The sequence below is a fragment of the Aeromonas sp. CD genome (assembly GCF_033349375.1).
Lineage (GTDB): Bacteria > Pseudomonadota > Gammaproteobacteria > Enterobacterales > Aeromonadaceae > Aeromonas > Aeromonas hydrophila.
Map to the genome: position 1 here is coordinate 466,187 of NZ_CP137631.1, position 109,768 is coordinate 575,954.

Genomic DNA, 109,768 nt, shown 5'->3' on the forward strand with positions numbered 1-109,768 from the left:
TAGAGCAGCCCCTCACCGGACGGATGGGGCCGCACCAGGAAGTGCTTGTCCTCGTCCCCCAGCACGTGTTCGTAGAAGCCCGGGCTCTGGTAGGGCTTGAGCCAGACCGGCAGGCGGCCGGCCTCGGTCCAGTAGCTGGAAAACTGGCGCGGGCTGGGGGCGGGGGCCGCCATGCCGAGCCGCAGCCAGTCGTCGCTGTAGCGGGTCACCTCGGCCTCCAGCCAGTGGCGCAGGCTGAGCTCCTCCATCTTGTCCTCGGCTACCACCATCAGCAGGCTGATGATGACCAGCAGCAGTAGGCCGGCGCCGCTCAGGGTGAGGATCAGGCGACGGCGCAGGCTGGGCAGGCTCATGATGGCCTCCCTGCGGGCAGGTCCAGGCAGCGCTGGTGGCTTTTCATGGGGTCACCAGCCGATAGCCCTGACCGTGCAGGGTTTCCAGCATGGGGGCGGGGAAGGGCTTGTCGAGGGCGTTGCGCAGGGCATAGATGTGGCTGCGCAGGGCGTCGGAATCCGGCTCCTCGTCGCCCCAGACGGTGTCGAGCACCTCCTGGCGGGTAACCAGGGCAGGGGCCCGGCGGGCCAGCAGGGTGAGGATCTGGAACGGGATCTTGCCGAGCTTGAGTTCGACCCCGGCCCGGGTGGCGCGGCCGCTGGCGGGATCCAGGGCCAGCTCGCCCACGCACAGCGCCCCCATGTCGCTGCGCGGGCCGCGCAGGGCCAGCGCCTGCAGCCGCACTTCCAGCTCCTCCATGGCGAACGGCTTGACCAGATAGTCGTCACCGCCGGCCTTGAAGCCTGCCAGCTTGTCGTCCAGGCTGTCGCGGGCGGTGAGAAACAGCACTGGGGTCGGGATCCCCTGCTCCCGCAGGCGGGCCACCGTGCTGAAGCCGTCGAGGCGCGGCATCATGACGTCCATGATGATGACGTCGAAGCGCTGCTCGGCCAGCAACTGCAAGGCCGCCTGACCGTGATAGGCGCAGTCCAGCCGGTGGCCCGCCAGCTCCAGATAATCCATGATGGTTTCCGCGACCTGGGGATTGTCTTCCACCACCAGTATTTTCATGCTTTGATCTCCTGGTCTTGACCGGCATTTCACGGTCATCTCACACCGGATAAGGCATCCTGTGTGGCAGTGTAACCCCGAGGATCCCCGATGAAGAAGTCTCTCTGCACTCTCCTGCTGCTGATCTTGCTGCCATTCGGCGCTGCGCAGTCGGCGGAGTTCAAATTGACCGGCCGCACCACCTGGCAGCTGGGCCAGCTGATGGTCAACGGCATTCCCTTTGTGCTCGACGAGCAGACCCGCTTCAAGGACGGGCTGAGAGAAGACGATCTCGGCGGTACCTGGGTCGATCTGGAAGGGGTGGTCGAGGGTGAGCTACGGCTTATTCGGGAGGTCGAGAAGCTGGAGGAGGATGACGAGATGGATCTGGAAGGGCCGGTGGAGCAGGGGCGGATCTGGGGTTATGTCACCTCGGACGACAGCCTGGCCCCGTTCGAAGGGCGCTGGCTGGAGCTGGAGTGCAAGTTTGACGGCATGCGCCTGAGCCGCTGCCGCGAGGATGATTGAGCCAGGCCGGTGTGGCGCTGGCGGAAAAATGGTACAGCTGGGTCCATAGTTAAACCTCGCACGGTTTGACCATGGGCCTTTTGCTATGACACGTACTTCCCTCCTGCTGCTGACACTGCCGCTCTGCGCTCTGGCCGCCGATGGCGAGCTCTGGCTGGTGGAGCTGGAACATAACGATGGCCTGCGCCTGCAGTTTCAGGGCGCCGAACTCGAACTCGGCAACGCCGCGCTGAGCGGGGTGGCAGGCAACGATGAGCTCAGACCCGGCATGCGTCTGGCCATCCTCAGCCGTGACGGAGTCGCCGAGCGGATCGGCATGGCCGACGCCATCGCCGGATTCTTGCCGACCAGCCAGTGGCGCCGGGCCGAAGCCTCGCTGCTGGCGGTCACGGGCCGCGCCCTGCGGCTGCAGGGGCTCGGCGTGCTGGCCTTCGATGACGATACCCGCTGGCTGAACGGCAGCCCGGCCGATCTGCAACCGGGTCGCAAGCTGGTGCTCAGTCGTAACCAGCAGGGCCGCCTGACCGAGATCCTGATCGCCAATCCGGAAGATGAATCAGAATAAGAATCATATGGCACCATGACTTAATATATATTTTACTAAATTGGAAGTGCAATCCGTGCGGCCGACGGTGCCGGCTCGCTCCAAGATCCCGGTGAAGATCGAGCACTACAAGGCCGATATCTCCTATCCCTATGAGTTCAAGGCCGATGTCAGCTATGACCTGACCCTGAGCGGTTTCCTGCGCTGGGGCGGCAATGCCTGGTATACCCATCCGGACAACCGCCCGAACTGGAACCACACCTTCGTCATCGGGCCGTACAAGGACAAGGCGAGCAGCATTCGTTACCAGTGGGACAAGCGTTATATCCCGGGTGAAGTGGTGGGACTGGAACTGGACCATCGGCGAGTATGGCCTGACGACCGTACAGAACAACCTTGGCCGCGTACTGCTTCCGACCCATTCGGCCGTGACCGGCGATGTCTATGCCGAAAGCGAGTTTGCCGGCGATATCGAGATTGGGCTGCCCCAGACTCGCGCCGCAGCTGCTGTTTAGCAACGAAGCGCTTCTGCCGAAAGGGTAGCTCTCACCGCTCTTGAACTGGATACGCACGCGAGTGAAGAGGTCGGCAGATAGCCTCGACTCGTTAACATATTTGGCAGATTCCTCGTGAGGGCCTGCCCTTCTCTTCATCCCCGAATGTTTCTTCCTTGTAGAAGGGGTCATTGTGGTCCCTTCCGCCTTTCTCTATGATGCCGCTTTCTTTTTTCACAGGAACAGCGAGATGTCTTCCCAACTGCTTGGATCCCTGGGGGGATTGCTCCCCTTCAGTGCCTACTTTCTGTTAGCGATAACACTGCTGGCGATCTTCGTTCGCCTTTATACATGGCTGACTCCGCACCATGAATTCGCCCTGATTCGAGCTGGCAATCCGGCGGCCGCTACCGCCTTTGGTGGGGCTCTCATCGGCTTTGCCCTGCCGCTTTCCAGCGCTATCAGTCACTCCCTCTCCCTGAGCGATTGCGCCATCTGGGGGGCGATCGCCCTGCTGGTACAGGTTGCCGCGTTTCGGTTGATGAGACTGTGGCTTATTGACCTGAGTGAGAGGATCTCCCGCGGGGAGATGGCTGGCGCCATTCTGGTGGCTTCCGCATCCCTGTCGGTGGGGCTGCTCAACGCCGCTTGTATGACCTATTGAGAGGGGCCAATGAAAAACAGCAATAAGCGCAGTAGTCGGGTTGCACTGGTAATGATGGTGCCTACAGCCTCTTTTTGGCTACAAGGATGTAATGAGCGTCCAGAACTAGCCTATGTCTACTCTTCGGCCGAGGCATGTGCCGTAGCCCCAGGCAACGATCCGGCTCGGTGCCTGGTCGCTTTTGATGAAGCCCGCAGTCGCCATTTGCTGCGGGCACCCCGTTATCCTGACCGGGCCGAGTGTGAGGTGGACTTCGGCGTGGGGGGTTGTGAGGGCAACTTACCACGTATGAGAGGGTTTCTAACCAGTGGTGTCGCTCTGGGAACAGACCCCATTCCAGGGATCCCGACCCAGCCGCTCTATCAGCGCATTGATGAGCCCTACGCTATGCGTACGGCTCAGGGAACACGTCTGCCTGCTGGCAGAGCTCTTGTTAGGGTCTGCCAGAGTGCGATTACGCTGAAGCCGGCCCTGCAGGTGCGGCGGGGAGGCTTCGGGGGAGAGGCTGCCCGACGGGCAAATTACTGTCAGAGCAATGGGGGTTAAACATGGAGCGCATTGCCCTGCCCGAGCGTCCGGACTGGCGTGAGCGGGCCGCAGATCTTGGCTTCGAGTTTCATACCTTCGATGGCGAGCCCTACTGGGACGAGAGCGCCTGCTACCGTTTTAGCTTGCGGCAGATAGAAGAGGATCTGGAGACGCCCACCGAGGAGTTGCATCAGATGGCTCTCTCGCTGGTATCGAAGATAGTCGTCAGCGAGGAGTTGCTGACCCGGCTCGATATACCAGAATACTGTTGGCCTGCTCTTGAGGCATCCTGGCGACGTCAGGATCCCCATCTCTATGGTCGACTGGATCTCGCCTATGACGGACGTGGGCCCGCAAAGCTGTTGGAGCTTAACTACGATACTCCCACCTCCCTTTATGAGTCTGGTTTTTTCCAGTGGATCTGGCTGGAAGATCAGGTGTGTCGGGGGGGGTTGCCGACCGGGGTCGATCAGTTCAATTCTTTGCAGGAGAAGCTACACAGCGCTTTCGCGGCGTATGGCAATGGTAGGCCCCTGCACTTCACCTGCGTAGGTGAGAATCTGGAGGACAGGGGAAACCTCGACTACCTCATCGATATCGCTCTACAAACAGGTTGTGATGCCCGTTTTGTCGATCTGGAGGATATCGGTGAGGTGCGGGGGCAACTGGTGGATCTCAGCAACGAGCCTATCCACGAGATTTTCAAACTTTACCCCTGGGAGTTTATGGTGCGCGAACCGTTTGGCCAGACTCTGCTTACCAGCCAGACCCGCTTTATCGAACCAGCCTGGAAAATGATCCTCTCCAACAAGGGGGTACTACCTCTGTTGTGGCAGGCTTTCCCCGACCACCCCAATTTACTCCCCGCTTTTTTTGACGAACAACCCACCAGTCCGATGGAGCCGGGCTGGGTGCGTAAACCCCTCTACTCCAGAGAAGGAGCCAATATTGAGCTGGTGGATCATGATGGAGCGTGCTTGCTCGAGCCCGGCCCTTACGATGATTCCGGCTATGTGCGCCAGGCCTTCCACCCCTTGCCTTGTTTTGCCGGCAGTTACACCTTGGTCGGCAGCTGGGTGGTGGGCAATGAAGCAGCAGGCATAGGCATCCGTGAGGACGCCACCTTGATCACGAAGGACAGTTCCCGTTTCCTGCCCCATATCATCCTCGACTAGGTGATTTATTCCATTGCGAGAACACTGATCAGGTTTGTTAAAGGCTTGTACTTTCCATTTCCCCACTTATACTGGCGCCATCTTGTCGGAGTGCTGACCGTCGAACGACGCTAAGCTGAGACCGTTAATTCGGGATCCGTGGAACCTGATCAGGTTAAGACCTGCGAAGGGAAACAAGGGTAACTTGCGGGTTACCGCGCCGGGGCAAACCCTCGCTCAGCAGGAGCAGGGCCCCAGCCATCAAGGGCATCGCCCGCGATGGCTCAGGCGCACAGAGGGGGAGGCTGTCCCGTCCGGTTGTCCATAGGGCGCCGGGTTTCCAGACTAGGGAAACACCGGGACGGCAGAGCAGGGAAGATCCATGCCCGACTCACTCCCCCAAGCACACCCCGCCGCAAGTTCATCTTCTCCTCGAACTCCAGACAAGCAAATACCCATAACTTCAACCAGTTAATGTGAGTTTTGCTATGTCTACCAATGTTTCTGATACCGCCAAATCCAGCCGCCGCGAGCAGCGCTCCAGCGCTCAGGCCTTTATCGACAGCCTCAAGGGGATGGCTCACCCCAACTCCCGCCGCATCTTTATCGAAGGCTCCCGCGCCGATATCCGGGTGCCCCTGCGTGAAATCCAGCTGGCCGACACCTTCGTCGGCGGCACCAAAGAAAATCCCCAATTCGAGCCCAACGAGCCGGTGCCGGTCTACGACACCTCGGGCCGTTACGGGGAGGAGGGGGTCGCCATCGATGTGCGCCGCGGCCTGCCGCGCCTGCGGGAGAACTGGGTGCTGGAGCGCGATGACACCGACGCCCTGCCGGGGCTCAGCTCCACCTTCACTCAGGAGCGGCTGGCCGACGAGGGGCTGGATCACCTGCGCTTCGAGCACTTGCCAAAGCCGCGCCGCGCCAAGCCGGGCCGTCGGGTCACCCAGCTCCACTACGCCCGGGCCGGCATCGTTACCCCCGAGATGGAATTTATCGCCATTCGCGAGAACATGGGGCGCGAGCGGGTGCGCTCCGAGCTCTTGCGCACCCAGCATCCAGGCCGTGATTTTGGTGCCCGCCTGCCCCAGAACATCACCCCCGAGTTCGTGCGCGATGAGGTGGCCGCCGGTCGTGCCATCATCCCCAGCAACATCAACCACCCGGAAGCGGAGCCGATGATCATCGGCCGCAATTTTCTGGTGAAGATCAACGCCAACATCGGCAACTCGGCGGTCACCTCCAGCATCGAAGAGGAAGTGGAGAAGCTGGTCTGGTCGACCCGCTGGGGCGCCGACACCGTGATGGATCTCTCCACCGGTCGCTACATCCACGAGACCCGCGAGTGGATCCTGCGCAACAGCCCGGTGCCCATCGGTACCGTGCCCATCTATCAGGCGCTGGAGAAGACCAACGGCATTGCCGAAGAGCTCACCTGGGAGCTGTTCCGCGACACCCTGCTGGAGCAGGCCGAGCAGGGTGTGGACTACTTCACCATCCACGCCGGCGTCTTGCTGCGCTTTGTGCCGATGACCGCCAAGCGCCTCACCGGCATCGTGTCGCGCGGCGGCAGCATCATGGCCAAGTGGTGCCTCTCCCACCACAAGGAGAACTTCCTCTACCAGCACTTCCGCGAAATCTGCGAGATCTGCGCCGCCTATGATGTGGCCCTGTCGCTGGGCGATGGTCTGCGTCCGGGCTCCGTCTATGACGCCAACGACGAGGCCCAGTTCGCCGAGCTGCGCACCCTGGGCGAGCTGACCAAGATCGCCTGGGAGTACGACGTGCAGGTGATGATCGAGGGGCCGGGCCATGTGCCGATGCACATGATCGAGCGCAACATGACCGAGCAGCTGGAGCACTGTCACGAGGCGCCGTTTTACACCTTGGGCCCGCTCACCACCGATATTGCGCCTGGGTACGATCACTTCACCTCCGGCATCGGTGCCGCCATGATCGGCTGGTATGGTTGCGCCATGCTCTGCTACGTCACCCCCAAGGAGCATCTGGGCCTGCCCAACAAGGAGGACGTGAAGCAGGGGCTCATCACCTACAAGATCGCCGCCCACGCCGCCGATCTGGCCAAGGGGCACCCGGGCGCTCAGATCCGCGACAACGCCATGTCCAAGGCGCGTTTCGAGTTCCGCTGGGAGGATCAGTTCAATCTGGCCCTCGACCCCGACACCGCCCGCGCCTATCACGACGAGACCCTGCCGCAGGAGTCCGGCAAGGTGGCCCACTTCTGCTCCATGTGCGGGCCCAAGTTCTGCTCCATGAAGATCACCCAGGACGTGCGTGACTACGCCGCCAAGCTGGAGGCCGTGGAGATCAAGCTGGTCGGTATGGATGGCCAGCAGGAGCAGGTGGTGGCTCAGGTGGAGAGCGGCATGGCCCGCATGGCAGAGACCTTCAAGGAGACCGGCGGCGAGATCTACCATCAGGCGGCGGCGCTGAAACAGGCTGCAGGGGAGGAGGCGTGAGCAGCGCAAGCGGGGCTGTCAGCCCCGCCGACCTGTCGCCCGTGACGGACTCTCGCCCTGTGGTCTGGACCATAGCGGGTTCAGATTCCGGCGGCGGCGCCGGCATTCAGGCCGACTTGCACACATTGCACGACCTTGGCGTGCACGGCTGTTCGGTCATCTCCGCCATCACAGCCCAGAACTCGGTGGCGGTGAAGATGGTCGACCCCGTGCTGATGCAGACCTTCACCGCCCAGATCGACGCCCTCGGCGTCGATCTGCCGCCCGCCGCCATCAAGATCGGTCTGTTGCCGACCCGGCTTCACGTGGAGGTGCTGGCCCGCCGACTGGCTGCCATCGAGGCTCCCTTCGTGGTCTACGACCCGGTGGCCATCGCCAGTACCGGTACTCCGATGGCGGAGCCCAATATGCTGGCGGCGGTGCGCGAACAGCTGCTGCCGCGCCTCTCCTTGATCACCCCCAACGGCCCCGAGCTGGAGGCTCTGACCGGATTGCCGGTCAGCAGCCCCGAGCTGGTGCGCCTCGCCGCCCGCCGCTTGCGTGAACTCGGCGCCCGTGCCGTGCTGGTGAAGGGGGGTCATCTTGAGTGGAGCGGGGAGCTGTGTCTGGACTACTACCAGGATGAGCAGCGCGAATTCTGGCTGGCGGCACCGCGCCTCGATACCCGCCACGGCCACGGCACCGGCTGCTGCTACGCCAGCGCCATCGCCGCCGTGGTGGCGCAGGATTATCCGGTGGAGGATGCCATCACCCTCGCTCGCGCCTACCTGCAACAGGGGCTGGCGGCGGCGCAGGGGGTGGGAGCGGGCCCCGGCCCCATCGCCCATCTTGGCTGGCCAGCCGATCTTGCTCACTTCCCCCGCGCCGTGTTGGCGGGTTCAACCCTCGATCGCCGCTTCGGACTTTATGAGACAAGCAGCGCCCGCCTGCCGGATGGCCCCTTTGCCGCGACCGAACACAGCCTCGGTCTCTATCCGGTGGTCGATTCGGTCAAGTGGCTGCGCCGCCTGCTGGGGCTGGGGGTCAAGACCATCCAGCTGCGGATCAAGAACCTGCCCGCCGCCCAGGTGGCACCGGCCATTGCCGAGGCTGTCGCGCTCGGTCGCCGTCATGGGGCGCGGCTCTTTATCAACGACTACTGGCAGCAGGCCATCGAGGCGGGTGCCTGGGGCGTGCATCTGGGGCAGGAGGATATGGAGACCGCCGATCTCGCCGCCATTCAGGCGGCCGGACTGCGCCTTGGCATCTCCACCCACGGCTACTTCGAGCTGATGCGGGCCCGCGAGCTGGCCCCCTCCTATATGGCGCTGGGTCATATCTTCCCGACCAATACCAAGGCGATGCCTTCACGCCCGCAGGGGCTGGTGCGGCTGCATCGCTACCGCGCCCTGATGTGCGACTGGCCGACGGTGGCCATCGGCGGCATCAGCGAGGAGCGGGTGGCGGCGGTCAAGGCAAGCGGGGTCGGCAGCATTGCGCTGGTCTCGGCCATTACCGCCAGCGACGACTGGCAGGGGGCAACCGAGCGGCTGCTCGCGGCCGTGGGGGCGGGGGATGAGCCGCGCTCGGCCACCGTTATACGGGAGGCTGAACATGCGCTCTGATGCCGCTTCTCTTAGTGATAAAGAGTATCTGCGATACGGCCGCCAGCTGATGCTGGCGGAAGTGGGCGAAGAAGGGCAGGCACGGCTGAAAGATAAGTCCGTGCTGATCGTGGGCTTGGGCGGGCTTGGCTCGCCGCTCGCCCTCTATCTGGCCGGGGCCGGGGTGGGCACCTTGTGGCTGGCCGATGGCGATACGGTGGATTCCAGCAATCTGCCGCGCCAGATCCTGTTCGACAGCGAGGCAGTCAACCACTCCAAGGCGGAGCTGGCCCGCGAGCGCTTGGCGGCCCACAACCCGCTGGTGGAGCTGATTGCCATCAACCAGCGGCTCGATGCCGCCAGCCTGCCGGCGTTTGTGGCCGAGGTCGATCTGGTGATCGACTGCTGCGACAACCTCGCCACTCGGCAGGCCATCAACGCCGCCTGCGTGGCTCAGGGCAAGCCCTGGATCTGTGCCGCCGCGGTGGGTTGGCAGGGGCAGCTGATGGCGCGTACCAGCTCGGAGCACGCCTGTTACGCCTGCCTCTATCCGCTGGATACCAAGGTGAGCCAGAGCTGCGAGACCAGCGGCGTCACCGGCCCGCTGGTCGGGGTGATGGGCTCTTTGCAGGCGCTGGAGGCACTGAAACTGCTGCTCGGTTTGCCAAGTCCGGTCGCTGGCACATTGCGCCGTTTCGATGCCCTGACCCATCAGTGGCAGACCCTCACTCTGGCCCCCGATCCCGATTGCCAGGTCTGCGGGCAGCGCCGATGCCCGACACACGATAAGGAGGTCACCCCATGACCTTGACCATTCGACTCAACGATAAAGCCCAGCCGCTGGCGGCGGGGCAGAGCGTGGCCGACCTGCTGGCGGCACAAGGGGTCAATCCACAGGGAGTGGCGGTGGCCCTTAACGGCTCCGTGCTGCCCCGTGGCCGCTGGGCCGAGACCCGTCTCAATGACGGGGACGAACTTCACCTCTTTACCGCCATTGCGGGAGGCTGACCCATGATGCTCGCAGTCCCATCTTCGAGCGCTCTGCCTTGCGGCGGGGCCTCATCTCTTCTTATTGCAGTGGCCGGAGGCTGACATGCTCAAGATTGCCGATCACACCTTCTCATCGCGCCTCTTTACCGGCACCGGCAAGTTTGCCCGCCCGGATCTGATGGCCGCCGCCATCGAGGCGAGCGGCTCCCCACTGGTCACCATGGCCATCAAGCGGCTCGAACCGGGCAAGGCCCACGACGATATACTGAGCCCCTTGCTGCAACTCGGGGTCAAGCTGTTGCCCAACACCTCCGGCGCCAAGACCGCCGCCGAGGCAGTGTTTGCCGCCCACCTCGCCCGCGAGGCGCTGGGGACGAACTGGCTGAAGCTGGAGATCCACCCCGACCCGCGCTATTTGTTGCCCGATCCCATCGAGACGCTGAAAGCCGCCGAGCAGCTGGTGAAAGAGGGCTTTGTGGTGCTGCCCTACTGCGGCGCCGACCCTGTGCTCTGCAAGCGGCTCGAAGAGGTAGGTTGCGCCGCTGTGATGCCGCTGGGCGCTCCCATCGGTTCCAATCAAGGGCTGGTGACCCGGGAGTTTCTCTCCATCATCGTCGAGCAGGCCAATGTGCCTGTGGTGGTGGATGCGGGGATCGGTGCGCCGAGCCACGCCGCCGCCGCCTTTGAGCTGGGTGCCGATGCCGTGCTGGTCAACACCGCCATCGCGGTGAGCGGCGATCCGGTCGCCATGGGCCGCGCCTTTGCGCTGGCCTGCACTGCCGGGCGCAGTGCCTATGAAGCCGGTCTCGGCGCCCGCGCCCTGCAGGCCCAGGCCTCCAGCCCGCTCACCGATTTTCTGGGGGCGTTATGAGTCATGAAATAGGGGCGACCATGAACATCTCCCCCTTGCCCCAAGCGCAGCCAGAGGTTTGCCCCCCTCTCTCTCTGGGAGAGGGGGCGGGGGTGAGGGCTCAGGGGGAAATGGAATCAGAAACAGCCCCCTCCTTTCTCGACCGCTGGCAGGAGCTGGAGTGGGACGATATCGGCATGCAGATCCGCGCCAAAACTGCCGCCGACGTGGCACGAGCGCTGAGCGCACCGCGCCGCACCCTGGCCGATTTTATGGCGCTGATCTCGCCAGCCGCTGAAGGCTGGTTGCCGCAGATGGCGGCCGAGGCCGAGCGGCTGACCCGCCAGCGCTTTGGCAACACCATCGGCTTCTATGTGCCGCTCTATCTGTCGAACCTGTGCGCCAACGACTGCACCTACTGCGGCTTCTCCATGAGCAACCGCCTCAAGCGCAAGACCTTGAATAGCGAGGAGATTGAGCTCGAGTGTCTGGCCATCAAGGCGCGCGGTTTCGACAGCGTGCTGCTGGTGACCGGCGAACACGAGCACAAGGTGGGGCTCGCCTATTTTCGCGAGGTGATGCCCATCATCCGCCGCCACTTCAGCACGGTAGGGATGGAGGTGCAGCCCCTCTCGCAGGCCGACTATGCCGAGCTGAAGAGCCTTGGCCTCGACGCCGTTATGGTCTATCAGGAGACCTACCACGCCCCCACCTACGCCCGCCACCATCTGCGCGGCAACAAGCGGGACATCGCATGGCGCCTCGCCACGCCGGATCGGCTGGGCCGCGCCGGTATCGACAAAATCGGCTTGGGGGCGCTGATCGGTCTCTCCTCGGACTGGCGCGCAGACAGCTACTTTGTCGCCGAGCATCTGAGCTGGCTTGAGCGCCACCACTGGCAGAGCCGCTACTCGCTCTCCTTCCCGCGCCTGCGCCCCTGCACCGGCGCTCTGGAGCCTGCCGTGGTCATGTCGGATCGCCAGCTGGCCCAGCTGATCTGCGCCTGGCGCCTCTTCTCGCCGACGCTGGACTTGTCGCTCTCCACCCGCGAGTCGGCCGCGTTTCGCAACGGCGCGGTGCGCCTTGGCATCACCCAGATGTCGGCCGAGTCGCGCACCCAGCCGGGGGGCTATGCCGAGGGGGATAAAGAGGAGCTGGAGCAGTTCGCCATCCACGACGACCGTCCGGTGGGGGAAGTCGCCGCCGCTGTGCGGCAGGCGGGGTTGCAGCCGGTGTTCAAGGACTGGGAACCCTTCCTGGGCCGATAGGGGCGGCCAAGCCCCCCTTTCCCGGCGGCATCCGGGTATTCAGCCAGACTCCGTGCCCGTGGCAAGCAGGCACGGCTGCGCCGTGCAATCGTAGGGTCGATTAGCCGGTAGGCGTAATCGTCCGTTCCGTGTGATGGGGGAATGGCACGGCCTTGCCGTGCAGGACGCGAGGCCGCTGGCCTCGAAGTGATTTCGCCCGCCCTTCGGGCAGGGGCGAGTGACTTTGGAAAGACCCGCTCTTTTCAAAAAATGCACCAAAGGTCTGCTCCCCCGCTTATTCGCCCGACTTGCGTCGGGTCCCTTCGTGTCACCCGCTTGTCCGACGGCACGCGCCGACGGGCCTTTGGCCTTCGCCATCCATGGCTTCGGTCAAAGTCCGCTTCGAACATCCCTGTTCTCGCGCCAAATCGGGTCGAGCGGCGCTCGCCCTTTCCCGATTTGGCCCATGGCCCGGCGCCGCTCGCTCGACATCCTGTCTCGCGGCCTGGGCAAGCGGGTTAGCCTCAGCGAATAAGAGGGGGAACCAAAACCGTGCCCGCCATAACCTCGGGGAGTAGTCGTAGGGTGCAATAAGCGGAGCGCATTGCACCGCTATTGTGATGAGAGGTGCAATTCACTTCGTTCATTGCACCCTACGTTTTGCTTCGTTTGAACCACATTTAACAACATGGTTGATTGTGGGTTGGGCAATACATGGCGAATTACAAACGGGCATGGCAACCGGGGGGAACCTGGTTTTTTACGGTCGTGCTGGCTGAACGTCAGAACAACCACCTACTGGTCGAGCAGATTGATCTGCTGAGGTCAGTTGTCAGGGAGGTGCAAGAGCGCCACCCATTCCGGATCCACGGCTGGGTTGTCTTGCCCGAGCATCTACATGCACTGTTGGAGTTGCCGGAAGGGGATACCAATTTTCCGTTGCGCTGGCGCCAAATAAAAAGCAAGTTCTCACGAGGGCTCCCCAATTCAGAGGCTCGTTCAGAATCTCGCTGGCGTCGCGGTGAACGGGGCATTTGGCAACGACGTTATTGGGAACATCTGATCCGCGATCAGGAAGATTTCAATCATCATCTCGATTACATCCATATCAATCCCGTCAAACATGGACTGGTAACAGCACCGAAAGATTGGCCATATTCCACCTTCCATCGTTGGGTTCAACAAGGCCGGTATCCATTATCATGGGGCGACACATCCATACCAGAATATGAGATATTACACGACGATAAATAATTGGTATTAACGTGGTTAACGTAGGGTGAAATAAGCGGTGCGCATTGCACCGCTATTTTTACCTCGGATATAATAGAGGTGCAATTCACTTCGTTCATTTGCACCCTACGGTAATATTACTCATCTTACCCTTTTTCAGTTTGCTGTGTTTTTGATATTTCATTGGCTATATCAATGACTTCTCTTGCATCGGAGGGGTGTAAGTAATCAATTAGTGTTAACTTCTTAGTGACCCCATTTAATGAAGTCCCCATAACGATTCCTTTCTGGTTGTCCGCATCAAGCCAAAACCTATCATGAATCTTATCTGTTATGATGTCTTTTGTTATTATATTTTGATTGATAGATTTTATAATGTTGTGCATAGCATCTGTGCTGCACTTTCTAGCGTTGATAGTGAAAAATTTTATACTTTGCAGTGAATCCGATAGCTCAAGGATCATTTTTTTGAACAAGTGAAGAACCTTTTCTTCACTTGAATAGAAGAATGCATCGATAATCATTAGGTTTTTCACACCTTTCAATGTGCGGATAAATCCAAGAATTACAGCCTCCACTTCATCTACAGCTATACCTGGGTGTAAGATAGAGTCACAGGTTATATGGTATCGGAATAAAGATGATGGCCCATGTTTGATGAACTCTTCACGTAAAAGATCTTGAAGGTGAGTGGTGTTTAGTCGAGTCAGCATGAAGTCTCGACTTAAATCAGGATTTTCATAAAAACGTGAGAAAATATCTCTACTATTAATGTCGTTGTTACCATAACACGCCAACATAGTCATTTCTTTATTGGTCATAATGTCTCTTTGTAAAAATTAAGGTGTCAGTATTAGTTGCTAGCTAGTGTATCGTTGCCTTGGAACTACTATCAAATATTGGTTATTCCATTGAGTTAATTTTGGCGTAACGGACTATCAGGTGTCGTGTGATAGAGATAGCCATAATCCTCGTCTCTTCACATGATAGAAATCGATAGGATTCGCTCTGCTACAGAAATCAGTCTGAGGGAATAAGCGAATAGACGTTCGTATCAAGGGATTGGCCATGTAGGAAAATGCGGTTGCTTGCCCGACACTCAAAGGTGGCGCCGGCGGCGATGGCAACCGCTTCGCTGGCGCTGTTGCCAACCCCCATCACGATCTCCAGCCGAAATAGTCCCAACTGCTGAAAGCCAAAGTCACGCAGCAGGGCTACTGCTTGCCGGGCGATGCCTTTGCCTTGTTGGGATTGGCGTACCCAATAACCGATATTGCCGTAGCGATGATGGGGCGACAGCTGGTTGATACCGGCGCCACCCAAGAGCTGGCCGGTGGCTGCGCAGAAAATGCCCATGTCGTAGGCACGCCCCGCCGCGCGATCCTGATCGCAGATGGCAAACCACTCCAGTGCGCTCTCCCGAGTAAATGAATGGGAGCACCAGCTCATCCAGCTGCCGACCGTCTCGATGGATTCGTGGGCCGCACGGACAAATTCATCGACATCGCTCGCTTCGAAGGGGCGGATGATGAGACTGGCGTTGGCAAGGGGCTGGAATGTCATTGGCTGTCCTGCGTAGAGAGTCACGGCGCCCTCCCGAGGGCGGTTCGGTGGCTGGCCAAACCAGGTGTCGTCTTGAGAAAAGCAGCAGGCCACCTTGGGAGCTGGGGGGCAACACGATCCTGTTGAAGCTTGAGCAAACCTACCCTAACGGAATCGGGTGGAGCCTTGCTATCCTTTTGTTCCCTCCGCTTCGCCAGTCTCTGTCGCCCTGTGGTGGTGGGCGCATCGACCCCGCCGGGGTTTGTCTCTAGCATAAGGAGGATGCGGGGCAGGGGCTCCGCCATGCGGGTGGTGGTTGATGCCCGTTTACGGACTTCTGGCGGAGAGAAAAGATGAAGCTGCGTTCCTTGTTGATGGTGGGTGCCCTGCTGCTGGGCGGTTGTGCGGTCAATCCCTACGGTGGCTCTCAGGCTCCTGTCAGTGAACCGGATCAGCCAGTAAGCCAGCCGGACAAGCCGGTGACCAAGCCGGATGCGGGGGCGCCGCTGCCCAAGCCGGTGGCGCCGACCGGGCTGGCGCTGGCCATGGCCGATGCCTTTGTGCAGGCCCCCGAGGTGCGGGAGTTGGCGCAAACCGGCCAGCCGGTGCTGCTGCTCACTCCGCCCCAGAACGGCACCGGCGAGCCGGTGGACACCCGCGCCATGGCGGCAGCCATGAGCAAGCGCATCCAGAGCAAGAGCGGTTTTCGCTTTGTCGACCCGGGTCAGGTGGCGGCCATCACCGGCCAGCTTGAGTATCAGCAGGGCAGGATGAACCCGGCCTCCCTGGTGCGGCTCGGTCGCCAGACCGGCGCCGGCTACATGCTCTATGGGGATCTGGTGGCCGAGGGCAGTCGTTACCGGCTGTCGATGACCCTGATGGAGCTGCGCAGCGGCGAGCTGCTCTGGAGCGGCAGTCGCTCCGCCAGCCACTGATTAGACGCGACCGATCAAGAAGAGGGTTGAGTGCCTGTGCACTCAACCCTCTTCTTATTCCAGCCCTGCTGGCAGGGGTCAGGACTCCATCTTCCTCAGAAAATAGGTGGTATGCCCGGGCGGCATGTCCGGCAGCTCGCCAAAGACCTGATAACCCTGCTTCTGGTAGAAGGGCAGCGCCTGGAAGCTGGTGGTTTCCAGATGAAAGTTGCTGATGCCCTTGCTTCGGGCGTACTGCTCCATGGTGGCGAGCAGGCGGCCGCCCCAGCCATCCTGGCGGATGCGCTCGTCAAGCCAGAGCCAGTCCACGTGCAGCCAACCCCACTTGAGGTCGGCGGTGATGCCGCCGTGCACCTTGCCCGCTTCATCCTTGATAAAACTGGCGATGTGCTCGCGCAGGTGGGTGCCGGCCTGGCTGATGTTGTAGCCCGACAGGCCGATGCGCAGCGCGTCGACATCCTGCTCGGCAGGGGGTTGGGGTGGGGTCAGGTGCATGGTCTCTCCAGAGCCGGGTAAGGGGCCTCTATCCATAACCGCTCAGACTCAATGCGGTCAAGTGGTTGCCCGACCTCAATGGCTATCAGTCTGCTGGGCGGGCAACCTGGCGTCACAGCTGCGGGAAGTAGCAGGCGGCCATGTCGACCGGGTGATCGGGGCAGCCGGGCAGGTAGAAGTACCAGCCCGCATCGGTGAAGGCGCGCAGCTCGCTCTCCACGAACTTGAGGGCGAGGCTGAGGGCCTGCAGGGCATCGACGCCATAGATGAAGGTCTTGTTGCCAAGGCCGTCCAGCTTCACCTTGCAGCGCCAGTCACCGCCGGTGGACTTGGGGTCTGGCTCGGGGGCGCGGATGGCAATCTTCACGGTCAGCTGTTCTCCCTCGATGCTGATGGCATCGAAGCGGGCTTTCACTATGACTCTCTTCATCTGGACGATCCTTTTCCGGGGGCCGGCGCCTGTCTGGCCGGTGGCTGATGGTCGGTGAGTCGGCCGTCAGTGGCAGACTCAGGAAGGTCAGCCTAATGGATGCGGGCGTCGCAGACAACGGGCGCGGCGGCGGTCTGTGAGGCAGGGGGAATATCCGAGTGCTGCCGCCGACGAGTCTGGCTTGTTGCCTGTTTTTCACCCGGCTCTGGTTGCTGACTATCTTATTTTCTTGAATTTATTGATTAATATCTATTAATAACAGGATCCGTTATTGGCCCAGCACCAGCCGCAGTACGATAATCGGGATCCGGCGGCAACTCTGGCGCTCGCTTCTCGACATCAAAATAAGGAACCGGCATGGCGCTCTCGGTCAAGCAACTATATGAAGTGATGGCCCAGCTGCCCGACCCCGTCTTCATCCTGAGCGAGGATGGCTACTACATCGAATACATCGGCGGAGTGGAGCAGCAATCCTACCAGGATGGCAACCCGCTGACGGGCAAGCGGCTGGCCGATGTGCTGCCCGCCGCCATGACCCGCTGGGTGATGGAGCAGGTGACCCTGGCGCTGGATTCGGGCCAGGTGCGGGTGGTGGAGTACGAACTGGCGGCGGTGGAGGTGGAGGGGATCGACGCCTCGGTCGGGCCGCAGGGGATGCAGCACTTCGAGGGCAAGATTGCGCCGCTGCCCTCCCGCTACGACGGCAAGCGGGCGGTGGCCTGGGTGACCCGCAACATCACCCGTCAGTACGAGCTGCAGCAGCGGCTCAAGCTGCAGAGCGAAACCGACCAGCTGACCGGCCTCTACAACCGCCGCTATTTCTTCGAGCACTGCCGGCAGCGGCGGGCAGGGGAGGCACCCTGCGCCCTGGTGATGCTGGACATCGACCACTTCAAGCAGATCAATGATCGCTTCGGCCATCAGCAGGGTGACCGGGCGCTGCAGCGCTTCTGCGCTTGTGTGGCCGCCCAGCTGCGGGCGGACGATCTGTTTGTGCGCAGCGGCGGCGAAGAGTTCCTGATCCTGCTGCCCGGCATGAGCGAGCCGGATCTGCTGGCACTGGCGGAGCGGATCCGGGCGGCCGTGGCGGCATTGCCGGCGGATCCGGCGGCCTTTACCGTCAGCCTGGGCACCACCCTGGTGCGGCCGGGGGAGGAGATCAATCAGGCGCTGGCTCGCGCCGACGAGTGGCTCTATCGGGCCAAGCGGGCGGGGCGCAACCGGGTCGCCCACTGCCCGGTGGCAACCGGCGCTCAGGAGTGAAACCGGGGCCGGCGACCCTCTTATATATGGCGACCAGCCCGGCGCCGATATATCAGGCGCAGCGGGCACAGTTCATTGCATAATTAACTGATATTTATAGGCTGATGCTGTTAATATTAACGGGCCACTCTCTGGCCTTATTCAAGTTGTTGAACAACTCACCGAGGTTTTGTCGTTATGTTACCAGGCGGAGCTGAATTGATTATCTTGAGGCCGAAATGACACATCTTATTTCCTTTTGAAACAATCCGATTCAAACAGTCATGAATTATTAACCTTGACCTTTATGGCGATTTCAACGATGGTAGCGTGGCATCCCCGTTTCCTCTTGGTGATCATGTTGATCGCAGGCGGGCTTGTTTTTTCTACGATCCGGTCGATATGCCGCTGCATATCACCAGCCTAATTACACGGGCCAATAAAATAAAAGATGACAGATTAATAAGGTGTATATCGCAATGAGTGTTGCTATTGCTGAAAAGAGTAATCCCGCATCAAAGTTGAAATGGGAGAAAAGTGATTCGGTATGGACCATGGGCTTATATGCCACTGCGGTCGGTGCCGGTACACTGTTTCTCCCAATTACCGTTGGCAGTAATTCGCCGGTTATTTTGCTATTTATATTATTGATGGCATTTCCGCTTTCTTATTATTCCCATCGAGCATTGAGTCGTTTTGTATTATCCAGCTCCCACCGGGAAGGGGATATTACCCACGTGGTGGAAGAGCACTTCGGTGCGCGGGCGGGCAAGCTGCTGATGCTGGTCTACCTGATGGCCTTCTACCCCATCATTCTGGTCTACAGCATCTCCATCACCAACGCGATCCAGAGCTTTGTGGTGCACCAGCTGGGCAATGCCGAGATCCCGCGCGGCCTGCTGGTGCTGGGGGTGATGCTGGGGCTGCACCTGGTGCTGCTGGCAGGCAAGCAGATCGTGGTGTCGGCCATCAGCGTGCTGGCCCTGCCCATGGTTGCCTTCCTCATCGGCCTCTCCATCTATCTGCTGCCCCAGTGGAGCCTCTCCTACTTCAGCGAGAGTCAGGGGGTGGACTGGCGTGACCCGGCATTTTGGAAATCCCTCTGGCTGATCGTGCCGGTGATGGTGTTCTCCTTCAGCCACGCGCCCATCATCTCCTCCTTCAGCGCGGCGCAGAAGAAGCGCTGTCAGGCGAGCGCCGACCAGCGCGCCAAGCGGATCATCAAGTGCAGCAGCCTGCTGATTTGCGGCAGCGTGCTGTTCTTCGTGGTGAGCTGCGTGATGAGCCTGAGTCAGGCCGAGATGGCGCAGGCCCGCATCGACAATATTTCGGTGCTGTCGGCGCTGGCGAACAAGTTCTCCAATCCGCTGATCGCCTACGTGGGGCCGCTCATCGCCATTCTGGCCATGTCCAAATCCTTCCTCGGCACCTCCATGGGGGTGAGCGAGGGGACGGTGAGCATGGTGAACGGTGCCTGTCAGGGGCTGGGGCTGTCGCTGCGTGAAGCGACCATAGCGCGGGTCTCGTCGGTCATTCTGTTCGTGGTGACCGGGGTGATTACCTACCTCAACCCGAACGTGCTGGAGATCATCGAGAAGGTGAGCGGGCCGCTCATCGCGGTGATCCTGTTCCTGCTGCCGGCCTGTTCCATCTATCGTCTGCCCGCCCTCAAGCGTTATCGCGGGGCGAGTACCCTCTTCGTGCTGGTGATCGGGCTGCTGGCCATCTCGGCCCTTATCTACGATCTGCTGTGACGGCGGATCCCGCACAAGTCAAAAAGGGCGACCCATGGGTCGCCCTTTTTCTTGGTGTTGCCGTTAGCCAAGCAGGGGGGAGACGCTCTGGCCGGCCATCAGCAGGCCGATGGCCAGGGCGCTGAACCAGACCAGGGTGGCGCTCACCAGCAGGTAGCCGCTGGCGACGAACAGACCGTCGCGCTGCAGCATGCCGATGGCCAGCAGCAGGATGGCCCAGGCCGGCATGGCGTTGGTGAAGGGGATGGCCCCGAGCGGCAGCATCAGCAGCAGGGCCGCCAGCATGATCAGCAGGCCGTTGCAGCGGTTGATGGTACTGCTGCCGGTCAACAGCAGCAGGCGCGGGCGGATGAAGCGATCGATACGGGCCAGCAGATCCGCCCCCTTGTGCAGGGTCGGCTTGAGCTGCTCGGCGGCGAAGCGGCGCTCCATCAGGATGGCGGGCAGCCAGGGTACCCGGTTGAGGGTGATGCCGATGCCGATGAACAGGATCAACAGGCCAAACGGGGTGCTGACGCCGGGGATGGAGACCGGCAGCAGGAAGGGCACGGTGAGCAGCACGCAAAACAGCAGCATGCCCTGTTCGCCGACCAGGGCCAGCATCTGGCGCAGGCTGATATGGCTGTCCTCGATGGCGTGGGCGGTGGCCCGCAGGGTATCGGAGAGCTTGTTCTGGGGGTCGTTGAGTTGCGCGGCAACCATTCCCTGATGTCCTTCTGGTGAGTTGAACCGGCTCACCATGAGCCGATTGCGCGCCAGCATACGTGGCACAGGTTAATCCGGGATGAATAACCGCAGGCGCGGATGTGCCGTCTGACCGGCAGGGCGCCGGTGGTGGCGACAGAGTGTGATCTCTCCGCTGAAAATCGCTTGATACAGGCCGGGTTTAGGATGGGGGCCAGTGGGCTCTGATATGCTTGACGGGCACTGATGCAGCGCACGGAGGAGCCGTGATGAAACGAGCAGGGATCATGATGATGGGGCTGTTGTTGCCGCTGGGGCAAGCCTGGAGCGCCGAGGGGGAGGCCGCCCTCGGCTGGCAGGTGACGCCGTTTTTCGGCTACAGCTCGGCCATCGACTTCGAGGCCAATGACGACCCCAAACCGACGCCTGTCGCCACCCGGCTGGAGTCCTTGCAGGGGGAGCGCTCCGGCAGCTGGGGCCTGTTCATCAGCAAGGAAGTGGATGACCCCGGCATGATAGAGCTGCTCTACAGCCACCAGTCCACCCGCCTCTCCCCCGATCAGCCGGATCGGTTGACGGTGGATACCCTCCACTTTGCCGGGGCGCTCACCCTGTCGGACAACCTGATGGCCCCCTACATCGGCGCCGGTATCGGGGCGACCCGCTTTGCCGCCTACGACAGCGAGGTGGCCCCCTCCATGTCGCTGGCGCTCGGGGTGCAGCCGCGCCTGACCGAGCATCTGGCGCTGCGGGCCGAGGTGCGCGGTTATGGCTCGCTGGTCAACGACAACAGCCAGTTTCTCTGCAACCCGGACCAGTGCGTGTTCAAGGTGCGCGGCGAGCTGGTGACCCAGTGGCAGGCCAATATCGGCCTGACCCTGCGGTTTTGAGCTCCTTGAACCGCGGCGACTTGCTGCCCCTGCCTCGTACACTGCCCTCGCTGTCGACCCCGCGGCTGTTGCTGCGGGCATTGGATGCCGGGGACAGTGCCGAGCTGTTCGCCATCTACGGGGACTCCGAGGTTATGCGTTTCGTCGGCGAGCCGCCGTTTCCCTCCCTTGCCACCGTGGCGCAGATGCTGGCGAGCGTCGCGCGGTTGCTGGCCGCCGGCGAATCGCTGGAGTGGGGGCTGGTGGCGCGCGACAGCGGCCGCCTGATCGGCACCTGCGGCCTGCACAGCTTTGCGAACGAGGCCGGTCTGCGCCAGGCGGAGGTGGGTTGCATGCTGGCTCGCAGCCACTGGGGAGAGGGACGGATGGCAGAGGCGCTGACGGCCCTGATCGCCTATGCCCGCCAGCTCGGCATCACCACCCTGCTGGCGGATATCGAACCGGACAATCTGCCCAGCCAGCGGCTGTTTCGGCGGCTGGGCTTTGTCTGGCAGCAGGCTAGCTGCTACCGCTTGTCGCTTGAGAGGATCACACCAGACCGCGGGTGCGGCGGCTGAGCGGCTCGTTGACGTCGAACAGCTTGAACTGCACCGCGCTGGCGCCCATGGCGAGCACCCGCTGCTCGTGCATGGTGGCGTAGGCGAGGGCGCTGGCCTCATCCTCGAACAGATAGATGCCGCCAGCCTCGCCGGTGCGCGGGTTTTCGGTCCAGATCTTGGAGATGAAGCCCGGCTCCTTGGTGATGGACTCGGCCAGCGGCATGGCCGCGGCGGTGAGGGCCGGTCCCATCAGCTCGGCGGGGAAGTTGAAATGGATCTGCAGCAGGCTGGGCATGGTGAACCTCTCGTGGGCGTTGAATGACTAAGCCCGCATCATAGGAAGCCGGCATCTTGGCTGCAAGAAGGCACATTTTCGTGGCATAGTTACCGCAAAGTAACCACTTGCGAGCCATCCCTTGTCCTCACTGCCCTGTCCCGCCTATCGGGTGCTGCGCCTGCTGGCCGGCAAATGGAAACCGGCCATCTTGTTTCATCTGCGCGCGCAGACCCTGCGCTTTGGCGACCTGCGCCGCAGCCTGCCCGAGGTGAGCCAGAAGGTGCTCACCGCCCAGCTCAAGGAGCTGGAGAGCGATGGCGTCATCATCCGCACCCTCTACCCCGACGTGCCGCCCCGGGTGGAGTACAGCCTGAGCCCGCTCGGAGTCGCCCTGCTCCCCCTGCTTCAGCAGATGCACGACTTCGCGCTGAGCCACGGCGATCTACTGGCGCAGTGCGAAGCGGGGGCGGCCCGCGACGAACCCCATCTCGGCGAGCCCAGTTAATCCCGCGCCGGCCAGACCATCACCCACTCGGCGCAGCCGGTGTGGGGATCCACGCCCTCGGCCGCCACCTGAAATCCTTGCGCGCGATAGAAGTCGCACGCGGTCCGGTTCTGCTGATAGACCTGCAGCCGCAGGGTCGGCAACTGCTGTTTGGCGTGCTCGAGCAGGGCCTTGCCCAGCCCTTGCCCCTGCTGTGCGGGAACCACGAAGAGGGCAGCCAGGGAGCCCTCGTGCAGGGAGTAGAAGCCCAGCACCTGCTCACCCAGGCAGAGCAGCTGGCTGTCGGCGGCGGGCAGATAGATCTCCCGCATCGGCGCCAGGTTGGCGTGCCAGTAGGCGGGCTCGATGAAGTGGTGGGCCTGCAGGGAGGCCTCCAGCCAGATGGCGAGGACGGCCTCGGTGTCGGCCGGGGTGAAGGGGCGGATCTGCATGGGTGTCTCGTCTGGAATCATCACAAGGGAGGCATGGTAACAGCACAGGCCCCGTCGTCACCCGGCGAGTGGCCAAACTGCTACCCCCATAACAAAACAGGCGACCCGCAGGTCGCCTGTTGCCGTTAGCCGGCGTAGGGGAGGGAGGAGTGGTGCAGCACGATGCGTACCTTGCCGTCGTCCCCCTTCTTGAAGCCCCAGGTCTTGTCGACCGTGGTCTGCTTGTTGTCTCGGTCGGTCAGGTGCACCTTGCCCATGGTGAGGGCCATGTCGCCGTTGATGTAGACGGCGGCATTGCTGTAGTCGTAACTCTGCCAGTTCTTGAGGGCGAAGCCGGTGTCGGCGGGATAGGCCTTGTTGTTGCCGACGAAGTAGGCCAGCGCCCCTTCCTGATTGATGCGGAAGGTCTGCTCGCCGCCGGCCAGGGTCGGCTTGAACAGCACGGGGCCATGGCTGTAGCCGTAGGCGCCGTCGAGCACGGCGGTGGCGGTGGCTCTGGCCTTGTCGATGCCGCCGCTGCGGTAGTCATCGCTGATCTGGATCAGGGCCTTGCCCCAGGCATCCTGCGCGGCCTTGATCTCGGCTTCGGTGATGTTGTTGTTGGCGATCTGGGCGGCGCTGAGGGAGCCGCTGGCGGCGAGCAGAACGAGGACAAGGCCGGATTGCTTGGTGAACAGCATCTTGGTGAGCAACTTCATACGGTCGTGACTCCTGGGTGTCGCGTTTAAGGAGTCCCGGAGTTTATCTATTCGTGATGAATAAAAATTGAACCCCCCATTCAGCCTTGAGTGGGGAGGGATCGGCCTCCCTCCCATCCCCTGTTCCCCTCAGCGGGCCCGCAGCAGCCAGCGACTGGCCGCCCCCAGCGCCAGCAGCCGGTAGCTGAGCAGGGAGAGCGCCAGCAGCGCCGGCACCTTCAGCAGCTCCCACCACACCTGCTTGCCCTGCGGGCCGAAGATCATCAGCCACACCACCAGCATCATGTGCAGGCAGTAGAGGCCCAGCACCTTGGGGGCCTGGCGTTCGAGCCAGCTGCCCCGGCCCCAGCCCGGGTTGGCCAGCAGCAGGCCGAACAGCCCCAGCGCCCAGGGGAGCGAACCCAGCAGGAAGTCGTGGCGGTTGAGCGGCACGGCGGCAAAGTGCAGCAGCCCTGCGGCCTCCAGGGCGTAGAGCCCCATCCCCGCCATCATCAGCAGGGCGCAGTGCCTGGCATCTGGCTGCCAGGCGCGCAGGCGCAGCTCGGCGCCGAGGGTCACGAACAGCAGCGAGAAGAAGGGGCCGTTGCGGGTCAGCAGGGCCCACTCACCCCCCAGCAGCGGCGGGCCATAGGAGCCGCCGAGCAGGGCCAGCCCGTAGAGCAGAGCACCCAGCAGCAGGGCCAGCCGGGGCAGGCGGGCCTGCTGGCAGAGCGCCAGGATCAGCACCGCCAGCATCAGGGCGGGCAGGAACCAGAGGTGGATCATGCCGCCCACCCACCAGGCGTTGAGCGGATCCCCCAGCTGCATCTGCCACTGGCTCGCCATGGCCGGCAGGTAGCCCTCGCTCACCGCCGCGAGCGGGTTGAAGGGGATCAGCACGTAGAGCAGGCTCCATGCCAGCCAGAGCCCCAGCAGGGGGCGGCAGTAGCGCAGCGCCACGGTCAGGGGATGGCCTGCGGCGAGGGCGGGTTGCAGAAAGTAGCCGGCGCAGAGGAAGAACAGCGGCACCGCGAAGCGGCAGAGCTGGTTGATGACGCCCCCGAGCCAGAAGTAGAGGGTGCCGTCCCACAGGGTGGGGTCGAAGGGGTTGCTGAAGGGGGAGAGGTGAATGGCCATCACCGCCATGATGGCCACCACCCGTCCGCATTCGATGCTGGAGATGCGCATGCTGCCTCTTGCCGCTTGGGTTGAGGGCGCAACCCTAGCAGCCGCAGGCGATCCTCATCCAGCCGCCAGGCCGGCAACTGTGACCCCCATCGGCGGCCGGTTACCCTTTGTTACCCGAGGTGCGGGCAAGGTTACCGCCGCCGAGAGCCAGATCCCGTTTTGCCGTCGGTAAATGCGCTAGAGCAGGGCCACCAGCACGGTGACCAGGGCGCCCAGCAGCAGCAGGGCGATGCCGCGCGCGGCCGGGCCGTGCAGCTTGTTCCACATCAGCAGGCTGGTGAGGGCCAGCAGCAGCATGGCCAGCGCCGCCAGATCCCCCACCAGCTGCCACGGCAGGCCGGTGCCCATGCCGCGGTGCAGCCGGTTGAGGCTGGCGGCGAAGTTGGCCTGCTGCAGTTCGGTGCGCACCAGCAATGTGCCCGCCACATAGCTGGCGGCCACGCTCTGGCTGAGGGTGACGCCGCGCATCTCCCAGCGGGCCGGCAGGGTGAGCGGGCCGTCGGGGGTGGGCAGGGTCTGGGGCGGGGTGAGCTGGACGCGCCCCTCCTCGAACCCTTCTGCATAGCGTTGCTGCAGCAGGCTTTTCAGCTCATCCGGGCTGGTCAGCGGTGTGCTCAGCACTATCTCTTCACTGGATTTATCGGTGTGGGGGCCGGGCAGCGGCAGCACGGCCCTGTGCTGCAGCCAGAGGCCGGTGAGGCCGTAGAGCAGCATCAGGGTGAGGGTGGCAAAGCCGGCCCAGGCGTGGATGCGGCGCACCCACTTGTTGTTGTGCAGGGGGAGTTTTCTGCGTTTCATCGCTCGGTGCTTCATAAAAATCTGGCCAGCGAACGCTGGCCAGAGGGATCGGGAAAAGGCGGGGATCAGAAGCGGTAGGCGGCGCTCAGATGCAGCTGACGGGGTGTGCCCGGCATGATCTGGGAGGCGCTGGTGGCGCTGACGAAGTAGTCGTGATCGGTCAGGTTCTCCACGCTCAGCTGGGTTTCCCACTGCTGCCAGCGGTAGCCGGCACGGGCGTCGAAGCGGGCGTAACCGGGCAATGTGGTGGTGTTGGCGTTGTCGGCGAAGCGATCGCCCACCGCGGTCACCCCGGTCTCGCCGAACCAGCCCTGCTTGCCGCTCTGATAGCCGGCGAACAGCTCGCCGTTCTGGCGAGAGACGTTCATCGGCCGCTTGCCTTGCAGATCGGCGTCCGCCTTGACCTGCTCGGCATCCTGGATGGCGATGCCGCCGCGCAGGTAGAGCTCGTCGGTCAGCTGGGCGCGGGCGCTCAGCTCGATCCCCTCGGTGCGCTGCAGACCGGTGAGGATCACCTTGGTGGGATCCAGCGGATCCTTGCTGCGCTTGTTGTACATCTCCAGCCGGTAGAGGGAGAGGGTGGTCGCCAGGCGGCCATCCAGCCAGTCGCTCTTCACGCCGCCCTCGTACAGCCGGGTGTGCTGGGGATCCAAGTTGTTGTTCTTGTCGCCCGGGGTGATGCCGATCAGCTCCCCGCCCACCGGGGTGAAGGTCTTGCTGTAGGAGGCGTAGAAGGCATGCTCCTCGATCGGGTTCCACACCAGGCCAAGGCGCGGGCTCAGGCTGGTGACCGAGACGGTCTCCTCCTTGTTGAGGTCGTTGCGGCGGCTGGTGACGGTGAAGTCGTCGCGGCGCAGACCCGCCAGCAGGTGCCAGTCGCCCAGGCTGAGCTGATCCTGCACATAGAGGCCGTAGCCGCGCACCTTGTGGTTGGCGTCGCTGGAGAGCTTCATGGCGCCGTCGTAGGTGGGCAGGGAGCCCGGATCATAGAGGTTGCCGGCCGGGATCGCGGTGGCGTTCTGGTAGAGCTTGGGGGTGCGCTCCTGCCAGTTCTGCTCGAAGCCCACCAGCAGACGGTGCTCGATGGGGCCGGTCTGCAGCTGGCCTTCGGCCTCGGTGTTGCTGATCAGGCTGTTGGCCTTGAGATCCTGCTGCCAGCGGGAGCGGGTCACCTGATCCCCCTTCACGCTGGTGACATAGGTGTTGTCGAACTGGCTGTCGAGGCTGGTGTAGCCCAGCTGCTGGCGCAGTTGCCACTGATCGTTGATGTCCCAGGTAAGGCGGGAGCGGGTGGACTGGGCCACATCGTCGATGAAGTCGCGGCGGGTGTCGCTGTAGACATACTCCTTCGGCACGTTGGCCGGCCGGCCGTTGACGCCGGGGATGCCGCGATCCGGGGTGCGGTCGTGCTCATTGCGCTCGTACTGCAGCAGCCAGTTCAGCTTGTCGCTGATCTCCCAGTTGACGGAGGGGGCCAGCAGGGTGCGCTTGCTGGTCACGCCGTTGCGAAAGCTCTCTTTGTCTTCCTGGGCCAGGTTGAGGCGCACCTGCACCTGCTCACCCGCTTCACCGTTCAGGTCGGCGGCCAGCCGGCGGCTGTCGAAGCTGCCGACCTGGGCGCTGACGCTGGACTCCAGACCCTTCTGCGGTTTCTTGCTGACCCGGTTGACGATGCCGCCGGTGCTGCCACGGCCATAGAGCACCGCCGCCGGCCCCTTGAGCACTTCGACCCGCTCGGTGTTGCCAAGGTCGCGGGTGTACTGCATGTCGTCGCGAAAACCGTCCAGATAGAAGTCGTTGCTGGCGCTGAAGCCGCGGATGTTGACCCCGTCGAAGCGGGTGTCACCGCTGGCGTTGACGCCGGGGATGCCGGTCAGCGCCTCGCTCAGGGTGGGCTGGCCGAAGGCGGTCAGCTCGCTTGCCTTGACGCTGTCGATGGCCTGCGGCACCAGCTTGGCCGGGGTGCTGGTACGGGTCGCGGTGGCGACCTCTTCATGTTGGCTGCGTTTGCCGACCACTGTCATGGTCTCGTCTTCGGCGTGTGCGCCGGCGCTCAGGGCCAGCAGGGCGACACTCAGCAGAGTGCGCGGGTGGTGAGGTGTGTGCATGTTGCGTGTTGACTCTTGAAGAAGCGACCTGATGGTCTGAACTTATTGATTTATTTGTAATTATTTTGTTTTCTCCCATTTGGGAGGATGCTAATGATATTGATTTTCATTAGCTGTGCAATAGAAACATGTTTTGGTTATGGGACTGGGTATCGGATGGCTCGCCACCGCCGACAGGGCGCCCTGCCGGCAAGGTGACGGGAGGAGGGAAGAAGGGGGATGAGGGGCTCAGTGGTCGGCGGAGGAGGGGGCGATCTCGGCCAGCTGCTTGCCCAGTACCAGCCGCGGCGCCGGGTCGGTCTGCAGCGGGATATCCTGCAGCGGGGTGCCCTGCAGGTTGCGGTGGATGATGTTGGCCGCCATCTGGCCGAGGGCTCGATAGCTGCTGATGGTGCCGACGGTGCAGCCGTGCTCGACATAGAGCTCGGCGCTGCAGATGGTGGGAATGCCCGCCTCGTTGAGGGCGGCCAGCAGTTCGGGGGCGATGGAGAGCAGGTAGCTGTCGGCGGCGAGAAACACGATGCTCTCTTTGGCGTCGCGCTGCAGCCGCTTGAGCTCGCTGGCCAGTCGCCGCTTGTCTGGCGCGATGCGCCAGGTGGTGAGTTCCCACTGGTAGCGACGGGCTTCGCGCAGCAGCATCTCGCCGGTCAGCAGGGTGTTCTGCTCGCGCGGGTTGAACGGCAGCAGCAGCCCCTTCCCGGCGGGCAGATAGCGGCGGGCGTTGGCGAGCTGCAGCGCCATCGGCACCATGTTGCTGGTGCCGGCCACCATCCGGTTTTCCGTCTTGTCGTCGGACAGGAATCCGGCCCCGACGGGGTCGGACACTATGCTGAAAATCAACGGCTTGCGGTTGCCCACCAGGCTCTTGACCATGGCCGTGGCGGTGGTGCCGAAGCAGTAGATGTAGTCGTAGTCGGCGAGGGAGGGCAGCAGTTGCTGGCGCAGCAGGGTAGCCAGCACGGTTCTGTCCTGATTGGCGTTGAAGGTAACGAAGGTGGGGTGATGACCGAGCCGGTTCAGCTCGTCGCGAAAGCCGCGCTCGGCATCGGTCTCGCCGCGCCACAGCACCATGGCGATGGTCAGCGCCTGGACGGGCAGGGCGCAGAGCAGGCAGCAGCAGATGAGCAGGCGTAGCGGCATGATGATCTCCTCGTCGTGGTTCTGTTGAGCCTAGATCATGGGGAGCAGGGCACGCCGACGCGGATGCAAAAGAGCGCGCCGGCTGATGCCGGCGCGCGCAGTGCAGAGGAGCCCGACTTAGAAGTCGTAGCGGGCCGCCAGCTGGAAGTCATCCTTGACGTTGAGCTTGCCGCTCTCTTTGCTGTCGAGGTTGTTGATGCGGTATTCGCCGATGACGCGCAGGTTCTTGTTGAACTTGTACTGGGCGCCCAGGGTGTAATAGTCGATGGAGTCATAGTCGGCCTTGCCGTCCTGCTCTACCTTCTGCTTGTTCCACAGCGCCATCAGGCCGAAGCCGTTCTCGAAGTTGTAGCCCAGCGCCCCTTCCCAGCCGGTGTGATCCTTGCCGGTGGCCAGGAAGTCGGTGCCGTCCGCATAGCTCAGGGCGGCGTAGACGGCCTTGTTGTCGTACTTGGCGGAGAGCAGCCACAGCTTGGCATCCTCTTCCCCGTTCTTGTCGCGGATCCCCACGTTGTAGGCGGTGCCCAGCGCCAGGTTGAACGGGAAGGTGTAGGCCACGGCGGCGCCGTAGGCGGCATCGCTGTCCTTGCTGGTGGTTTCTTCGGTGTCACCGCCGTCGAACTTGTAGCTGGTGTCTACCTGGAAGCCGTTGAACAGACCGGAGTACTTCAGCACGGAACCGGCACGGTTGGTGGCGAAGGTGTCGGTCTTGGCGCCCAGCGCGTCGTTGCCGTAACCGTCGGAGAGAGAAACGTCGGTCCAGTCAGCCAGGAAGCCCGGGGCCCCTTTTTGGCGACCGAAGGTGATGTTGCCCCAGTCGGCGCCAACACCGGCGAACGCCAGACGGGTGCGCAGGTTGTCGGAGTTCTCGCTGATGGTCTTCTCGCTGTCGTTGATGTACATCTGCACTTCGTACTGGGCCAGCGCCTTCAGTTGGCTGTTGATCTGGCTGTCGACCTTGGCGCCGAAGCGGACGAACTGATTGGCGCCCTGCTTGTCGCTGTACTCCTGGGTCCCGTTCGGATGGGTGCTGTCGACCCCTTCCTTCTTGTCTCCGAAGAACTGGCCGGCGTAGATGCGGCCGTACAGATCCAGGGTGGTGGTGTCATTCTTGTAAACTTCAACGGCGTGAGCCTGGAAGGCCGCGGTGAGAGCCAGTGCCACTACAGTCAGCTTTTTCATCTTAATCCCTTGTGTTGCAAGCTTTGTTGTAAAAGACGGGGGCCATGCTAGGCAGGGGGGATGACAGCGGGGTGACACTCTCGTGAAGTGTCGGTGGCGGTTTGATGTCAAATTGGTGAAAGGGCCGTGTTTTGTGTGACGAACCGCCACTTTTGCGCGCAAAGGTTTGCCCTTGTGGTAGAATGCCGCCCGTTTTCGAGCTCCAAAGGTTGGATATGCGATGAGACGTGAACTGGCAATCGAGTTTTCCCGAGTGACGGAAGCGGCTGCACTGGCTGGCTACAAGTGGCTCGGACGTGGTGACAAGAATATCGCCGATGGGGCGGCCGTTGCGGCCATGCGCCATATCCTCAATCAGATCCAGATCGATGGTGAGATTGTGATCGGCGAGGGTGAAATTGACGAAGCCCCCATGCTCTACATCGGCGAGAAGGTGGGCACGGGTCTGGGCGACGCGGTGGACATCGCGGTCGATCCCATCGAGGGTACCCGCATGACCGCCATGGGTCAGGCCAATGCCCTGGCCGTGCTGGCCGTCGGCGACAAGGGCTCCTTCCTCAAGGCCCCCGACATGTACATGGAGAAGCTGATCGTGGGTCCCAAGGCCAAGGGGGCCATCGACCTCGATCAGGCGCTGGAGCTGAACCTCAAGGCCGTGGCCAAGGCGCTCGGCAAGCCGCTCTCCCGCCTGACCGTGATCACCCTGGCCAAGCCGCGTCACGACAAGGCGATCAAGGAGATGCAGGGGCTGGGTGTGCGGGTGTTCGCCATTCCCGATGGCGACGTGGCTGCCTCCATCCTCACCTGTCTGCCGGACAGCGAAGTGGACATGCTGTATGGCATCGGCGGCGCACCGGAAGGGGTGATCTCGGCGGCGGTGATCCGTGCGCTGGACGGCGACATGCAGGCCCGCCTGGTGCCCCGTCATCAGGTCAAGGGCGACAGCCCGGAAGTGCGTGCGCTGGGCGAGCAGGAAATTGCCCGCTGCGAGGCACTTGGCATCGACGTGAGCAAGGTGCTCAAGCTGGAAGACCTGGCCAAGAATGACAACGTCATCTTCTCGGCCACCGGCATCACCAAGGGTGATCTGCTGGACGGCATCACCAGCGACGGCGTCATGGCGACCACCGAGACCCTGCTGATCCGTGGCAAATCGCGGACCATCCGCCGCATCAAGTCGATCCATTTCCTGGATCGCAAAGACAGCGTGGTGCGCGACATCATCCTGTAAGCAGGAAGATGGCTGTTGCTGAACGACCAAAGCCCGACGCTGTCGGGCTTTTTGTTGTCTGCTTGCAAGGGGACTATTTCATGACGGGGCCGGGATAACAGTGAGGAAAATCCCCGCCCTTTGCTAAACTGGTTCGCCCTGCCGAGGAAAGCATTACATGGAATGTCGTCAAGGTTGCGGTGCCTGCTGCATCGCCCCCAGTATCAGCAGTGCCATTCCCGGCATGCCCGACGGCAAACCGGCCGGCGTGCCCTGCGTGCAGCTCGATGCGCGGCTGGGCTGCAAGATCTTTGGCCAGCCCGAGCGGCCGGCGGTGTGTGGCGGCTTTCGTCCCATGCAGGACGTGTGCGGCTATCACCGGGAAGAGGCCATCTGGCTCATCGGTGAACTGGAGCGGCTGACCGCCTGAGCCCTTGACCCTCTCCCTCGGGGAAAGGGTGGCTGCTGGTTCCCCTTCATCCCCGACCCTTCTCCCACGAGGGGAGAAGGGAGTGCTGCCATTCGGAACAATCCCAATAAAAAGAGGCCGCAACTGCGGCCTCTTTTTATTTCGCGACGAACTGGTATTAGACGTCGGCCAGCTGCAATGCCTGGCGGTAGTACTCGTTGGCCTTGTTGGTGAGGCGGCGCTTGTCCATCACCTGACCGAGCGCGTGGTAGACGGCGGCGTTCGGCGCTTTTGCGACCTCCTGCTCCAGCAGGCGCTGGGCATCGTCCAGCTGACCGGCCAGCAGGTAGACCTGGGCCAGCGCCGCATCGACGCCAGGCTGATCCTGGATCTTCTGCAGCAGGGTCAGCATCGGCTGGTAGCTGTCGAGCTTGAGCTTGGGCAGACGGGCCAGCAGCTGGGGCGAGACCTGCTTGCGCAGCGCATCCAGCCACAGCTCGGCGGCCTCATTGTCGGCTCCCAGCTGGCGCAGGCGATCGCCATAGGCGGCCAGCAGATCCGGATCCTGGCGCAGCTTGCGCGGTAGCTCCTGCCAGATCGGGCGCAGCGTCTCGAGGGCGCCGCTGGCAGCGTTCAGGCGACCACGCCAGGCCTGCTGCAGCAGATCCTCTTCCTGTTTGGGGGTCAGCTTGCCCACCTTGTGCAGCACCGGAATGAGGTCGATGAGGGCAGCCCAGTCCTCGCGGGCCAGGTGCACCTGGCGCAGCTGGTCCAGCACCATGGGGTGGCGCGGGTTGAGGGCGTAGACGGACTCCAGCATGGCCAGCGCGGTGTCGTACTGGCCCTGCTCGATCTGCAGCTGGGTCTGGGTCAGGGTCAGCGCCAGCTCGGCCTTGGGGTTCTCCTCCTGCGCCTTTTGCAGGTATTGGTCCCGGCGCACGTCATCGCCACGGGCCTGGGCCGCCTTGGCGGCGCTCAGGTAGTTGAGCAGCGGGGTGTCGCTGTTGCTGGCACCCTTGAGCATCAGCTTTTCGGCCTGGCTGTAGTGCCCCTCGGCCATGGCCAGGGTGGCGGCCACGGTCTGCTGGTTGGCCTTGCGGCGCCGGCGCGAGCCGTACCAGCCCAGCGTCTTGCGGCGCAGGCCGAATACCCGGCCCAGCAGCCACTCGACAATGAGCAGGGCACCGTAGAACAGCACCGCCAGGATCACCGCACTGGTGACCGACGATTCAACCGTATAGTTGCCCAGCGAGATCAGCACATAGCCCTTGTTGCCGGAGGCCTGCGGGCCGAAGATGAGGCCGGCCACCATGGCGGCCACCAGTACAATCAGACGAATCATGGTGCCCTCCTCAGTTGCTGGCCAGAATGCGCTGCAGGCGCTCGGTCAGCACCTCTTCCAGCATGGCCTGGGTCTTGAAGCGATCCGGATAGTTGAACTGGATCTGCTCCCCCTTGAGCTTGTCCAGCTCGGACTGCATGTAGTGGGTGGCGCTGTTGTCGGTATCGAAATACTGGGTCAGCCAGCGCTGGGCCTTGTCCAGGCTGTCGTCATAGAGGGCCTGCTGCTCGCGGTAGACGGCGAGCTGGGCCTGCAGCAGCTTGGTCTTGAGGTTCTCGCGCAGGAAGATCTCCTGCTGCGGGGAGAGCAGGGCCTCCACCGCGCCGTCACGACGGCGGATGGTGATGAAGTTCTCGGTGAACTTGACCCAGTTCTTCTTGAGATTGCTCTCCCACTCGTCCGGGTTGGTGCTGACGGCCTGATCGGGCTCGCTCTTGGCTTCCGGCATGCTGACGGTGGAGAGTGGCAGCAGCTCGATCTGATCGGAGAGGGCGGCCAGCTTCAGGGTCAGCCCTTCGCGGTCGATGCGCGGCATCCCCTTGAGCTGGGCGATGTCTTCGGCCAGCGCCTTGCGGATGGGCATCAGGCTGGGATCGTTGAGCGCCTTGATGCGCTCGTCGGCATTGCCGAGCAGTGTGATGGCGGAGACGAGGTCGTGTTCCAGCCACAGCTTGCGACCGGCCATCCGCACCAGGTATTCGGATTCGGCCAGCATCCAGTCGTTGGGGCGCTTGTCGTTGAGATCCAGCACCCGGGTCTGCAACCCCTTGAGCTCGTCCTGCAGCAGTTGCTGCTGCTTGCCGAGGGCGGCCAGCTGTTCGCCATCCTTGCTGTTGCTCTGGTCAAGCTTGTTCATGGCCTCGGCCAGTTGCAGCTTGAGCTGGTTCAGCTCGCTCTGCTGGGCCACGGCACTCTTGTGGCCGTGCAGATAAAGGCCGCCGGTCAGGCCGAGGGCCAGCAGGATGGCGATGCCGCCGACCACAGCGCCCGAGCTGCCCTTCTTGTTGTTGACCTTCTGGCCGGGTTGCTTGTTGTCGGCCACGGAGGCCGCGGCACTCGGCTGGACTTCTTGCTGTTCAGTCATTCCATCTTCCTCAGTTCCAGAGCGGCCGTCAGGGCCTGGTTGGATGCACCCTGGGCAATCGTGATATGGGTAAAGCCCGCCGCCGCGGCCATCTCGGCCACCCGCGGGCTGGGCACCACCAGCAGGCGGTCGTGCAGCCAGGGCAGCTGTTGGTCCGGGACCAGCTCCAGCAGCCGTTGCAGTAGTTCACCGCTGGTGACGAGCAGGCTGTCGAGCCCGGCCGCCTGCCAGTGGCGGGTCAATGCGTCCCCGTCCAGTGCGGGGTAGTGGCGCTCATAGGCCGCACAATAGTGCACCAGTGCGCCGCGTGAGGCCAGCGTCCGGGCGATGAGATCCCGGCCGCCATTGCCGCGCAGGATCAGCACCTGCTTGCCGTTCACCTGTTGCAGGCCGGGCAGGGCCAGCAGCCCTTCGCTGCGCGGATCGTCCGGGCTCAAGGCCTGGATGCCCACCTCAGAGAAGGCATCCGCGCTGGCCTGGCCGACCGCAAAGTAGTCAATATTTGGCCAGGTCTGACCAGTTTGCAACAGAAAATGATGAGTGAAATGAACTGCATGCACGCTGACGGCGATGACGATGTCGGCCTGGGGCAGCAGTTCGGGCAGGCGGTGCAGTTCGCTGCCCGCCACGGTTTCCAGCAGCGGGCAGCAGAGCGGTGCGTGGCCGTGCTGGCGCAGCAGCGCCGCCAGCTCGGCGGCCTGGGCGGCCGGGCGCACCACCAGCGGGATCATGCCCGGTAGACCTCGGCCAGGATGACATCGGCGCCATCGGCCAGCAGACGCTGGGCCAGGGTGTGACCGAGGGCCTCGCCGTCGGCCAGCGGACCGCGGATCTCGTCGCGGATGACGCGGCTGCCATCCGGGCTGCCCACCAGGCCGCGCAGCCACACTTCTTCCCCCTGCACCAGAGCATAGGCCCCGATAGGTACCTGACAGCCCCCCTGCAGGGCGCGGTTCATGGCGCGCTCGGTCAGCACCCGGATGCGGGTCTCTGGGTGTTCGAGTGGGGCCAGCAGGACGTGCAGCTCGTGATCGTCGAGGCGGCATTCGATGCCGACTGCACCCTGGCCGTTGGCGGGCAGGCTCTGTTCCGGCTCGATGAAGGCGGTGATGCGGTGCGCCATCTCCAGCCGTTTCAGGCCGGCGGCGGCGAGGATGATGGCGTCGTATTCACCGGCGTCCAGCTTGGCGAGACGGGTGTTGACGTTGCCGCGCAGGTCGCGGATCACCAGATCCGGGCGTGCCGCGCGCAGCTGGCACTGACGACGCAGGCTGGAGGTACCGACCACGGCTCCCTGCGGCAGCTCATCAATCTGGCCGAAGCGGTTGGAAACAAAGGCATCACGCGGATCTTCGCGCTCGCAGATGGTGTGCAGGCCGAGCCCCTCGGGGAACTCCACCGGTACGTCTTTCATGGAGTGAACGGCGATGTCGGCCCGTCCCTCCAGCATGGCGGTTTCCAGCTCCTTGACGAACAACCCCTTGCCGCCCACCTTGGCGAGAGGGGTATCCAGGATCTTGTCACCCTGAGTGCTCATGGGTACCAGCTCGACCTGCAACTCGGGGTACAGGGCTTCCAGCCGGTCTTTGACGAAGTTGGCCTGCCACAGGGCCAAGGGGCTCTTGCGAGTGGCAATTTTCAGGGTTCGGGCTGCCATATCAATCAGTTGTTTCATCTTTAGAAGGAAAACGATCTTACCACCCTTTGCAGGGGCTTTCATGGCGCAGCCCGCAAAAGCGGGCTCAAGCTCAAAAACGGCCGCTGAAAATGATTTTTATTAAGTCTGGCTTGCCGGTTAATTTATTGAAATTACAGATTTTTATTGCTTTCCAATGATACTGTTTAGTGACTTGTCATAAATAATCCGGCGATTGTGTGCGGGCTTGTTTACCACCGCTGTTTGCATTGTTAACATGATCACACTTTTTTGACGTCTCCCCGTTTTGGTGCGTCATTTCTTACCTCGGTATAGGCAGGGCATTGCTGGTAAAACTCGACACGCTGGTGGCGCGCTACGACGAACTCAATCGTCTCAAGACGCAACGGGCGCTAGGTCTCATGAGTCGCTACGGGCAGCAGGTTTTTCAGCTGCTACCCGTCATGCTGCACTTCAATCACCCCCTGCTGCCCGGTTATGTGGCGGGGGATGTGCCGCACGGCATCTGGAGTTTTACCGCCAATGACGCCCAGCAGGCCTTCATCGAGGACCTGTGCCAGAACGCCAACTGCCTGAACGGCCTCACCACCCATGACAAGTCGATCCAGGGGCTCTACTCCATGGGCAGCACCTCGTCCATCGGTCAGTGCTGCCACTCGGATCTCGACATCTGGGTCTGCCACGTGGCCGGTTTGTCGCAGGAGCGGCTCGAGCTGCTGGATCTCAAGTGCCAGCAACTCTCCAAGTGGGCCGAGCAGCGGGGGGTCGATCTCAACTTCTTCCTGATCCCCGAGGACAAGTTCCGCCAGCGCAACGATGCCCAGATGCAGGGTGAGAGCTGCGGCAGCGCCCAGCACCTGCTGCTGCTGGACGAGTTCTACCGCAGCGCCATGCTGATCGCCGGCAAGCGGCTGCTCTGGTATCTGGTGCCCAGCGAGTATGACGACCACTACGACGACTACGTCAACGGCCTGTTTGCCCACGGCAAGCTGAGCCAGGATGACTGGCTCGATCTCGGTGGCTTCAACCGCATTCCGGCCGAGGAGTACTTCGGCTCCGCCCTCTGGCAGCTCTACAAGGGCATCGACTCTCCCTACAAGGCGGTGCTCAAGTCGGTGTTGATGGAGGCCTACTCCCACGAGTATCCCAACACCCGTCTGCTGTCGGTGACCAGCCGCGACTGGTTCCAGCACAACGAGGGGATGCACTACCGGCTCGACAACTACTGCCTGATGCTGGACAAGGTGACCAACTACCTCAAGTCCATCGGCGACATGCAGCGGCTCGATCTGGTGCGCCGCTGCTTCTATCTGAAGGTGTGTGACGGCCTCAGCCACCCGAAAGAGGAGCACTCCCCGGCCTGGCGCCGCGAGCAGATGACCCAGCTGGTCTCCTACTGGGGCTGGAGTCAGGAGCGGTTGCATCATCTGGATCACCGCCAGGAGTGGAAGGTCGAGGACGTCAAGGTGGCTCACGCCGAGTTGCTGGAAGCCCTGATGCAGAGCTACCGCAATCTGATCCAGTTCGCCCGGCGCAACAACATCAGCGAGTCCATCAACCCGGAAGACATCGGCATCCTGTCGCGCAAGCTCTATGCCGCGTTCGAGAGCCTGCCGGGCAAGGTGCAGCGCATCAACCTCAAGATTGCGCCGGACTTGAGCGAGCCGGATCTCAGCTTCGTGCAGGTGCCGCACGGCCGCTTGAACCGCGCCGGCTGGTATCTCTACAAACATTCGCTGGAACCGGCGGACATCATCGGCCGGGCGCCGCTCGAATATAACGGCTACATCAGCAAGCTGGTGTCGTGGGCCTACTTCAACGGCCTGCTGACGCCCCAGTCCCGGGTGCACCTGTTCAACCAGGGCTCGGATCTGCACATCGACAACCTGCACCAGTTCTGTCGCGATCTGTCCGGCACCTTCCCGGTCAAGTATCCCCGCGCCACCAACCTGGCCCTCAGCCGGCCGTGCGAGATCCGCCAGCTCTCCATCTTCCTCAACCTGGAGACGGACCCGACCAGTCACTGGGTGGGCCAGGTGATCGAGTTCGACGCCAATGCCGCCGACGTCTTCTCGTTCGGCCGCAACCAGGAGTGTCTGGTGGGCTCGGTGGACCTGGTCTATCGCAACTCCTGGAGCGAGATCCGTACCCTGCACTTCCAGGGGGACGAGGCCGTGGTGGATGCTCTCACTACCATCCTCGGCAAGATGCACCAGGATGCCGCCGCCCCCGAGATGATCGAGGTGTTCTGCTACAGCCAGCACTTCCGCTCTCTGGTGCGTACCCGTTTCCAGCAGCTGGTGGCCGAATGCATCGAGCTGCGCCTGGCTCGCGACAAGCAGCAGCTGGTCAAGACGCTGGCGCTCGGCAAGGAGAAGTACGGCATCTTCTTCGAGCGGCGCGGGGTGTCGGTCAAGAAGCTGGAGAACGCGGTCGACTTCTATCGCCACATCTCCCACAACAAGCTGGATCACCTGCCGCTGCGGCTCGACAAGACCCACAGCCAGCATCTGCCCGGTATCGTCGACGCCTATGCCAGCGAGGGGCTGGTGCAGTTCTTCTTCGATACCCGGGATGCGGGCACCAACATCTATATCCTGGACGAGGCGAACCGGGTGGAGATCTACCAGCACTTCGCCGGCAACAAGGATGAGCTGGTGCAGGGGGTGAACCGCTTCTATACCTCCAGCCACGAGCGCTTCAGCGACGCGGGCCAGTTCAGCAACTTCAACCTGCCCCAGTACTACGAGATAGTGCAGATCAACGGCGAGCTGGAAGTGATCCCCTACCGCAGCCAAGGTCAGCTGCGCGACGGTGGTCAGGGGCGCGAGCTCGGCTCCGCCGCAGGCGCGGGGTAGGGCAGGGGCCGGTCCGGCGTGCGCGCAAGCGCCCTGGTCTCGGCCCCCTGCTGCACAGGATCATCGCTCATATCGAATGAAAACGGCCTGCATCTGCAGGCCGTTTGGCTATCCGCGGTTGGCTCAGCCCGCGAGGCGGGCCAGCAGCCACTGACGGATGTCGTCGAGTTGCGGGCGGCAGATCTCGTGGCTCATGGGGTACTCGTGCCACTCGAGGGAGAGCCCGGCCGCCTCCAGCCGGTTCTTGGCGTCCCAGCCCATGGAGAGGCTCACCACGTCGTCATAGATGCCGTGCATGTAGCAGATGGGCAGGCTGCGGGCAGCCTCGCTCATCTCGCCGAGCAGGGTATCGGGGGCCGCCAGGTAGGTGGACATGCAGAGCAGGCCCGCCAGTTGCTGCGGCAGGCGCAGGGCGGTGAAGGAGGCAATCACGCCCCCCTGGGAGAAGCCGGCCAGCACGATGCGCTCGGGGGCGAAGCCCTCCGCCACCAGTTGTTCGATCAGCGCGGCGATGCGGGCCGCGGACTCCCTGACGTGGGACTCCACGGCGCGGTCCGCCGGGTTGTCGAAGCTCTTGATGTCGTACCAGCCGCGCATCTTGTAGCCCATGTTGATGGTGATGGCGCGCTCCGGCGCATCGGGCAGCAGATGACGCACCGGCAGGTCGGCGGGCAGCGCCAGCGCATCCACCAGCGGGGCGAGGCCGGCGCCGGAATCCCCCAGCCCGTGCAGCCAGATCACCGCGTGACGGGCGCCTTCAGGGTGCAGATCGATCATGGCGGGCTGCGTCATCATGGGAACTGGACGGGTTCGCCCGCCTGGGTGGTGCAGGCCTTGCTCAGCAGCGTCTTGAGCTCGTGACCGAAGCGGTTGTCGATCCAGCTTTCCCCTTGCAGCTCGAAGTGGAAGCCGTTCTCGCGGGTGGCGACCCAGATCTGGTGCAGGGGTTCCTGCTTGTTGATGATGACCTTGGTCTTGTTCTCGAACGACAGGGTCAAGACCCCGCCGGCACGCTCACAGTCAATATCCGGATATCCTGCGTCGACGGTGTCCTCCACATATTGGAAAAAGGCGTCGGTCAGGGCGTGATACTCGTGATCCTTCATCGGTTTATCCTGTTGCTTTTAACAATGTGAGTGCGATTATAGAGGGCCAAAAATTTTTTCGCAGCGAACCATTATGATTACCCAGCTTACCAAGTGTCTGCTTGCCACTCTTCTGTCTCTTGGTTTGGCCGCGTGTGGCCTGACGGGACCGCTCTACATGCCGCCCCCCGAGCAGCCCCAGACCCAGAGTACACCGCAAGCACAGACGCCTGCGACCGCCGAGGCTGCCCCAGAGGCCGCGCCGCAATAATTTAGGAAGGAACCGCCCCCTTGGATCACTTTAACTACGACGCCGACGGCCAGCTTCAGGCCGAACACACCTCGCTGCAACAACTTGCCGAGCAGTACGGCACCCCGCTGTACGTCTACTCCCGCGCCACCCTTGAACGCCACTGGCACGCCTTCGACAAGGCGGCGGGCGACATCCCCCATCTCATCTGCTATGCGGTCAAGGCCAACTCCAACCTGGCGCTGCTCAACCTGCTGGCACGCCTTGGCTCTGGCTTTGACATCGTCTCCGGTGGCGAGCTGTCGCGGGTGCTGGCGGCGGGCGGCGATCCGGCCAAGGTGGTCTTCTCCGGGGTGGCCAAAAGCGAAGCCGAGATGCGCCTCGCGCTGGATAAAGAGATCCTCTGTTTCAACCTGGAGTCGGAAGCCGAGCTGGAGCGTCTGAACCGAGTGGCGGGCGGCATGGGCAAGAAGGCCCGGGTGTCGGTGCGGGTCAACCCGGACATTGACGCCGGTACTCATCCCTATATCTCCACCGGCCTCAAGCAGAACAAGTTCGGCATTCCCATCGAGCAGGCGCCCGCCATCTACCGCAAGGCGGCGGCCATGGCCAACATCGAGATCGTCGGGGTGGATTGCCATATCGGCTCGCAACTCACTGAACTCAATCCGTTCATGGAGGCGGCCGACAAGCTGCTGCGGCTGATCGACGGCCTGGCGGCGGAAGGCATCCACATTCACCACCTGGACGTGGGCGGGGGCCTGGGGGTCAATTACGGCGCCGAGCAGCCGCCTCATCCCAGCGAATATGCCGAGGCGCTCAAGCAGAAGCTGGCGGGCCGGGATCTGACCCTGTTGTTCGAACCGGGCCGCGCCATCGTCGCCAACGCTGGCGTGCTGCTGACCCGGGTGGAGTACCTCAAGCCGGGCGAGACCCGCAACTTCGCGCTGATCGACGCCGGCATGAACGATCTGCTTCGTCCCTCGCTCTACGGCGCCTGGATGAACATCATCGAGGTGGACAGCCGTACGGCCCACGAGCCGGCGCTGTACGACGTGGTCGGCCCGGTCTGCGAGACCGGTGACTTCCTCGGCAAGGAGCGCACCCTGGCGATCGCCGAGGGCTCCCTGCTGGCGGTGCGTTCCGCCGGTGCCTATGGCTTTACCATGTCCTCCAACTACAACACCCGTCCCCGCGCCGCCGAAGTGCTGGTGGACGGAGCGCAGTCGTTCCTCATCAGAGAGCGCGAGCAGTTGGCCGATCTCTGGCGCGGTGAGCATTTACTGCCCTGATTGTTAATGGATTTCTCTAAGCGTTCCTCCAGGTGAGAGCGTGAACAAGGGTACAGGAACGCACGATGTTGATAGATTTTTCCAAGATGCACGGGCTGGGGAACGACTTCATGGTGGTGGATGGCGTCACCCAGAAGGTGTTTTTCAGCAATGAGGTCATCAAGAAGCTGGCGGATCGCCACTTCGGCATCGGCTTCGACCAGCTGCTGCTGGTGGAGCCGCCCTACGATCCCGAGCTCGACTTCCACTACCGCATCTTCAATGCCGATGGCAGCGAGGTGGAGCAGTGCGGCAACGGTGCCCGCTGTTTCGCCCGCTTCGTGCGCCTCAAGGGGCTGATCAACCGGGATCGCATCGCGGTGAGCACGGCGCGCGGCCGTATCGTGCTGCAGCTGGAAGGGGAGAACCAGGTCACGGTCAACATGGGGGTGCCCCAGTTCGAGCCGGGCAAGATCCCGTTCCGGGCCCAGAAGGCGGAAAAAACCTACCTGCTGCGGGCCCAGGAGCATACTGTGATGTGCGGGGCCGTCTCCATGGGCAATCCTCACTGCGTCATCGAGGTGCCCTCGGTGGCCGATGCGCCGGTGGCGACCCTGGGTCCCATCATGGAGCGACACGAGCGTTTTCCCGAGCGGGTCAACGTCGGCTTCATGGAGATGGTGAACGCCAGCGAGATCAAGCTGCGGGTGTTCGAACGCGGGGTGGGCGAGACCCTGGCCTGCGGGACTGGCGCCTGTGCCGCCGTGGTGGTGGGCATCAGCCAGGGCAAGCTCAAGGAGCGGGTCACCGTCACCCTGCCGGGGGGCAAGCTGACCATCGCCTGGAAGGGGCCGGGTCAGCCGGTCTACATGACCGGGCCGGCCGAGCACGTATTTGACGGTCAGATAGAGTTATAGGCACGGGCGGGGAGGCCCCCGCTCAGCCAAGCACTAATGTCGGGGCCTTGCGCCCCTTTTTCGGATGGACCAACCAAGTTATGAGCGAACTCAAACGGCAGGAACCACTGGTGGATGAAGCCACAGTGCTGGAGTACCTGGCCCGTTATCCCGAGTTTTTCCAGCGCCACGCGGCCATGCTGGACCGGATCCGCATTCCTCACGAACGCAAGGGCACCGTCTCCCTGGTGGAGCGCCAGCTGGACAGACAGCGCGAGCGCATCGAGCAGCTGGAGCAGGAGATCACCGAGCTGATGGGGATCGCCAGCGAGAACGAGCGGATCTTCCGGGTCTATGCCGATCTCTACGGCGAGCTGTACGGCTGTCAGAGCCTGTTCGAGGTGAGCGCCGTGATGGGCAAGGCGTTCGTGCAGCGGCTGCGGCTGACCGGCCTGCGGCTCTGGCTCAGTCCGAAAAAATTCCAGTTGAGCGGCCCCGAGCAGAAGTTCATGGCGGAGGGCAGACAGCTCGAGCAGCTGCTGGGTCAGCGCCTGCCGGGTCAGGATTACTACTTCGGCCGGCTCAACCAGAGCGAGAAGCAGGCGCTGTTCGGCCACGACGTGCTGGTCAACTCGGTGGCGCTGATGCGGCTCGGCGATCTCGGCGTGCTGGCCTTCGCCAGCTCGGATCCGAGCCACTTCACCCCCCACAACGACACCCTGCTGCTGGGCCAGCTTGGCCGCCTGCTGCAGCTGCGTCTGCCCGAGCTGGCGCGTGGCTAAGACGCCGGCCAGATCCCCCGCCAAGGCGCCGCCAGCCGCCGAGCCCCTGCCGGCCGCGCTGGCCGACGAGCTGGCGGCCTTCATCGAATACCTGCGGGTCGAACGCCAGCTCAGCCCGCACACCCGCAGCAACTACCAGGCCCATCTGGAAGCCATGACCGCCGAGCTGGTGAAGCTCGGGGTCGACGACTGGGCCCGGCTCGAGGCGAGTCAGGTGCGCAGTCTGGTGACCCGGATGCACAAGGCGGGGCTGGCGCCCCGTTCGCTGGCCACCAAGGTCTCCGCCCTGCGCAGTTTCTGCGACTGGCAGGTGCGGCAGGGGCGACTGGTGGCCAATCCGGCGCGCGGCATCGTCACCCCCAAGCAGGGGCGGCCGCTGCCCAAGAACCTGGATGTGGACGAGATGTACCAGCTGCTCAACATCACCGACGAGCAGGATCCGCTGGCGGTGCGGGATCGCGCCATCATGGAGCTGATGTACTCCTCCGGCCTGCGACTCGCGGAGCTGGTGGGGCTCAATCTGGCGGACGTGAAGCTCGACGAGCGCCAGCTCAGGGTGACCGGCAAGGGCTCGCGAGAGCGGGTGCTGCCGGTGGGGCGGATGGCGGTGGAGTGGCTGCACAAATGGCTCAAGCTGCGCCCCCTGCTGGCCGGCGACGAGCTGGAGGCGCTGTTCGTCTCCAAGCGCAAGCAGCGGCTGTCGGCCCGCTCGGTGCAGGAGCGGCTCGACGGCTGGGGCAACAAGCAGGCGCTCAACGCCCACGTCCATCCCCACAAGCTGCGCCACAGCTTTGCCACCCATATGCTGGAGTCTTCCGGCGATCTGCGGGCGGTGCAGGAGCTGCTGGGTCACGCCGATCTCTCCACCACCCAGATCTACACCCACCTCGACTTCCAGCATCTGGCCAAGGTGTATGACAGCGCCCATCCGCGGGCGAAGCGGGATCCCGCCACTCCGGACGACGAATGAAGAGGGCCGGGCCCGCTCGGTCCCGACAAGAGGAGATACCATGCAGTTCTATCGCCGCTGGCAGCCGGTGGCCGCCATCTCGTTTGACCTCGACGATACCCTCTATGACAACGGCCCGGCCATCGAACGGGCCGAGCAGTGGATGCTGAGCCACCTGCGCAGCGAATACCTGGCCACCGCCATGCTGGACAAGCCGCGCTGGCAGGCGCTCAAGCACAACCTGCTGCTGGAACAGCCGGCACTGCGCCACGACGTCAGTCTAGCGCGCCGGCACGGCATTCAGGCCGCGCTGATGGCGGGGGGGATGGCGCAAGGGTTGGCAGAGCGTGAGGCAGAGTCGGTGTTCGCCGGCTTTCTGGCCGAGCGCTCGAAGATCGAGGTGAGCGACCAGACCCACGCCCTGCTGGCCAGGCTGGCCGAGCGCTACCCGCTGGTGGTCATCACCAACGGCAATCTGGACCTGACCCGGGCTGGTCTCGCGGATTACTTCACCCTGGTCTGCAAGGCTGGCCTCGGCAGCAGGATGAAGCCGGCGCCGGACATGTTCGTAGAGGCGCAGAGGGCACTCAAGCTGGCGCCCGGCCAGATCCTGCACGTGGGGGATCATCCACAGACCGACGTGCTGGGGGCCAGGCTGCACGGCTTCAAGATCGCCTGGCTCAACGAGCGCGGTCAACCCTGGCGAGAGTTGCAACTGCTGCCGGACGTGGAGCTGACGGCGCTGGGCGAGCTGGCCGAACTGCTGCTCTAATCAGACCTCCATACCCACCCCATACCCGCCGGTTCGCAGCCGACATGCATCCCCTGTCGGCCGATCATGCACCGCAGGCAGCAGCCATTGTTGGGTCGTGTCGGAGTTGTCACTCGTTGCGGCAGATCAATCCGCGTAGATCGTAAGGCTCGGGCTGGTTGACCCGGCAGTAGCTGATGCCGGCGGGCAGCGCCTGCTGCAGGGTGATGGCGGTCTCCCGATAGTGGCAGACCAGGTAGAAGGGGCGGGGGTTGCGGCGATCCAGACTCCAGTAGTGCAGCGCGTCGCTGTCGCCGTTGTCCGGCTTGAGCTGGGCTCGCTCATCGGGGTCGCCGTCGAACAGGGCCAGGTTGTCCAGCCGGTGACTGAGGGGCTGGTGTTGTTCCCCCAGATCGTTGCGGGTGACGGCCTGCCACCCCGGGCTGGCCCCCAGCAGCTGCTGGCGGGTTTCAATGGTCGCGGGGCAGTCAAATTGCAGGGTGGCGCTCAGGGCCAGTGCGGTCAACAGCATGAAATGCATCTCTGGTAGAAAGCCTGAGCCGCCATGCTACGTCATCGACCGCCAAACAGCGCCATCAGTTTGTCCAGCAGATCCCGTGGCGGGGTGATCTGCTTCATGGCTTCCGCCTCCCGCGCCAGCAGCTCCTGCTGCTCCTGCTGACGGGCGCTCAACACCTTGTAGAGCGGCTCGAGCAGGGAGCCGCGCTGGGCCACCAGCTCCTGGAACATGGCCTGATTGATGCGATAGGTTTCGACGGTCCCCTGGGCCCGCACCGTGAACGGACTGGGCTCGCCGGTGAGCAGGCTCAACTCGCCGAAGAAGTCGCCGGCATTGAGGGTGCCGAGCGGCAGCTCGCGCCCCTCCACCTCCACCAGCATCTGGGCATCCCCCTTCACCAGCACGAACAGCCAGCCGGAGACCTCTCCCTGGCTCAGCATCCGATCGCCGTTGACGAAGGGGGCGAACTTGACCTGATCCGCCAGCCGCAGCAACTCCTCCTCCTGCAGCATGGCGAACAGCGGCAGGCGGCGCAGGGTGTCGGTGCGCTCGGCGGTATGCCGCTTGTGGCGCTGATCCTTGTGATCCTGATCCGTGGTCATGAAGACGTTGAAGATGGGTGGGGTGAGGCGCCGGTCGTTGCGGCGCAGGGCGGCATCGATCAGGGTGCGCACCGCCGAGTCGGTGGGATCGTCCACCGCCAGATCGGTGAGCCAGTAGCGCACCGCGTAGCGGGCGATGCCGTTTTCCACGTTCATCAGCAGGCAGTCAGGCTGCGGGCTGGCGGAGACGTGGCGGATGCGGGTCTCCCGCAGGGATTGTTCCACCAGGGCGATGATCTGGGTGGGCAGGGTATCCAGGGTGATGTCGAACCAGACCCAGCGGCGCCACTGCAGGGGGGCGTTCTGCCGCCGTCCGAGCACGGTGAAGCGCTGCTTGAGCAGGTGGCTGTTGGGGATCACCACAGTCTCCCAGTTGCGGGTCTCTATGGTGGTGGCGCGCCAGTTGATCTCCACCACCCGGCCCTGGGTGGTTTCCACCTGCAGCCAGTCACCGATGGCGATGGAGTTGTCGAGCTGGATCGAGACACCGGCCAGCAGGTTGCCCAGGGTGTCCTGCATGGAGAAGGCGATGACGGCGGTGATGACGGCGGAGGTGGTGACGATCTCGCCGAGGGCCATGCCGGAGGCGTAGAGGCGGAACAGGCACCAGCCGATGTAGCCGACCGTGATGACGATGTCGGCGATGATGCGCGGGATGCGGATCTGGCACAGGGGCAGCAGAAACTGGAACAGCAGGATCCCCCAGATCTTCACCAGCACCAGCCCGGCCAGCAGGCTGGAGATCTCCACCAGCCAGTGGTGGGGCAGGGGCAGACGAAACCAGCCCCCTTCGAACTGGATCAGCAGGATCACCACCAGGCTTATCATCACGAAACCGAGCTCGCTCACCAGCTCCCGCCGACGGCCGGGGCTGCGCAGGAAATGGGTGAAGAGCAAGAACAGGGTCAACAGGGTCCAGAACGGGTGTTCGCCAATCCACAGCAGGGTAGGTAGCGCAACGAGGTTATCGCTAAACATAGCAGCCCCTTATCATTGGTTATTTCCAGCATAGTTGGTTTCAACCCGCTAAATGGGTGCGGGGCGGGGGCAATTTATTTATGCTGGGCGCCGGTCTGACGAGGGAGTGGTACGAGTGCGCACGCTGAACAAGATGGTTTGGATTGCCGGGGCCTGGTTGCTGACGGGCTGTGATCAGCTGGCCGACAAGTATCGGGTCGAGTTTCGTGATGGCTCCTGGCGCGAGATCGCCATCACCCCCTTCGCCGATGAGGCGCGCTGGCGTGAGGGTTGCGCCACTGGTGAGGTGCTGAGCGACATGATGCTGCCGCTCAAGCGCGGCAAGACAGTCAACGGCCGCGAACAGCTTTTGATCGGCGGTGAGCTGTTCGAGCTGGACGACAGCGCCCTCTATCGCAGCAACGGCATGGTGTTTGGCCACACGCCGGATCACATCCAGCGCGGGCTGAAGGGGCTGGAGGTATGCCGAACCCTGCGCCCGGATCGCGGTGCGCTGCCCAAGCTCAAGGCGCGCGGGTTCGGCGACTAGCCGGCGGCGTCAGACGCCGCTCAGGCGGGCCCGGCAGGCGTCGCCAAAGGCCTCGAAAATCTTGATGGAGTGAGGATTCTCGCTCGCCTTCCACTCCGGGTGCCACTGCACCGCCAGCAGGAAGGGGGAGAGGGCGGGGGCGTGGATCGCCTCGATCAGCCCGTCCTCGGCATGGGCCAGCGGCTCCAGCCCCTTGGCCAGCGTCTTGATCCCCTGGCCGTGCAGCGAGTTGACCGGAATGGACTGTTGTCCCATCAGCTCCGCCAGCCAGCTGCCCGGCACCAGTTCGACCTGATGGCTCTCGCCATACTGATCGTCGACCGGATCGTCAGCATCCTCCCGATGATCGTCATAACCCGGCTCGCTGTAGACCTTCTGGTGGATGTCTCCCCCCAGCGCTACGTTGATCTCCTGCATGCCGCGGCAGATCCCGAGGATTGGCAGGCCGCGATCGAGGGCGGCCCGCACCAGCGGGATATCGAACAGATCCCGGTCCCTGTCTTGCTGCTTCTCCGGGGTGAGGTTCTCCTGGCCGTAGAGGGCGGGATCTATGTTGGAGCCGGCGCCGCTCAGATAGACGCCATCCGCCAGATCCAGATATTGCGCCAGATCCTCGGTGCCGCAGCAGGTAGGCACCAGCAGCGGCACACAACCGCTGATCTCCACCAGCGGCTTGATGTATTTGTGGGTCATCACCTGATAGGCGTGGCCATTGCGGGGCTGGGCGCCCGTGGTCATCAGTACGACGGGTTTACGCGGGGTGTGGGGGCTGCGAGTCATGATTCACCTTGGCTGTCCTTAGCGGTCCTGCGCCTTGGGCAGGCCCTTGCCGTCGTCAGCGGGGCAAGGGCATGCCTCAAGGCATGGTCGTGGGATCGGAGGTGCGTTGCACAGCCAGAATCGTCGGTCAGCCTGGGCAACGACAGCCTGGATCCTGATCCCAGTCTGCCAAGGCCGTTCAATATGTCAAACGAAATGATGCCAATATGTTAAATATGTTCTGCGCTCGACTGGCTTGAGTCCCATTAAAAGGGGGCTGTAGCGATAGCGGGGAGAGAGAAGGGCGTTGTTGTGGTGGATATATTAAACATGCGGCGCTGGCGGCCGGATAGCAAAAGGGGCCCGCAGGCCCCTGGTCGCGTCAGGCGTTCAGGATGAAACGCTCGATCACCTGGGCGACCCCGTCTTCATCGTTGCGCCCCGTGGTGTGCTGGGCCAGTGCCTTGATGTCGTCGGTGGCATTGCCCATGGCCACCCCCAGCCCGGCGTACTCGATCATGTGGTGATCATTGCCCGCATCCCCCACCGCGATGACCTGGGAGGCATCCAGCCCCAGATGCTCGGCCAGGGCGGCGACGCCGGTCCCCTTGTTGCTCTGCTTGTTCATGAACTCGAGGAAGTAGGGGGCGCTGCGCACCACGGTATAGCGCTGGTAGAGCTCGGCCGGCAGCTTGGCGATAGCGGGGGAGAGCAGCGGCTCGGGATCGATCATCATCACCTTGAGGATCTGCTCGTCGGCGGGCAGGGTGGCGAAGTCCAGCAGCTTGATGGGCATGTCGATGAGGCGGGATTCGTGCTCGGTGTAGGGGCTGACCCTGGGGCTGATGAGCCCCCGGCTCACCGAGAAGCCGTGCACGTTGACGCCCAGCTCGTCGGCCAGGGCGGCGATGGCGCTGGCATCGCCGCCGGTGAGCAGCTGGCTGCGGATGATGCGCTGATCGGCCACCTGCTGCACCAGGGCACCGTTGTAGCAGATGACGTAGTCATCCTGACCGGTGAGGCCGAGTTCCACCAGATAGCGGCTCATCCCCTCCAGCGGCCGGCCCGAGGCCAGCACGACGGTGACGCCCTTGGCGCGGGCGGCGGCGATGGCCGCGTGGGTGCGGGGGGAAATCTGGCCCTGGGAGTTCAACAGGGTGCCATCCATATCCAATGCGATCAGCTTGTACATCTCTCACTATCCTGCGGTCTGGCTGGCCCGCACTATGGGGCCAATGGGAGGCCGAGTGTAGCGAAATTCGCCGCCCGGATCACGACTGACGGGTCACTCTTGCGTCACTTGTGGGGTTCGTAGGGGGTCAGCTGCAACTGATCTTCACGGATGGCGAAGTGGATGGGGCCGTGCTCTATGTCGACCCGGTAGTGGTGGTGGGCCATCTCCACCTCGACCCCGGGGAAGGCGTGCTGGGTGGCGATGATGTCCATCTCCGCCATCAGCTTCTGCAGCTCCTCCTGGGCCGCTTCCAGCTGTTCATCCAGCAACTTGCTCTCCTCGAGATGCTGGGTCCGGATCAGCTTGATCTTCTGCAGGGTCTGGGGATTGCGTTTGTCGCTCGGCAGTTGCAGCAGCTTGAGCAGCAGGTCCTGCAGCTTGTCCAGCTGCTCCCGGCACTCCTGCTTGCGTTGGCGCAGCGCCTGCTCCTGCTCCTTGTGGGTGAAGTAGCCGCCAAGGATCTGCAGGCGGGTCTGGTTGTGGGCCGAGGCCCCCAGGACAGGTGCCATGATGAGGCGGTTGGCGATGCTGACGCCCCCCAGCAGGTGACCCTTGCGCATGGCGCTGTCACCCACCTTGAGATCCTGGCCGCTACGGCTGTAGCAGTGGCTGAGCTGGGTCAGGATGTGGATGTCGCCGCCGGCCTCCAGCTTGGCGTACTGGGCATAGCTGGCGTGGATCTCCCCCTGGGCGTTGAGGTGGCACTGAAACTCGTCGCTCTGTTCGCTCTTGCGCCCTATGATGCCGTTGCGCACCGTGATGGTGCCGCTCGATTCGATGTAGCCACCCTCGACGAAGCCGCCAATCACCACATCGCCGCTGGTTTTTATCTTCATGCCCGGGGTGACGTCACCCGCCACGATCAGCGCCCCCTCGAAGATGACATGGCCGTGGCGGATATCCACCTGCTTGACGCTCAGCACGTCGTCCACCTTCATGCCGCTCTTCTCCTGACGCGGCAGGCCGGGGCGGCTGGCCAGCAGCAGATCGGGGTCATCCGGCGAGAGGAAGGTGCCCTCGCCGGCCACCATGGGGCTCTCCTTGCCATGTTTGGCGGGCAGCTCCTGGCCGGTGACGGTGAAACCGGGCACCCCCTGGGTCGCGGGGTGGCGGCGCATCAGCTGGGCGCCGGCCTTGACGGTGAGGATGGTGCCGAGGTCGCGCATGTCGACCCGGCCGTGATCCAGCTCCTGAGGCTTGAGGATCCGTTCGGCCGGGGTCTCCACCAGCCGTTCGAAGCGAGTGTCCTGGCCGTTGACGGCGGCCTTGCCCTGCGCCACCGGCAGCCTGAGCAAGGTGCCCGGCGTCGCCTCCTTGGCGGCCAGCACGGCGGCGGCGATGAGCGGTGCCTGCACTCCCTGACTGATCTCGCTGCTCTGGATCGCCTGCTCCAGCTGTTCGCTGGTGAGGTATTTGCCGCCCCAGTCGGCGGTGATCTGGGCGGTGGCGCTCATCCGGTCCTTCTCCACCACCAGCAGGACGCTGGCATCGTGGCGCTGGGCGATGGGCACCGGGTTGCCGGGCAGGGGGGCGGTCGGGTTGCTCAGCAGGGTGTTGAGCAGGCTGATGGCCTGCTTGATCCCCTCCGTCAACGGCTGATAGCGACGGCAGTTGGAGGCCAGCAGCAGCGTCTGGATATCGCTCTCCGAGATGGGGTTGGTCAGCCCGGGCACGATGCGCAGGCAGGCGTATTCCATATCGGCTGACAACAGTAACCACTCTTTGCTTAACACCCGGATCCCTTCCTTCATCCGCATCCCAATTGGAACGGCTGCTTGTTTTCAGTTAATCGGCATTTTGTTAAAAATGCGAATCATCAACATGGTGCTGGTCTGCAGTATCCAGACATTTCTCCTTTTTGGTCAATGAGCTAAGCACAAATGGGTGAACTGGGACGAGGAAATGAAAAGTAACAGGGAGTATGCTGACGGCACCATGAACCCGTCTGCCAGCCGCTACCGGCTGTCGTCCGGCGGGCGAAGGGAGTGCCCCCGGGCGGATCCGCCACCGTGAGAGGAGTGTCGACCTTGCGTCATTGTCTGCTGCCCCTGGCCCTGACGGGCCTGCTTAGCGCCTGCCAGCCACAGGCATCCACCACGGCCCTCGGCACCCTGGAACGAGACCGGGTGCTGCTGACCGCCACCGCCGGCGAGATCATCCGTGCCCTGCCGGTGGCGGAGGGCAGCCGGGTGGCGGAGGGCACCCTGCTGGCCCGGCTCGATGACCGGCGTCAGCAGGCGGTGCTGGCCCGCGCCAGGGCCCAACAGGCACAGGCGCGGGCCGCCCTGGCCCGGCTGACCAATGGCGAGCGGCCGGAAGACATCGCCGCCGCCCGCGCCAGCCTCGACAAGGCGCAGGCCAACGTCAGGGAGAGCGAGCGCAACTTTGAGCGGATCGACCGGCTGGTACGCCGCAAGCTGGTGAGTCCGGCGGATCTCGACAAGGCTCGCGCCCAGCGCGACAGCGCCCTGGCCGAGCAGGACGGCGCCCGCCAGCAGCTCGACAAGCTGGCGCGGGGTGTGCGGCGCGAAGATATCGACGAAGCGCAGGCCGCCTTGCTGGCCGCCACCGCCGAGGTGGCGCTGGCGGAGCGGGAGCTGGCGGATCTCTCCATCGTCGCCACCCGCAGCGGCCGGCTCGACAGCCTGCCTTATCACCTCGGCGAGCGGGTCGCGGTCGGCGCCGTGCTGGCCGCCATCCAGGCGGACGAGGCGCCTTACGCCCGGGTTTATGTGCCCGAGCCCTCCCTCGCCGGTTACCGGGTCGGCCAGCCGGTGCGGGTGCAGGTGGACGGGGTGGCGGAGCCCTTCACCGGCCGGCTGCGCTGGATCTCGAAAGAACCCGCGTTTACCCCCTACTACGCCCTCAACGAGCAGGACAGGGCCCGGCTGGTCTATCTGGCCGAGATCGATCTGCCGGAGGGGGCGCAGGAGCTGCCTAGCGGCCTGCCGCTGCAGGCCGAACCCGCCGCGCAGGGAGAGGGCCATGAGTGAGCTGGCGATCCGGGCGCTGGGAGTGAGCCGCCGTTTCGGCGATTTTCTGGCGGTGGACGGGCTGGATCTCTGCGTGCCCAAGGGGCAGATCCACGGCTTTCTCGGCCCCAACGGCTGCGGCAAATCCACCACTCTACGCATGCTGACCGGCCTGCTCACCCCCTCGGCAGGAGAGGTGGAGGTGCTGGGGCTGCACATCCCTCGCGAGGCCGAGACCCTGCGCCGGCGGATCGGTTACATGACCCAGAAGTTCTCCCTCTATGACGAGCTGACCGCCTGGGAGAACCTGGAGTTCATGGGCCGGATCCACGGCATGGGCGGCGCGACGCTGGGGGCCCGCCTGCACGAGCTGCTGGCTACCTATGAGCTGGCGCCGCTGGCCCGGCAGCGGGCCGGCGCCATGAGCGGCGGCCAGAAGCAGCGGCTGGCGCTGGCGGCGGCGGTGATCCACCGGCCGGCGCTGCTGCTGCTGGACGAGCCCACCTCGGCGGTGGATCCACAGAACCGGCGCGATTTCTGGGAGAAGCTGTTCGATCTGAGCGAAGGGGGCACCACCATACTGGTGACCACCCACTACATGGACGAGGCGGAGCGCTGCCACCAGCTCGCCATCATGGAGGCGGGGCGAGTGCGCGCCCAGGGGGCGCCGCAGGCGCTGATGGATGCCATGAGCACCCGGGTGGTGGAGGTGCTGGCCGCCGATCTGCGGCTGCTCAAGCAGCAGCTGGTGCAGCTGGCGCCGGTGCGCTCCGCCGCCCAGCTCGGCCAGCGCTTGCGGGTGCTGGTGGACAAGGATCTGGCGGAGCCTATGGCCTGGCTGCAGCAGGCCTGCCCGGCGTTGGCCGGGGCCAGCCTGGCGCTGGTCAGACCCAGTCTGGAGGATGTGTTCGTCAGCTGTACCGGTCAGGAGCCGAGGGCATGAACAGTCTGCGATGGCTCTGGGCCATCACCCAGAAAACACTCAGGCACCCGGCCAGAGACAGGCTCACGACCTTGGGTATGGCGGTGATGAGCCCAGTGGGAGTGAATCGATGAACAGTCTGCGACGGCTCTGGGCTATTACCCAGAAAGAACTCAGGCAGCTGGCACGGGACCGGCTCACGTTTGGCATGGTGGTGATGATCCCGTTGATCCAGCTGCTGCTGTTTGGCTACGCCATCAATACCGACGTGCGCCAGATCCCGGTGGGGCTGGTGGAGATGAGCCAGAGCGTGCCGGGCCGGCTGCTGGTGGAGGCGGTGAAGGCGAGCCAGGTGGTGCACATCAAGCAGCAATACGTCGGGGTGCAGCAGGCCGAGGCGGCGCTGACCCGGGGCGAGGTGCGCGCCGTGCTGGTGTTGCCCGCCGATCTGAGCCGCCGGCTCAGCGCCGGCGAGACGGCGGGGCAGTGGCTGGTGGATGGCTCGGACACCATGATCGCCGGGGCCCTGCTCGGCCTTCGCAACATGCCGCTCTCCGATCTGAAACCCGACCTCAAGACGGCCCCCCCCACCTTCGAGACCGTGCTCTATTTCAACCCGGCGCGCCGTTCGGCGGTCAACATAGTGCCCGGCCTGCTCGGGGTGATCCTCACCATGACCATGATCATGTTCACCTCGGCGGCCATTGTACGCGAACGGGAGCGCGGCAATCTGGAGCTGCTCATCACCACCCCGGTCGGCTCGATGGAGCTGATGCTGGGCAAGATCCTGCCCTATATCGGGGTGGGGCTGATCCAGGTGGCCATCATCCTCGGGCTCGGTCACTTCATCTTCGACGTGCCAATCAACGGGGCTCTGAGCCAGGTGCTGCTGGCGACTCTGTTGTTCATTGCCGCCAGCCTGACCCTGGGGCTGCTCATCTCCACCCTGGCGCAGACCCAGCTGCAGGCGATGCAGATGACGGTGTTCATCCTGCTGCCCTCCATCCTGCTGTCGGGCTTCATGTTCCCCTACGAGGGGATGCCGCTGCCGGCCCAGTGGATTGCCGAGGTGCTGCCGGCCACCCACTTCATGCGGCTGATCCGGGGCATAGTGCTGCGCGGTGGCGAGCTTTCCGAGTTGCTGTCAGACGTGCTCTGGCTGGCGGGGTTCACCCTGCTGGTGTTGACGCTGGCCGCCCATCGCTTCAAGAAGAGTCTGGATTGATGCCCCGCGAGGGGTGAGAACCTGGCTGCTGGTTGTCAGCGGCTGGCGGTGCGGGCCAGGGTGCGGTAGTCGCCGAGCACCGGCAGCCCCTGCAGCTGGCGGCGCAGCATGTCGAGGGCGGCGAAGGCGAGGATCCGGCGACCGCTGTCGGGATCCGGGTGGCTGACCTTGAGGGTCTGGCCGTACAGTTGCCCATCGACGCAGAGCAGCAACGGCACGCCGTCTGGACCTGCGCGGCCTATGGTCAGGCTGAGGGGGGCTGCGGGCGCCGCCAGCTGCGCCAGATCGCTGGCCAGGGCGTGGCTGAAGCTGGCCGTCAGGGCCGGATGCGGGTGGCACATGGCCAGCAGGGCGCCCCGGCTCTCCCCCTCCAGCAGCGTCAGCGGCCTATCCCCCAGCCGATCCAGAGCCTGCCGCGCCGGCTCCTCATCGCCCCGCCCTACCAGCCAGGGCTCGATGGCGGTGAGCAGCCGCGCCTCGGCGGCGTCCATGTCCGCCGTGCTGGCGCCGTGGCCAATAAGCTTCAACTCGATGAGCGGCATGGAGGAGCGGTAGCCGAGCTCGATGCCGGCGGGCCAGGGAGCGGCATCCAGCATGTCGCTGAGGGCCGACTCCGAGACGCCGAAGGTATAAAAACGGCGCAGTTCGGTGTCGGTCTGCTCGCCGGCCAGCACCTTGAGGCGCGGCATGATCTGCTCGCGCACCATCTGCTTGAATTCGAACGGCACGCCCGGGGTGAAGAAGAGCCGGCTTGGGCCCTGATGGCCTGTGTGGGTGACCATAAAGCCGCAGGCGGTACCGACCGGGTTGTCGAGGATCTCGCACCCCTGCGGCAGCCAGGCCTGCTTGGCGTTGCTGGCGGGCATGGGCCTGCCGCGGCTGGCGTAACGCGCTTCGATGGTGGCGAGCCAGTCAGGGAACAGGGTGAGCGGCTGGCTGAAGGCCTCGGCCGCCGCCTGGGCGGTGAGATCGTCGGCGGTGGGGCCCAGGCCGCCGCACACCAGCACCACCTCGGCGCGGCTGGCGCTCTCTGCCAGCACGGCCTTCAAGTCCTTGAGGTTGTCCCCCACGGTGACGCGGCGGCGCACCTGCCAGCCCTGCTCCAGCAACAGGGCGCTCAGCCAGGCGGCGTTGGTGTCCACCACCAGACCCGTCACTATCTCGTCTCCGGTGCTGATGATTTCGATGCGCATGGCGGGCTCCTCGGGGCTGACGGCTGGGCTGGGGGGGCCACCTAGGTGGCCGGGTCGATCAGGGTTTGGTGTGTTCGAAGTAGTAGCTGATGCGGGTGCGCGGGTTGAGGTACTCAAACACCGCCGGCGGCAGCCGTTTGGGATGGATCACCTTGGCGATGGAGAGCTCGGCCTGCTGCAGGTCGATGATGGCCGCCTCCTGGCGCGGGATGCGCGGATCGTACACCAGCACCGAGGGGTAGAGCAGGCGGGAGGCATTGACCGACATCACCAGCCCTACCTGGCCGTTGGAGAGCTGCACCACGCTGCCGGGGGGGTAGATCCCCATCAGCCGGATCAGCATGCCGAGGTAGTCCGGATTGAACTGGGCCTTGCGCTGTTTGTAGAGGCCGCTCAGGGCCGAGTAGGGCACCTTGGCCTGCATGTGGCAGAGGTTATCGTACTCGTTGATCAGCGACACAATCTGGGTGAGCGGATCGAGCTGCCCCTTCTTGAGCCCCTCCGGCCCGCTGCCGTCCAGGTATTCGTGGTGGTGCAGCACGATTCCCTTCGCCTCGGCCGGGAAGTCCTTGGCCAGATTGAGCAGATCCAGCCCGTAGCGCGGGTGCTGGGCCATCAGGTTCTGCTCCGGCTTGGTGAGCGGCTCGGTCTTGCGCAGGATCTGGCTCGGGATCTTCAGCTTGCCGATGTCGTGGAACAGGGCTCCCATGCCGACCTGGCGGATCTCGTCGGCCGACATGTTGCACTCCTTGGCCAGCAGCATGCTGAGCACGCTGACGTTGAGGGAGTGGAAGTAGAGGTTGTTGCCGTCCTCGCTGTCGGAGACCAGGTGCAGCACCATCTCGTCCACCGACAGCAGCTGCTCGGTCATGGCGTTGATCAGCTCCTGCGCCTCGCCGATGGCATTGAGGGGGCGGGACTGGATCTTGCTCATCACGTTGCGCACCTGGGCCAGCGACTGCTGGAACTGCTTCTCGCACTGCTGCAGATCGCGGCGATACTGCTGCAGCTGCTCGATGCGGCGCTCCTTCTCCAGCTGCATCTCGGCCTGACGCTGGGAGGTATCCGGCGCCTCTACCGGCTGGGCCTGGATCTGGTTCAGCGGTTTGGGCGGCGCATCGCTCTTGTCGGGGATGATGGTCACGAGCTTGAGACCGAGCCGGCGAATGAGCTCGATCTCCTCTTCATTCTTGAGCTTGAAGCTGGAAAACAGGAAGGGGTGTTCGCGCCAGCCAAGTGGCAGAGAAACGTAATTGCCGACTTGCAGCCGGTCTACTGAAATCTTGATACCTGTCATTGTCTTGGATGCGAGAGACACACTGAGCCGTATGCTAGTCAAAGGTGGGGGTGAATACAAAAGGTATCTGATGACAGGGTGGGTGCTTTATTATAGGCTTCTGGATGTCCAGACATATTTACCGATGCAGTACAGGGAGTAAGCATGCCGATCAAGATCCCGGATCAGTTACCCGCCGCCGAAGTGCTGGGGCAGGAGAACATCTTCGTGATGACGGAATCCAGGGCCGTCACCCAGAACATCCGCCCGCTGCGGGTGTTGATCCTCAACCTGATGCCCAGGAAGATTGAAACCGAGATCCAGCTGATGCGGATGCTCTCCAACTCGCCGTTGCAGGTGGACGTGGATCTGCTGCGCATCGACGATCGGGAGTCGAAGAACACGCCCCAGGCGCACCTGGAGAATTTCTATCACGACTTCGAACAGGTACGCGGCAACAACTACGACGGCATGATCATCACGGGGGCGCCGCTCGGGCTGGTGGAGTTCGAGGAAGTGGTCTACTGGCCGCGCATCGTCGAGATCATCGAGTGGTCCCATCAGCACGTGACCTCCACCCTGTTCCTCTGCTGGGCGGTACAGGCGGCGCTGAAAGCCCTGTACGGCATGGAGAAGCAGACCCACGGCGAGAAGCTGTCCGGGGTCTATCGCCACCACCGGCTCGACGAGCACGAACCGCTGCTGCGCGGCTTCGACGACGAGTTCGTGGCGCCTCACTCCCGCTATGCGGCGTTCGACGGGGATCTCATCCGCGCCCACACCGATCTGCAGATCTTTGCCGAATCGGCAGAGGCCGGGGTCTATCTGGCGGCCACCAAGGATTGTCGTCAGGTGTTCGTCACCGGTCACCCGGAATACGATGCGCTGACCCTGGATGGCGAATACCAGCGGGATCTGGCGGCCGGGCTTGAGCCCGTCATTCCGGTCAACTACTACCCGGACAACGACCCGACCCGGACCCCGCGCGCCAGCTGGCGCAGCCACGGCCACCTGCTGTTTTCCAACTGGCTCAACTACTACGTCTATCAGCTCACCAGCTATCGCGTCGAGGATATCGGCAAGGTGTTTACCTATCAGCAGAACTCGCCGTCGAGGTAGGGACTGGCTCAGTCGCCCTCGGCCAGCCGCGCCGCCAGCCCGTCGAGCCATTGGCGGTGGTAGGCCAGGGTGAAGGCTTTGGGCCGGTGGGCCCGGATGGCGGCCATCGCCTCCTGCTGGGGCTGGCCCAGACTCATCAGCAGGGCCGCCGCCACCAGCCCGGTGCGGCCGCTGCCACCCTTGCAGTGGATGACCAGATGCTTGCCGTCCCGCAGCAGTCCGATAAGGTCCGGCAGTGCTTGCTGCCAGGCGACCTCGAAGGCGGCATCGGGAGCCTGATCGTCCTCGATGGGCAACTGGAACCAGCGCATGCCGGCGGCCTCGATCTGCTGACCAAGCCTGCCCAGTTCGAGCCGGGCCAGTTCGGCGTCGGTCATCAGGGTCAGCACGCCGTGCGCCCCGGCCAGCTTGAGCTGGCCCAGCGCCAGCGGCAGCGCCACCTGCTGGGTGCCGGGGCAGGGGGTCAGCAGCAGCTGGCCATCGACGCGGGGGACTTCCTGGCTCCAGAAGGGGTGAGATGGGTGCATAAAGATCCTTATGACGCCAGCAACGGCGAGGCAAGCCGGGCTTGACCCGGTTTTTGAGTGCGCCAAAGCATAGGGGGCGCGGCCCCTATGTCAATCTGCGTTGTGTTCGGCCCGGTTTACGGGCAGAGTCTAAAAAATTGAGCGGTTCAAGGAGTAAAGATGAGAAACCTGGATCAACTGGATTTGGATATCCTGGCCCATCTGTTTCGCGATGCGGGCATGACCAACAAGGATCTGGCCGCGCTGGTCGGGGTGGCACCGTCCACCTGTCTGGAACGGGTGCGCAAGCTGCAGCAGGACGGGGTGCTCAAGGGCGCCCACTGCGAGGTGGATTACCAGGCCCTCGGCGGTCATATCCAGGCCATGGTGTCGCTGCAGCTGGCCCGCCACAGCCGCCAGATCATCGATGCGTTTCGCGACGCCATCCTGGCCCTGCCCGAGGTGATCAGCCTGTTCCACATGGGCGGCAAGGATGACTTCCTGGTGCATTTGTGCGTCGCCGATACCGAGCACCTGCGCAACTTCGTGTTCGATCACTTCACCTCCCGCGAAGAGGTGGTGCACCTGGAGACCTCGCTGGTGTTCGAGCACAAGTTCAGCCGCTCGCTGCCCTGCTTCCTCAACACCTGACGCCCCGTCTGCCTCCTACAAAAAACCCGCCAATCGGCGGGTTTTGTTTTATGGCGCTCAGTTCAGCACGGTGCGGGTATCCGGCGCCGTCCGGTAGAGCCCCTGCTGGTAGGCGAGGCTGCCCCACAGCGCCAGGCCGAGGGCCGCATCCTTCATGGTGGCCGGTTGCGGCGCCGGGGTGAGCGTCTCTGTCGCATCCTCATAAATGAAGCCTTCCGGCGCCCGCTCCGGCTGCAGGATCACCACGTCCTTGCCGCGCATCAGGGCGAAGTTCTTGTCGTACTGCATGATGGCGCGCCCCGGCCAGTCGGCGGGCATACGGGTCAGATCCTTGCCGAGCATGGGGTAGTCGGCGCTTATCCCCATCAGGGAGAGCAGGGTTGGCGCCATGTCGATCTGGCTGACGATGCGCGGATCCTGTCTCGGCGCTATGCCGTCACCCACGATGACTCCCGGAATGTGGAAGCGGGGGATGGGCACCAGGCTGGCGCCGCTGACCCGGCTGTCGTGATCGGCGATGACCAGGAACAGGGTGTCCTTCCAGTAGTCCGACTGCTTCGCCTTCTTGAAGAACTCGCCGATGGCGTAGTCTGCGTACTTGGCGGCGTTGTTGCGGGTCTGCTTGGGCTGCTCATAGAGGGCGATGCGATCGTCGGGAAACTCGAACGGATCGTGGTTGCTCGAGCTGAACACCAGGCTGAAGAAGGGCTTGCCCTGCTTGCTGAGCGCTTGGAAGGTCTCGTCGGCCTTGGCCATCAGATCTTCGTCAGAGGCACCCCAGGAGCCCTCGAACACCGGGTTCTTGAAGTCCTTCTGCTCGACGATGGTGGTGAAGCCGTTGCCGAGGAAGAAGCTGCGCATGTTGTCGAAGTGGCTCTCGCCGCCGTAGATGAAGCTGGTGTCGTAGCCCCGCTGCTTGAGCAGATCGGCGATGGTGAAGAAGTTGGTCTGGCTCTTGCCGAGCTTGACCACCGCCTGGGCCGGGGTCGGCGTGAAGCCGGTCAGCACCGCCTCGATGCCGCGCACCGAACGGGTGCCGGTGGCGTAGAGCTGCTCGAACGCCCAACCCTCTTTCGACAAGGCATCGATGTTGGGGGTGAGCGGCAGGCCGCCGAGGGAGCCGACGAACTGGGCGCCCAGGCTCTCCTGCAACAGGATCACCAGGTTCTTCGGCTTGCCGCCGTAGCTGGCCTCGTTGAAGGTCTGGCTGGGCAGGGTGTCGGAGCTGAATTCATGGGATTCGCGGCCGCTCTCCTGGCGAACCAGATCCAGAATGCGCTGACGGGGCAGCTCGCCGTAGAACTGGCTGGCATCCTCCTCGGCCCGCATCTGCTTGATGGCGAAGAACAGGGAGTAGGAGGAGTTGACGGTGAGCGCATTGACCAGCGGATCGCTGGCAAACGCCACCATGGCCGGGTTGAGGGCGCGGTGACCCAGGCTGGAGCGGGCACCGAGAAAACCGATGGCCAGGATCAGCAGGGCGAAGGCGGGCCGCCAGTACCAGCGCGGGAAGCTGATACCGCGCAGCAAGCGGCCGCTCAGCCACCAGCCGCCCGTCAGCACGGCGCCGCTGAACAGCAGTGCCAGCAGCAGCTCACCCTTGCGGCCGGCCCACAGCATGGCGAACACCTCTTTGGGATAGATGAGGTATTCGATGTAGAGGCGGTTGGGTCGCACCCCGTACTCGGTCACGAAGGAGGGGGTGGAGATCTCCAGGAAGAGCAGCAGCCAGAGCCCCAGGGTCAGCCAGACCCGGATGAGCTGCAGCCAGGCACGGCCCACGGCATGGGGGCCGGCCAGCAGCAGGGTGAACACGGCGGGCACCCCCCACAGCCAGCAGAGGGTGGCGAAGTCGACCCGCAGCCCCTGCAGCAGCATCTCCTGCCAGCCGGCGACGGCGTCGACCCGCTCCAGCTGCCAGAGGCCGAGCGCGAGCCGGCTGATGGAGAGAGAGACGAGCGCGATCAATGAAAAAACGGCGATGGGCCAAAACGGTCCCAGCCATCGTCTGATAGTGGTCATTGTTGTTCCTACAAGCCTGTTTGCACCCGTCCACGGGCGCATTGTTTTTATATTGCAGGGTTATGACAGCGAGCCCGGGGAAAGGTTGCGTGTAGGTGCTGTTTAAAAGGATGTTTTGGCACGATTTATGATTTTTATGTGAGGGCGCGCAGGGATAGAAGACAGCATAAACGGCTGGAAAAACTGTGATCCTGCTGGCAAAGCGGTGCGGGGGGCTTATCTATAATGGCGCCGAATTTTCTCAATCGGAGCCGAAGGGATGCCGGTCTTTATCGATGTGGAATATTTGCAAGGGTGGAGCCTGTTCGTGGTGCTCTCGGACGGTACCACGGGGGCGCTGGACCTGACCCCCTGGCGCACCCAGCCGCTGTTCGCGGCGCTGGATTCGGAGCGGCGCTGCGCCCGGGTCTTCATCAATCGCCACCACCAGCTGGAGTGGCCCGCCGGCTGCATCCTGTCGGCCCACGAGGTCTATCACCTGATCAAGCCCATCGACGAGCGGGAAGCGTTCAGCTAACCCCCTGTTTTTGTGAACCACCCCAAGATTCCTGTGACGGGAATGTTTGAGCGTTTGCCTTCCTCACCCAATTTGGGTAAAACCTGCGCAACATTTTGCCAACCCTAGCTTGGCTTCGCCTCAGAGGGCTTGCCGCCACCGCGCCGCAGGCCTTTTTTGCAGCCTGACGGCAAACCTTCCAGTGGCTGAATGGTTTTGGCGGTTGGAATTAAAACAACAATATAAACAGAGAGATAAGGAAAGAGTATGGCTTGTCATATGCGCACCCCGCTGGCCCTGCTGGTGGGCGGTTTTGCCTGTCACGGCGCCGCCGGCCAAGAGCCGGTCCAGCAACTGGAGCCCATGGTGGTGGTCGCCAGTCGCCCCGCCAGCACCCTGGAGGTGACCCTGGATCCCAAGAAGCCAGGCTCCCCCATGCCGGCGGCCGACGGCGCCGGTTACCTCAAGAACGTCACCGGCATGAGCATGGTGCGCAAGGGGGGGCTGGGCGGCGATCCCGTGCTGCGGGGGATGGGCATGTCCCGCCTCAACGTGCAGATGGATGGCGGCATGCTGGCCGGTGGCTGCGGCGGCCGGATGGACCCGCCCACCGCCTACGTCTTTCCCCAATCTTTCGATCGGATCCGGGTGCTGAAGGGGCCGCAATCCCTTGAGCAGGGGGCGACCCTGGCGGGCACCGTGCTGTTCGAGCGGGACAGGCCCGAGTTCACCGCCCCCGGCGTCAAGGCCGAGGCATCGGCGCTCTATGGCAGCTTCGGGCGTGACGACCAGATGCTGGATGCCACAGTAGGGGCGCCACAGGGCTATCTGCGCGGCCAGTTCACCCACTCCGACAGCGATGATTATCGCGACGGTCACGGCGACAAGGTGCGCTCCTTCTATCGACGCGAGAACGGCACCGCCCAGCTCGGCTGGACGCCCAGTGAGCACACCTGGCTGGAGCTCACCGCCGAGCGCAGCAACGCCCGTGCCGCCTATGCGGATCGCACCATGGACGGCCCCATGTTCGACCGTGAATCCTTCGGCCTCAAGCTCAGGCAGGAGCAGATCAGCCGCCACTGGCAGCGCAGCGAGCTGACCCTGTGGGACAACGACATCGACCACATCATGGACAACTTCAGCCTGCGACAAAACAGCGGCATGAAGATGCTCTCCAACCCAGATCGGCGCAACACCGGCGGGCGCTGGGCCAACGACATCGCCCTGCCGGCCGACTGGCTGCTGACCGCCGGGCTCGATGCCAACCGGGATCAGCACAGGGCTCGCAGCGGGGTGGATTACGCCAGCCAGCCGCGCCAGCGCACCCTGCGCTTCGAGCAGCAGGGCGGCTTTGCCGAGCTGGGCCGCCAGCAGGGCGCCCACAGCTACAAGGGGGGTTACCGGCAGGACAGGGTTGAGACCACCCGTTACGGCGCGGGAGATCAGACCCTCTACAGCGATACCCTGACCCTGGACAGCGGCTTTGGTCGCTACGAATACCAGTGGTCGCCGGCCTGGTCGAGCTACCTGGCCTGGGGCCAGGCGAAACGGGCGCCGGACTACTGGGAGCGCAGCAAGGACAGCGTGCCCTTCACCCTCAACCCGGAGCGCAGCCGCCAGTGGGATGCGGGGCTGGCCCTGCGCAGCCGCGAACTGGATCTGACCCTCTCCCTGTTCAGCGCCGACATTCAGGACTACCTGCTCTATAACAACAAGTCGAACAAGGTGCGCAACATCGACGCCCAGACCCGCGGTGGCGAGCTGGAAGGGCGCTGGCAGTTTGCCGAGCAGTGGCGCCTCGATGGCGGGCTGGCGGTGGTCTACGGCGAAAACCAAAGCGATCACCAGCCGCTGGCCCAGATGCCGCCGCTCGACGGCAAGCTGGCGCTGGGCTGGCAGCCGGCCGAGGCGTGGAACCTGACCCTGCTGGGCCGCGCCGTGGCCGCGCAGGATCGGGTCGATGTGGGCTCCGGTACGGTAGCCGGGCAGGATCAGGGGGAGACGCCGGGCTTCTTCACCATGAACCTGAGCGCCGCCTGGCAGTTCCACCCAGGCTGGCAGCTGTCGGCCGGGGTCGACAACCTGTTCGACACCTTCTACTACGAGCACCTCTCCAAGTCGGTGCACGCCAGTCAGGCCGGGCTGGGCTACGAGCAGGTGGGGCGGATTCCGGAGCCGGGCCGCGCCTACTGGCTCTCGGTCAGTTACCGTTTCGCCTCGGCCGGCGTGCTCTAGGCCGGCGCGCCAACCGACTGAGCCAGGTAACGTTTTCAGTCACAGACCCGTGCGGACGGGGCCGCTATCATGGCCCCAGTGCGGCGCTTTGGGCGCCGATACCACCACAGCGGGAACATAACAATGAAACAAGGAACGTTGCGCCATGGCGGCCTCATCGGGGCCGCCCTGTTATTGACGGCTTGCGGCAGCGGAGGCGGGAGCGGCTCCAGCGAGTCCCAGCAGCCCCCGGTCACCAACCCGCCGCCGGCCACCGCCAGCCGCGCCTGCTACGGCAATGATCAGCCGGCCTGCAACCTGCGCACCTATCAGGTGATGGTGGAGTCGTTTGTCGATGGCGACAGCAGCGCCAACTACGGTGTCGGCTACGGCCCCTCCCAGCACAACGGCGATCTGCAGGGGATCATCGACAGCCTGGACCACATCAAGAGCCTCAACGTCAACGCCATCTGGCTGACCCCGGTGTTTGACTCCTGCGCGGGGCAAGGCGGTGACGACAAGCTCGATGCCACCGGCTACTTCGCCTGCGACTTCTTCAACGTGGACCCCAACTTTGGCAGCAACGTCCAGCTCAAGAAGCTGGTGGACGGGGCGCATCAGCGCGGCCTCTACGTCTTCCTCGACGGGGTGTTCGGTCACGTCAACAAGGTGGGGGTGAGCAAGCCCTCGCCCGAGGGACGGCTGCCCGCCCTCAAGAGCGGCGGGGCCGGTTATCCCGGCCAGCTGGTGGATTACAGCCAGCCCCAGAGCCTGGCCTATTTCAAGGAGGTGGCCCGCTATTGGGTCGAGCAGTATGGCATCGACGGCTGGCGCCTCGATCAGGCCTACCAGCTCGGCCTCGATGACTGGCGCGGCATTCGCAGCGAGGTGGAGCGGGCCAGCGCGGCGCGCAAGGCCGCCGGCCAGCAGTGGGGCACCCTCGGCTACATGGTGGGCGAGGTGTGGAAGGGCGCCGACGAGATCCGGGCAGAGGCTTACGGGCCGAGCGACAACCCGGCGCTCTCTTCAGCGTTCGACTTCCCGCTGCGCTACGGTCTGGTGCAGGCGCTGGCGGTGGAGGAGTCCGGCAAGGGCGGTCAGGGGGCCAGCGTGCTCGACGCCAGCTGGAACAAGGTGGAGAACTACCCGAACCACGCCATGCCCAACCTGATGCTGGGCAACCACGATCTGGTGCGCTTCGGCGATCTGCTGGAGCGCGGCAACTTCAATCCGGCGGACTACTGGCAGCGTCACAAGGCGGCCTTCAGCTTCCTGGCGGCCCGCTCCGGCCCCATCACCCTCTACTACGGCGAGGAGTATGGAGACGAGGTGCCGGGCTTTGCCCAGCAGGTGGGCAGCGACTGCGCCGCGCAGGGGCTCTGTGACGATCACGTGGCCCGCAGCGATGGCAAGGTGCCAGGTGCCACCGGCTTTGTGCCGAGCAGCGAGCAGAGCGAGCTGAAACAGTGGCTCAGCCAGCTGCTGGCCCTGCGCGCCGCCCACCCCGCCCTCTATCAGGGGGAGCGGGTCAAGCTGGTGGCCGAGGGGAGCGTCTATGGCGACATCAAGCAGACGGCGGCGGAGCAAGTAGTCTACCTGCTCAACGTCTCAAGCACGCCCCAGAGTTACGCGGTGCCAGTTGGCAAGCTGCGCAGTGCCAGCGCCCTGGTGGATCTGCAGAGCGGCGAGAGCCTGGCCATCGGCAGCAGCAGCGTGACGGTGGATTTGCCGCCGCTGAGCGGCCGCTTCCTGCTGGTGCGCTAAGCGAGGTTGGCAGCAAAAAGGGCTCCGTAATGGAGCCCTTTTTCATGGGGGAGGTCACTTCTCGATGCCGCTGCCGAGTTCGTCCTGATGGGGGGCGGCCTGCGCGTGGCCATTGCCGTGGCGCCAGCTCTCCAGCCGGTTGTGGACTCCGCGGCGCAGGCTCTTGAAGCTGGTCTCCAGGTAGTCCACCCCCACCAGGATGGAGAGGGTGACGCCGGTGAGCAGCAGCGCCTGGTGCAGCATCTGCATGCCGATGAGGGCGCCGAGGGCGGCCAGCATCCAGACGGTGGCGGCGGAGGTGACCCCCAGTACCTGGCCATCCCGGGTCATCATCACCCCGGCGCCGAGAAAGCCGATGCCGGTGATGAGCTGGCCCAGCACCCGCGCCTGATCGGCGCTCTGGGGGCTGACGGCGGCACCGATGGCGAGAAAGCAGTAGGTGCCGAGGATGATGAGCGAGGAGGTGCGGATACCGACCGGCTTGCCGCGCAGCTGCCGCTCCAGCCCTACCAGGGTGCCGCACACCAGACAGACCAGGATGTTCTCCCAGCCAAGGGGAGCAATGTCCCACCAATCAGTCGTCATCATATCCACCTCTGCTCTCGATGCTTGTTATCCGGCCGCGCTCTGCCCCCGGTTTTCCAGCCGCTGGCGGAAGGCCCGGGCGAGGCGCTCGTAGAGGTCCTTTGCCTCTCTGTCCTCAATATCGCCACGTATCCAGGGATTGTCGATGATTTCCAGCAGCACGCAGTCACGCCCCTGCTGGCGCAGATCGACCCCGAACAGGCCGTTGCCGAGTTGATGGACCGCGCGGCGGGCGGTCTGCAGCACCCGCTCCGGCACCTCGTTGAGCGGCAGCGCCTCAATGCGGCTCATGTCGAGAGGGTGCTTGCGGCGGCGGATGCGGTTGCCGGGCTCGGGGCGGAAACGGCGGCAGGCAAACAGCGGCGAGCCGTCGAGAAAGCCGATGCGCCAGTCGAACTCGGCGGGGATCCGGCTCTGCACCAGCAGCAGGGCGGAGCGGGCCAGCCCCTCGTCCAGCAGACGGGCCAGTTGCTGCTCGTCGCTGGCCATGGCCAGATCGCGCCCCTGCGCCCCGTCGGGCACCTTCACCATCAGCGGCAGGCCGAGCCGCTGCACCAGTTCGTCCACGTGGTGGCGGCCGCGGCGGGTCACCACCATGGTGGGCGGCATGGGCACGCCGCTGCGCACCATCAGCTCGTAGAGGTAGAGCTTGTTGCTGCAGGCGAGGATGGCGCGGGAGCTGTCGATCACCGGCATCTTGAGCTGCTCGGCGCGGCGGGCAAATTCGAAGGTGTAGTGGCCGACCGCGGTTTCGGAGCGCAGCCAAAGGGTGTCGAACTCCGGCAGCCGTTCGATGGCCGACGGCGCCAGGATCTCGGCCCGGATCCCCTGCGCGGCGGCCGCCTTGATGAAGCGATCCAGCGCCAGCGCATCGCTGCTGGCGCGGCCGTCGTTGGGGTCGACCAGGATGGCGAGCTGGTAGAGCGGCGCCGCCTGCTCCTCGTCACCGGTGCCCACCAGTGCCTGGGCGTGGTGCAGCATCAGCGCCTTTTCGCTTGGGCTCAGCGCCAGCGGTGACAGGCTCTGCTGCTGGCGCACCGACCAGCCGTGGCGGCCGCGCTTGAGGGTCAGCTCCTGCAGCGGCAGCTGGCTGAGGCCATAGTAGTAGCGGGCCAGCCCCGCCAGTTCGCTCTGTTCGCACTGGCCGAAGATGGCGCGCACCCGGATCCTGTCTTCGCTCTGCAGGGCCAGCCAGCCCTGCAGCTTGCGCCACAGCTTGGCCGGCGGCTGCTGGGGTTGCAGCTGGCTGATGGCTTGCAGGCCCGGCAGGCAGTGGTGGCCGCGGGCCTGGGCCAGCAGCGAGCAGTAGTAGCCGGCACTGAGGTGCTCCAGATTGCGGCAGAGGTTGATGATGCGGGGGCGGCCGCCGGTGGTGGGCACCCCGTGTTGCAGGTAGGTACGGGCGGTCAGCAGATAATCGGCATGGCAAGGCCAGTCGCCCGGCTCTTCGACGATGACGTAGGTACTCATTTTTTCGGCTCCACAGATGAAACTGCCTTAAACGGCAGGATCCCCAGTGGGCTTCGATGCACCGACAAGCACGACAATGGCGCGAGGGGAAACAAGAGGTTACAGTGCCTAATATGCCGCCTTGGTAACTTGTGATACAAGTCGCATTTTTGGTGATGAAGATAAATAACCGAACAAGGACTCCCCGTGTTGACCGTGCGCGCGGCCCGGACCGATGATCTGGGCGCCATCGTTAAGCTGGAACGCTACTGTTTTCCCCCCGAAGTCGCCTTTGGCCGCAGCCGCTGGCACTATCTGCTGACCCACGCCAAGGGGCGTACCCTGCTGGTGCTGGACCAGCAGGAGCAGCTGATGGGCTACCTCTGCCTGCTGGAGCACAGGGGCTGGGATCGGCTGATCATCCAGACCCTCGCCATCCGCTGGACCATCCGCCGGCAAGGCTGGGCTCGCCGCCTGCTGGAGCAGGTGATCCAGGAGGGCAAAGAGGCCGGCTGGGGGGCGATCCGGCTGGAGGTCGGCGATGCCAATGAAGAGGCGCAGGCTCTCTATCGCGAGCTGGGTTTTCGGCCCAGACAGAAGCTGCCGGACTATTATGGCCACGGTCAGCACGCCCACCGGCTGGTGCTGGCACTGAAGCAGGCCTGAGAGAGGAGAGGGGATGAGCTGCGACAACTGCCTCGCCACTGCCATCAAGGCCAAGCTGGGGCGCTGCCCGGTCTGCGCCGGCCAGACCTTCGTCATCGGCCTGGTCGGTTGGCTGGTCTGGTGGTGGTGTGGCGCCGACACCTCGGTCAACGCCCTCACCGGCCTGCTGTTCGCGCTGGGGGGATCGGGCCTGTTGCTGCTCCACCTGCTGGTGTTTGTCTGGCGCAGGGCGACCGGACGTGAGTTGAGCGATGAATGAATCAGATTGATTTCAAACAGATAAATAACAATAGCGCTGTAGATATGGAGGTTCAGATGATAGCAATGGTAACGGGCGCCTCGTCCGGGTTTGGTGAGTCCATCAGCCGTCAGCTGGTGCAGGCGGGCTACAAGGTGATCGGTACCGGCCGTCGCGGCGAACGGCTGGCGGCGCTGGCCGACGAACTGGGCGCGCAGTTCCTGCCGCTGGCGTTCGACGTGCAGGACAAGGCGGCCACCCGCGCCGCCATCGATGGGCTGCCTGCCGAGTGGCGCGAGGTGGATCTGCTGGTCAACAACGCCGGTCTGGCGCTGGGGCTGGAGCCGGCCCACAAGGCGGATCTGGAAGACTGGGAGCAGATGATCGCCACCAACATCAGCGGTCTGACCCTTCTCACCCGATTGCTGCTGCCGGGCATGGTGGCGCGCAATCGCGGCCACGTCATCAACATCGGCTCCATCGCCGGCACCTACCCCTATCCGGGCGGCAACGTCTACGGCGCCACCAAGGCGTTCGTGAAGCAGTTCAGTCTCAACCTGCGCGCCGATCTGGCGGGCACCGCCATCCGCGTCACCAACGTGGAACCGGGCCTATGTGGCGGCACCGAGTTCTCCAACGTGCGCTTCCACGGTGACGATGCCAAGGCGGCCACCGTCTATCAGGGGGTGCAGGCGATCCAGCCGGAAGACATCGCCAATACCGTGCTCTGGGTGAGCCAGCAACCGGCCCACGTCAACATCAACAGCATCGAGATCATGCCGGTGGCGCAGACCTTCGGCCCACTCCATATCAGCCGCCGCTGATGGCGGCAGCTGACGAAATAAAAGAGGCTCCCCTGGGAGCCTCTTTTCGTTGGTGAGCCGATTACAGGCTCATGATCTTCTTGAACTCCTCCGGCGAATACTTCTGCTCGGTGCGCTTGGTGAGATCCGTCATCAGCTTGTAGCGCAGATCTTTGGCCATCTGATAGGTCTGCTCCAGCTGGCCATAGGAGTAGTCGGCGGCCAGCCCTATGGCGGTAGCCTTGTCGCTGGCATAGGCCTGCTTCAGGCTCTGGTCTAGCAGGGCCACCTCCTGGTAGAGCTTGCTGCTCTCCTTGCTCCAGACGTTTCGCAGCAGCGGCAGGTACTTGTCCGGATCGGCGCTGGCCAGCGCGGTCAGGCTGCGGAACTGCCAGTAGGCGGAGTCATCGGAGTAGCTGTCGCTGCCGGTGCGATAGGGCAGGGGATAGGACTCCAGGGTGTTGTAGAGCGGCACCATCACCGATTCAGCCAGCACGCCGTAGCTCTGCCAGATAAGCCCCTGCAGCTCTTTGGGCATCTCCTTGCGCAGCTGGATGACGTGGGATTCCAGCTGCCTGTCGATGCGGATCGGCCGCTCCGCCTTGCCGGCCAGCGGCGTACCGTCATAGGTGGCACTCAGCAGCCTGGCCACGTCCGGCACGGCGATGGGAGTATCCGGCTTCATAAAGAGCGGATATTGCGCCTGCCGGGTCGGCTGCGGGTGGCTGGCGGTCAGCATCTTCTGGCCGAGCCACTCTCGATCCACGTTGTAGGGGTCGGCAATCACCCCGAACGCCTTGGCGAAGTTGAACTCTTTCGGGTCGGCGTTATCCAGCAGTTTGTGTTCGCGCACGAACTCCAGCAGCCTGGGCGAGTGCAGCACATCGGCGCCGTCGAGATCGACGCCGTGGATGCGCAGGCCGTTGGCCACCATGGCGTAGCTGTCGTCCGGCACCCGCACCGCGATCCAGTGGTGGCCGGAGCCGATCTCCATCAGCCAGGCCTCGTTCACATCCGCCAGATAGAGGCTGTTGCCTTCCCCGGCGCCATATTGCTCCACATAGCGGCCGAGCAGTGCGACCCCCTCTTTGGCTGTCTTGGCCTGCGGCAGGATCAGGGTCGGGATGATGGCCTCGATGACCCCCTTCTCGATCAGCGGATCGGCTTTTTGGGCCTGGTCGTTGACCTCGGCGCTGGTGGTGGCCGAGATGGCGACGTTGAACTCGTTGATGCCGCGCTCTTCATAATATTTGCCGGCCGGGTCGCTGGCTGTGGCATCCCAGTCGCGGATGGCGGAGTAGGCGAAGAAGGCCTTGGGCATCGGCACTTCCAGCCCGTTGCCCAGTTTCCAGATTGTGCCCTCGTTCTGCTGGGCGGGCCGGAAGGCCAGGTACTTGTTCCAGTTGTTGACGCCAAAATCCTCGTTTCTGGCGATCATCACGCTGCCATCGGCAGTGGCGCCTTTACCGACGATGAGGCCGGTACAGGCGTCGGCACTGGTGCCAAGCAGGGTGAGCAGGGTGGCGGAGAGAAGACTCAAGGTGTGTTTTTTCATGGGATTGCCCGAAGCGTAACTGTGAGTGAAAGCCAGGCGGTGGGATGCAGGTCTGCCGCAGAGCGATCAGCCGCCGATACGCTGCCGGGGGATCGTGCTGCTCATGGTCGATGACGCAAACATTTCATCCATAACACTGCTTGCTGGTCGTTTTGTGCGCCGAAATTGTATGCCTTGCTGGTTGTTTATTTTGTGATCCATGAGCCGTTCCTTTGCTTTGTCTGGTAAAGCGTGAAAAAGGCAGCGATATACACCAGAAGCTGCCGATTGGGCAGCGCAGCGTCATGATTCTGACGTCGAGATGGCCATGGATCAGCTCGCAAGCCCGTGCGAGCCGGGATCTGCACCAATCTGGCAAGTTGGCCTGCAACTTGCTGGTTTTATTGCCAATGATGGGGCCTGGCGCCTCATGCCATCGAATCAGTGACCTCGTCATGCCGGATCGGCATGCAGACTGGAGCCCCCATGGATATCAAACCCTACAGCCAGCAGCTTGCCCAGAGCGCCTCCAACAACCGCGCCCTCGCCACCCTCAGCAGTGCCGACAGCGGCCAGGGTGGCGGCTGGGAAGATCTGGTCAACCTCTCCTCCCAGCGGATCACTGGCCAGGCCCAGCAGGCGTTGACCTATGAACACCTGGCCAAGAACAGCAAGCTGCCGCCGGCGCTCGATATCGGCTCCGACAAGGGGGGCGTGATGCAGCAGCTGGTGGACAAGGCGCTCGGCTTTGATCGCAAGAAGTTCAACGAGCTAGAAGAGAAGCTCAAGACGATTGCCGACAACAAGCAGCTGACTGCCGAGGAGCGGGCGGAGCAGAGCAAGCCGCTGAACGAGCAGCGGGACGCCATGTTGCAGGATGCGATGGACCGCCTCACCGGCAAGAAGAGCAGCGCCAAGGAAGAGACCAAGAACGCCTGAACGGCGGGATGACTCGAACGGCAATCCTTGGTCGATGGGGGCAACCACTTGCCCCTGTGCAGGTACCATGAGCGGGCTGCCGATGCGGCGCAGCACGGGCCGCTGTGCGCCGCCACCACGGCAGCAAAAAAGGGAGGGCGGTTGCCACTCCCTCGATGACCGGACGGCGTCCGGCCGCTGCATCGGCTCAGGCCGTCGCTATTTCTTTTCGGGCAGGATGCCGATCCCCACCGCCTGGGTCTGAACGGCCTTGATCTGGTCGCCCTTGGCGATCAGCGCAAACTGGGCCGGGTTGTGTACCTTGAGCACCAGGGTGTGATCCACCCCCTTCACCGTGATGGTCTGCTGCCCCTTGTCGACCGCGATGACGTCGCCATAGAGGGTGACCTTTTTGCCGATCCCGGCGCCCGGCTTCTCGCCTGCCTCGGCCTTGCCAGCCGCCACTTCCACGATGCGTTTTCTCACCCCGGCAGTGCCCTTGAGCAGCTCCAGATCCAGCATCTGCAGGTAGCGGAGTGCCACCACGTCGCCCACCTTGAGGTTGGCCAGGTTGGTGACCTGCTCACCGGCGACGATGTCGAACGCCTCGCCGGCGGCGTTCTTCAGGCTGACCTTGCGGCTGGCCATATCGATGGCGGTGACCGTGGCCTGGGCCGAGACGGCCTCCACCAGGTTGGCCTTGCCAGGGGCCGTGGTGACTTCGGTCGCCACCTCGGCAGCCTGCGCCTGACAGGTCGAGAGGGAAAGCAAACCGGCAATCCATGCATGCTTGAGTTTCATGTGTCAGACCTTATGAGCAAAAGAGTGAAGAGGGCGGGAGCGGGCGTTGAGGGTTGCGCACCCGGTTCCCAGAGAGACCATAGCAGAGCGGCACAGAAACAGGGGCGGCGCCGCACGACTTCCTTACGGCGACCCGACCCTCGCTGTGCAATCTGATAGCCGGCTCCCGTTTTTTGACCTGCTGGAGCCACAGGCGCACAATTCCCCTGCATGCATTCAACCGAGGGCTCTGCCGTGTACAACTTCCAATATGCCAATCCTACCCGCGTCTGTTTCGGTGACGGCCAGATCGCCAAGCTGCCCGAACTGATCCCGGCCGGCAGCCGCCTGCTGGTGCTCTACGGCGGCGGCAGCATCAAACAGAACGGGGTCTATGAGCAGTTGACCCAGGCGCTGGCGGGACGGGAGTGGCTGGAGTTTCCCGGCATCGGCGCCAACCCCCAGTACGATCAGCTGATGGAGGCGGTGGCCCTGGTCAAGCGCGAGCGCATCGACTTCCTGCTGGCGGTCGGCGGCGGTTCCGTGGTGGATGGCAGCAAGTTCGTGGCCGCCGCGGCCTGCTTCGAGGGGGCGGATCCCTGGGAGATCCTGCTGCACAAGGCCCCCATCAAGGCGGCGTTGCCGCTGGGCTGCGTGCTGACCCTGCCGGCCACCGGCTCGGAGAGCAACCCGGCCGCCGTGGTGAGCCGCGGGGAGGCCAAACTCTCCTTCATGAACCCGCTGGTGCAGCCGGTGTTTGCGGTACTGGATCCCACGACCACCTACAGCCTGCCGCCGCGCCAGGTGGGCAACGGGGTGGTGGATGCCTTCGTCCACATCATCGAGCAGTACCTCACCTTCCCGGTGGGGGGCGAGGTGCAGGACCGGCTGGCGGAAGGGCTGCTGCAGGTGCTGGTGGACAACGGCCCGCGCGCGCTGGCGGAGCCCACCAACTACCAGGTGCGCGCCAACCTGATGTGGGCGGCCAGCCTGGCGCTCAACGGCCTCATCGGTCGCGGTGTGCCGCAGGACTGGTCCACCCACGCCATCGGCCACCAGCTCACCGCCCTGCATGGGCTGGATCATGCCCAGAGTCTGGCGGTGGTGCTGCCCTCCCTACTGCGCGAGCAATCGGCCCAGAAGCAGGAGAAGCTGGCCCAGTTCGCGGAACGGGTATGGCACTCCAGCCGCGAGGACAAGGCGCTGCGCATTGAGGAGGCGATCATCCGCACCGAGCAGTTCTTCCAGCAGATGGGGGTGGGCACCCGTCTCGCCGATTACGGCCTGAGCGAGAGCTGCATCCCCGGCATCTGCTCCAACCTCAAGCGTTTCGGCCTGACCGCCCTCGGTGAGCAGCAGGACATAGATCCCGACAAGGTAGCCAGGATCCTGTCCCACGCGCTTTAAGTCAGGGGACTCGCGCCTGGCAATCAGAGTGGTGCGGATCCTTTCTCACACGCTCTGATCATCTGGCTGACGAGCAGAAAAAAACGCCCCGATCATCGGGGCGTTTTGCATGGTGTCGCCGGGCGCGGCCGTTTATCCGGCGCTGCGGTCCAGTTCGCGCTCCAGCGCCGCCGCTTTCTGGCGGGCCGGGTGAGTGTTGAGGCGCTGCCAGTAGGCCTGCAGATGCGGGAACTGGGCCAGCTGGCCGCTCTGGGCCAGCAGATCCACCAGGAAGGAGTTCAGGATGTCGGCGCCGGTGAGGCGATCGGCCACGAGATAGCGGCGGCTTGCCAGCACCTCGTTGAGATAGCCCAGCACCTTGGCGCACTCGGCTTTGGCGTAGTCCGGTAGGAAGCGCATCGGGCTGCCGTCCTTGCGCACGAACATGTCGAGCAGCAGCGGCAGAATGCCCGAGCTCTCGGCGAAGTGGAGCCACTGCAGGTATTCGGCATAGTCCGGGCTATCTTGATCCGGTGCCAGCCGATCGGCGGCGTGGCGGGCGATCAGGTACTCGGTGATGGCGCCCGATTCCGCCAGCACCCGGCCGTCGAACTCGATGACCGGCGACTTGCCGAGGGGGTGGATGGCTTTTAGCTCGGGCGGCGCCAGAAAGGTGTCGGCATCGCGCTGGTAAGCCTTGATCTCATAGGGCAGGCCCAGCTCTTCGAGCAGCCAGATGATGCGCTGGGAGCGGGATTTGTTCAGGTGGTGCAGGACTATCATGGAAACCTCGACGCAGTGACGGAAGGCGGTGATACGCAGCGGCGCGGTGGCAGGTTCACCGCTGGCCAAAAAAGAGCGGGCTTGATGCCCGCTCGCTCAACACCTGACTTATGCCTCCAGCGCCTGATCCAGATCCGCCAGTATGTCCTCGATGGCTTCGATCCCCACCGACAGCCGGATCATCTCAGGTTTCACGCCGGCCTTGGCCTGCTCTTCCTCGCTCAACTGGCGATGGGTGGTGGAGGCCGGGTGGCAGGCCAGCGACTTGGCATCGCCGATGTTGACCAGCCGCTTGAAGATCTTGAGCGCATCGTAGAAGCGCACGCCCGCCTCGTAGCCATCTTTCAGACCGAACGAGAGAATGGCCGAGGGGCGGCCAGCCATGTATTTCTCCGCCAGCAGGTAGTGGGGGTGACCCGGCAGACCGGCGTAGCTGACCCAGGCTACCTTGGGGTGATGCTTGAGGTGATGAGCCACCTGCAGGGCGTTGTCCACGTGGCGCTCCATGCGCAGGCTCAGGGTCTCCAGCCCCTGCAGCAGCAGGAAGGCGTTCATCGGCGCCAGCGCCGCGCCGGTATTGCGCAGCGGCACGGTGCGCACCCGCCCGATGAAGGCGGCCGGGCCAAAGGCCTCGGTGTAGACCACCCCGTGATATGAAGGTTCGGGTTTGGTCAGCTGGGGGAAGCGCTCGGCGTGCTCCGCCCAGGGGAACTTGCCCGAGTCGACGATGACGCCCCCCAGCGAGTTGCCGTGGCCGCCGACGTATTTGGTCAGGCTGTGCACCACGATGTCGGCGCCGTGCTCGATGGGTTTGCACAGCACCGGGGTGGCGACCGTGTTGTCGACGATGAGTGGCACGCCGCGGGCGTGGGCCACCTTGGCGAAGGCCGCCAGATCGACGATGTTGCCGGCCGGGTTGCCGATGCTCTCGCAGTAGACCGCCTTGGTTTTGTCGTCGATGAGGGCGGCGATGGCCTCGGCGCTGTCATCCCTGGCGAAGCGTACCTCGACCCCGAAGCTCGGCAGCATGTGGGCGAACAGGGTGTAGGTGCCGCCATAGAGCTGGGGGGTCGAGACTATATTGTCGCCGGCGGCAGTCAGCGCCTGGATGGCGTAGGTGATGGCGGCGGAACCCGCCGAGACCACCAGGCCGGCGATGCCCCCTTCCAGCGCGGCCATCCGCTGCTCCAGCACATCGTTGGTGGGGTTCATGATGCGGGTGTAGATGTTGCCTGGCACCGCCAGATTGAACAGATCCGCCCCGTGCTGGGCGCTCTCGAACTCGTAGGCCACCGTCTGGTAGATGGGCACGGCGACGGCCTTGGTGGTGGGGTCGCTGGCAAAGCCGTGGTGCAGGGCCAGGGTCGCATCTTTCATCACACACTCCTTGTTGGATGTTGCTGGGTAGCAGTTATAGATGGATAGACGTCCAATCTATCAGGCCCAGCGCCGATGTAAACCACCCAATCCGGCAAAGCAATTGCGCCCGCTGGCGAACTGCGCCCTCCCTTGTGCGATCCGGGCGAGGGGGGGTCAGAGGCGGCGGCGATACTCCTTGTCGTCGATCTGCTGCATGTCCCACTGCATCAGGCGGTTGAGCTGGCTCATGGGATCCTCGATCAGGGTCAGCGGTCTGGGCAGGATCCGCTTGAAGTAACGGCGCAGGATCTGCTGGATCCGGTTCGGTTTGATGGGGTTGGCGTGGCTCATGATGGTGCTCCTCTGCTGTGGTTCTCACGTTCGCCAGCAGTATTGAGCTAAAATGCGGAAGTAAAAACTGATGACTTTCAACAACAGGATTTCCTCTTTTATGCCCACCAGCCGCCTTTACCAGCAATTCCAACGGCTCGCCCAGCAGCTTGGCTGTGACGAGCGGGAGATCAGCCTCGCCGAGGTGGCGGATCTGCTCTGCTGCACCCCGCGCAACGCCCGCCTGCTGCTGCGCCGCATGCAGGATCAGGGCTGGCTCAGCTGGGCGGCGGAGGCCGGACGGGGGCGGCGCTCCCGGCTCACCCTGCTCGACAACCAGGAGAGCCTGACCCGGCGCCGGCTACGGGATCTGCTTAGCCAAGGCCAGCTGGCGCAGGCGGTACGGCTGGCCGAAGATCGCCTCGAGCTGCTCACCCCGCTGCTCATCGAGCAGCTCGGCCAGGCCACCCGGGAAGGGCGCCAGATCCTGCGGGTGCCCTACTACCGGCCGCTGCCGCGCCTGCTGCCCACCGGCCCGCTGCGCCGCTCCGAAATCCACCTGAGCCGCCAGATCTTCAACGGCCTGACCCGGCGAAATGAGGAAAATGGGGAAATCGAGGGGGATCTGGCCCACCACTGGGAGTGTCTGGGCCCCTGCCACTGGCGCTTCTACTTGAGGCCGGCGGTGCGTTTTCACCACGGCCGCGAGCTGGTGGTGGAGGACGTGGTGGAGAGCCTGCTGGCCCTGCGGGATCGCCCGCTGTTTGCCCATCTGGCGCGGCTGGAGAGCCCCTGGCCGCGCACCCTGGATCTTCATCTCGACAGCCCGGATCCTCTGCTGCCCCAGCTGCTGGCCGAGCCGGTGGCGGCCATCCTGCCGCGCGAGCTCAAGGGGGAGGCGGGCTTTGCCCTGCAGCCGGTAGGCACAGGCCCCTACCGGGTGACCGCCAACGACCCGCTGCAACTGTGCCTCGAGGCATTCGACGACTACTTCGGCCTGCGGGCCCTGCTCGACGAGATCGACATCTGGATGCTGCCGGAGCTGGCGGAGCGGCTGGAGAGCCACCTGCAGCTGGGGCGCGACAGCCCCGAACTCGGCACCATGCGCGGCGAGTCCGAGCTGGAATCCGGCTGCTACTTCCTGCTGCAGGACGACAGATCCGCATCCTTGCAGGATCCCGCCCTGCGCCAGTGGCTGGCCGGCCTGCTCAACCCCATCGCCCTGATGGCGCGGGTCGCCCCCGAGCTGCAGCGGGGCTGGACCAGCGCGCTCGGTCTCTTGCCCCACTGGCGCGAGGCCCAGTCGGCCCCGCTGCCGATGCCGGAGCAGCTGCCGCGTCGGCTGGTGCTGGCCTGCTTCAACCAGCACCTGGAATTCAACGAGTGCGCCAACGCCATGAGCAGCCTGCTGGCAGAGCAGGGGATCCGGCTCGAGGTGCGCACCCTGGATTACGGCCGCTGGGTGAGCGGGGCGGACGAGGACGTGGATCTCTGGCTCGGCACCCTCAACCTGGAGCACGAACACGCCTTCGCCCCCTACGCCTGGTTGCAGGGCACCCCGCTGCTGCGCAAGGTGTGGGGCGGCCAGCAGCGTCTGTGGCAGGGGCTGACGCAGTGGCGTGCCAGCGGCGAGGAGCCGGGGCCGCGCGCCTTGCTGGCAAGCGTGCAGCAGCAGGGCTGGTTCGTGCCGCTGTTTCACCACTGGCTGGAACTGGAGAGCCGGGTCGGCGTGCACGGGGTGCGGATGACGGCGCTCGGTTGGTTCGATTTTCGCAGCGCCTGGCTGCGCCCGGAGCTGGCCGTCGGCGCCGGCGATACGACGGGGGAGCTTGAGTCCAAAGGCGGGCCGCGTTAGCCTGAGCGCGGTCCAACGACAAGGAGTCGATATCCATGCTGGAAATGCAGATCCAACCCCGTTTTCAAGAGACAGATGCCCTCGGCCACATCAACAACACGGTGCCGGCGGTCTGGTTTGAATCGGCCCGCGACCCGCTGTTTCGCATCTTCTCCCCCGAGCTGGATGTGCACAACTGGCATCTGATCATCGCGGGCTACACGGTGCAGTTCAAACGGGAGCTGTTCTACGGCCAGCAGGTATTGATCAAAACCGGGGTCCGCCGCATCGGCTCCAGCTCCTTCACGCTCTGGCAGGAAGCCTGGCAGGGGGACGAGCTGGCGGTGACCGCCGAAACCACCCTGATCCATTTTGACTACCAGTCCCGCCAGTCCATTCCCCTGAGCGATCGCCACCGGGAGGGGCTGCGAGCCTGGCTGATAGAAAGCTAACCTTGGCCCGTCGGCCAATCACAGGACACTTATGCGCAATACCGTGATCGCCCTGAGCCTCGGCTTGGGACTGGGGCTCTGCTCCCTGCCTTCCGTGGCGGCCTCCCTCGCCGAGCAGTTCTCCCTGATGGAAAAGGGGGCCGAGAGCGCCCTCGATACTCGTTTGTTCAGCCACGATGGCGTCGACATCAAGGCCTGGGTGGATGGCGCTCCCGTCATCATCGCCGTGCCCATCATGAACGAGCAGGGCAAGCTGGAAGGGAAGAGCAGCTACTACTTCAAGGGCGGCAAGCTGTTCGGGGTGAAGGAGCCCGCCGCCCAGTTCGCCTTTGACGACAGTAGCAAGCTGACCCAGTGGCTGGACGAGAAGGGCCAGCCCGCCGAGTTCGTCAGCAAGATGAGCATGCAGCAGCGGGAAGTCTGGCTCACCAAACGGGCGGCCGAGCTGGGCAAACTGTTTGCCCAGAGCCCGGCCGAACAGAAGGCGGCCAAGGGGGGCGTCAAGCTCAAGGGAGCGGAGCTCGCCCACTGGCTCTGCAACGGCAAGCTGATGGCACTGGCCGGGGGTGACAAGGTGACCTTCGAGCAGGCCAAGCTCAAGACCCGTGCCGAGGGCATCGAGGGGGAAGTCTCCCTGCGCCAGGAGAAGGGGTGGCAGGATCTGAGCCTCAAGTGCGAGGTGCAGGGAACCCAGGTGACCCGCCTCACCTGGCAGCCGCTGCCGGGCGCCAACAAGCCGCTGTAAGCACGGTTGCAGCATGAAGCGAGGGGGCCCAGATATGGACCCCCTTTTATTTATTGTGGTGACGACTCGCCCAGCCTGAGCCGGGTGAGGGCTTCCACCCGTCGCCACTGGTCGGGCTCGAACCAGCGCGCCAGGATCTCCGGCTGCTGTTCGGCCCGGCGCTCGTCGGGCAGGGGCTTGAGTTCGGCCAGATAGCCGGCCAGCTGTTGCTCGAATCCCTGCTGACTCTCCGCCAGCAGGTGCAGCCGGTCCGCCGCCTCCGGCCCCAGTTGCTCGCGCAGCACGGCGTCCCGCTCGGTCGCGGGCAGCCGCTCCAGACTCTGCAGGTCGCCGAGCAGGCGGCTGTTGGCCTCCGCCTCCCGAAACCACTGGGGCTGCTCCGCCAGCCAGAGCTCGAGCTCGCTCGCCAGCAGCGGCTTGTCGGCATCGCCAGCCTCCGCCAGCGCCTTGCGGCGCAGGGTCCACTGCTCCATCAGCCGATCTTCGGCAAACAGCTGCTCCTGCTCGGCCGGGGTGAAGCTCTGCTGGCGCAACTGCTCGCGCTCGTCGAACAGCACCTGCAGGCTGGCCAGACCCGGATCGGTCGGTACCGTCAGGCTGCCTTCGGCGGCGAGAAAGGCTTCATAGCGGGCCTGCAGCGAGTTCTCATCGGGCGAGGAGGCCGCCTGCCGGGCCTGGGTGGAGCTCGGCCCTGCCTCTTGCGCCGGGGGAGCGGCTGGGGTGGAGTTCAGGGCGGACCACAGCTGCCAGCCCCCCAGCAGAAGGGCCGCTCCCAGCGGAGCGGCTATCAGCCATGCCTTGCTCATAGCCCCAGTCTCTGCAGGCGGTTGGCGTGCTGGCGATAGAGGCTGACCGGGTCGGTCTCAAACAGGTGGCGAATGCCGAACGACTGGTTCACCTCGTCCAAGTGGTTCATCCGGTAGTCGGTGCCGATCACCTTGCCGAGGTGGCTGCTGCACACCCCGACCAGGCCGTCGTTGGGCTCCTTGAAGAAGCTGCCGGTCAGCGCCAGCGCCGGATCCACCGGATCCAGGATGTTGGTCATGGTGCCGCGTCCGCTCCAGGAGAAGTAGTAGACACCATTGGCGGCCTGCATGGGCCCTTCGCCACAGTACTGGCTGGGCAGCCCCTCGGGGTAGCGCTGGTTGAAGCGCTGGGCGCCGGCGCTGGTGAGTGCGTCGAGGGCGGCGAGGGGATCCTGCGGCAGCTGGCTGCCCCCGGAGAGCAGCGAGATGACCCCGGACAGGGCGGAGGCGGCGGCCACCGCCAGCTTCTCGGCCACCGAGCCCGGTGCCACGTTGGCGCGCACCAGATCGGCGATCTCCGAGCCGTAGTTGACCCCGCCCACGCTGGTGGCGGAGGCGACCAGCTCGGGGGCGACCGAGGCGACGTAGCGAATGGTGGGGCCGCCGTGGGAGTGGCCGATGAGGTTTACCTTCTCCGCCCCCGTGATGGCCAGCACCTGCTGCACCTGCCTGAGCAGCTGCTCACCGCGCAGTTCCGAGCTCTGGGTGGCGGAGACCTGAGCCACATAGACCCTGGCGCCATCCCGGGTCAGCGCCTGGGGGATGCCGTAGAAGTAGTCGACCCCGAGCAGCTTGTCGAAGCCGAACAGACCATGCACCAGCACTATGGGGTAGCGGGTCTGGGTATAACCTGCCGCCTGGCCCAGCATGGGCAGGGCGCACAGCAGCACCAATAGCCATTTTTTCATCTTGTCCATCCTTGTGAATAAGGTTGCCGCAGCGGCAACCACCGGCCTCATGCCAGTACCAACCAGCATGACGGAGCGGGACGTTTGCATCTGTGCAAATGATCACCAAACAGACAGATTCAAAAAAGCCCTACCCATATGGGCAGGGCTGTTGGCGGTGCCGGCACAACTATCCCTTGTGTTCGCCGCTTACATAAGTTAAATAATAATTATTATCATTTGTGGTGTTAAGGATCATGGCGGCGAGCTGGGTAAGAGGATGGGTGGGGACGGAGGATAGCGACAGCAGCATGGTGCACTGGAAGGTGCAGACCATGAGCGGCAATCGCCACTTCGATGCCGGTGAACACGGCAAGGCGCTCTCCTGCTATCAGCAGGCGCTGTGGCTGGCCCGCCAGCAGTTTGCCGGCTGGCCCGACGTGGACGAGGCGGTCGCCGCGCTGGTGGTGGCCCACCACAATCTGGCGGATCTGCTGGTCGCCATGGCGCGGCCGGAGCGCGCTGCCGACCTGTTGTGCCACATCCACGACTGCCTGCTCGCCACCAGCCAGTCGCCGGCCAGCCCCGATCCTCTGCGGGATGCGGCCTTGCGCCATACCCGCAGTACCCATGCCGAGCTGCTCGCCTTCCTGCGCAAACACGGCAACCACGACGGCATCCGCCGCTGCCTCGGTCAGTGCCTGTGCCAGACCGGGTCCGCCCGCCAACTGCATTAATCACAATAAACAGAGGTGACCATGAGCCATACCCTGCCAGCCCTTGCCTATGCCTATGACGCGCTGGAACCCCACATCGATGCGCTGACCATGGAGATCCATCACAGCCGTCACCATCAGGCCTACATCAACAACCTCAATGCCGCCCTGGCCGATCTCCCCGAGCTGGCGGTGCTGCCGGTGGAGGAGCTGCTTGCCCGTTTCGACAGCCTGCCTGGCAAGGTGCAGGGGGCGGTGCGCAATCACGGCGGCGGTCACGCCAACCACAGCCTGTTCTGGCAGGTGATGAGTCCGCAGGGCGGTGGTGAGCCAGCCGGCGAGCTGGCTGCGGCGATCGAGCGGGATCTGGGCGGACTGGAGGTCTTCAAACAGGCCTTTACCCAGGCGGCGCTGAGCCGTTTTGGCAGCGGCTGGGCCTGGCTGGTGGTCGATCGGAGCGGCAAGCTGCAGGTAGTGAGCAGCGCCAACCAGGACAGCCCCCTGCAGGATGGGCTGGTGCCCATTTTGGGGCTGGATGTGTGGGAACACGCCTATTACCTGAAGTACCAGAACAAGCGTCCCGACTACATAGCCGCGTTTTACAAGGTGATCGACTGGGACGAGGTGGCGCGGCGTTACGTGGCGGCGCAGGCCTGATCGCCGGAAATACCGAGCCCAATGAAAGAGACCCGCCTGTTGGCGGGTCTCTGCTATTGAGGGGTCGGCGCGCTGCTGGTTGCTGCCGCTGCGCTGGCGGCAGCCGGATTATCCACGGGCGTTGCCTCGCTCGGCACGGCTGCGCTGGTGGTCTGGGCACTGCTGGTTGGTGTTGCCGCACTGGCGGCAGCCGGGTTATCCACGGGCGTTGACTCGCTCGGTGCAGCTGCGCTGGTTGCCGCCGCCGCACTGGTGGCGGTTGCAGCGCTCACTGCCGCTGCCGGTTTGGCCTTCGGCTTATGAGGGGGCGGTGCAATGGGCAGGCAGGGCTGGCTCGCCCCTATGGTGCTCAACGCCTGGCAGGGGACCGGGCCGCCGATGACGATGGGCTCGCCGAGGAACTTGGGACCCTTGTCCAGCACGTAGAGGTCGAGCAGCCCCATCAGGCGGGCGAACACCTCGCGCACCCGGGTCTTGATGCCCTGATAGGCGCTGGGGTCCACGGCGTTGAAGCCGACCGCCTCGATGCCGAAATGGCGGGCGATGAAGATGGCGCGCTCGTTGTGAAAGGCCTGCGAGACCACGGTGAAGTGGGCCTGACCGAACACCTCCTTGGCTCGCACTATGGAGTCCAGAGTCCGAAAGCCGGCGTAGTCGCTGTAGATGGCATTGGCCGGGATGCCAGCCTGGATAAGGGCCCGCCGCATCTGGCGCGGCTCGTTGTACTGCACGGTGGCGTTGTCGCCGGAGACCAGGATGTAGTCCACCTTGCCGCTGTTGTAGAGCTCGGCGGCGGCCTTGATCCGGTACTTGAAGTAGTGGTTCGGGCTGCCGCCAATCAGGTACTTGGAGGTGCCGAGCACCAGGGCGACCCGGTTGTAGGGCACCGCATTGACGTCGTCGTAGGTGTAGTGACGGGCGTCCGAGACGGTCCACTCGCTGTAGCCCAGCAGTGTGGCGACGGAGGCCAGCAACAGGCAGAGACAGGCGAGCAGGATCTTGGCAAACTTCTTCATGCGCGGTGCGGTTCGGGTCTGAAGTAAGAGGTGACAGAGGGTCATTCTATTACAAGTTGCCGCCGTACGTCAGGCTTGATGACCGCCGAAGACGTCACTCGGGCAGAGGTTGTCGCAGGGAGAGGTCGGCTAACTGCTTGATCCTGAGCCGATTAAAATCGTTCATAAGAAGGGGCGGCCATGGCCGCCCCTTGTCATAGCCGCCTCGTCCTCAGTGGGAGGAGTCGTTGGCCTTGCACTCGTCGGAGTCCTTGTTGGCTTCCCACCAGGGCAGCAGCTCGCGGCCGAGCCACTGCTGGTAGGCCTCGCTGTCATTGGCAATCAGCTGGTCCAGCTCGGCTTCGAAGGCGCTCATGGCCTGCTGCTGATCCGGGTTGCGCAGGGCCTGGGCCATGGCCAGCCAGCTGGCGCCGCGGCCGGTTTCGTTCAGGAAGCGGTGCACAGTGTAGGACCAGGAGTAGACCATCTCGCCGCCCTTGTCGTAATCCAGATGCAGGATGTCGGCCAGGGCCGGACGGTCGTTGGCGGGGCGGCCGGCGACGTTGTCCAGGCCGCGGGCGAAGCACTGGCCGTGGGCGACGAACTCCGCCAGCCCTTCCGACCACCAGGTGGTGCGGTTGAGCGGGTAGTGGCCGAAGCTGCCGTACTGATTGAAGCGGCCGTCCAGGTAGTGGACGTACTCGTGGCGCAGGTTCCACACCTGGAACGCTGGGCGCTTCCACTCCGCCTCGTAGGCGAAGAAGCGGGCCTGGTTGCCGGGGCGAGCCGGATCCCCTTCGAGGTAGATGCCGCCGTTGTCGGTGGAGACGCCGCCGAACAGGGCACTGCCGTAGCGTTTCCAGTCGGCGGAGGAGTTGAAGACCACCAGTTCCAGCGCCTCGTTGTTATCGTCCGCCACCGGCTGCCAGCCGGTTTCCATCTGCTGGTGGAACTGCTGCTCTTCGGCACCCAGTTCACGGCAGATCCCTTCGGCCTGATCCATGGTCAGATCCTGGGCCCGCAGGCGCAGGGTCGGCGAGCAGGTGTGCTCGAACGGCAGTACGTCCTCCACCCGGACAGGGGTGCAAAGGCCGGCGAAGTCACCGCTGATGCAGGCCTCGCTGGTGCGATCCGTGTAGGTCAGGTAGTAGGTGGAGAGGGTCAGCGACATGTCTTCCAGCAGATCCTGGCTCTGCTGGCCACCGGGGATCAGGTCGTGGTGGCGAACCAGTGCGATGACGGAGTCATCCAGCTGCTTGCGGTAGCCGTCGAGCTCGTCCGGGCGGGTATAGCGGGCGACCCGGTAGAGACGGGTGTAGGCATCCAGCACGTTGTTGAGCAGGAACAGATCGGCGCCATCCCGTCCCTTCCACAACGCGAGTTCGCTCATGCCGAGGGCGTGCAGCTGCTTGCGCAGCTCGCCATCCTGCTGGCGGAAGTCGTTGGCGAAGGGATCGCTGTAGTCGCTGGCGAAGTCGAGGAAGTTGAGCAGATCGAACAGGCCGGTTGCCCAGGCGTGCTGACCGTTGATCTCGCTGGCATGGCGGGTGCTGTAGGCCAGCATCTGGTTGAACTCGCCGAGCAGGGTGCCAAAGCGGCTCTGCACTGCCGGGCTCTTGAACTGGCCGTGCAGGGCGATGCTCCAGGCACCCATGACGGCACCTACCTCGTCGCTGGCCTGCTCCGGGAAGAGCAGCGGATGGGCGCCCAGCGCCGTCAACGCTTCGGCCAGCGCCTCGGCGGCGGCCGGGCCGTCTTCCTTGTGCTTGCCGTAGTTGTGGTAGTTGTGGGCGCGCACGTATTCCAGCAGCAGCTTCATGGCCGGATGGGCCGGCTGATTGGCCGCCAGCAGGCTCTGGATGCCGCGCGACACGGCCAGCAGCTTGGTGTCATCGTGACCATAGTTCTCCTGCCAGACCGGTGCGGGCTGGCCACTGGCATCCTGCACTATCTTGGCCGCTTCGGCGTCCAGCAGTTCGGTGCCCGGCAGATCCGGCTCGGAGCAGGCGCGGCCGTCGGCACGGCGACAGTCGAGCTGCTCTTCCTTGCTGGCCAGCACGATGGGGCGGTTGAGCACCCGGTTCTCCTGCCACTCGGTTGTCTCCGGCAGGGTCTGCCATTCGCTGCCCCCCACCGGGTATTGATAGCCGGTGTCCTTCAAGACCACCTGCACTTCGCTGCCGGCGGGCAGGGTCTGACGGCACACCCGGTAGCTGATGGTCTTGTCCCCTTCCTGACGGGTCTGGGGTTCATCGCACTCCTGCTGGGTCTTGGCCTGTTCCAGCAACCAGGTGTACTGGCGCCAGACATGCAGCTCGCTCACCTGCTTGGCGGCCTGGCTGCCCGCGATGGGCTGCAGGCGGAAGAAGATCTGCTCGAGGCGGCCATCCCGTTCATTGGGGGTCTCTTCCAGCACCTTCAATTGCTGCCAGTTTTGCGGCTGGTACTGCCATGCCTGCTCGGCGCAGCGACCTTCGGCGTTGAGCTCGCAGCGATCCAGCTCCTGCTCGCTGTGACCCAGGATGACCCGCTCCGCCAGCGGCAGACGATCCTGGCGCGGCGCGGTAGGGGTGCCTGCCAGTGGCTCCCAGCGGCCCTGCTTCATGCCGTAGCCAAAGTCATAGCTGCTGGCCGGGACGGCCTTGCCAGCTGGTACTACCTCTTCACAGCTGAGGTAGCGGATCTGCCAGCCCTGCTCGATCTTGAGTTGCGGCTCGCCGCACTGCTGTTCTGCCAGCGCGGCCAGGTTGGCATCGCTCCAGTCGAAGCGGCGATACACCCTCAGCTGCTGATAGGGGGCGCCGCCATTGCGGGCGCTCAGCTCGTAGGTCACTTCGGTGAGACGATCCCCCAGCTGACGGCTGGATTCATCTTTGAGTTGATACTGTTGCCAGTCGGAGGGGGAGTAGTTGGCCAGCGCCGAAGTGGCAAACAGGCCCGGTGCTGCCAGCAGCAGCAACCTGGTACCCAGATTGTTCATTTTTATCCCTTTGCTTGATTGTCTGCGTGATTGACGCGTGCAATCTAGTCAGCCCCAAAGGGATATCAACCCACCAATCAGGCCATATAAATCATTTATTTAGATTAAATCAAAACAAAGTGAGTCCCATTGGGGGCCTGGTTGATAGCAAGGACTCATCTGCCATCTGGGGGGGATCTCAGTCTGAGGCCGGCAACTGTGATCTAAGTCTCGTTTGAGGTTCTTTGGCCAAGCGGGAATGCGACAGTAGCAAGCTGGGGATCAAGCAGGGAAAGAGCTGATCTGCCTGTGTAGAAAGCCGAGTGTTGCAGTGAGTATCGTAGTGAAAAGCCGCCGGGCGGCAGTTGGCATGGCAGCCGAGAAAAACGGGAGGGGGATTGGTGGATGAAGAGCAGTGATTAACGATGGCAGCCTAGGGGAGGCGGCGGGGGGTCATTTTGCAAAAGGCGAGCAGATCCGCCCGAGGTAATGAACAACCCCGGGCAGATGGCAGGAACGACCCGATCAGAGGTAGCTGACGGTGACGATGGCCATGTTGCTGCTGCCAGCAGACAGCTTGTACTGCATGGTGCTGCTGATGGTATTGAGGCTGCCGGCTTGCTGCAGGCTGGCCAGATCCAGGGTCTGGCGCTGGGTGCCGGAATAGCAGGTCACGCTGTTGTCGGCGAAGTCGCAGGGAGCTTCGTAGATGGTACCGGTGAAGGTGACGGAGCCGTCGGCAGCGGAGGCAGTGGCAGGCAGCAAGGCAGCACCCAGCAGCATGGCTGCGGCGGCAGAAGAAGCGAAACGGATGGCGCTGTTGCGAACGGAAGCGGTGGAAGTGTTCATTTTTATGTCCTTTTCGTCACATGTCGTTGTACGAAAAGGGCAACGCAATCAAAGAGAATGACACAGATACAACTGATGACATCGCTCTTCTCAGATGGCAGCTCCGCTGTCTTAGGTTATGAACCCTTAGACCGGTGGCTTTGCGTCCCGACCTTTCGACCGGTTTGCCCTTTACTCTATGTTTAGATGATAACACCCCACTTTGAGAAATCAATCGCCATAAAAAAGTATGGGATATCAGTCACAAATAAAATTTTATATATGACCGTGACAGGAAATATATGGTCTGGCCCATATTAGGCGGTATATATCCAATCTTGCTCATCACTATTGGCTACTGGTTTTCGACGAAGCCTTATTCTGTGGTGAAAATACATGGCTGGCATCTGGTGAATTAAAACCAGGGTCACACAGGAAGGTGGCAACAGCAGAGATATCAACTTTCCTCCATGCCTAATGGGTTAAAATGATTACCTGATTACCTGATTACCTGATTACCTGATTACCTGATTACCTGATTACCTGATTACCTGATTACCTGATTACCTGATTACCTGATTACCTGATTACCTGATTACCTGATTACCTGATTACCTGATTACCTGGCGATATGAGTGAGCCGTTTTTACTATTGCTTTATGGGTATTTTTAAAATCACCTAAAATACTTCTAAAACATTATTTTGTTGTGTTTTTGTTAATGCTTGTTGAGTGATTAAAAATATCCGACTTCAAATTATGCAATGGGTGTTTGCTATATGAGCGTTATTTATTTTATGGCGTTCGCCAATGTTCCGGTTTGATTTTAAGTGATTGTTTTATATGTGTTTATAACTGAATTTATAAAAATCAAAATGTATTTGATGTGCATCATATGAGTCGTTAATTTGTCCATCAAGCAAAAGCGGAACACGGCTTTCTGCACAGACGACAAGGATGTATGTAGTTGTGCAGATGAGGTGTAGCGGGAACTGCCCCTGATGCGGTGTGCTGCTTTTGCTTATTTAAATAGACCTTAAAAGGCACAGCTGATTATTGGCATGACCCCTCACCGGCTTAATGAGGAGGTTGGGCACCAGCAGTTGCTGTGCAGTATATCGCGGCATCACTGAAGATCGTGACTCCAGCATGATTGGAGTGATGCAGTACAACACACGTTAATGTAGGTATAAACGAATGAAAGCTAACAAGATTCTGGTTGCTATGGGTGTTGGTTCCATGTTGCTGTGCGGCTCCGCTGTTGCTGCCGGTGGCGCTGGTTCAGGCAAAGTCACCTTCAATGGTGAAATCATCAACGCTCCTTGCTCCGTTGCTCCTGAGTCTGTTGACCAGGTAGTTGAAATGGGCCAGGTCAGCACCAAAGAGCTGGTCAACGGTGGTGAGTCCAACTCCAAGCCGTTCAGCATCAAGCTGCTGAACTGTGAAATCTCCGAGAAAGAAGATGCCGTCAAGGTAACCTTCAGCGGTGCCTCCGAGCAGGATGGTCTGTTGGTGATCGGTGGTGGTGCTGCCGGTGCTGGTATCAAGATGAGTGCGCCGGGTGGTGCCCCGATCGTGCTGGGTACTCCGACTGCCGCTTTCAACCTGGTCAACGGTGACAACGAGCTGCCCTTCAGCGCCGTGCTGAAAGGTTATACCGATCAGACCGCCAACCCGCTGAAAGCCGGCGCTTTCACTGCAGTAACCAACTTTACTCTCTCCTACGAGTAATAGAGTGCCTTAACGTGTGATCAGGGTTGTGGTGGTGCGAGCCACCACAACCTCACACCTTCTGTTTCCTCACATCGAACCTTGATCATGAAAACTTCAATGATGGCAGCTATGGCGCTGCAGCTGGTGATGATGGCGGGATCAGTCCACGCCAACGAACGCACGGATGGACTGGCCGAATCGGGCTGTACGCTGGAGGTGCTGCGCAGCATTCCGCTGCAGGCTCAGCAACCGGGCACGCTGAAAATCAGCGGCTGTCAGGTCGATGGGGCGACGGAGGCATCACTGCCTTTTATTTCCATGTCCGTGCGCGGTGCCATGAGCGATGAGCTGGGCATTCTCAACAACGGCCAATATCACAAGGTATCCGGCGAGCATTTTATTATTTCGGATATCGTCAACAGTGATTTGGAATTCAATTTGGGGCTCACCAGTAGTCAGCTGTTTTTTCCGGACAGTACGACACTGTTTGAACTCAATTATATGTAAGCAAGCTAATTGCTTAGTGTAGATACCTCATTACGTGAGACCGTTATGCAATTCCTAGAGTGAAAATATGAGCGTTTCAACATCAGACTCTGTGAGAAAAAAACATTATTCAAAAATGGCTTTTATGCTATGCGTGCCCGGCCTGATGGCGGTGGCAAATCACGCATGGGCAGAAACGGAGTTTAATATTGATGCGCTCGATCTGGACGAACGGACCAAGATCGACCTCTCCCAGTTTGCCGACGAAGGTTACATCCTGCCCGGCGACTATTACCTCGAGATCGAGGTCAACAAGAACAAGCTGCCCCTGCAGAAGATACCTTTCTACGAGACTGACACCGGCAAGGGAAAGGGTGGGGTGGCCTGCCTGCCGCAAGAAGTTATCCCCAAGCTGGCGCTGACCGACGAGGCCATCGCCAAGATCGATACCTGGCACGATGGCCAGTGTGCCAACCTGCTGGCGCTGGACGGTGTGGTGATCTCCAATGACATAGGTAACGGCTTGCTGCGCATCGCCGTGCCTCAGGCGTGGATGAAATACAGCGATCCGAACTGGATTCCGCCCGAACAGTGGGATGAGGGGATCCCGGGGATGATGCTGGATTACAACATCAACGCCCAGGTCAACGAAGGGGATGGTTACTCCAATCGCAACATCAGCAGTTACGGTACGCTGGGGTTCAACTACGGCGCCTGGCGTCTGCGGGGCGACTATCAGGCCAGCTCTTACTGGGGCGACAATGAACGGACATCGACCGAGCTGAACCGTATCTATGCCTATCGCCCCTTGACCGATATGGCTGCCAAGCTGACGGTGGGCGAGCAGCAGCTCAACTCCCAGCTGATCGACGGCTTCCGTTATACCGGCGTCAACCTGGCCAATGACGAGCGCATGTTGCCGCCAAGTCTGCAGGGCTATGCGCCGGAAGTGAGCGGCATCGCCAAGACCAACGCCAAGGTCACCATCTCCCAGTCCGGCCGGATCATCTATGAGACCAACGTGCCGGCCGGTCCGTTTCGCATCCAGGGGCTGGACAGTTCGGTGCGCGGTCGTCTCGACGTACGGGTGGAGGAGCAGGATGGCAGTGTCAGCTCGTTCCAGGTAGACACCGCGACCGTCCCCTATCTGACCCGTCCCGGTTACGTCCGATACAACCTGGCGGTGGGTGCGCCTTCCGAACAGACGGATTCGGTGCACGATGTGCACGGCCCTGCCTTTGTGACCGGTGATTTCTCCTGGGGGGTGGCCAACTCCTGGTCGCTGTACGGTGGCAGCCTGGTTGCGGGTGAATACAACTCCATGGGGCTCGGTATCGGTCGCGATCTCTATGCCTTCGGTGCCATCTCGGCCGACCTGACCCAGTCCATCGCCAAGCTGCCGGGCCTTTCCACCAAGATTGGCCAGTCGGTGCGGGTGAACTACGCCAAGCAGTTTGATGAATACAACAGCTCGATCACCTTCGCCGGTTATCGCTTCTCCCAGCACAACTTCATGACCATGTCGCAGTTCCTGAGCAACAAGGATCGGTTGGAGAACAACACCACGACCTCGAGCGATGACTACAACACCTGGGGTGACAAGGAGCTCTATACCATCACCGCCAACAAGACCTTCTGGGCGGAGGATGCGGCCAAGGCGCTGACCGTCTATCTGGACTACACCCACAGAACTTACTGGGAGCACGATGCCGAGGATCGTTACGGCCTCTCCATCAACAAGAACGTGAACATCGGCAGCTTCAAGGATGTCTCCGTCTATGTGTCGGCCTACAAGACCAAGACCGAGAACTACGAGGATGACAAGAGCGTCATGCTGACCCTGAGCATGCCGATCGGGGACAGAAAGAGCGCGGGATACAGCGTGCAGTCCTCCAATGGCAAGGTCACCCATCTGGCCACCTACCAGGATTACAGCCGGCCGGATGATACCTATCAGCTGGGGGCGGGCGTGCAGAGCAACGGCCACGCCGTGGCGCGGGGCTACTACAACCACAACAGCGACATCGGGGCGGTCAGCCTCAACGCCTACAGCGTGCAGAGCGAATACACCTCGGTCGGGGCCAGCCTGCGTGGCGGCCTGACGGCGACCCAGCACGGTGCGGCCCTGCACCAGGCGACCCGCCGTGGTGGTACCCGCATGATGGTGGATACCGACAAGACCTCCGGCGTCTCTTTCAACAATGGCCGCGCCGTGACCAACCGCTTTGGCGTCGCGGTGATCAGCGACATGACCGACTATCGCAAGAGCGACACCCGGGTGGACGTGGATCAGCTGAGCGATGACATCGATGCGATGAACGCCATCAAGCAGGGGACCCTGACCGAGGGCGCAATTGGGTATAATGCCTTCGAAATGGCCGAAGGGTTCAAGCTGCTGGCCAACGTCAAACTGCCCGATGGTTCAGTGCCGCCGTTTGGTGCCACCGTCGTCAAGGATTCCGGCCGGGTACTCTCGGTGGTGGATGAAGATGGCCTGGTCTATCTGACCGGGGTGAAACCGAATGAAGCGTTTGAACTCTCCTGGGGCGGCGCCCGCCAGTGCAAGATAGTGGCGCCGCAACAAGTAACCGATCTGTCGATGAAGACTCTCACTTGCAAGTAATGGGATACCGATGAAAAAGCTGCTCTCTTATACCTGTCTGGCCGTGCTGGGCATGACCTCGCTCAACGTCAGCGCTGCCATCGTGCTGGACCGTACTCGTGTCGTCTATCCGGGCGGTGCCAAGTCCATCAGCCTCAACATCAAGAACGAGAACCAGAAGTTGCCCTACCTGGCGCAGGCCTGGATTGAAGATGCCCAGGGCCAGAAGATCGCGTCTCCCTTCGTGGTGCTGCCGCCGGTGCAGCGGGTGGACGCCAACCAGAAGTCCATCGTGCGGATCGCCAGTGTGCCGGCCATCGACAGCCTGCCCAAGGATCGCGAATCCATCTACTACTTCAACTTGCGCGAGATCCCGCCCAAGAGCGAGAAGAGCAACGTGATGCAGATTGCCGTGCAGTCCAAGATCAAGCTGTTCTACCGCCCCGAGGCCATCCTGCCCGAGCGCGGCGCCATCTGGCAGGATCAGGTGCTGATCACCAAGCAGGGCAAGGCCCTCAAGGTCAACAACCCGACTCCTTACTACATCACCTACGTGGGCCTCGGCCATCCACAGGGCAAGGAGCGGACCACCATCAAGGGTTTCTCCGCCTTTATGGTTGCCCCCAAGTCAGAGCAGACGGTCACCATCCCGGAAACCCTGGGCAATGAATTTGTGATCAGCTACGTCAATGACTACGGCGGATATATGGATATCAAATACCAGTGCACAGGCAATGCCTGTAAAGCCATCAAGAGCGAGTAAGGTCATGTTACGTTCCATCTTCTGTTCAAGCCTTATGCTGTTTGCAGGAACGGCATTGGCAAATGGCTATGTGACGCCCAACCCAACTCATGATTACTATATATCGTTGGACAAGGCTGATATTCAAAACAAACCTGGTTTTACTACCAAGGCATTTGAGTGGAACTTAGGTGGGCAATATTCAGGTATCGTTACTTGTCCGGATAGAAGCATTCCACAATCTCCAGTGTACTATAAGGCGACCATGACGGATGGCTTGCCTCAAGCAGGTGATGGTTTTGTAAAGCTAAATGACTTTCTGGATATGAAGGTCGAAATTTGGATAGCCGGTTGGAAGAAAAAATTTGTTACAGCACCATTTCCGAATGAAAGTAACGATTACCCAAATTACTCTTGTACTAAGGGGAAAGAGACAAGAATAAATAATTTCGAAAGTGGTAGCCGCGGGCGAGTAACATTCCGTGTAAGAAAGCAAATAATTAACGGTGTGCAAATATCAGATCGTCAAGTGGTAGAAATGTATGGCCGCTTAGGGTCTACCACTACAGATTTCAATAATTTGCCAATGTCTCGAATTACGATTACATCTGCAATCTTATATGTTCCAGAAGAGTGCGTGATTAATGGTGGGCAGACTATTGAAGTAGAGTTTGGTGATTTGCCTGGCTCGGGATTGGATGGGAATAATTTTGAAAAGACGGTTCCTCTGACATTTCAATGTCGTGGTGGTGTCTTCGAAGGGGATGCCTTGAAGATCAATCTTGGTATTTCTGGAAAGCCAACCTCTTTCAGTCAAGACTATCTGCGGACAACCCGAGATGGTTATCAAGGTGGAAATGTCATTTCCGATTTGGGGATCAAGTTCAAGCAGCTGGATGGTTCACAGTTGCATTTGAATACGTTTTATCCGGTTTCCATGCAGGGAAATATTGGTGACTGGGGCTTTATCGCCGCACCGGTAACACCAGTAGGTGCGGATATCCCGGCCGGTGACTTTTATGCCACTGCTACTATCGTTGCCGAGTTCCAATGAGGAGTTGTTTTATGCTACGGACATTGTGGATAGGCTTGGCGCTGTGCCCGTTGTTGGCGGTAACGGCAGCTCCCCGTGCCAGCAATGACCTGGAGTTGCTTGGCAATACGGTCCATCTCCATGGCCGTATAATCGACCAGCCCTGTGTGGTTTCCCCCGAATCCCTTGAGCAGGAGGTCGAGATGGGGGTGGTCGATGTCAAGCAGCTCTATGCCAACGGGGCCGGGGAGCAGGTACCTTTCTCCATCCGCCTGACCAACTGCAAGCCGGGGATTTTCCGCATGGCCAAGGTGACCTTTACCGGCTCGAAGGATGCCCAGCTCAGCGGCGGGCTGGCCTTTACCGCGGGCATTGCCAAGGGCGCCGGTATCCGCTTGTATGACGTGACCCAGACACCCCTGGATCTGGGCACTCCCTCCCGCGGTTATTTGCTGGGCGGCAGCGCAGACAATGAGCTGCAATTCTTTGCCCGGGTGGAAGGGCACCCGGATGCGCTGGCGGCCAAGAACATCCTGCCAGGTGACTATTCCGCCGTTGCCAACTTCATCGTTGCTTATGAATAAACTCAGAGGTCGTTGCGCTGGATGACCTTTGAATTGCCGAGGCTGGGCCAGGTGATGACGCCACCCAGATAATTGGAGAGGTAAATGCCGCCCGGCAACTGAACAAATTGTGCCGTTTGTTTGGGTGGCGTCAACGCCGCTACCAGGGTTGCTACCATGCCATTGCTGGTCAGTGCCTGCTGATCAATGAAATTGACGATGGTATTTTTCACCTCGACCGAAATATCGCCATCATCCCGCTCCAGATCCCCGACGGAATCCAGATTGAACAGTGTTTTGCCCTGATTGTCGGTGGCGATCACGGTTGCCACCACTATTTCCCTGTTCATGGTGACAATGAATTTGCTCTTTCTGGTCATCTCCACCCAGTTGTCCGGCGCCTGGCAATTGCGGTGATAACGGACTGTGGTATCTGGATTGTTGTAATAGTTGTGGGAAACATTGTCTCCCTGCTGAGTCATGGTGGTGATCACACATTGTACTTCTTCAGCCACTGGATGACCGCTGCGCAGCAGAAAGACATTCTCGGATAATTTTCTGCTGTTATTGTCGATGGAGAAATAGCTGATGGCTTCTTTACCGACCAGAATGGAAACCTGTTCATCCGCCTTGCGCGAAATACGCTGTATCAAGGGGGTCAGCGAATCGATTTTCACATTCAGCGCTTTTTCCGTCTCGCTGGTCATATAGAGGGAAATCTGGCTGAGATTGATGGTGCGCAGCGTATTTGCCGTCGCATAGTTATAGATGACGATAGCCAGCGAAGTCAGTGAGATAAGTAGTAGAGCAAACAGCAGAATACGCTTTGGGCTGAAATAGCGGTCATATTTTCGGCGAGTATATTGCCGTCTGGCCTGAGGCGCATGAGCAGGGATCGCCGCTTGAGTTTCTTCATTGGGTGCAGCTTCTTCGGTCTCTCCAGCAGCCTCAATAGGGGCACAAAAGATATATCCCACGCGTGGGATGGTATCGATCGCATCCATCAAACCGAATGATTCCAGCTTTCTTCTCAATGAGAGGATCTGCCGGTTCAGATTGGTATCGGTATTGTCCTGGTTTGGCCACAAGGCATCTTGCAGTTTGCTTCTTGGAATGACACTGCCTGCCTCATCACACAGCATTTCGAGCAGCTCGGCTTCTTTGTTGCTGAGCTTGATGTCCTTTTCTCCCTTAGAGAGCCGGAATATTGCCGCGGAGAAAAATATCTCCTCTGCAATTTTATAATTTTTGTTACTCATGTGTGACTCGCCTTACTGCCAAGGAGAGCATTTTACCACCATGCAGTCTTTGTTCAAATAATGCAAAATTGACAATGTCTTTAACTATCAAACGGTTACCTTTCCATTGAAATGCATGATGGCGGATATGGTACTACAGGTAATTAATTCAGTTCAAAAAACGTGCAAAAAAATAGCCATTTATGTAATCGTTCTCACTTACTTGGGCCTGTGAGGAAGATTTTGACACCGCCAGCATTTTCTTTCGAATAATGTGCGTATTTGGATGACTCCTGCATGCCAGGTCCTGTCGCAGGAGTGATTATTGCGCCTTAAGAATATTCTGATATTGCTTGCGCTGCGGCTTGAGGTGACCGCCCAGATCGGGCCAGGGGTGCCACTGGTCCGGCACCATGAAACCGGGCAGAACCTGCCGGATCCAGGCCGCCAGCTCGGCAGGGGACACAGATTCGCCATGCCAGTCGATGAAGGCGGCCGGGCGCTGCCCCCACTCATCGCTAGGCACCGGCACCACCAGCGCCTGTGCCACGGCGGGGTGATCCACCAGCCGCTGCTCTATGGTCTCGGGCTGGATGTTCTCACCGCCGGAGATGAAGAGGTTGTCGAGCCGCCCCTCTACCACCAGTTCGCCATCCGCGGTGAAATGCCCCTTGTCGCGGGTGTGGAACCAGCCTGCCTCATTGAGCGGCCGCTCCAGCCCACCTGCTTTGAAATAGCCGGCAAACAGGGTGTCACCGCGCACGCAGATCTCCCCCTGCTGGATGCAGACCTCCCGTCCCGGCAGCGCCTTGCCCACCACGCCGGCGGTGGACGGCCGGCCGGTGCAGACCTGGCTGCCCATCTCGGAGAGGCCGTAGCTCACCTTGGGCACCAGCCCCATGGCGCTCAACCGGTTCACCAGGGGCTGGGGAATGGCGGCGCCGCCGAGCAGCAGCTCGCGCAGCCGGGTTTGGGCGGGATCGAAGCCCTCCGCCAGTAGCCGCCAGAGCTGGGTCGGCACCAGGGAGAGATGGGTGATGGGTTGCTGTTCGAGCCGCTCCCTGAGCGGGCGGCTGCGATCGTCCAGCACCAGGGCTGCACCTGCCAGAAAGACCCGGAACAGGATGGCGTAACCGCCGACATGAAACAGCGGCAGGGAGAGCAGCCAGCCGCACTCGGCATCGAGCGGGATCACGGCGGCCGAGCCCCGAGCCGAGGCCAGATGATTGGCCAGCCGGTGTACCACGGCCTTGGGCGTGCCGCTGGACCCCGAAGTGAGGATCATGTTGTTGAGCCGGGCAGGATCCAGCATGCAGTTGCCCTCGTCCACCGCCAGCTCATGGGTGAAGTCGAGCCGCAGTGGTTGCCAGTTGCCAGTCGGGATCTCGCCTGCCGACCAGCAGGCCCTGACGGCGAGCAGGGCCGCCAGCTCCGCTTGTCGCGCCAATGGAAAGGCGGGATTGAGCGGGCAGAAGACGATGCCGCTGCGCACGCAGGCCCAAGCCAGCAGCAGGTCGGGCAGGGCGCCGCGCACCACGGTGGCGAGGCGATCACCGGCCTGTAGGCCCGCCTGCCCCAGCTGCCGGCACAGGCTGTTGAGTCTGGCATCCAGCTGTTGGTAGGTGAGCGGGTCGGCGGCGTGAATGGCGATGCGGTCCGGGGCGGACCTCGCCCAGTGACGCACCGGGCAAGGTTGCAGAGGGTGGTGATGGTCAGATAGCGGTGGCATGCAGGCCCCTTCAATCACGGTGAAACAGGGGCTCCAGCAGGCTCAGGTCGGGTTTGCCGGTCGCGTCCAGCAGATCGGTGGCCAGCCAGCGCCGGGTATCCAGGCCGGGGGCCTGATCCGGCGCCCATTCGCCTGCCAGATGAAACAGCTGGTTCAGGCCGAGGCCGGATTCGAAGCAGGAGGAGACGATCACCTTGAGGCGCAGCTCGCGAGCGCGGGCAACCAGCGCCTCGCAGTGGGCCAGGGAGCCGAGCAGGGTGGGCTTGAGCACCAGGGCGCGCAGCTGGGGAATGGGCTCCCACGGCTTGCCTTGGGCCAGCAGCTCGTCGATGGCCACCGGCATGCCGGTACGGTTGGCCACGAAGGCGATGTCGGCAAAGTCGGCGCAGGGGTCTTCCAGGTACTCGATCCGGTTTGGATCCAGATGGCCGCAGAAGGCCCAGGCCTCCTCGCGGGTCCAGCCCTGGTTGGCGTCCAGCACCAGCTTGAGGGTAGGGATGCGGTCGCACAGCAGGCGGATCAGCGCCAGCTCGTCGCGCATGGGGTAGCGGGCCACTTTCAGCTTGGCCTTGCTGGGGGTCTTGTGCAGCCAGTTCTTCCAGTGCTTGAGCAGCTCCTGGGGGGAACCCTGGATAAGCGGATAAGGCTCCGGCAGCGCAGTGGTCTGGGCAGGCCAGCAGCGGCGGGCGCAGTCCAGCCCGAATTGTACCGCAGGGAGCTGCGGGGCGATCTCCTGCCACGCCGCCAGCCGCTCCAGACAGGCGATGGCTTCGGCTTGCGCCTCGGCCAGGCTCTCGCGGGAGAAGCCGGGCAGGGGGGCGATTTCCCCCCAGCCGTCGTCAACGCGGACCAGCAGGCCCTCTCGCGCCACCTCCACCTTGCCATGAAAGGTCAGGGGCTGGGTAAAAGGCAGTTGGTAGCGATAGAGAGCGAGTGTCATCAGGGATTCCGCTTGTATTTGGAGAAGTCGGGACGGCGTTTCTCGTTGAACGCGTTGCGCCCTTCCTGACCCTCTTCGGTCATGTAGAACAGCATGGTGGCATTCCCCGCCAGCTCCTGCAAGCCGGCCTGGCCGTCGCAGTCGGCGTTGAGGGCGGCCTTCAGGCAGCGCAGCGCCATCGGGCTGTTCTGCAGCATCTCGCGGCACCAGCGCACGGTTTCACGCTCCAGCTCCGCCAGCGGCACGACGGTGTTGACCAGCCCCATGTCAAGGGCTTGCTTGGCATCGTACATACGGCAGAGGAACCAGATCTCGCGGGCCTTCTTCTGGCCGACGATGCGGGCCATGTAGGAGGCGCCCCAGCCGCCGTCGAAGGAGCCCACTTTCGGGCCGGTCTGGCCAAACTGGGCGTTGTCGGCGGCGATGGTCAGATCGCACATCATGTGCAGCACGTGGCCGCCACCGACCGCGTAGCCGGCCACCATGGCAACGACCGGTTTCGGACAGGTGCGGATGTCGCGCTGGAAGTCGAGCACGTTGAGGTGATGAGTCCCCTCGTCGTCGCGGTAGCCACCGTAGTCGCCACGGATCTTCTGGTCACCGCCGGCGCAGAAGGCCTTCTCGCCAAAGCCGGTCAGGATGATGGTGCCGACCTGATCGTCGTAGCGGGCATCGGCCAGCGCCTGCAGCATCTCTTTGACGGTGCGGGGGCGGAAGGCGTTGCGTACCTGGGGGCGGTTGATGGTGATCTTGGCAATGCCATCGTCGGACTTGTGATAGAGGATATCCTCGTAACCGGCGGAGCAATCACGCCACTCGACGGGGGCATAGAGTTCCGCTTCAGTCATTGCTTCAATCATGACGCTTCTCTTCTTGTTGTTGGTTGACCCACTCCGCGAGGAGCCGGGCAAAAGTCTCAGGCTGGTGGGCATGCAGATTGTGGCCGCCATCCAGCTCCAAGTGGTTGATTTTGCGATGCTGACTCGCCATGAGGCAAGCCAGCTGATGGAATTTGTGATCCCGCTTGCCGCTCACGTAGGTGACCGGCAGCGCACCTTGCGCCAGCCAGGGGGCGAGATCCGGCTGCTGGCCCAGGGAGGTGGCGCGCAGCATGGCGGCCACGGCCTTGCCGTCGTTGCCAAGGCGGCGGGCTATCTGGCGGGCGCGGGCATCCTCGCCCAGATCGGCGAACACCTCCTGCCGATACCAGTCGGCCAGCACGGCCGCCAGGGGCTCCTGCTCGAAGCGCCGAGCCCAGCTTTCATCGTGGGCGAGGCGGGCGGGCCGCTCTGCCGGTGGCAGGCCGGGGTGGCAGTTCTCCAGCAGCAGGGCCTGCAGCCCCACCGGCGACTGGCTGGCGTGATAGAGGGCGAGTCGCCCGCCCAGCGAATAGCCCGCCAGTTGGTAGCGACCGATGCCGCGCGCGGCCAGCTCGTCACACAGCCAGCGATGGGTCTGCTCGAACCCCGCGACCCGCACTGCCTGGTTGCTGCCGTGGCCCGGCAGATCCAGCGCCAGACTGGGGAGGTCGGCCAGGGCCGCCTGCACGGGTTGCCAGTCGTTGGCATCGCCGAGCAGGCCGTGCAGCAGCACCAGCGTCGGCTTATCGGCACTAGCTGCCACGGATCGCGCTTCCCAGTGCCTTCAGATCCTCGGCGACTTCGCTGCTGGAGACCTTGATTTCAATCAGCGTTACCCCCTTTTCCAGCGCGGCGGTGTAATCCCGTTCAAAGTCGGCGAGGGTGGCCGGCGCCCGGTAGTGGAGGCCGAACATGGCGGCGGCGTGCTCGAAGTGCAGGCCGTGGGGCAGGCAGTAGTAGGTCTCCAGCAGCGCGTCCTGGGTCGGCACCGGCAACATGCGAAAGATGCTGCCGCCGTCGTTGTTGAGCAGGATCACCACCAGCGGCCGGCTCGATTTGCCGAGCAGGGCGAGGCTATTGAGATCGTGCAGGGCGCTGAGATCACCGAGCAGCAGGGTGGTGGGCTCATTGCTGCCCGGCTGGACCGATTGCGCGAAGCCGTAGGCGGTGGCGATGAGGCCGTCGATGCCGGAGGCGCCGCGGTTGGTCATCACCCGGCTGGGGCCCTTGCCCACCTCGCCGAGCATGTCCATCAGCCGGGCCGGCATGCTGTTGCCGACAAACAGCTGGCCCCTGATCAGCTGATTCAGGCGATGGCACACCCCGAGTTCGGAGAAACGCTCGCAGGCGCTGCGCACCTGCTGGCTCACGGCCTGCTGGCGCTCCGCCAGCCGGTGCCAGGGCAGGTGCGGGTGCGCCACCGGATGGGCGGCGGCAAAGGCACCGGGCTCGCACAGCAGGCGGCGGCGCAGCCGGTAGTCCGGGTCGAGCCGGGCTGGCTGCGGGTCGATGAGCCAGTATGCCTGCCAGGGCTGCTGCTTGATGAACTGGCCGAGCCGCTTGGAAATGAGGCGGGCGCCAAATTGCAGCAGCACCTCGGCCCGGGCCAGTTCGGCCACGAAGCCGCTGTGTTGCAGGGCGAGATCGGCGTGCACCAGGTTGCGACCATCGAAGCGCAGCTGGCTCTGCAGGTCAGCCAGCAGAGGCCAGCCGAGCCGCTCGGCCAGCGCGGCAACCGCCTTGGCCTGAACTGGATCCTGAATGCGGCCGGCGACGATGAGGCCGCGCTTGCCCTGCAGCTCGTCCCAGTCGGGCTGACACGGGCAGGGGGCCTGCGCCAGTTGCCAGGGGCTCCAGGGCTCGGACGAGCTGAGCCAGTCGCCGAGGGGGGCCAGGTAGGCGGAGCAGTCCAGATAGGCGTCGCCCGGATAGAGGGGTTCGGGGTACATGCAGTTGAAGTGCACCGGCCCCGGAGTGCGCGCCTGCTGGGCCAGCGCCTGATCCACCGAGCTCAGCACGAAGGCGGCCGGGATGGTGGCGGTGGGGCTCGGCAGGTTCTGCTGATAGACGGGGTAACGGCCGAAGATCCCCTGCTGATCGATGGCCTGGTTGGCCCCGTTGTCGATGAGCTCGGGCGGCCTGTCGGCAGAGAGAATGATGAGCGGCACGCCGGTGAGCTGGGCCTCGGCCACCGCCGGCCAGAGGTTGGCCACTGCGGTACCCGAGGTCATGATCACCGCGACCGGACGGCCGCTGCCCTTGGCCAGCCCCAGCGCCATGAAGCCGAGGCCACGCTCGTCAAAGTGCAGATGGCGGCGAAAGCCGGGGTGGGCGGCGGCCGCCATGGTGAGCGGCGCCGAGCGCGAGCCGGAGGCCAGCGCGATGTCGCGCACGCCGAGGCGAAAGAGCTCCTCCAGCAAGAGGGAAGACCAGACGTGGTTGAAGGTGGCATGGTGGCTGGCAAACTCTTGGCGCGCGGACATGAGGCTCTCGCAGTGAGGAAACGGTGAGAAAACGCTATCCCAGCAGGGAGAGCACGTTGGCGATCTTGTTGTCGAGTTCGGCCCACTCGGCGGCTGGCTCGGAACCCGCGACGATACCGGCGCCGGCAAACAGGGTGATGGCCTGTGCCGTGATGCGGGCACTGCGGATGGCGACCGAGAACTCCGAGGTTTCCCGGCTCAGCATGCCGCAGGCGCCGGCATACCAGCCGCGATCATAGGGCTCGCGCTCGCGGATGAAGGCCAGCGCCGCCTCGCGCGGGGCGCCGCCCACCGCGGGGGTGGGGTGCAGCGCCTCCAGCAATTGCCAGTCGCAGACGCCGGACTTTAGCTCGGCTTCGATGTCGCACTTGAGGTGCTGCAGCAGCCGCAGTTTGAGAATGCGCGGCTCGGTCAGGGTGGCATCTGTGGTAAGCGGCGCCAGCCGGCTGAGGATGTCGGCGTGCACCAGCCGGTTTTCCAGCCGGTTCTTGCTGTCGGCCAGCAGCTCGGCGGCCAGCGCCGCGTCGGTCGCCTCGTCGCCGGAGCGGCGGATGGTACCCGCCAGCGCCTCGGTGAAGAGGTGCTGCTGTTCACGGCGATAGAGCCGCTCGGGGGAGCAGGCGATGAAGCTCTGCTCGGGCGAAAACTGGAAGCCGAAGTGAAAGCAGTCCTGGCCGTGCTGTGCCCAGCTGGCCAACAGCGACCAGGGGGCGACGGCCTGCGGGTCGGCCGTGCGCGTCGCACCGTCATGGGTGAGCCGGCTCTGGCGCGACAGCACCACCTTGGGGGTGTGGGCCTGGAACTCGGGAGCGGTGACCTGCTCGACCAGGGTCTGCCACTGTGGCTGGCTCGGGCAATCTTCCCGCTGCCATGAATGACGGGTCAGCGGCGGCAGAGGCGCCTCCGGCCGAAGGGCGTCGAGGGCAGCGGCGGCGGCCTGCAGTTCGGCCTCGAAGGCGTCGCTGCCGGTCTGCTCCGGCAACCAGAGGTTGAGGCAGAGGGTGACGCACTCGCCACGGCGCACCAGCTCGATGCGGGGCAGCACGAAGCGGCAGGGGCCGAACCCCTGCCAGCCGGGCTGGGTGGGATCGAACGCCAGTCCGCCATAGTAGCGGGGGGTGTCGTCATGGGGCTGGCTGGTCTGTTCGCAGACCTGGCGGATCGCCTGGGGCTCGGTCAGCTCGCGCAGGCAGCCCAGCGCCACGTATTCGGGGCGGTCGTGTCCTCTGGCATGCCAATAGATACGGGGATAGAGGGTCTGCGCCGCGAGCCAGCCCAGAAAGGAGCCGACCTCGATTGCCACGCGCAGCCGCACGAAGCCGCAGGCATTGCCGTGACGCAGGGCGTCCAGTTGTTGCTTGATATGGGTCTGAGCCAACATGGATTTCGTCTATGAGCCGATAGTGACGGTCCATCCTGCAGAAGGATGCCGTTGGTTTATGCCAAAGGAGCGATTATTCCTATATATTATCTGCCCATTCGTCCATGTAAATCGCCCGGGGAGCCACCTCCCGAGGGGCCAAGTATACCGAAATCCGGTTCGATAACCCTTAACACGATCAATATCTGATTGTTTGGCCATCACAATATGACAAATACCTTATCTATTTGGTTGCTGGCGGCGCGTTTGCGAACGTTGCCGCTGGCGTGCTCCTCCATTTTGCTGGGTTCCGGGCTTGCGGCCAGCCGCGGTGCCTTCGACGGCACCATCATGGCGCTCTCCCTGCTGACCGCCATCCTGCTGCAGATCCTCTCCAATCTGGCCAACGATTATGGGGATGCGGTATCCGGGGCGGACAATGGCGAGCGGATCGGTCCCCAGCGCGCCGTGGTCTCCGGTCTCATCACCCGCCGGCAGATGTGCGTGGCCATGGCGCTGACCGCGCTGGCCGCGGTGATCAGCGGCCTCGCCCTGCTGGGTTGCGCTTTTGGCGATCAGTGGCTGCAGATCCTCACCTTCGTGCTGCTCGGCGGCGCCGCCATCGTCGCCGCCATCACCTACACGGTGGGCAAGACTCCTTACGGCTATCGCGGCTTCGGCGACATCTCGGTGTTCCTGTTCTTCGGCCTGCTGGGGGTGCTTGGCTCCTACTACCTGTTCACCAAGACCCTGCAGTGGGATCTGCTGCTGCCGGCCACCGCCTGCGGCCTGCTGGCCACCGCGGTGCTCAACATCAACAACGTGCGCGACATCGAGACCGACGCGGTCAGCGGCAAGATCACCCTGGCGGTGCGGCTCGGTCGCAACCGGGCCATCGCCTACCACTGGGTACTGCTGGGGGCGGCGTTGCTGACCACCATCGCCTTCCTGCTGACCCAGCCCGCCAGTTTCTGGCCCTGGATCTTCCTGCCGGCCATGAAGCCGCTCACCGATGCCGCCAAGACCCTGCGCCAGAGTTTCGATGGCGAGGTGCTGACCGGCGCGCTCAAGAAGACCGCCATTAGCGCCTTCCTGTTCAGCCTGCTGCTCTCCATCGGGCTGGCGCTCTCCTGACTGGGTGCCATGTGATCGGCAAGACAAAAAGGGCTCCCTGACGGGGCCCTTTTTGTTGGTTGGGGTATGCTGGCCGGCCAATCACTCATCAGGCCGGAACGCCGCCATGCGCGACTCGCTCAAACAGAAAATCATTCAGGTGTGCCATCAGAAAATCGCGCAGAAGGGGGAGGCGGTCGGCGTCTCCTTCTATGCGTTTTTTGCCAACCGCAATGACGACCCCGAGTTGCTGATGGAGGCGGCGACCTGGTGGATCCAGACCCAGCGCCTCGATCACTTCGAGAAGGCGAGGAAGATCCTCCTGCTGGTGGAGTAAGTGTAAAGGCGCGCTGAAACCAGGAGGGCTCCCGTGTGGGAGCCCTCCTTGAGTGGCAGCTTGGTGCGGTGCACGGCGCCGGCGACTAGCTGACCCGTGCCAGCCGGGGTGCCCGACGGCGGGCGAAGAGCAGGCAGTCCAGCAGCCAGATCACCAGCATGGAACCCCCCACCAGCGGGAAGCAGATACCGAGCAGGATCAACAGGGCAATGGCACCGCGCATGGGGGGCAGGCTGGCCGGCAAGGGCGGGGCGGCGAGGCGACCACTGGGGCGGCGGCTCCACCAGATCCAGAGCCCGCTCACCGAGCTCAGCAACACCAGCAGGCAGATGAGCAGCATGGCCAGCTGGTGTGGCCAGCCGTAGAGCTTGCCCATGTGCAGCATGACGCCGGTTTCCACCGTCTTGGCGACCGGACCGTAGTCTTGCCAGCGCACGTCGGCCAGCACCTTGCCGCTGTATTGATCGATGTGCAGGGTGGCGTCGTTGCGCGGATCATCGGCCGAGATGGCGATGGTGTAGACGCCGCTCGCCCCGGCCGGTGGCGTGATGCTGTAGCCCGGCGTGACCTGGCGCGCAGCGGCGATCTCCACCACCTGTTGCAGCGGGATGCGGTGCTCCGCCATCACCATGCCGTCGTGCTCGCCGCCGTGACCCATGGCGCTGTGGTCGTGGGCCTTGGGCTCGGCCGAGCTGGGGATGGGGGTGTTCTCGACAGCCCAGGGGACTGTCTGTTGATGGGCATGGTTGAGGCTGCGGGCCAGGGAAGCCGACTTGGGCACCTCGTTCCACATGGCGGCCGGGAAGCGGTTCCAGACGGCGGCAAACTGATCGCCCCAGAAACCGGTCCAGGTCATGCCGCTCAAGAGCAGCAGCAGCAGGAAACCGGCGCCCCAGAAACCGACAACGGCGTGCAGGTCGCGCCACCAGAGCCGCCCGCGCAGGCTCCAGCGCGGCCACAGGATGCCGCCGACTCCTGGCCCCTTGCGTGGCCACCAGAGATAGAGCCCGCTGATGAGCAGCACGATTCCCCAGCCGGCGGCCAACTCAATCAGCCGATCCCCCACGGTGCCTATCATCAGCTCGGCGTGCAGGGCGCGGGCCACCGCCTGCAGATTCCACTTGTTGTCTAGGGTGCCGAGCAGGGCGCCGCTGGCGGGATCGAGGAACAGGGTCAGCTCGTTGCCGCCCTGGCGGACGATGAACTGGGCGCTGGCCTCCGGGCTGACCGGTGGCAGGTACTTGCTCAGGCTGGCGTTTGGCATCGCCACCATCGCCTTGACCAGCAGCTGATCGGCGCTGAGCGGCTGGCTGACGGGGGCGACCTTCATCAGCTCGGGGTACATCAGGTTGTCGAGCTGGGGCTTGAACAGATAGACGATCCCGGTCAGCGAGAGCAGGATCAGGAAGGGGGCGACGAAGAGACCCGCATAGAAGTGCCAGCGCCAGATGCGCTGATAGTGGTTCGCGTCCCGATTTTTCATCTCTGTTCCTTGCGCCGTGAGTTAACGTTTCAGTTGGTGGAATGTTGGTGGCGGCGCGGATGATAGCAGCAACGTTTTGTTAACTGCAACAGAACATGAGGGCTGGTCGAGGCGGTGGGCAAGGGCGTGCTGAGCAGGCCGCCAGTGGGTCAACCGGTGACACAATCCTTCCAGGTTCGCGCCTGGCAGAATGGACTTTTTGCAGAGAAATCCTTACCTTGTTGCAACATAAAGGGGTGCTTGCGCGACGAAGAATCCAGGGAAGGAGGCAGACGTGAAGTTGCAACCACACGGCCATTTCGAGATGCAGCGACGAGGTCAGGTGCTGATCTGCCGACCGAGCGGCCCTTTCAATCTGGCGGGGGCCATGGCCTATGAGGCCCAGTTCAGCCAGCAGATCGCCAGCCTGCGCGACGCGCCCTGGGGCATTGTCGAAGTGGCGACCGAGTTCGAGGCGGCGGGCCCCGAGGTGCTGGCACGCTTTCGCCGCCAGTTCGGCTGGTGCGCCAGCAACGGCTGCGCCTTTCTGGCGGTGGTGCTGGCGGGCAGCTTCAAGCAGTATCTGGCGGATCGGGTGTTCAGCGGTTTGCCGTTTCAGGGCGTCCGCTACTTCGAGCAGACCGACGAGGCGCTGCAGTGGCTGGAACGGCAACTGGCCGGGCTGGTCTGACGGCACTGCAGGCTGATCATTACCCGCAGCTCAGTTGAGCTTGATAAACCACTTGTCCCGCTCGTCGACGCAGTCGGGCTCGCCCATTTCAAATTCACGGCAGATCAGGGGGCGGACTTCGTAGATGCGGCACATCATGGTGTTGCGGTCGAGCGCCGCGCACCAGCCATCTTCCAGCCGGTGCATCACCGGCACTTCACCTTCCCGCTCTTCCACATAGCGATCCGGTACGCCGGTATCGGTAAACAGCATCACCTCGAGGCGGCAGCAGCAGGCTTCGCAGTTCTGGCAGCTCACTTCGGGTCGGGTTGTCTGGGTCATGGCATCTGCCTTGTTCTCATGGGCACGGATAAATATGAAACAGGCGCCGAACCGGCGCCTGTGTCGTGAACCTTAGCCCAGCTTGCGAGCGCGGTAGCTGCGCCCCTTGATCTTGCCTTCCTGCAGCCGCTTGAGGGCGGCGCTCGCCACCTGGCGCTTCACCGCCACGTAGGAGTACTGCTCGGAAATCTGGATCTTGCCCACATCGGCCCCGGCAATGCCGCCTTCGCCAGTCAGGGCGCCGAGGATGTCACCGGCACGCACCTTGCTCTTGCGGCCCGCATCGATGGAGAGGGTCACCATCTGCGGTGCAATTGGCTTGATGTCGCGGCCGATCCCGGCCAGGTCGCCCTGGGGAATGGGGGCCTGCTGGTACTCCTCGATGAAGTTGACGCGCTGGGCCTCGTTCGGCTGGTAGAGGCTCAGGGCCAGGCCCTGCTGGCCGGCGCGGCCGGTACGGCCGATCCGGTGCACGTGTACCTCGGGGTCGTAGGTCAGCTCGTAGTTGATGACGGCGCCCAGCTCCTTGATGTCGAGGCCTCGGGCGGCCACGTCGGTGGCCACCAGGATGGTGGCGCTGCCGTTGGCGAAGCGTACCAGCACCTGATCCCGCTCACGCTGCTCCAGGTCGCCGTTCAGCGCCAGCGCCGAGAAGCCCTTGGCGGCCAGGTGATCGGCCACGTCGTTGCAGGCCCGCTTGGTGTTGCAGAACACCACGCAGGAACTCGGCTGGTAGTGGCTGAGCAGCCAGCCGAGGGCGTCAAGGCGCTGGCCGGCCGGCACTTCATACAGCTTCTGCTCGATGGCGCTGTCTTCGTGCAGGGACTCCACGCTCACCTCGACCGGGTTGCGCTGCACGCCGCGGCTCATCTGGGCGATCCCCTCCGGATAGGTGGCGGAGAACAGCAGGGTCTGGCGGTCGCGCGGGGCGTGGCTGATGACCCGGTTGATGTCTTCACCAAAGCCCATGTCCAGCATGCGATCCGCTTCGTCCAGCACCAGCGTCTTGAGGCCGTCCAGCTCGAGGGTGCCCTGCTCCAGGTGCTTGAGGATCCGGCCCGGGGTGCCGACGGCGATGTGGGCGCCAAAGCTCAGGGTGGCGGATTGCGGTGCGGTCGGGGTGCCGCCGCACAGGGTGACCAGCTTGACGTTGGGCAGGGTACGGGCGAGACGGCGGATCTCGGTGGCAACCTGATCGGCCAGCTCGCGAGTCGGACAGAGCACCAGCGCCTGCACCTCGAGCCGGTTGACATCGAGGTTGGCAAGCAGGCCGAGGCCGAAGGCCGCGGTCTTGCCGCTGCCGGTTTTTGCCTTGGCGATCAGGTCTTTGCCATCGAGTACCAGGGGCAGACTCTGGGCCTGGATCGGGGTCATCTGCAGATAACCCAGGCTGGCGAGGTTGTCCTGCAGGGCGGGGGAGAGGTTCAGGCTGCTAAATTCGTTGTTCACAAAAAGACTCTATATCGGAGAAAACGGGCTGCGCCGTGCGCAAGGGCGCGCATTGTATCAGAAAGCGCTGCCGGGTGTGGCGGATTTTTGAACGACTGGACGGCGATGATGGCGGGGCCGCTGCCGGGGAAAAACGGTGGTGGCATGTTGTCCGGCTCGTCTGAAAATACCCCACTGCCTTTCGGAAATTAGCTGAAAGAAGCCGGGCCATTCATCGCAAATAAGATAAACGTTTGTCATTTTGATTTGATTAAATAAATTCGCCGTAAATTTAACCTCGCCGCTATGACGCCATTTGCCAGGTTTTAAATAAATGTGATAAAGCTGTGAAAACAGCCCTTTCAGACTGAATGGTTTATTTTTAACTATCTGTTTATTAATGACTTTTATGTTTATTGAACGATGATTAGATGCTTGTGTGAGCGTTTAATTAATTTAAAAACGTTTGTATTATCCAACATGCATATTTTTACCGCAGATTGTGATGGCTATCTGATTTTTAAATATGCAAATGTCTATGATGGCGCCGGTCAAAAAATTACAAATTACTCAGGTGCTACTGGTATGGAATACGTTCACTTTGTGCTCGGACTCGTGATGGTCCTCGCTCTTGCTTTGCTGGCCAACCGCCACAACTGGAAACAGATCAAACTGCGTTATATCGGCCAACTGCTGGTGGTCGAACTGGCGCTGGCCTGGTTCATGCTGAACTCCGAAGTGGGTCTGGCGGTGGTGGGTGGCTTCGCGGCCGGCTTCACCAAGCTGATGGAGTTTGCCAAACAGGGTACCGACTTCGTGTTCGGCGGCCTGGTCAATGAAGGGGCCTTCTCCTTCTTCCTGATGGTACTGATGCCCATCGTCTTCATCTCCGTGCTGATCGGTATCCTGCAGTACATCCGTCTGCTGCCGCTGGTGATCCGCGGCATCGGTACCGTGCTGGCCAAGATCAACGGCATGGGCAAGCTGGAGTCCTTCAACGCCATCAGCTCCATGATCGTCGGCCAGTCCGAGAACTTCATCGCGCTCAAGAACATCCTGCCGCACCTGAACGAGAAGCAGATGTACACCCTGGCCGCCACTGCCATGTCCACCGTCTCCATGTCCATCGTCGGTGCCTACATGCAGCTGATCGAGCCGCGCTACGTGGTGGCCGCGCTGGTACTCAACATGTTCAGCACCTTCATCGTGCTGTCGCTGATCAACCCCTACGAGCCGGACAACACCGTGACCGACGCCAAGGCGCTGGCCGAAGGTG

109 protein-coding genes, 1 pseudogene and 2 riboswitches (2 of these 112 cut by a window edge) are annotated in these 109,768 nt (G+C 63.1%); of the genes and pseudogenes, 57 read left to right on the top strand and 53 right to left on the bottom strand.

Annotated features, from left to right (window positions below):
• Positions 1-353: the 5' end (the start) of a sensor histidine kinase gene (locus R2E40_RS02110; protein WP_024945661.1), read on the bottom strand. Its footprint begins 859 nt before the window's first position; 353 of the gene's 1,212 nt are visible here — the first part of the coding sequence; it begins with the start codon at positions 351-353; the stop codon falls past the left edge of the window.
• A 43-nt stretch (positions 354-396) separates the two neighbouring features.
• Complete coding sequence (locus R2E40_RS02115) at positions 397-1,065, bottom strand: response regulator transcription factor (protein WP_318164642.1); 669 nt, start codon at positions 1,063-1,065, stop codon at positions 397-399.
• Positions 1,066-1,155: 90 nt separating this feature from the next.
• On the opposite strand from R2E40_RS02115, the gene R2E40_RS02120 reads away from it, so the two are divergent.
• The 13 genes and pseudogenes from R2E40_RS02120 to R2E40_RS02180 all read left to right on the top strand — a co-directional run bounded on the left by R2E40_RS02120 (position 1,156) and on the right by R2E40_RS02180 (position 13,360).
• Positions 1,156-1,572 carry a hypothetical protein gene (locus R2E40_RS02120; protein ID WP_010635345.1) on the top strand — a complete coding sequence of 139 codons (417 nt, stop codon included), beginning with the start codon at positions 1,156-1,158 and terminating at the stop codon, positions 1,570-1,572.
• 85 nt (positions 1,573-1,657) lie between these two features.
• On the top strand, positions 1,658-2,137 hold the full coding sequence (locus tag R2E40_RS02125) for a hypothetical protein (protein ID WP_318164643.1): 480 nt from the start codon (positions 1,658-1,660) through the stop codon (positions 2,135-2,137).
• 49 nt (positions 2,138-2,186) lie between these two features.
• Positions 2,187-2,712, top strand: a pseudogene (locus R2E40_RS02130) (aerolysin family beta-barrel pore-forming toxin); the annotation flags it as partial.
• 148 nt (positions 2,713-2,860) lie between these two features.
• The gene (locus R2E40_RS02135; protein WP_017783204.1) at positions 2,861-3,274 is read left to right on the top strand and encodes a DUF350 domain-containing protein; all 414 of its coding nucleotides are present in this window, start codon (positions 2,861-2,863) and stop codon (positions 3,272-3,274) included.
• A gap of 54 nt (positions 3,275-3,328) precedes the next feature.
• Entirely contained in the window at positions 3,329-3,820 is a 492-nt protein-coding gene (locus tag R2E40_RS02140; RefSeq protein WP_318165527.1) for a DUF1190 domain-containing protein, read from the top strand.
• 2 nt (positions 3,821-3,822) lie between these two features.
• Positions 3,823-4,977, top strand: coding sequence for a glutathionylspermidine synthase family protein (locus R2E40_RS02145; protein WP_044798983.1), 1,155 nt, complete (start codon positions 3,823-3,825; stop codon positions 4,975-4,977).
• Positions 4,978-5,053: 76 nt separating this feature from the next.
• A riboswitch (TPP riboswitch) is annotated at positions 5,054-5,167 on the top strand.
• Positions 5,168-5,444: 277 nt separating this feature from the next.
• Complete coding sequence (thiC, locus tag R2E40_RS02150; RefSeq protein ID WP_318164644.1) at positions 5,445-7,436, top strand: phosphomethylpyrimidine synthase ThiC; 1,992 nt, start codon at positions 5,445-5,447, stop codon at positions 7,434-7,436.
• Entirely contained in the window at positions 7,433-9,040 is a 1,608-nt protein-coding gene (gene thiE / locus R2E40_RS02155; protein WP_318164645.1) for a thiamine phosphate synthase, read from the top strand. The genes thiC and thiE overlap by 4 nt, the downstream gene beginning before the upstream one ends.
• The gene (locus tag R2E40_RS02160; protein WP_318164646.1) at positions 9,030-9,824 is read left to right on the top strand and encodes a HesA/MoeB/ThiF family protein; all 795 of its coding nucleotides are present in this window, start codon (positions 9,030-9,032) and stop codon (positions 9,822-9,824) included. The genes thiE and R2E40_RS02160 overlap by 11 nt, the downstream gene beginning before the upstream one ends.
• Positions 9,821-10,027, top strand: a complete 207-nt coding sequence (thiS, locus tag R2E40_RS02165; RefSeq protein WP_318164647.1) for a sulfur carrier protein ThiS — start codon at positions 9,821-9,823, stop codon at positions 10,025-10,027. The genes R2E40_RS02160 and thiS overlap by 4 nt, the downstream gene beginning before the upstream one ends.
• An 85-nt stretch (positions 10,028-10,112) precedes the next feature.
• Positions 10,113-10,880 (top strand): thiazole synthase, encoded by a 768-nt coding sequence (locus R2E40_RS02170; protein WP_318164648.1) that lies wholly within the window; start codon positions 10,113-10,115, stop codon positions 10,878-10,880.
• A 110-nt stretch (positions 10,881-10,990) separates the two neighbouring features.
• Positions 10,991-12,127 (top strand): 2-iminoacetate synthase ThiH, encoded by a 1,137-nt coding sequence (gene thiH / locus R2E40_RS02175; protein ID WP_318164649.1) that lies wholly within the window; start codon positions 10,991-10,993, stop codon positions 12,125-12,127.
• A 693-nt stretch (positions 12,128-12,820) separates the two neighbouring features.
• Positions 12,821-13,360 carry an REP-associated tyrosine transposase gene (locus R2E40_RS02180; RefSeq protein ID WP_318164650.1) on the top strand — a complete coding sequence of 180 codons (540 nt, stop codon included), beginning with the start codon at positions 12,821-12,823 and terminating at the stop codon, positions 13,358-13,360.
• Between the two features lie 125 nt (positions 13,361-13,485).
• Here R2E40_RS02180 and R2E40_RS02185 read toward each other — a convergent pair whose 3' ends face one another.
• Complete coding sequence (locus R2E40_RS02185) at positions 13,486-14,160, bottom strand: hypothetical protein (RefSeq protein WP_318164651.1); 675 nt, start codon at positions 14,158-14,160, stop codon at positions 13,486-13,488.
• A gap of 199 nt (positions 14,161-14,359) precedes the next feature.
• Positions 14,360-14,902, bottom strand: a complete 543-nt coding sequence (locus R2E40_RS02190) for a GNAT family N-acetyltransferase (protein ID WP_318164652.1) — start codon at positions 14,900-14,902, stop codon at positions 14,360-14,362.
• 332 nt (positions 14,903-15,234) lie between these two features.
• Between R2E40_RS02190 and R2E40_RS02195 the strand changes: the two genes are divergently transcribed.
• Positions 15,235-15,816 (top strand): penicillin-binding protein activator LpoB, encoded by a 582-nt coding sequence (locus R2E40_RS02195; protein WP_318164653.1) that lies wholly within the window; start codon positions 15,235-15,237, stop codon positions 15,814-15,816.
• Positions 15,817-15,894: 78 nt separating this feature from the next.
• Here R2E40_RS02195 and R2E40_RS02200 read toward each other — a convergent pair whose 3' ends face one another.
• Positions 15,895-16,311: a GNAT family N-acetyltransferase gene (locus R2E40_RS02200; protein WP_318164654.1), complete on the bottom strand. Its 417-nt coding sequence runs from the start codon at positions 16,309-16,311 to the stop codon at positions 15,895-15,897.
• Positions 16,312-16,423: 112 nt separating this feature from the next.
• Positions 16,424-16,741 (bottom strand): DUF6968 family protein, encoded by a 318-nt coding sequence (locus R2E40_RS02205; protein ID WP_318164655.1) that lies wholly within the window; start codon positions 16,739-16,741, stop codon positions 16,424-16,426.
• Positions 16,742-17,098: 357 nt separating this feature from the next.
• On the opposite strand from R2E40_RS02205, the gene R2E40_RS02210 reads away from it, so the two are divergent.
• Complete coding sequence (locus R2E40_RS02210) at positions 17,099-18,004, top strand: GGDEF domain-containing protein (RefSeq protein WP_252450567.1); 906 nt, start codon at positions 17,099-17,101, stop codon at positions 18,002-18,004.
• A gap of 458 nt (positions 18,005-18,462) precedes the next feature.
• Positions 18,463-19,737, top strand: coding sequence for an amino acid permease (locus R2E40_RS02215; RefSeq protein ID WP_024945675.1), 1,275 nt, complete (start codon positions 18,463-18,465; stop codon positions 19,735-19,737).
• A gap of 63 nt (positions 19,738-19,800) precedes the next feature.
• On the opposite strand, the gene R2E40_RS02220 is transcribed toward R2E40_RS02215, so the two are convergent.
• The gene (locus tag R2E40_RS02220) at positions 19,801-20,439 is read right to left on the bottom strand and encodes an exopolysaccharide biosynthesis protein (protein WP_318164656.1); all 639 of its coding nucleotides are present in this window, start codon (positions 20,437-20,439) and stop codon (positions 19,801-19,803) included.
• Positions 20,440-20,690: 251 nt separating this feature from the next.
• On the opposite strand from R2E40_RS02220, the gene R2E40_RS02225 reads away from it, so the two are divergent.
• On the top strand, positions 20,691-21,311 hold the full coding sequence (locus R2E40_RS02225; RefSeq protein ID WP_042064640.1) for an outer membrane beta-barrel protein: 621 nt from the start codon (positions 20,691-20,693) through the stop codon (positions 21,309-21,311).
• Complete coding sequence (locus tag R2E40_RS02230) at positions 21,308-21,868, top strand: GNAT family N-acetyltransferase (protein ID WP_412055136.1); 561 nt, start codon at positions 21,308-21,310, stop codon at positions 21,866-21,868. Before R2E40_RS02225 ends, R2E40_RS02230 begins: the two co-directional genes overlap by 4 nt.
• On the opposite strand, the gene R2E40_RS02235 is transcribed toward R2E40_RS02230, so the two are convergent.
• The gene (locus R2E40_RS02235; protein WP_318164657.1) at positions 21,840-22,145 is read right to left on the bottom strand and encodes a monooxygenase; all 306 of its coding nucleotides are present in this window, start codon (positions 22,143-22,145) and stop codon (positions 21,840-21,842) included. The two genes, R2E40_RS02230 and R2E40_RS02235, sit on opposite strands and share 29 nt — an antisense overlap.
• Positions 22,146-22,266: 121 nt before the next feature.
• Here R2E40_RS02235 and R2E40_RS02240 point away from each other — a divergent pair, with 121 nt between their 5' ends.
• Positions 22,267-22,632 (top strand): winged helix-turn-helix transcriptional regulator, encoded by a 366-nt coding sequence (locus tag R2E40_RS02240; protein WP_257685661.1) that lies wholly within the window; start codon positions 22,267-22,269, stop codon positions 22,630-22,632.
• Here R2E40_RS02240 and R2E40_RS02245 read toward each other — a convergent pair.
• The 7 genes from R2E40_RS02245 to R2E40_RS02275 form a co-directional block, all read right to left on the bottom strand.
• Positions 22,629-23,063, bottom strand: a complete 435-nt coding sequence (locus R2E40_RS02245; protein WP_158198141.1) for an N-acetyltransferase — start codon at positions 23,061-23,063, stop codon at positions 22,629-22,631. The genes R2E40_RS02240 and R2E40_RS02245 overlap by 4 nt on opposite strands.
• A gap of 125 nt (positions 23,064-23,188) precedes the next feature.
• Positions 23,189-23,761, bottom strand: coding sequence for a hypothetical protein (locus R2E40_RS02250; protein WP_318164658.1), 573 nt, complete (start codon positions 23,759-23,761; stop codon positions 23,189-23,191).
• Between the two features lie 129 nt (positions 23,762-23,890).
• Entirely contained in the window at positions 23,891-24,928 is a 1,038-nt protein-coding gene (locus R2E40_RS02255) for an acyltransferase family protein (protein WP_318164659.1), read from the bottom strand.
• A gap of 177 nt (positions 24,929-25,105) precedes the next feature.
• Positions 25,106-25,792, bottom strand: a complete 687-nt coding sequence (locus tag R2E40_RS02260) for a PepSY-associated TM helix domain-containing protein (RefSeq protein WP_318165529.1) — start codon at positions 25,790-25,792, stop codon at positions 25,106-25,108.
• Positions 25,792-27,834, bottom strand: coding sequence for a TonB-dependent siderophore receptor (locus R2E40_RS02265; protein ID WP_318164660.1), 2,043 nt, complete (start codon positions 27,832-27,834; stop codon positions 25,792-25,794). Before R2E40_RS02265 ends, R2E40_RS02260 begins: the two co-directional genes overlap by 1 nt.
• A 228-nt stretch (positions 27,835-28,062) precedes the next feature.
• A complete protein-coding gene (locus R2E40_RS02270; protein ID WP_318164661.1) occupies positions 28,063-28,974 on the bottom strand; it encodes an ABC transporter substrate-binding protein in 912 nt (303 codons plus the stop codon).
• 117 nt (positions 28,975-29,091) lie between these two features.
• Positions 29,092-30,156 (bottom strand): porin, encoded by a 1,065-nt coding sequence (locus tag R2E40_RS02275; RefSeq protein WP_016349239.1) that lies wholly within the window; start codon positions 30,154-30,156, stop codon positions 29,092-29,094.
• 220 nt (positions 30,157-30,376) lie between these two features.
• Here R2E40_RS02275 and glpX point away from each other — a divergent pair, with 220 nt between their 5' ends.
• Together glpX and R2E40_RS02285 are read left to right on the top strand one after the other, a co-directional pair.
• The gene (glpX, locus tag R2E40_RS02280) at positions 30,377-31,387 is read left to right on the top strand and encodes a class II fructose-bisphosphatase (protein WP_016349240.1); all 1,011 of its coding nucleotides are present in this window, start codon (positions 30,377-30,379) and stop codon (positions 31,385-31,387) included.
• 157 nt (positions 31,388-31,544) lie between these two features.
• Positions 31,545-31,796, top strand: coding sequence for a YkgJ family cysteine cluster protein (locus R2E40_RS02285; protein ID WP_017408866.1), 252 nt, complete (start codon positions 31,545-31,547; stop codon positions 31,794-31,796).
• A gap of 157 nt (positions 31,797-31,953) precedes the next feature.
• Here R2E40_RS02285 and R2E40_RS02290 read toward each other — a convergent pair whose 3' ends face one another.
• From R2E40_RS02290 to hemC, 4 genes are read right to left on the bottom strand one after another with little or no spacing between them, the layout of a single operon-like run.
• Entirely contained in the window at positions 31,954-33,117 is a 1,164-nt protein-coding gene (locus R2E40_RS02290) for a heme biosynthesis HemY N-terminal domain-containing protein (RefSeq protein ID WP_029301827.1), read from the bottom strand.
• A gap of 10 nt (positions 33,118-33,127) precedes the next feature.
• Positions 33,128-34,201: a uroporphyrinogen-III C-methyltransferase gene (locus R2E40_RS02295; RefSeq protein ID WP_318164662.1), complete on the bottom strand. Its 1,074-nt coding sequence runs from the start codon at positions 34,199-34,201 to the stop codon at positions 33,128-33,130.
• The gene (locus R2E40_RS02300; protein ID WP_318164663.1) at positions 34,198-34,932 is read right to left on the bottom strand and encodes a uroporphyrinogen-III synthase; all 735 of its coding nucleotides are present in this window, start codon (positions 34,930-34,932) and stop codon (positions 34,198-34,200) included. The genes R2E40_RS02295 and R2E40_RS02300 overlap by 4 nt, the downstream gene beginning before the upstream one ends.
• Complete coding sequence (hemC, locus tag R2E40_RS02305) at positions 34,929-35,858, bottom strand: hydroxymethylbilane synthase (protein WP_318164664.1); 930 nt, start codon at positions 35,856-35,858, stop codon at positions 34,929-34,931. Before hemC ends, R2E40_RS02300 begins: the two co-directional genes overlap by 4 nt.
• A 323-nt stretch (positions 35,859-36,181) precedes the next feature.
• Here hemC and R2E40_RS02310 point away from each other — a divergent pair, with 323 nt between their 5' ends.
• Positions 36,182-38,716 carry a class I adenylate cyclase gene (locus tag R2E40_RS02310; protein WP_011704443.1) on the top strand — a complete coding sequence of 845 codons (2,535 nt, stop codon included), beginning with the start codon at positions 36,182-36,184 and terminating at the stop codon, positions 38,714-38,716.
• A gap of 123 nt (positions 38,717-38,839) precedes the next feature.
• Here the strand turns inward: R2E40_RS02310 and R2E40_RS02315 are convergent, their stop codons facing one another.
• On the bottom strand, positions 38,840-39,493 hold the full coding sequence (locus R2E40_RS02315; protein WP_318164665.1) for an alpha/beta hydrolase: 654 nt from the start codon (positions 39,491-39,493) through the stop codon (positions 38,840-38,842).
• A 14-nt stretch (positions 39,494-39,507) separates the two neighbouring features.
• Positions 39,508-39,822 (bottom strand): iron donor protein CyaY, encoded by a 315-nt coding sequence (gene cyaY / locus R2E40_RS02320; protein WP_011704445.1) that lies wholly within the window; start codon positions 39,820-39,822, stop codon positions 39,508-39,510.
• A 73-nt stretch (positions 39,823-39,895) separates the two neighbouring features.
• Between cyaY and lptM the strand changes: the two genes are divergently transcribed.
• From lptM to R2E40_RS02350, 6 genes are all read left to right on the top strand, one after another.
• Positions 39,896-40,072, top strand: coding sequence for an LPS translocon maturation chaperone LptM (gene lptM, locus R2E40_RS02325; RefSeq protein WP_017408874.1), 177 nt, complete (start codon positions 39,896-39,898; stop codon positions 40,070-40,072).
• A 20-nt stretch (positions 40,073-40,092) separates the two neighbouring features.
• Positions 40,093-41,343 carry a diaminopimelate decarboxylase gene (gene lysA, locus R2E40_RS02330; protein ID WP_016349249.1) on the top strand — a complete coding sequence of 417 codons (1,251 nt, stop codon included), beginning with the start codon at positions 40,093-40,095 and terminating at the stop codon, positions 41,341-41,343.
• A 65-nt stretch (positions 41,344-41,408) separates the two neighbouring features.
• Complete coding sequence (gene dapF / locus R2E40_RS02335; protein WP_011704447.1) at positions 41,409-42,239, top strand: diaminopimelate epimerase; 831 nt, start codon at positions 41,409-41,411, stop codon at positions 42,237-42,239.
• Positions 42,240-42,319: 80 nt separating this feature from the next.
• Positions 42,320-43,000 (top strand): DUF484 family protein, encoded by a 681-nt coding sequence (locus tag R2E40_RS02340; RefSeq protein WP_016349251.1) that lies wholly within the window; start codon positions 42,320-42,322, stop codon positions 42,998-43,000.
• Positions 42,993-43,970, top strand: coding sequence for a tyrosine recombinase XerC (xerC, locus tag R2E40_RS02345; protein WP_106553490.1), 978 nt, complete (start codon positions 42,993-42,995; stop codon positions 43,968-43,970). Before R2E40_RS02340 ends, xerC begins: the two co-directional genes overlap by 8 nt.
• A gap of 40 nt (positions 43,971-44,010) precedes the next feature.
• A complete protein-coding gene (locus tag R2E40_RS02350) occupies positions 44,011-44,721 on the top strand; it encodes an HAD-IA family hydrolase (RefSeq protein WP_318164666.1) in 711 nt (236 codons plus the stop codon).
• Between the two features lie 109 nt (positions 44,722-44,830).
• Here R2E40_RS02350 and R2E40_RS02355 read toward each other — a convergent pair whose 3' ends face one another.
• Together R2E40_RS02355 and R2E40_RS02360 are read right to left on the bottom strand one after the other, a co-directional pair.
• Positions 44,831-45,232, bottom strand: coding sequence for an STY0301 family protein (locus R2E40_RS02355; RefSeq protein WP_041217702.1), 402 nt, complete (start codon positions 45,230-45,232; stop codon positions 44,831-44,833).
• Between the two features lie 41 nt (positions 45,233-45,273).
• Positions 45,274-46,800 (bottom strand): mechanosensitive ion channel family protein, encoded by a 1,527-nt coding sequence (locus tag R2E40_RS02360; protein ID WP_257685671.1) that lies wholly within the window; start codon positions 46,798-46,800, stop codon positions 45,274-45,276.
• 133 nt (positions 46,801-46,933) lie between these two features.
• Here R2E40_RS02360 and R2E40_RS02365 point away from each other — a divergent pair, with 133 nt between their 5' ends.
• Positions 46,934-47,329, top strand: coding sequence for a hypothetical protein (locus R2E40_RS02365; protein WP_161772480.1), 396 nt, complete (start codon positions 46,934-46,936; stop codon positions 47,327-47,329).
• A gap of 9 nt (positions 47,330-47,338) precedes the next feature.
• Here the strand turns inward: R2E40_RS02365 and R2E40_RS02370 are convergent, their stop codons facing one another.
• The 3 genes from R2E40_RS02370 to R2E40_RS02380 form a co-directional block, all read right to left on the bottom strand.
• Positions 47,339-48,109 (bottom strand): gamma-glutamyl-gamma-aminobutyrate hydrolase family protein, encoded by a 771-nt coding sequence (locus R2E40_RS02370; protein WP_017408879.1) that lies wholly within the window; start codon positions 48,107-48,109, stop codon positions 47,339-47,341.
• Positions 48,110-48,470: 361 nt separating this feature from the next.
• Positions 48,471-49,280: a sugar-phosphatase gene (yidA, locus tag R2E40_RS02375; RefSeq protein WP_318164667.1), complete on the bottom strand. Its 810-nt coding sequence runs from the start codon at positions 49,278-49,280 to the stop codon at positions 48,471-48,473.
• Positions 49,281-49,384: 104 nt separating this feature from the next.
• Positions 49,385-51,055, bottom strand: coding sequence for a FapA family protein (locus tag R2E40_RS02380; RefSeq protein ID WP_318164668.1), 1,671 nt, complete (start codon positions 51,053-51,055; stop codon positions 49,385-49,387).
• Between the two features lie 285 nt (positions 51,056-51,340).
• On the opposite strand from R2E40_RS02380, the gene R2E40_RS02385 reads away from it, so the two are divergent.
• The 3 genes from R2E40_RS02385 to R2E40_RS02395 all read left to right on the top strand — a co-directional run bounded on the left by R2E40_RS02385 (position 51,341) and on the right by R2E40_RS02395 (position 54,441).
• Positions 51,341-52,315, top strand: coding sequence for an HlyD family secretion protein (locus tag R2E40_RS02385; protein ID WP_318164669.1), 975 nt, complete (start codon positions 51,341-51,343; stop codon positions 52,313-52,315).
• Positions 52,308-53,237 (top strand): ABC transporter ATP-binding protein, encoded by a 930-nt coding sequence (locus tag R2E40_RS02390; protein WP_318164670.1) that lies wholly within the window; start codon positions 52,308-52,310, stop codon positions 53,235-53,237. The genes R2E40_RS02385 and R2E40_RS02390 overlap by 8 nt, the downstream gene beginning before the upstream one ends.
• A 109-nt stretch (positions 53,238-53,346) precedes the next feature.
• A complete protein-coding gene (locus R2E40_RS02395; RefSeq protein WP_318164671.1) occupies positions 53,347-54,441 on the top strand; it encodes an ABC transporter permease in 1,095 nt (364 codons plus the stop codon).
• Between the two features lie 35 nt (positions 54,442-54,476).
• Here the strand turns inward: R2E40_RS02395 and R2E40_RS02400 are convergent, their stop codons facing one another.
• Both R2E40_RS02400 and R2E40_RS02405 read right to left on the bottom strand, forming a co-directional pair.
• Complete coding sequence (locus R2E40_RS02400; RefSeq protein WP_318164672.1) at positions 54,477-55,634, bottom strand: CinA family nicotinamide mononucleotide deamidase-related protein; 1,158 nt, start codon at positions 55,632-55,634, stop codon at positions 54,477-54,479.
• A 58-nt stretch (positions 55,635-55,692) separates the two neighbouring features.
• On the bottom strand, positions 55,693-56,931 hold the full coding sequence (locus tag R2E40_RS02405; protein ID WP_253627515.1) for an HD-GYP domain-containing protein: 1,239 nt from the start codon (positions 56,929-56,931) through the stop codon (positions 55,693-55,695).
• A 144-nt stretch (positions 56,932-57,075) separates the two neighbouring features.
• Between R2E40_RS02405 and metA the strand changes: the two genes are divergently transcribed.
• On the top strand, positions 57,076-58,029 hold the full coding sequence (gene metA, locus R2E40_RS02410; protein WP_318164673.1) for a homoserine O-acetyltransferase MetA: 954 nt from the start codon (positions 57,076-57,078) through the stop codon (positions 58,027-58,029).
• A gap of 8 nt (positions 58,030-58,037) precedes the next feature.
• On the opposite strand, the gene R2E40_RS02415 is transcribed toward metA, so the two are convergent.
• On the bottom strand, positions 58,038-58,556 hold the full coding sequence (locus tag R2E40_RS02415; RefSeq protein WP_318164674.1) for a cyclin-dependent kinase inhibitor 3 family protein: 519 nt from the start codon (positions 58,554-58,556) through the stop codon (positions 58,038-58,040).
• Between the two features lie 159 nt (positions 58,557-58,715).
• Between R2E40_RS02415 and R2E40_RS02420 the strand changes: the two genes are divergently transcribed.
• Positions 58,716-59,186 carry an Lrp/AsnC family transcriptional regulator gene (locus tag R2E40_RS02420; protein ID WP_011704464.1) on the top strand — a complete coding sequence of 157 codons (471 nt, stop codon included), beginning with the start codon at positions 58,716-58,718 and terminating at the stop codon, positions 59,184-59,186.
• A 57-nt stretch (positions 59,187-59,243) separates the two neighbouring features.
• Here the strand turns inward: R2E40_RS02420 and R2E40_RS02425 are convergent, their stop codons facing one another.
• Positions 59,244-61,208: an LTA synthase family protein gene (locus R2E40_RS02425; protein WP_318164675.1), complete on the bottom strand. Its 1,965-nt coding sequence runs from the start codon at positions 61,206-61,208 to the stop codon at positions 59,244-59,246.
• Positions 61,209-61,467: 259 nt separating this feature from the next.
• Here R2E40_RS02425 and R2E40_RS02430 point away from each other — a divergent pair, with 259 nt between their 5' ends.
• The 3 genes from R2E40_RS02430 to R2E40_RS02440 all read left to right on the top strand — a co-directional run bounded on the left by R2E40_RS02430 (position 61,468) and on the right by R2E40_RS02440 (position 65,682).
• On the top strand, positions 61,468-61,725 hold the full coding sequence (locus tag R2E40_RS02430) for a DUF2442 domain-containing protein (protein ID WP_011704466.1): 258 nt from the start codon (positions 61,468-61,470) through the stop codon (positions 61,723-61,725).
• Between the two features lie 246 nt (positions 61,726-61,971).
• Positions 61,972-63,939 carry a TonB-dependent copper receptor gene (locus R2E40_RS02435; protein ID WP_318164676.1) on the top strand — a complete coding sequence of 656 codons (1,968 nt, stop codon included), beginning with the start codon at positions 61,972-61,974 and terminating at the stop codon, positions 63,937-63,939.
• Between the two features lie 123 nt (positions 63,940-64,062).
• Positions 64,063-65,682: an alpha-amylase family protein gene (locus R2E40_RS02440; protein WP_318164677.1), complete on the top strand. Its 1,620-nt coding sequence runs from the start codon at positions 64,063-64,065 to the stop codon at positions 65,680-65,682.
• Positions 65,683-65,736: 54 nt separating this feature from the next.
• On the opposite strand, the gene R2E40_RS02445 is transcribed toward R2E40_RS02440, so the two are convergent.
• Complete coding sequence (locus R2E40_RS02445; protein ID WP_016349269.1) at positions 65,737-66,270, bottom strand: MgtC/SapB family protein; 534 nt, start codon at positions 66,268-66,270, stop codon at positions 65,737-65,739.
• 24 nt (positions 66,271-66,294) lie between these two features.
• On the bottom strand, positions 66,295-67,737 hold the full coding sequence (locus tag R2E40_RS02450) for a RimK family protein (protein ID WP_318164678.1): 1,443 nt from the start codon (positions 67,735-67,737) through the stop codon (positions 66,295-66,297).
• Between the two features lie 186 nt (positions 67,738-67,923).
• Here R2E40_RS02450 and R2E40_RS02455 point away from each other — a divergent pair, with 186 nt between their 5' ends.
• The 3 genes from R2E40_RS02455 to R2E40_RS02465 are packed head-to-tail and all read left to right on the top strand — an operon-like array spanning position 67,924 to position 69,444.
• On the top strand, positions 67,924-68,382 hold the full coding sequence (locus tag R2E40_RS02455; protein WP_024946079.1) for a GNAT family N-acetyltransferase: 459 nt from the start codon (positions 67,924-67,926) through the stop codon (positions 68,380-68,382).
• 13 nt (positions 68,383-68,395) lie between these two features.
• Positions 68,396-68,641 (top strand): DUF3624 domain-containing protein, encoded by a 246-nt coding sequence (locus R2E40_RS02460; protein WP_011704472.1) that lies wholly within the window; start codon positions 68,396-68,398, stop codon positions 68,639-68,641.
• Between the two features lie 56 nt (positions 68,642-68,697).
• Complete coding sequence (locus tag R2E40_RS02465; RefSeq protein ID WP_318164679.1) at positions 68,698-69,444, top strand: SDR family oxidoreductase; 747 nt, start codon at positions 68,698-68,700, stop codon at positions 69,442-69,444.
• Positions 69,445-69,505: 61 nt separating this feature from the next.
• On the opposite strand, the gene R2E40_RS02470 is transcribed toward R2E40_RS02465, so the two are convergent.
• Both R2E40_RS02470 and R2E40_RS02475 read right to left on the bottom strand, forming a co-directional pair.
• A complete protein-coding gene (locus tag R2E40_RS02470) occupies positions 69,506-70,978 on the bottom strand; it encodes a C69 family dipeptidase (protein ID WP_318164680.1) in 1,473 nt (490 codons plus the stop codon).
• 66 nt (positions 70,979-71,044) lie between these two features.
• A complete protein-coding gene (locus R2E40_RS02475) occupies positions 71,045-71,179 on the bottom strand; it encodes a hypothetical protein (RefSeq protein WP_318164681.1) in 135 nt (44 codons plus the stop codon).
• Positions 71,180-71,443: 264 nt separating this feature from the next.
• Here R2E40_RS02475 and R2E40_RS02480 point away from each other — a divergent pair, with 264 nt between their 5' ends.
• Positions 71,444-71,896, top strand: coding sequence for a hypothetical protein (locus R2E40_RS02480; protein WP_318164682.1), 453 nt, complete (start codon positions 71,444-71,446; stop codon positions 71,894-71,896).
• Positions 71,897-72,094: 198 nt separating this feature from the next.
• Here R2E40_RS02480 and R2E40_RS02485 read toward each other — a convergent pair whose 3' ends face one another.
• Positions 72,095-72,676 (bottom strand): hypothetical protein, encoded by a 582-nt coding sequence (locus R2E40_RS02485; RefSeq protein WP_318164683.1) that lies wholly within the window; start codon positions 72,674-72,676, stop codon positions 72,095-72,097.
• Positions 72,677-72,886: 210 nt separating this feature from the next.
• Here R2E40_RS02485 and R2E40_RS02490 point away from each other — a divergent pair, with 210 nt between their 5' ends.
• Positions 72,887-74,062 (top strand): iron-containing alcohol dehydrogenase, encoded by a 1,176-nt coding sequence (locus R2E40_RS02490; protein ID WP_318164684.1) that lies wholly within the window; start codon positions 72,887-72,889, stop codon positions 74,060-74,062.
• 132 nt (positions 74,063-74,194) lie between these two features.
• On the opposite strand, the gene R2E40_RS02495 is transcribed toward R2E40_RS02490, so the two are convergent.
• The 3 genes from R2E40_RS02495 to R2E40_RS02505 all read right to left on the bottom strand — a co-directional run bounded on the left by R2E40_RS02495 (position 74,195) and on the right by R2E40_RS02505 (position 76,534).
• The gene (locus tag R2E40_RS02495; RefSeq protein WP_318165530.1) at positions 74,195-74,824 is read right to left on the bottom strand and encodes a glutathione S-transferase; all 630 of its coding nucleotides are present in this window, start codon (positions 74,822-74,824) and stop codon (positions 74,195-74,197) included.
• A gap of 108 nt (positions 74,825-74,932) precedes the next feature.
• Positions 74,933-76,201 carry an O-acetylhomoserine aminocarboxypropyltransferase/cysteine synthase family protein gene (locus R2E40_RS02500; protein WP_318164685.1) on the bottom strand — a complete coding sequence of 423 codons (1,269 nt, stop codon included), beginning with the start codon at positions 76,199-76,201 and terminating at the stop codon, positions 74,933-74,935.
• Between the two features lie 156 nt (positions 76,202-76,357).
• Positions 76,358-76,534 carry a hypothetical protein gene (locus R2E40_RS02505; protein ID WP_318164686.1) on the bottom strand — a complete coding sequence of 59 codons (177 nt, stop codon included), beginning with the start codon at positions 76,532-76,534 and terminating at the stop codon, positions 76,358-76,360.
• A gap of 100 nt (positions 76,535-76,634) precedes the next feature.
• On the opposite strand from R2E40_RS02505, the gene sgrR reads away from it, so the two are divergent.
• The 3 genes from sgrR to R2E40_RS02520 are packed head-to-tail and all read left to right on the top strand — an operon-like array spanning position 76,635 to position 79,544.
• Positions 76,635-78,368, top strand: coding sequence for an HTH-type transcriptional regulator SgrR (gene sgrR / locus R2E40_RS02510; RefSeq protein ID WP_318164687.1), 1,734 nt, complete (start codon positions 76,635-76,637; stop codon positions 78,366-78,368).
• Positions 78,369-78,403: 35 nt separating this feature from the next.
• Positions 78,404-78,799, top strand: coding sequence for an acyl-CoA thioesterase (locus tag R2E40_RS02515; RefSeq protein ID WP_011704482.1), 396 nt, complete (start codon positions 78,404-78,406; stop codon positions 78,797-78,799).
• A 31-nt stretch (positions 78,800-78,830) separates the two neighbouring features.
• The gene (locus tag R2E40_RS02520; protein WP_318164688.1) at positions 78,831-79,544 is read left to right on the top strand and encodes a hypothetical protein; all 714 of its coding nucleotides are present in this window, start codon (positions 78,831-78,833) and stop codon (positions 79,542-79,544) included.
• Between the two features lie 50 nt (positions 79,545-79,594).
• Here R2E40_RS02520 and R2E40_RS02525 read toward each other — a convergent pair whose 3' ends face one another.
• Entirely contained in the window at positions 79,595-80,350 is a 756-nt protein-coding gene (locus R2E40_RS02525) for a lipase secretion chaperone (RefSeq protein ID WP_077097569.1), read from the bottom strand.
• Entirely contained in the window at positions 80,347-81,258 is a 912-nt protein-coding gene (locus R2E40_RS02530; RefSeq protein ID WP_016349285.1) for a lipase family alpha/beta hydrolase, read from the bottom strand. Before R2E40_RS02530 ends, R2E40_RS02525 begins: the two co-directional genes overlap by 4 nt.
• Positions 81,259-81,548: 290 nt before the next feature.
• Here R2E40_RS02530 and R2E40_RS02535 point away from each other — a divergent pair, with 290 nt between their 5' ends.
• Complete coding sequence (locus tag R2E40_RS02535) at positions 81,549-81,974, top strand: hypothetical protein (RefSeq protein ID WP_043125593.1); 426 nt, start codon at positions 81,549-81,551, stop codon at positions 81,972-81,974.
• 21 nt (positions 81,975-81,995) lie between these two features.
• Complete coding sequence (locus tag R2E40_RS02540) at positions 81,996-82,610, top strand: superoxide dismutase (protein WP_045528973.1); 615 nt, start codon at positions 81,996-81,998, stop codon at positions 82,608-82,610.
• 53 nt (positions 82,611-82,663) lie between these two features.
• Here R2E40_RS02540 and R2E40_RS02545 read toward each other — a convergent pair whose 3' ends face one another.
• The 3 genes from R2E40_RS02545 to R2E40_RS02555 all read right to left on the bottom strand — a co-directional run bounded on the left by R2E40_RS02545 (position 82,664) and on the right by R2E40_RS02555 (position 87,413).
• The gene (locus R2E40_RS02545; protein ID WP_318164689.1) at positions 82,664-83,626 is read right to left on the bottom strand and encodes a vancomycin high temperature exclusion protein; all 963 of its coding nucleotides are present in this window, start codon (positions 83,624-83,626) and stop codon (positions 82,664-82,666) included.
• Positions 83,627-83,837: 211 nt separating this feature from the next.
• Positions 83,838-86,585, bottom strand: coding sequence for a collagenase (locus R2E40_RS02550; protein ID WP_318164690.1), 2,748 nt, complete (start codon positions 86,583-86,585; stop codon positions 83,838-83,840).
• A gap of 504 nt (positions 86,586-87,089) precedes the next feature.
• A complete protein-coding gene (locus R2E40_RS02555) occupies positions 87,090-87,413 on the bottom strand; it encodes a fimbrial protein (protein WP_180807545.1) in 324 nt (107 codons plus the stop codon).
• 93 nt (positions 87,414-87,506) lie between these two features.
• Positions 87,507-87,592: riboswitch (cyclic di-GMP riboswitch) on the bottom strand.
• A 996-nt stretch (positions 87,593-88,588) separates the two neighbouring features.
• On the opposite strand from R2E40_RS02555, the gene R2E40_RS02560 reads away from it, so the two are divergent.
• The 6 genes from R2E40_RS02560 to R2E40_RS02585 all read left to right on the top strand — a co-directional run bounded on the left by R2E40_RS02560 (position 88,589) and on the right by R2E40_RS02585 (position 94,551).
• Positions 88,589-89,122 carry a fimbrial protein gene (locus R2E40_RS02560; RefSeq protein ID WP_318164691.1) on the top strand — a complete coding sequence of 178 codons (534 nt, stop codon included), beginning with the start codon at positions 88,589-88,591 and terminating at the stop codon, positions 89,120-89,122.
• A 99-nt stretch (positions 89,123-89,221) separates the two neighbouring features.
• Positions 89,222-89,611, top strand: coding sequence for a hypothetical protein (locus R2E40_RS02565; RefSeq protein WP_181014754.1), 390 nt, complete (start codon positions 89,222-89,224; stop codon positions 89,609-89,611).
• A 67-nt stretch (positions 89,612-89,678) separates the two neighbouring features.
• Positions 89,679-92,213 (top strand): fimbria/pilus outer membrane usher protein, encoded by a 2,535-nt coding sequence (locus R2E40_RS02570; protein ID WP_318164692.1) that lies wholly within the window; start codon positions 89,679-89,681, stop codon positions 92,211-92,213.
• A 10-nt stretch (positions 92,214-92,223) separates the two neighbouring features.
• Complete coding sequence (locus tag R2E40_RS02575) at positions 92,224-92,955, top strand: molecular chaperone (protein ID WP_201904513.1); 732 nt, start codon at positions 92,224-92,226, stop codon at positions 92,953-92,955.
• A gap of 4 nt (positions 92,956-92,959) precedes the next feature.
• Positions 92,960-93,988 carry a fimbrial protein gene (locus R2E40_RS02580; protein WP_080722397.1) on the top strand — a complete coding sequence of 343 codons (1,029 nt, stop codon included), beginning with the start codon at positions 92,960-92,962 and terminating at the stop codon, positions 93,986-93,988.
• Positions 93,989-93,999: 11 nt separating this feature from the next.
• Complete coding sequence (locus R2E40_RS02585; protein WP_318164693.1) at positions 94,000-94,551, top strand: fimbrial protein; 552 nt, start codon at positions 94,000-94,002, stop codon at positions 94,549-94,551.
• A 2-nt stretch (positions 94,552-94,553) separates the two neighbouring features.
• On the opposite strand, the gene R2E40_RS02590 is transcribed toward R2E40_RS02585, so the two are convergent.
• The 7 genes from R2E40_RS02590 to R2E40_RS02620 form a co-directional block, all read right to left on the bottom strand.
• The gene (locus R2E40_RS02590) at positions 94,554-95,789 is read right to left on the bottom strand and encodes a winged helix-turn-helix domain-containing protein (RefSeq protein WP_318164694.1); all 1,236 of its coding nucleotides are present in this window, start codon (positions 95,787-95,789) and stop codon (positions 94,554-94,556) included.
• A 301-nt stretch (positions 95,790-96,090) separates the two neighbouring features.
• Entirely contained in the window at positions 96,091-97,497 is a 1,407-nt protein-coding gene (locus tag R2E40_RS02595) for a 2-succinylbenzoate--CoA ligase (protein WP_318164695.1), read from the bottom strand.
• Positions 97,498-97,507: 10 nt separating this feature from the next.
• Complete coding sequence (menC, locus tag R2E40_RS02600; protein ID WP_318164696.1) at positions 97,508-98,437, bottom strand: o-succinylbenzoate synthase; 930 nt, start codon at positions 98,435-98,437, stop codon at positions 97,508-97,510.
• Positions 98,437-99,297, bottom strand: a complete 861-nt coding sequence (gene menB / locus R2E40_RS02605) for a 1,4-dihydroxy-2-naphthoyl-CoA synthase (protein WP_039215084.1) — start codon at positions 99,295-99,297, stop codon at positions 98,437-98,439. The genes menC and menB overlap by 1 nt, the downstream gene beginning before the upstream one ends.
• Positions 99,290-100,060, bottom strand: coding sequence for a 2-succinyl-6-hydroxy-2,4-cyclohexadiene-1-carboxylate synthase (menH, locus tag R2E40_RS02610; RefSeq protein WP_318164697.1), 771 nt, complete (start codon positions 100,058-100,060; stop codon positions 99,290-99,292). Before menH ends, menB begins: the two co-directional genes overlap by 8 nt.
• Positions 100,050-101,780: a 2-succinyl-5-enolpyruvyl-6-hydroxy-3-cyclohexene-1-carboxylic-acid synthase gene (menD, locus tag R2E40_RS02615; protein ID WP_318164698.1), complete on the bottom strand. Its 1,731-nt coding sequence runs from the start codon at positions 101,778-101,780 to the stop codon at positions 100,050-100,052. The genes menH and menD overlap by 11 nt, the downstream gene beginning before the upstream one ends.
• A gap of 34 nt (positions 101,781-101,814) precedes the next feature.
• On the bottom strand, positions 101,815-103,161 hold the full coding sequence (locus R2E40_RS02620) for an isochorismate synthase (RefSeq protein WP_318164699.1): 1,347 nt from the start codon (positions 103,159-103,161) through the stop codon (positions 101,815-101,817).
• A gap of 207 nt (positions 103,162-103,368) precedes the next feature.
• Here R2E40_RS02620 and R2E40_RS02625 point away from each other — a divergent pair, with 207 nt between their 5' ends.
• On the top strand, positions 103,369-104,274 hold the full coding sequence (locus R2E40_RS02625; protein WP_318164700.1) for a 1,4-dihydroxy-2-naphthoate polyprenyltransferase: 906 nt from the start codon (positions 103,369-103,371) through the stop codon (positions 104,272-104,274).
• A 106-nt stretch (positions 104,275-104,380) separates the two neighbouring features.
• The gene (locus R2E40_RS02630; RefSeq protein ID WP_318164701.1) at positions 104,381-104,590 is read left to right on the top strand and encodes a DUF6500 family protein; all 210 of its coding nucleotides are present in this window, start codon (positions 104,381-104,383) and stop codon (positions 104,588-104,590) included.
• Between the two features lie 85 nt (positions 104,591-104,675).
• Here the strand turns inward: R2E40_RS02630 and R2E40_RS02635 are convergent, their stop codons facing one another.
• Positions 104,676-106,073: a PepSY domain-containing protein gene (locus R2E40_RS02635; RefSeq protein ID WP_318164702.1), complete on the bottom strand. Its 1,398-nt coding sequence runs from the start codon at positions 106,071-106,073 to the stop codon at positions 104,676-104,678.
• Positions 106,074-106,347: 274 nt separating this feature from the next.
• Between R2E40_RS02635 and R2E40_RS02640 the strand changes: the two genes are divergently transcribed.
• Positions 106,348-106,743, top strand: a complete 396-nt coding sequence (locus R2E40_RS02640) for a hypothetical protein (RefSeq protein WP_318164703.1) — start codon at positions 106,348-106,350, stop codon at positions 106,741-106,743.
• Between the two features lie 30 nt (positions 106,744-106,773).
• On the opposite strand, the gene R2E40_RS02645 is transcribed toward R2E40_RS02640, so the two are convergent.
• Together R2E40_RS02645 and dbpA are read right to left on the bottom strand one after the other, a co-directional pair.
• Complete coding sequence (locus R2E40_RS02645) at positions 106,774-107,064, bottom strand: YkgJ family cysteine cluster protein (RefSeq protein WP_016349308.1); 291 nt, start codon at positions 107,062-107,064, stop codon at positions 106,774-106,776.
• A gap of 72 nt (positions 107,065-107,136) precedes the next feature.
• On the bottom strand, positions 107,137-108,513 hold the full coding sequence (gene dbpA, locus R2E40_RS02650; protein ID WP_011704511.1) for an ATP-dependent RNA helicase DbpA: 1,377 nt from the start codon (positions 108,511-108,513) through the stop codon (positions 107,137-107,139).
• 564 nt (positions 108,514-109,077) lie between these two features.
• On the opposite strand from dbpA, the gene R2E40_RS02655 reads away from it, so the two are divergent.
• Positions 109,078-109,768 carry the 5' portion of a NupC/NupG family nucleoside CNT transporter gene (locus R2E40_RS02655; RefSeq protein WP_016349310.1) on the top strand. It continues 515 nt past the right edge of the window, so the window shows 691 of its 1,206 coding nt (coding positions 1-691); it begins with the start codon at positions 109,078-109,080; the stop codon falls past the right edge of the window.

Bases quoted from the DNA above. Each gene is read 5' to 3' on its own strand.
- R2E40_RS02115 (WP_318164642.1), bottom strand. From the start codon at position 1,065: ATGAAAATACTGGTGGTGGAAGACAATCCCCAGGTCGCGGAAACCATC.
- R2E40_RS02120 (WP_010635345.1), top strand. From the start codon at position 1,156: ATGAAGAAGTCTCTCTGCACTCTCCTGCTGCTGATCTTGCTGCCATTC.
- R2E40_RS02125 (WP_318164643.1), top strand. From the start codon at position 1,658: ATGACACGTACTTCCCTCCTGCTGCTGACACTGCCGCTCTGCGCTCTG.
- R2E40_RS02135 (WP_017783204.1), top strand. From the start codon at position 2,861: ATGTCTTCCCAACTGCTTGGATCCCTGGGGGGATTGCTCCCCTTCAGT.
- R2E40_RS02140 (WP_318165527.1), top strand. From the start codon at position 3,329: ATGGTGCCTACAGCCTCTTTTTGGCTACAAGGATGTAATGAGCGTCCA.
- R2E40_RS02145 (WP_044798983.1), top strand. From the start codon at position 3,823: ATGGAGCGCATTGCCCTGCCCGAGCGTCCGGACTGGCGTGAGCGGGCC.
- thiC (WP_318164644.1), top strand. From the start codon at position 5,445: ATGTCTACCAATGTTTCTGATACCGCCAAATCCAGCCGCCGCGAGCAG.
- R2E40_RS02160 (WP_318164646.1), top strand. From the start codon at position 9,030: ATGCGCTCTGATGCCGCTTCTCTTAGTGATAAAGAGTATCTGCGATAC.
- thiS (WP_318164647.1), top strand. From the start codon at position 9,821: ATGACCTTGACCATTCGACTCAACGATAAAGCCCAGCCGCTGGCGGCG.
- R2E40_RS02170 (WP_318164648.1), top strand. From the start codon at position 10,113: ATGCTCAAGATTGCCGATCACACCTTCTCATCGCGCCTCTTTACCGGC.
- thiH (WP_318164649.1), top strand. From the start codon at position 10,991: ATGGAATCAGAAACAGCCCCCTCCTTTCTCGACCGCTGGCAGGAGCTG.
- R2E40_RS02180 (WP_318164650.1), top strand. From the start codon at position 12,821: ATGGCGAATTACAAACGGGCATGGCAACCGGGGGGAACCTGGTTTTTT.
- R2E40_RS02185 (WP_318164651.1), bottom strand. From the start codon at position 14,160: ATGACCAATAAAGAAATGACTATGTTGGCGTGTTATGGTAACAACGAC.
- R2E40_RS02190 (WP_318164652.1), bottom strand. From the start codon at position 14,902: ATGACATTCCAGCCCCTTGCCAACGCCAGTCTCATCATCCGCCCCTTC.
- R2E40_RS02195 (WP_318164653.1), top strand. From the start codon at position 15,235: ATGAAGCTGCGTTCCTTGTTGATGGTGGGTGCCCTGCTGCTGGGCGGT.
- R2E40_RS02200 (WP_318164654.1), bottom strand. From the start codon at position 16,311: ATGCACCTGACCCCACCCCAACCCCCTGCCGAGCAGGATGTCGACGCG.
- R2E40_RS02205 (WP_318164655.1), bottom strand. From the start codon at position 16,741: ATGAAGAGAGTCATAGTGAAAGCCCGCTTCGATGCCATCAGCATCGAG.
- R2E40_RS02210 (WP_252450567.1), top strand. From the start codon at position 17,099: ATGGCGCTCTCGGTCAAGCAACTATATGAAGTGATGGCCCAGCTGCCC.
- R2E40_RS02215 (WP_024945675.1), top strand. From the start codon at position 18,463: ATGAGTGTTGCTATTGCTGAAAAGAGTAATCCCGCATCAAAGTTGAAA.
- R2E40_RS02220 (WP_318164656.1), bottom strand. From the start codon at position 20,439: ATGGTTGCCGCGCAACTCAACGACCCCCAGAACAAGCTCTCCGATACC.
- R2E40_RS02225 (WP_042064640.1), top strand. From the start codon at position 20,691: ATGAAACGAGCAGGGATCATGATGATGGGGCTGTTGTTGCCGCTGGGG.
- R2E40_RS02235 (WP_318164657.1), bottom strand. From the start codon at position 22,145: ATGCCCAGCCTGCTGCAGATCCATTTCAACTTCCCCGCCGAGCTGATG.
- R2E40_RS02245 (WP_158198141.1), bottom strand. From the start codon at position 23,063: ATGCAGATCCGCCCCTTCACCCCGGCCGACACCGAGGCCGTCCTCGCC.
- R2E40_RS02250 (WP_318164658.1), bottom strand. From the start codon at position 23,761: ATGAAGTTGCTCACCAAGATGCTGTTCACCAAGCAATCCGGCCTTGTC.
- R2E40_RS02255 (WP_318164659.1), bottom strand. From the start codon at position 24,928: ATGCGCATCTCCAGCATCGAATGCGGACGGGTGGTGGCCATCATGGCG.
- R2E40_RS02265 (WP_318164660.1), bottom strand. From the start codon at position 27,834: ATGCACACACCTCACCACCCGCGCACTCTGCTGAGTGTCGCCCTGCTG.
- R2E40_RS02270 (WP_318164661.1), bottom strand. From the start codon at position 28,974: ATGCCGCTACGCCTGCTCATCTGCTGCTGCCTGCTCTGCGCCCTGCCC.
- R2E40_RS02275 (WP_016349239.1), bottom strand. From the start codon at position 30,156: ATGAAAAAGCTGACTGTAGTGGCACTGGCTCTCACCGCGGCCTTCCAG.
- glpX (WP_016349240.1), top strand. From the start codon at position 30,377: ATGAGACGTGAACTGGCAATCGAGTTTTCCCGAGTGACGGAAGCGGCT.
- R2E40_RS02285 (WP_017408866.1), top strand. From the start codon at position 31,545: ATGGAATGTCGTCAAGGTTGCGGTGCCTGCTGCATCGCCCCCAGTATC.
- R2E40_RS02290 (WP_029301827.1), bottom strand. From the start codon at position 33,117: ATGATTCGTCTGATTGTACTGGTGGCCGCCATGGTGGCCGGCCTCATC.
- R2E40_RS02295 (WP_318164662.1), bottom strand. From the start codon at position 34,201: ATGACTGAACAGCAAGAAGTCCAGCCGAGTGCCGCGGCCTCCGTGGCC.
- R2E40_RS02300 (WP_318164663.1), bottom strand. From the start codon at position 34,932: ATGATCCCGCTGGTGGTGCGCCCGGCCGCCCAGGCCGCCGAGCTGGCG.
- hemC (WP_318164664.1), bottom strand. From the start codon at position 35,858: ATGGCAGCCCGAACCCTGAAAATTGCCACTCGCAAGAGCCCCTTGGCC.
- R2E40_RS02315 (WP_318164665.1), bottom strand. From the start codon at position 39,493: ATGATCGATCTGCACCCTGAAGGCGCCCGTCACGCGGTGATCTGGCTG.
- cyaY (WP_011704445.1), bottom strand. From the start codon at position 39,822: ATGAAGGATCACGAGTATCACGCCCTGACCGACGCCTTTTTCCAATAT.
- lptM (WP_017408874.1), top strand. From the start codon at position 39,896: ATGATTACCCAGCTTACCAAGTGTCTGCTTGCCACTCTTCTGTCTCTT.
- dapF (WP_011704447.1), top strand. From the start codon at position 41,409: ATGTTGATAGATTTTTCCAAGATGCACGGGCTGGGGAACGACTTCATG.
- R2E40_RS02340 (WP_016349251.1), top strand. From the start codon at position 42,320: ATGAGCGAACTCAAACGGCAGGAACCACTGGTGGATGAAGCCACAGTG.
- R2E40_RS02350 (WP_318164666.1), top strand. From the start codon at position 44,011: ATGCAGTTCTATCGCCGCTGGCAGCCGGTGGCCGCCATCTCGTTTGAC.
- R2E40_RS02355 (WP_041217702.1), bottom strand. From the start codon at position 45,232: ATGCTGTTGACCGCACTGGCCCTGAGCGCCACCCTGCAATTTGACTGC.
- R2E40_RS02360 (WP_257685671.1), bottom strand. From the start codon at position 46,800: ATGTTTAGCGATAACCTCGTTGCGCTACCTACCCTGCTGTGGATTGGC.
- R2E40_RS02365 (WP_161772480.1), top strand. From the start codon at position 46,934: ATGGTTTGGATTGCCGGGGCCTGGTTGCTGACGGGCTGTGATCAGCTG.
- R2E40_RS02370 (WP_017408879.1), bottom strand. From the start codon at position 48,109: ATGACTCGCAGCCCCCACACCCCGCGTAAACCCGTCGTACTGATGACC.
- yidA (WP_318164667.1), bottom strand. From the start codon at position 49,280: ATGTACAAGCTGATCGCATTGGATATGGATGGCACCCTGTTGAACTCC.
- R2E40_RS02390 (WP_318164670.1), top strand. From the start codon at position 52,308: ATGAGTGAGCTGGCGATCCGGGCGCTGGGAGTGAGCCGCCGTTTCGGC.
- R2E40_RS02395 (WP_318164671.1), top strand. From the start codon at position 53,347: ATGAACAGTCTGCGACGGCTCTGGGCTATTACCCAGAAAGAACTCAGG.
- R2E40_RS02400 (WP_318164672.1), bottom strand. From the start codon at position 55,634: ATGCGCATCGAAATCATCAGCACCGGAGACGAGATAGTGACGGGTCTG.
- R2E40_RS02405 (WP_253627515.1), bottom strand. From the start codon at position 56,931: ATGACAGGTATCAAGATTTCAGTAGACCGGCTGCAAGTCGGCAATTAC.
- metA (WP_318164673.1), top strand. From the start codon at position 57,076: ATGCCGATCAAGATCCCGGATCAGTTACCCGCCGCCGAAGTGCTGGGG.
- R2E40_RS02415 (WP_318164674.1), bottom strand. From the start codon at position 58,556: ATGCACCCATCTCACCCCTTCTGGAGCCAGGAAGTCCCCCGCGTCGAT.
- R2E40_RS02420 (WP_011704464.1), top strand. From the start codon at position 58,716: ATGAGAAACCTGGATCAACTGGATTTGGATATCCTGGCCCATCTGTTT.
- R2E40_RS02425 (WP_318164675.1), bottom strand. From the start codon at position 61,208: ATGACCACTATCAGACGATGGCTGGGACCGTTTTGGCCCATCGCCGTT.
- R2E40_RS02430 (WP_011704466.1), top strand. From the start codon at position 61,468: ATGCCGGTCTTTATCGATGTGGAATATTTGCAAGGGTGGAGCCTGTTC.
- R2E40_RS02435 (WP_318164676.1), top strand. From the start codon at position 61,972: ATGGCTTGTCATATGCGCACCCCGCTGGCCCTGCTGGTGGGCGGTTTT.
- R2E40_RS02440 (WP_318164677.1), top strand. From the start codon at position 64,063: ATGAAACAAGGAACGTTGCGCCATGGCGGCCTCATCGGGGCCGCCCTG.
- R2E40_RS02445 (WP_016349269.1), bottom strand. From the start codon at position 66,270: ATGATGACGACTGATTGGTGGGACATTGCTCCCCTTGGCTGGGAGAAC.
- R2E40_RS02450 (WP_318164678.1), bottom strand. From the start codon at position 67,737: ATGAGTACCTACGTCATCGTCGAAGAGCCGGGCGACTGGCCTTGCCAT.
- R2E40_RS02460 (WP_011704472.1), top strand. From the start codon at position 68,396: ATGAGCTGCGACAACTGCCTCGCCACTGCCATCAAGGCCAAGCTGGGG.
- R2E40_RS02465 (WP_318164679.1), top strand. From the start codon at position 68,698: ATGATAGCAATGGTAACGGGCGCCTCGTCCGGGTTTGGTGAGTCCATC.
- R2E40_RS02470 (WP_318164680.1), bottom strand. From the start codon at position 70,978: ATGAAAAAACACACCTTGAGTCTTCTCTCCGCCACCCTGCTCACCCTG.
- R2E40_RS02475 (WP_318164681.1), bottom strand. From the start codon at position 71,179: ATGGATCACAAAATAAACAACCAGCAAGGCATACAATTTCGGCGCACA.
- R2E40_RS02480 (WP_318164682.1), top strand. From the start codon at position 71,444: ATGGATATCAAACCCTACAGCCAGCAGCTTGCCCAGAGCGCCTCCAAC.
- R2E40_RS02485 (WP_318164683.1), bottom strand. From the start codon at position 72,676: ATGAAACTCAAGCATGCATGGATTGCCGGTTTGCTTTCCCTCTCGACC.
- R2E40_RS02490 (WP_318164684.1), top strand. From the start codon at position 72,887: ATGCATTCAACCGAGGGCTCTGCCGTGTACAACTTCCAATATGCCAAT.
- R2E40_RS02495 (WP_318165530.1), bottom strand. From the start codon at position 74,824: ATGATAGTCCTGCACCACCTGAACAAATCCCGCTCCCAGCGCATCATC.
- R2E40_RS02500 (WP_318164685.1), bottom strand. From the start codon at position 76,201: ATGAAAGATGCGACCCTGGCCCTGCACCACGGCTTTGCCAGCGACCCC.
- R2E40_RS02505 (WP_318164686.1), bottom strand. From the start codon at position 76,534: ATGAGCCACGCCAACCCCATCAAACCGAACCGGATCCAGCAGATCCTG.
- sgrR (WP_318164687.1), top strand. From the start codon at position 76,635: ATGCCCACCAGCCGCCTTTACCAGCAATTCCAACGGCTCGCCCAGCAG.
- R2E40_RS02515 (WP_011704482.1), top strand. From the start codon at position 78,404: ATGCTGGAAATGCAGATCCAACCCCGTTTTCAAGAGACAGATGCCCTC.
- R2E40_RS02520 (WP_318164688.1), top strand. From the start codon at position 78,831: ATGCGCAATACCGTGATCGCCCTGAGCCTCGGCTTGGGACTGGGGCTC.
- R2E40_RS02525 (WP_077097569.1), bottom strand. From the start codon at position 80,350: ATGAGCAAGGCATGGCTGATAGCCGCTCCGCTGGGAGCGGCCCTTCTG.
- R2E40_RS02530 (WP_016349285.1), bottom strand. From the start codon at position 81,258: ATGAAAAAATGGCTATTGGTGCTGCTGTGCGCCCTGCCCATGCTGGGC.
- R2E40_RS02535 (WP_043125593.1), top strand. From the start codon at position 81,549: ATGGTGCACTGGAAGGTGCAGACCATGAGCGGCAATCGCCACTTCGAT.
- R2E40_RS02540 (WP_045528973.1), top strand. From the start codon at position 81,996: ATGAGCCATACCCTGCCAGCCCTTGCCTATGCCTATGACGCGCTGGAA.
- R2E40_RS02545 (WP_318164689.1), bottom strand. From the start codon at position 83,626: ATGAAGAAGTTTGCCAAGATCCTGCTCGCCTGTCTCTGCCTGTTGCTG.
- R2E40_RS02550 (WP_318164690.1), bottom strand. From the start codon at position 86,585: ATGAACAATCTGGGTACCAGGTTGCTGCTGCTGGCAGCACCGGGCCTG.
- R2E40_RS02555 (WP_180807545.1), bottom strand. From the start codon at position 87,413: ATGAACACTTCCACCGCTTCCGTTCGCAACAGCGCCATCCGTTTCGCT.
- R2E40_RS02560 (WP_318164691.1), top strand. From the start codon at position 88,589: ATGAAAGCTAACAAGATTCTGGTTGCTATGGGTGTTGGTTCCATGTTG.
- R2E40_RS02565 (WP_181014754.1), top strand. From the start codon at position 89,222: ATGATGGCAGCTATGGCGCTGCAGCTGGTGATGATGGCGGGATCAGTC.
- R2E40_RS02570 (WP_318164692.1), top strand. From the start codon at position 89,679: ATGAGCGTTTCAACATCAGACTCTGTGAGAAAAAAACATTATTCAAAA.
- R2E40_RS02575 (WP_201904513.1), top strand. From the start codon at position 92,224: ATGAAAAAGCTGCTCTCTTATACCTGTCTGGCCGTGCTGGGCATGACC.
- R2E40_RS02580 (WP_080722397.1), top strand. From the start codon at position 92,960: ATGTTACGTTCCATCTTCTGTTCAAGCCTTATGCTGTTTGCAGGAACG.
- R2E40_RS02585 (WP_318164693.1), top strand. From the start codon at position 94,000: ATGCTACGGACATTGTGGATAGGCTTGGCGCTGTGCCCGTTGTTGGCG.
- R2E40_RS02590 (WP_318164694.1), bottom strand. From the start codon at position 95,789: ATGAGTAACAAAAATTATAAAATTGCAGAGGAGATATTTTTCTCCGCG.
- R2E40_RS02595 (WP_318164695.1), bottom strand. From the start codon at position 97,497: ATGCCACCGCTATCTGACCATCACCACCCTCTGCAACCTTGCCCGGTG.
- menC (WP_318164696.1), bottom strand. From the start codon at position 98,437: ATGACACTCGCTCTCTATCGCTACCAACTGCCTTTTACCCAGCCCCTG.
- menB (WP_039215084.1), bottom strand. From the start codon at position 99,297: ATGATTGAAGCAATGACTGAAGCGGAACTCTATGCCCCCGTCGAGTGG.
- menD (WP_318164698.1), bottom strand. From the start codon at position 101,780: ATGTCCGCGCGCCAAGAGTTTGCCAGCCACCATGCCACCTTCAACCAC.
- R2E40_RS02620 (WP_318164699.1), bottom strand. From the start codon at position 103,161: ATGTTGGCTCAGACCCATATCAAGCAACAACTGGACGCCCTGCGTCAC.
- R2E40_RS02625 (WP_318164700.1), top strand. From the start codon at position 103,369: ATGACAAATACCTTATCTATTTGGTTGCTGGCGGCGCGTTTGCGAACG.
- R2E40_RS02630 (WP_318164701.1), top strand. From the start codon at position 104,381: ATGCGCGACTCGCTCAAACAGAAAATCATTCAGGTGTGCCATCAGAAA.
- R2E40_RS02635 (WP_318164702.1), bottom strand. From the start codon at position 106,073: ATGAAAAATCGGGACGCGAACCACTATCAGCGCATCTGGCGCTGGCAC.
- R2E40_RS02645 (WP_016349308.1), bottom strand. From the start codon at position 107,064: ATGACCCAGACAACCCGACCCGAAGTGAGCTGCCAGAACTGCGAAGCC.